The sequence below is a fragment of the Candidatus Binatia bacterium genome, from assembly GCA_036563615.1.
Classification (GTDB): Bacteria; Desulfobacterota; Binatia; order UBA12015; family UBA12015; genus DATCMB01.
Genome location: DATCMB010000018.1, coordinates 57,004 through 170,238, shown reverse-complemented (window position 1 = coordinate 170,238; position 113,235 = coordinate 57,004). Strand labels below are relative to the sequence as shown.

General features: G+C 71.4%; 109 protein-coding genes and 2 pseudogenes (2 of these 111 cut by a window edge). 54 read left to right on the top strand and 57 right to left on the bottom strand.

Annotation, left to right across the window (positions count from 1 at the left end):
• Positions 1-369: the 3' portion of a 5-(carboxyamino)imidazole ribonucleotide mutase gene (gene purE / locus VIS07_14885; protein ID HEY8516791.1), read on the top strand. Its footprint begins 168 nt before the window's first position; the window shows 369 of its 537 coding nt (coding positions 169-537); the start codon falls outside the window, past its left edge; the stop codon is at positions 367-369.
• 14 nt (positions 370-383) lie between these two features.
• Entirely contained in the window at positions 384-1,772 is a 1,389-nt protein-coding gene (murF, locus tag VIS07_14880) for a UDP-N-acetylmuramoyl-tripeptide--D-alanyl-D-alanine ligase (protein ID HEY8516790.1), read from the top strand.
• Positions 1,773-1,785: 13 nt separating this feature from the next.
• Here the strand turns inward: murF and VIS07_14875 are convergent, their stop codons facing one another.
• Entirely contained in the window at positions 1,786-2,145 is a 360-nt protein-coding gene (locus tag VIS07_14875) for a hypothetical protein (GenBank protein HEY8516789.1), read from the bottom strand.
• 228 nt (positions 2,146-2,373) lie between these two features.
• Positions 2,374-3,171, bottom strand: a complete 798-nt coding sequence (locus tag VIS07_14870; GenBank protein ID HEY8516788.1) for an undecaprenyl-diphosphate phosphatase — start codon at positions 3,169-3,171, stop codon at positions 2,374-2,376.
• A 210-nt stretch (positions 3,172-3,381) separates the two neighbouring features.
• On the opposite strand from VIS07_14870, the gene VIS07_14865 reads away from it, so the two are divergent.
• The 5 genes from VIS07_14865 to metG are packed head-to-tail and all read left to right on the top strand — an operon-like array spanning position 3,382 to position 7,472.
• Positions 3,382-3,933 carry a cytochrome c maturation protein CcmE gene (locus VIS07_14865; GenBank protein HEY8516787.1) on the top strand — a complete coding sequence of 184 codons (552 nt, stop codon included), beginning with the start codon at positions 3,382-3,384 and terminating at the stop codon, positions 3,931-3,933.
• Positions 3,930-5,930, top strand: a complete 2,001-nt coding sequence (locus tag VIS07_14860; GenBank protein HEY8516786.1) for a heme lyase CcmF/NrfE family subunit — start codon at positions 3,930-3,932, stop codon at positions 5,928-5,930. Before VIS07_14865 ends, VIS07_14860 begins: the two co-directional genes overlap by 4 nt.
• A 14-nt stretch (positions 5,931-5,944) precedes the next feature.
• Positions 5,945-6,475, top strand: coding sequence for a cytochrome c-type biogenesis protein CcmH (locus tag VIS07_14855; protein HEY8516785.1), 531 nt, complete (start codon positions 5,945-5,947; stop codon positions 6,473-6,475).
• A gap of 10 nt (positions 6,476-6,485) precedes the next feature.
• Positions 6,486-6,965 (top strand): hypothetical protein, encoded by a 480-nt coding sequence (locus VIS07_14850; GenBank protein HEY8516784.1) that lies wholly within the window; start codon positions 6,486-6,488, stop codon positions 6,963-6,965.
• Positions 6,966-7,001: 36 nt separating this feature from the next.
• The gene (metG, locus tag VIS07_14845) at positions 7,002-7,472 is read left to right on the top strand and encodes a methionine--tRNA ligase subunit beta (protein ID HEY8516783.1); all 471 of its coding nucleotides are present in this window, start codon (positions 7,002-7,004) and stop codon (positions 7,470-7,472) included.
• On the opposite strand, the gene VIS07_14840 is transcribed toward metG, so the two are convergent.
• The 5 genes from VIS07_14840 to VIS07_14820 form a co-directional block, all read right to left on the bottom strand.
• A complete protein-coding gene (locus tag VIS07_14840; GenBank protein HEY8516782.1) occupies positions 7,465-9,579 on the bottom strand; it encodes a M3 family metallopeptidase in 2,115 nt (704 codons plus the stop codon). The two genes, metG and VIS07_14840, sit on opposite strands and share 8 nt — an antisense overlap.
• A 42-nt stretch (positions 9,580-9,621) precedes the next feature.
• Entirely contained in the window at positions 9,622-9,780 is a 159-nt protein-coding gene (locus tag VIS07_14835) for a hypothetical protein (protein HEY8516781.1), read from the bottom strand.
• A complete protein-coding gene (locus VIS07_14830; protein HEY8516780.1) occupies positions 9,777-10,676 on the bottom strand; it encodes an NAD(P)-dependent oxidoreductase in 900 nt (299 codons plus the stop codon). Before VIS07_14830 ends, VIS07_14835 begins: the two co-directional genes overlap by 4 nt.
• 97 nt (positions 10,677-10,773) lie before the next feature.
• Positions 10,774-12,165, bottom strand: a complete 1,392-nt coding sequence (locus VIS07_14825) for a HAMP domain-containing sensor histidine kinase (protein HEY8516779.1) — start codon at positions 12,163-12,165, stop codon at positions 10,774-10,776.
• Positions 12,166-12,441: 276 nt separating this feature from the next.
• Positions 12,442-12,642, bottom strand: a complete 201-nt coding sequence (locus VIS07_14820; GenBank protein HEY8516778.1) for a cold-shock protein — start codon at positions 12,640-12,642, stop codon at positions 12,442-12,444.
• A gap of 217 nt (positions 12,643-12,859) precedes the next feature.
• Between VIS07_14820 and infC the strand changes: the two are divergent.
• Positions 12,860-13,411: pseudogene (gene infC, locus VIS07_14815) on the top strand (translation initiation factor IF-3).
• A gap of 416 nt (positions 13,412-13,827) precedes the next feature.
• Here infC and VIS07_14810 read toward each other — a convergent pair.
• Positions 13,828-14,973 (bottom strand): D-alanyl-D-alanine carboxypeptidase family protein, encoded by a 1,146-nt coding sequence (locus VIS07_14810; protein HEY8516777.1) that lies wholly within the window; start codon positions 14,971-14,973, stop codon positions 13,828-13,830.
• 181 nt (positions 14,974-15,154) lie between these two features.
• Between VIS07_14810 and ccmA the strand changes: the two genes are divergently transcribed.
• Genes ccmA through VIS07_14790 form a run of 4 tightly spaced genes read left to right on the top strand, consistent with a single transcriptional unit; the run spans position 15,155 to position 17,450 of the window.
• Positions 15,155-15,904 (top strand): heme ABC exporter ATP-binding protein CcmA, encoded by a 750-nt coding sequence (gene ccmA, locus VIS07_14805; GenBank protein HEY8516776.1) that lies wholly within the window; start codon positions 15,155-15,157, stop codon positions 15,902-15,904.
• Between the two features lie 25 nt (positions 15,905-15,929).
• Positions 15,930-16,589 (top strand): heme exporter protein CcmB, encoded by a 660-nt coding sequence (locus VIS07_14800; protein ID HEY8516775.1) that lies wholly within the window; start codon positions 15,930-15,932, stop codon positions 16,587-16,589.
• A gap of 37 nt (positions 16,590-16,626) precedes the next feature.
• Positions 16,627-17,322, top strand: coding sequence for a cytochrome c biogenesis protein CcsA (gene ccsA / locus VIS07_14795; protein ID HEY8516774.1), 696 nt, complete (start codon positions 16,627-16,629; stop codon positions 17,320-17,322).
• Positions 17,319-17,450 carry a CcmD family protein gene (locus VIS07_14790; GenBank protein ID HEY8516773.1) on the top strand — a complete coding sequence of 44 codons (132 nt, stop codon included), beginning with the start codon at positions 17,319-17,321 and terminating at the stop codon, positions 17,448-17,450. Before ccsA ends, VIS07_14790 begins: the two co-directional genes overlap by 4 nt.
• An 18-nt stretch (positions 17,451-17,468) precedes the next feature.
• On the opposite strand, the gene VIS07_14785 is transcribed toward VIS07_14790, so the two are convergent.
• Positions 17,469-17,702 carry a hypothetical protein gene (locus VIS07_14785; GenBank protein ID HEY8516772.1) on the bottom strand — a complete coding sequence of 78 codons (234 nt, stop codon included), beginning with the start codon at positions 17,700-17,702 and terminating at the stop codon, positions 17,469-17,471.
• Positions 17,703-17,720: 18 nt separating this feature from the next.
• A complete protein-coding gene (locus VIS07_14780; GenBank protein ID HEY8516771.1) occupies positions 17,721-19,280 on the bottom strand; it encodes an acyl-CoA synthetase in 1,560 nt (519 codons plus the stop codon).
• Positions 19,281-19,367: 87 nt separating this feature from the next.
• On the opposite strand from VIS07_14780, the gene VIS07_14775 reads away from it, so the two are divergent.
• Positions 19,368-20,828 (top strand): lipase maturation factor family protein, encoded by a 1,461-nt coding sequence (locus tag VIS07_14775; GenBank protein ID HEY8516770.1) that lies wholly within the window; start codon positions 19,368-19,370, stop codon positions 20,826-20,828.
• Here the strand turns inward: VIS07_14775 and VIS07_14770 are convergent.
• Entirely contained in the window at positions 20,807-21,547 is a 741-nt protein-coding gene (locus VIS07_14770; GenBank protein ID HEY8516769.1) for an HAD family phosphatase, read from the bottom strand. The two genes, VIS07_14775 and VIS07_14770, sit on opposite strands and share 22 nt — an antisense overlap.
• A 56-nt stretch (positions 21,548-21,603) precedes the next feature.
• On the opposite strand from VIS07_14770, the gene VIS07_14765 reads away from it, so the two are divergent.
• Positions 21,604-22,371, top strand: coding sequence for an ABC transporter ATP-binding protein (locus tag VIS07_14765; protein ID HEY8516768.1), 768 nt, complete (start codon positions 21,604-21,606; stop codon positions 22,369-22,371).
• Complete coding sequence (locus VIS07_14760) at positions 22,368-23,888, top strand: ABC transporter permease/substrate-binding protein (protein HEY8516767.1); 1,521 nt, start codon at positions 22,368-22,370, stop codon at positions 23,886-23,888. Before VIS07_14765 ends, VIS07_14760 begins: the two co-directional genes overlap by 4 nt.
• 136 nt (positions 23,889-24,024) lie before the next feature.
• Here the strand turns inward: VIS07_14760 and VIS07_14755 are convergent, their stop codons facing one another.
• The 4 genes from VIS07_14755 to VIS07_14740 all read right to left on the bottom strand — a co-directional run bounded on the left by VIS07_14755 (position 24,025) and on the right by VIS07_14740 (position 28,261).
• Positions 24,025-24,945, bottom strand: coding sequence for a transglutaminase family protein (locus VIS07_14755; GenBank protein ID HEY8516766.1), 921 nt, complete (start codon positions 24,943-24,945; stop codon positions 24,025-24,027).
• Between the two features lie 19 nt (positions 24,946-24,964).
• The gene (locus VIS07_14750; protein HEY8516765.1) at positions 24,965-25,912 is read right to left on the bottom strand and encodes an alpha-E domain-containing protein; all 948 of its coding nucleotides are present in this window, start codon (positions 25,910-25,912) and stop codon (positions 24,965-24,967) included.
• Positions 25,913-27,397 carry a circularly permuted type 2 ATP-grasp protein gene (locus tag VIS07_14745; GenBank protein HEY8516764.1) on the bottom strand — a complete coding sequence of 495 codons (1,485 nt, stop codon included), beginning with the start codon at positions 27,395-27,397 and terminating at the stop codon, positions 25,913-25,915. It abuts the gene before it with no gap.
• Between the two features lie 201 nt (positions 27,398-27,598).
• A complete protein-coding gene (locus VIS07_14740; GenBank protein HEY8516763.1) occupies positions 27,599-28,261 on the bottom strand; it encodes a GNAT family N-acetyltransferase in 663 nt (220 codons plus the stop codon).
• A 383-nt stretch (positions 28,262-28,644) separates the two neighbouring features.
• Between VIS07_14740 and VIS07_14735 the strand changes: the two genes are divergently transcribed.
• The 3 genes from VIS07_14735 to VIS07_14725 all read left to right on the top strand — a co-directional run bounded on the left by VIS07_14735 (position 28,645) and on the right by VIS07_14725 (position 31,398).
• Positions 28,645-28,863, top strand: a complete 219-nt coding sequence (locus VIS07_14735) for a hypothetical protein (GenBank protein ID HEY8516762.1) — start codon at positions 28,645-28,647, stop codon at positions 28,861-28,863.
• Positions 28,860-29,090, top strand: a complete 231-nt coding sequence (locus VIS07_14730) for a hypothetical protein (protein ID HEY8516761.1) — start codon at positions 28,860-28,862, stop codon at positions 29,088-29,090. Before VIS07_14735 ends, VIS07_14730 begins: the two co-directional genes overlap by 4 nt.
• Positions 29,091-29,205: 115 nt before the next feature.
• Complete coding sequence (locus VIS07_14725; GenBank protein ID HEY8516760.1) at positions 29,206-31,398, top strand: TonB-dependent receptor; 2,193 nt, start codon at positions 29,206-29,208, stop codon at positions 31,396-31,398.
• Between the two features lie 6 nt (positions 31,399-31,404).
• On the opposite strand, the gene VIS07_14720 is transcribed toward VIS07_14725, so the two are convergent.
• From VIS07_14720 to VIS07_14700, 5 genes are read right to left on the bottom strand one after another with little or no spacing between them, the layout of a single operon-like run.
• On the bottom strand, positions 31,405-32,445 hold the full coding sequence (locus tag VIS07_14720) for a methyltransferase (protein ID HEY8516759.1): 1,041 nt from the start codon (positions 32,443-32,445) through the stop codon (positions 31,405-31,407).
• A gap of 22 nt (positions 32,446-32,467) precedes the next feature.
• Entirely contained in the window at positions 32,468-33,109 is a 642-nt protein-coding gene (locus VIS07_14715; GenBank protein HEY8516758.1) for a hypothetical protein, read from the bottom strand.
• Between the two features lie 21 nt (positions 33,110-33,130).
• Positions 33,131-33,934 (bottom strand): ABC transporter ATP-binding protein, encoded by an 804-nt coding sequence (locus tag VIS07_14710; protein HEY8516757.1) that lies wholly within the window; start codon positions 33,932-33,934, stop codon positions 33,131-33,133.
• Positions 33,931-34,977, bottom strand: coding sequence for an iron ABC transporter permease (locus tag VIS07_14705; GenBank protein ID HEY8516756.1), 1,047 nt, complete (start codon positions 34,975-34,977; stop codon positions 33,931-33,933). Before VIS07_14705 ends, VIS07_14710 begins: the two co-directional genes overlap by 4 nt.
• Complete coding sequence (locus tag VIS07_14700; GenBank protein HEY8516755.1) at positions 34,974-35,837, bottom strand: ABC transporter substrate-binding protein; 864 nt, start codon at positions 35,835-35,837, stop codon at positions 34,974-34,976. Before VIS07_14700 ends, VIS07_14705 begins: the two co-directional genes overlap by 4 nt.
• A gap of 408 nt (positions 35,838-36,245) precedes the next feature.
• Here VIS07_14700 and VIS07_14695 point away from each other — a divergent pair, with 408 nt between their 5' ends.
• The 3 genes from VIS07_14695 (at position 36,246) to VIS07_14685 (ending at position 40,167) form a co-directional block, all read left to right on the top strand.
• Positions 36,246-37,886 (top strand): hypothetical protein, encoded by a 1,641-nt coding sequence (locus VIS07_14695; protein HEY8516754.1) that lies wholly within the window; start codon positions 36,246-36,248, stop codon positions 37,884-37,886.
• A 119-nt stretch (positions 37,887-38,005) separates the two neighbouring features.
• The gene (locus VIS07_14690; GenBank protein HEY8516753.1) at positions 38,006-38,266 is read left to right on the top strand and encodes a ferrous iron transport protein A; all 261 of its coding nucleotides are present in this window, start codon (positions 38,006-38,008) and stop codon (positions 38,264-38,266) included.
• Entirely contained in the window at positions 38,263-40,167 is a 1,905-nt protein-coding gene (locus VIS07_14685; protein HEY8516752.1) for a ferrous iron transporter B, read from the top strand. Before VIS07_14690 ends, VIS07_14685 begins: the two co-directional genes overlap by 4 nt.
• A 93-nt stretch (positions 40,168-40,260) precedes the next feature.
• Here the strand turns inward: VIS07_14685 and VIS07_14680 are convergent, their stop codons facing one another.
• A complete protein-coding gene (locus VIS07_14680) occupies positions 40,261-40,707 on the bottom strand; it encodes a hypothetical protein (GenBank protein ID HEY8516751.1) in 447 nt (148 codons plus the stop codon).
• 103 nt (positions 40,708-40,810) lie between these two features.
• On the opposite strand from VIS07_14680, the gene VIS07_14675 reads away from it, so the two are divergent.
• Genes VIS07_14675 through VIS07_14660 form a run of 4 tightly spaced genes read left to right on the top strand, consistent with a single transcriptional unit; the run spans position 40,811 to position 46,105 of the window.
• Positions 40,811-42,460 carry a DUF748 domain-containing protein gene (locus tag VIS07_14675; GenBank protein ID HEY8516750.1) on the top strand — a complete coding sequence of 550 codons (1,650 nt, stop codon included), beginning with the start codon at positions 40,811-40,813 and terminating at the stop codon, positions 42,458-42,460.
• A 48-nt stretch (positions 42,461-42,508) separates the two neighbouring features.
• On the top strand, positions 42,509-43,657 hold the full coding sequence (locus VIS07_14670) for an epoxide hydrolase (protein ID HEY8516749.1): 1,149 nt from the start codon (positions 42,509-42,511) through the stop codon (positions 43,655-43,657).
• 50 nt (positions 43,658-43,707) lie between these two features.
• Entirely contained in the window at positions 43,708-44,670 is a 963-nt protein-coding gene (locus VIS07_14665; GenBank protein HEY8516748.1) for a lysylphosphatidylglycerol synthase transmembrane domain-containing protein, read from the top strand.
• A 46-nt stretch (positions 44,671-44,716) separates the two neighbouring features.
• Positions 44,717-46,105, top strand: a complete 1,389-nt coding sequence (locus tag VIS07_14660; GenBank protein ID HEY8516747.1) for an FAD-binding oxidoreductase — start codon at positions 44,717-44,719, stop codon at positions 46,103-46,105.
• Between the two features lie 30 nt (positions 46,106-46,135).
• Here VIS07_14660 and VIS07_14655 read toward each other — a convergent pair whose 3' ends face one another.
• Together VIS07_14655 and VIS07_14650 are read right to left on the bottom strand one after the other, a co-directional pair.
• Positions 46,136-46,504, bottom strand: coding sequence for a hypothetical protein (locus VIS07_14655; GenBank protein ID HEY8516746.1), 369 nt, complete (start codon positions 46,502-46,504; stop codon positions 46,136-46,138).
• 60 nt (positions 46,505-46,564) lie between these two features.
• Positions 46,565-48,037 carry a transporter substrate-binding domain-containing protein gene (locus tag VIS07_14650; protein HEY8516745.1) on the bottom strand — a complete coding sequence of 491 codons (1,473 nt, stop codon included), beginning with the start codon at positions 48,035-48,037 and terminating at the stop codon, positions 46,565-46,567.
• Between the two features lie 51 nt (positions 48,038-48,088).
• On the opposite strand from VIS07_14650, the gene thrH reads away from it, so the two are divergent.
• From thrH to VIS07_14635, 3 genes are all read left to right on the top strand, one after another.
• A complete protein-coding gene (gene thrH / locus VIS07_14645) occupies positions 48,089-48,703 on the top strand; it encodes a bifunctional phosphoserine phosphatase/homoserine phosphotransferase ThrH (protein ID HEY8516744.1) in 615 nt (204 codons plus the stop codon).
• 17 nt (positions 48,704-48,720) lie between these two features.
• On the top strand, positions 48,721-49,674 hold the full coding sequence (locus tag VIS07_14640) for a ketopantoate reductase family protein (protein ID HEY8516743.1): 954 nt from the start codon (positions 48,721-48,723) through the stop codon (positions 49,672-49,674).
• Between the two features lie 85 nt (positions 49,675-49,759).
• A complete protein-coding gene (locus VIS07_14635; protein HEY8516742.1) occupies positions 49,760-50,224 on the top strand; it encodes a M67 family metallopeptidase in 465 nt (154 codons plus the stop codon).
• Here the strand turns inward: VIS07_14635 and VIS07_14630 are convergent.
• From VIS07_14630 to VIS07_14605, 6 genes are read right to left on the bottom strand one after another with little or no spacing between them, the layout of a single operon-like run.
• Positions 50,205-51,215: a lysylphosphatidylglycerol synthase transmembrane domain-containing protein gene (locus tag VIS07_14630; GenBank protein ID HEY8516741.1), complete on the bottom strand. Its 1,011-nt coding sequence runs from the start codon at positions 51,213-51,215 to the stop codon at positions 50,205-50,207. The two genes, VIS07_14635 and VIS07_14630, sit on opposite strands and share 20 nt — an antisense overlap.
• Entirely contained in the window at positions 51,212-53,782 is a 2,571-nt protein-coding gene (locus VIS07_14625; GenBank protein HEY8516740.1) for an MMPL family transporter, read from the bottom strand. The genes VIS07_14630 and VIS07_14625 overlap by 4 nt, the downstream gene beginning before the upstream one ends.
• On the bottom strand, positions 53,769-54,590 hold the full coding sequence (locus VIS07_14620; protein ID HEY8516739.1) for a hypothetical protein: 822 nt from the start codon (positions 54,588-54,590) through the stop codon (positions 53,769-53,771). The genes VIS07_14625 and VIS07_14620 overlap by 14 nt, the downstream gene beginning before the upstream one ends.
• Positions 54,587-55,279, bottom strand: a complete 693-nt coding sequence (locus tag VIS07_14615) for an outer membrane lipoprotein carrier protein LolA (protein ID HEY8516738.1) — start codon at positions 55,277-55,279, stop codon at positions 54,587-54,589. The genes VIS07_14620 and VIS07_14615 overlap by 4 nt, the downstream gene beginning before the upstream one ends.
• Before the next feature lie 47 nt (positions 55,280-55,326).
• Positions 55,327-55,599, bottom strand: a complete 273-nt coding sequence (locus VIS07_14610) for a phosphopantetheine-binding protein (protein HEY8516737.1) — start codon at positions 55,597-55,599, stop codon at positions 55,327-55,329.
• Between the two features lie 36 nt (positions 55,600-55,635).
• A complete protein-coding gene (locus VIS07_14605) occupies positions 55,636-57,081 on the bottom strand; it encodes a class I adenylate-forming enzyme family protein (GenBank protein ID HEY8516736.1) in 1,446 nt (481 codons plus the stop codon).
• An 8-nt stretch (positions 57,082-57,089) separates the two neighbouring features.
• Here VIS07_14605 and VIS07_14600 point away from each other — a divergent pair, with 8 nt between their 5' ends.
• The 5 genes from VIS07_14600 to VIS07_14580 all read left to right on the top strand — a co-directional run bounded on the left by VIS07_14600 (position 57,090) and on the right by VIS07_14580 (position 61,150).
• Positions 57,090-57,857 carry a 3-oxoacyl-ACP reductase family protein gene (locus VIS07_14600; protein HEY8516735.1) on the top strand — a complete coding sequence of 256 codons (768 nt, stop codon included), beginning with the start codon at positions 57,090-57,092 and terminating at the stop codon, positions 57,855-57,857.
• Between the two features lies 1 nt (position 57,858).
• Complete coding sequence (locus VIS07_14595) at positions 57,859-59,091, top strand: beta-ketoacyl-[acyl-carrier-protein] synthase family protein (protein ID HEY8516734.1); 1,233 nt, start codon at positions 57,859-57,861, stop codon at positions 59,089-59,091.
• Positions 59,088-60,323, top strand: coding sequence for a beta-ketoacyl synthase N-terminal-like domain-containing protein (locus VIS07_14590; protein HEY8516733.1), 1,236 nt, complete (start codon positions 59,088-59,090; stop codon positions 60,321-60,323). The genes VIS07_14595 and VIS07_14590 overlap by 4 nt, the downstream gene beginning before the upstream one ends.
• A 346-nt stretch (positions 60,324-60,669) precedes the next feature.
• Positions 60,670-60,858, top strand: a complete 189-nt coding sequence (locus VIS07_14585) for a hypothetical protein (GenBank protein HEY8516732.1) — start codon at positions 60,670-60,672, stop codon at positions 60,856-60,858.
• A 25-nt stretch (positions 60,859-60,883) separates the two neighbouring features.
• Positions 60,884-61,150, top strand: a complete 267-nt coding sequence (locus VIS07_14580) for a hypothetical protein (protein HEY8516731.1) — start codon at positions 60,884-60,886, stop codon at positions 61,148-61,150.
• Between the two features lie 68 nt (positions 61,151-61,218).
• Here the strand turns inward: VIS07_14580 and VIS07_14575 are convergent, their stop codons facing one another.
• A complete protein-coding gene (locus VIS07_14575) occupies positions 61,219-63,201 on the bottom strand; it encodes an amylo-alpha-1,6-glucosidase (protein ID HEY8516730.1) in 1,983 nt (660 codons plus the stop codon).
• 191 nt (positions 63,202-63,392) lie between these two features.
• On the opposite strand from VIS07_14575, the gene fabG reads away from it, so the two are divergent.
• The 3 genes from fabG (at position 63,393) to VIS07_14560 (ending at position 67,392) form a co-directional block, all read left to right on the top strand.
• Positions 63,393-64,217, top strand: coding sequence for a 3-oxoacyl-ACP reductase FabG (gene fabG, locus VIS07_14570; protein HEY8516729.1), 825 nt, complete (start codon positions 63,393-63,395; stop codon positions 64,215-64,217).
• A gap of 74 nt (positions 64,218-64,291) precedes the next feature.
• Positions 64,292-66,991: a glucosidase gene (locus VIS07_14565; GenBank protein ID HEY8516728.1), complete on the top strand. Its 2,700-nt coding sequence runs from the start codon at positions 64,292-64,294 to the stop codon at positions 66,989-66,991.
• A gap of 17 nt (positions 66,992-67,008) precedes the next feature.
• Positions 67,009-67,392 carry a hypothetical protein gene (locus VIS07_14560; protein HEY8516727.1) on the top strand — a complete coding sequence of 128 codons (384 nt, stop codon included), beginning with the start codon at positions 67,009-67,011 and terminating at the stop codon, positions 67,390-67,392.
• Positions 67,393-67,395: 3 nt separating this feature from the next.
• On the opposite strand, the gene VIS07_14555 is transcribed toward VIS07_14560, so the two are convergent.
• The 4 genes from VIS07_14555 to VIS07_14540 all read right to left on the bottom strand — a co-directional run bounded on the left by VIS07_14555 (position 67,396) and on the right by VIS07_14540 (position 70,166).
• On the bottom strand, positions 67,396-68,265 hold the full coding sequence (locus VIS07_14555) for a hypothetical protein (GenBank protein ID HEY8516726.1): 870 nt from the start codon (positions 68,263-68,265) through the stop codon (positions 67,396-67,398).
• Positions 68,266-68,298: 33 nt separating this feature from the next.
• The gene (locus VIS07_14550) at positions 68,299-69,072 is read right to left on the bottom strand and encodes an alpha/beta fold hydrolase (GenBank protein HEY8516725.1); all 774 of its coding nucleotides are present in this window, start codon (positions 69,070-69,072) and stop codon (positions 68,299-68,301) included.
• Between the two features lie 82 nt (positions 69,073-69,154).
• Positions 69,155-69,559 carry a response regulator gene (locus VIS07_14545; protein HEY8516724.1) on the bottom strand — a complete coding sequence of 135 codons (405 nt, stop codon included), beginning with the start codon at positions 69,557-69,559 and terminating at the stop codon, positions 69,155-69,157.
• A gap of 196 nt (positions 69,560-69,755) precedes the next feature.
• Positions 69,756-70,166, bottom strand: coding sequence for a response regulator (locus VIS07_14540; protein HEY8516723.1), 411 nt, complete (start codon positions 70,164-70,166; stop codon positions 69,756-69,758).
• 468 nt (positions 70,167-70,634) lie between these two features.
• On the opposite strand from VIS07_14540, the gene VIS07_14535 reads away from it, so the two are divergent.
• The 5 genes from VIS07_14535 to VIS07_14515 all read left to right on the top strand — a co-directional run bounded on the left by VIS07_14535 (position 70,635) and on the right by VIS07_14515 (position 74,293).
• Complete coding sequence (locus VIS07_14535) at positions 70,635-71,009, top strand: response regulator (protein ID HEY8516722.1); 375 nt, start codon at positions 70,635-70,637, stop codon at positions 71,007-71,009.
• Between the two features lie 144 nt (positions 71,010-71,153).
• On the top strand, positions 71,154-71,696 hold the full coding sequence (locus tag VIS07_14530; protein HEY8516721.1) for a hypothetical protein: 543 nt from the start codon (positions 71,154-71,156) through the stop codon (positions 71,694-71,696).
• Positions 71,693-72,781, top strand: coding sequence for a TIGR03557 family F420-dependent LLM class oxidoreductase (locus VIS07_14525; protein HEY8516720.1), 1,089 nt, complete (start codon positions 71,693-71,695; stop codon positions 72,779-72,781). Before VIS07_14530 ends, VIS07_14525 begins: the two co-directional genes overlap by 4 nt.
• Positions 72,782-73,159: 378 nt before the next feature.
• Positions 73,160-73,429 (top strand): hypothetical protein, encoded by a 270-nt coding sequence (locus VIS07_14520; protein HEY8516719.1) that lies wholly within the window; start codon positions 73,160-73,162, stop codon positions 73,427-73,429.
• A gap of 186 nt (positions 73,430-73,615) precedes the next feature.
• Entirely contained in the window at positions 73,616-74,293 is a 678-nt protein-coding gene (locus VIS07_14515; protein HEY8516718.1) for a PadR family transcriptional regulator, read from the top strand.
• Between the two features lie 48 nt (positions 74,294-74,341).
• Here VIS07_14515 and VIS07_14510 read toward each other — a convergent pair whose 3' ends face one another.
• Both VIS07_14510 and VIS07_14505 read right to left on the bottom strand, forming a co-directional pair.
• Positions 74,342-76,903: an ABC transporter permease gene (locus VIS07_14510; GenBank protein ID HEY8516717.1), complete on the bottom strand. Its 2,562-nt coding sequence runs from the start codon at positions 76,901-76,903 to the stop codon at positions 74,342-74,344.
• A 111-nt stretch (positions 76,904-77,014) separates the two neighbouring features.
• Positions 77,015-77,764: an ABC transporter ATP-binding protein gene (locus tag VIS07_14505; protein HEY8516716.1), complete on the bottom strand. Its 750-nt coding sequence runs from the start codon at positions 77,762-77,764 to the stop codon at positions 77,015-77,017.
• Positions 77,765-77,974: 210 nt separating this feature from the next.
• On the opposite strand from VIS07_14505, the gene VIS07_14500 reads away from it, so the two are divergent.
• Both VIS07_14500 and VIS07_14495 read left to right on the top strand, forming a co-directional pair.
• Entirely contained in the window at positions 77,975-78,763 is a 789-nt protein-coding gene (locus tag VIS07_14500) for an outer membrane lipoprotein-sorting protein (protein HEY8516715.1), read from the top strand.
• Positions 78,764-79,098: 335 nt separating this feature from the next.
• Positions 79,099-79,761 (top strand): alpha/beta family hydrolase, encoded by a 663-nt coding sequence (locus tag VIS07_14495; protein ID HEY8516714.1) that lies wholly within the window; start codon positions 79,099-79,101, stop codon positions 79,759-79,761.
• 32 nt (positions 79,762-79,793) lie between these two features.
• Here the strand turns inward: VIS07_14495 and VIS07_14490 are convergent, their stop codons facing one another.
• On the bottom strand, positions 79,794-80,504 hold the full coding sequence (locus VIS07_14490; protein HEY8516713.1) for an SDR family NAD(P)-dependent oxidoreductase: 711 nt from the start codon (positions 80,502-80,504) through the stop codon (positions 79,794-79,796).
• Between the two features lie 134 nt (positions 80,505-80,638).
• Positions 80,639-81,592, bottom strand: a complete 954-nt coding sequence (locus VIS07_14485) for a sugar phosphate nucleotidyltransferase (GenBank protein ID HEY8516712.1) — start codon at positions 81,590-81,592, stop codon at positions 80,639-80,641.
• A 313-nt stretch (positions 81,593-81,905) separates the two neighbouring features.
• Between VIS07_14485 and VIS07_14480 the strand changes: the two genes are divergently transcribed.
• Both VIS07_14480 and VIS07_14475 read left to right on the top strand, forming a co-directional pair.
• Positions 81,906-82,370, top strand: coding sequence for a DNA-binding protein (locus VIS07_14480; GenBank protein HEY8516711.1), 465 nt, complete (start codon positions 81,906-81,908; stop codon positions 82,368-82,370).
• 4 nt (positions 82,371-82,374) lie between these two features.
• Positions 82,375-82,758, top strand: coding sequence for a hypothetical protein (locus VIS07_14475; protein ID HEY8516710.1), 384 nt, complete (start codon positions 82,375-82,377; stop codon positions 82,756-82,758).
• Between the two features lie 6 nt (positions 82,759-82,764).
• Here VIS07_14475 and VIS07_14470 read toward each other — a convergent pair whose 3' ends face one another.
• From VIS07_14470 to VIS07_14435, 8 genes are all read right to left on the bottom strand, one after another.
• The gene (locus VIS07_14470) at positions 82,765-83,808 is read right to left on the bottom strand and encodes a glycosyltransferase family 4 protein (GenBank protein HEY8516709.1); all 1,044 of its coding nucleotides are present in this window, start codon (positions 83,806-83,808) and stop codon (positions 82,765-82,767) included.
• A gap of 157 nt (positions 83,809-83,965) precedes the next feature.
• Positions 83,966-85,135 carry an ABC transporter permease gene (locus tag VIS07_14465; GenBank protein HEY8516708.1) on the bottom strand — a complete coding sequence of 390 codons (1,170 nt, stop codon included), beginning with the start codon at positions 85,133-85,135 and terminating at the stop codon, positions 83,966-83,968.
• Entirely contained in the window at positions 85,132-86,274 is a 1,143-nt protein-coding gene (locus tag VIS07_14460) for an ABC transporter permease (protein ID HEY8516707.1), read from the bottom strand. Before VIS07_14460 ends, VIS07_14465 begins: the two co-directional genes overlap by 4 nt.
• On the bottom strand, positions 86,271-87,227 hold the full coding sequence (locus VIS07_14455; protein HEY8516706.1) for an ABC transporter ATP-binding protein: 957 nt from the start codon (positions 87,225-87,227) through the stop codon (positions 86,271-86,273). Before VIS07_14455 ends, VIS07_14460 begins: the two co-directional genes overlap by 4 nt.
• Complete coding sequence (locus VIS07_14450; protein ID HEY8516705.1) at positions 87,224-88,198, bottom strand: ABC transporter ATP-binding protein; 975 nt, start codon at positions 88,196-88,198, stop codon at positions 87,224-87,226. Before VIS07_14450 ends, VIS07_14455 begins: the two co-directional genes overlap by 4 nt.
• A gap of 10 nt (positions 88,199-88,208) precedes the next feature.
• Positions 88,209-89,246, bottom strand: coding sequence for an HlyD family efflux transporter periplasmic adaptor subunit (locus VIS07_14445; GenBank protein HEY8516704.1), 1,038 nt, complete (start codon positions 89,244-89,246; stop codon positions 88,209-88,211).
• Positions 89,247-90,863 carry a TolC family protein gene (locus VIS07_14440; GenBank protein HEY8516703.1) on the bottom strand — a complete coding sequence of 539 codons (1,617 nt, stop codon included), beginning with the start codon at positions 90,861-90,863 and terminating at the stop codon, positions 89,247-89,249.
• Complete coding sequence (locus VIS07_14435) at positions 90,853-91,491, bottom strand: CerR family C-terminal domain-containing protein (GenBank protein ID HEY8516702.1); 639 nt, start codon at positions 91,489-91,491, stop codon at positions 90,853-90,855. The genes VIS07_14440 and VIS07_14435 overlap by 11 nt, the downstream gene beginning before the upstream one ends.
• Before the next feature lie 123 nt (positions 91,492-91,614).
• Here VIS07_14435 and VIS07_14430 point away from each other — a divergent pair, with 123 nt between their 5' ends.
• Complete coding sequence (locus VIS07_14430) at positions 91,615-92,100, top strand: GNAT family N-acetyltransferase (protein HEY8516701.1); 486 nt, start codon at positions 91,615-91,617, stop codon at positions 92,098-92,100.
• Between the two features lie 117 nt (positions 92,101-92,217).
• On the opposite strand, the gene VIS07_14425 is transcribed toward VIS07_14430, so the two are convergent.
• A complete protein-coding gene (locus VIS07_14425) occupies positions 92,218-93,405 on the bottom strand; it encodes an acyl-CoA dehydrogenase family protein (GenBank protein ID HEY8516700.1) in 1,188 nt (395 codons plus the stop codon).
• 1 nt (position 93,406) lies between these two features.
• On the bottom strand, positions 93,407-93,883 hold the full coding sequence (gene bcp / locus VIS07_14420; protein ID HEY8516699.1) for a thioredoxin-dependent thiol peroxidase: 477 nt from the start codon (positions 93,881-93,883) through the stop codon (positions 93,407-93,409).
• Positions 93,884-93,987: 104 nt separating this feature from the next.
• On the opposite strand from bcp, the gene VIS07_14415 reads away from it, so the two are divergent.
• Positions 93,988-95,442: an FGGY family carbohydrate kinase gene (locus tag VIS07_14415; protein HEY8516698.1), complete on the top strand. Its 1,455-nt coding sequence runs from the start codon at positions 93,988-93,990 to the stop codon at positions 95,440-95,442.
• Positions 95,439-96,062 carry an HAD family hydrolase gene (locus VIS07_14410; GenBank protein HEY8516697.1) on the top strand — a complete coding sequence of 208 codons (624 nt, stop codon included), beginning with the start codon at positions 95,439-95,441 and terminating at the stop codon, positions 96,060-96,062. The genes VIS07_14415 and VIS07_14410 overlap by 4 nt, the downstream gene beginning before the upstream one ends.
• A 48-nt stretch (positions 96,063-96,110) precedes the next feature.
• Here the strand turns inward: VIS07_14410 and VIS07_14405 are convergent, their stop codons facing one another.
• The 5 genes from VIS07_14405 to VIS07_14385 all read right to left on the bottom strand — a co-directional run bounded on the left by VIS07_14405 (position 96,111) and on the right by VIS07_14385 (position 103,330).
• A complete protein-coding gene (locus tag VIS07_14405; GenBank protein HEY8516696.1) occupies positions 96,111-98,003 on the bottom strand; it encodes an ATP-binding protein in 1,893 nt (630 codons plus the stop codon).
• A gap of 1 nt (position 98,004) precedes the next feature.
• Positions 98,005-98,589: a YfiR family protein gene (locus VIS07_14400; GenBank protein ID HEY8516695.1), complete on the bottom strand. Its 585-nt coding sequence runs from the start codon at positions 98,587-98,589 to the stop codon at positions 98,005-98,007.
• The gene (locus tag VIS07_14395; protein HEY8516694.1) at positions 98,583-100,595 is read right to left on the bottom strand and encodes a TonB-dependent receptor; all 2,013 of its coding nucleotides are present in this window, start codon (positions 100,593-100,595) and stop codon (positions 98,583-98,585) included. Before VIS07_14395 ends, VIS07_14400 begins: the two co-directional genes overlap by 7 nt.
• A 111-nt stretch (positions 100,596-100,706) precedes the next feature.
• Positions 100,707-102,044 (bottom strand): D-alanyl-D-alanine carboxypeptidase family protein, encoded by a 1,338-nt coding sequence (locus VIS07_14390; GenBank protein HEY8516693.1) that lies wholly within the window; start codon positions 102,042-102,044, stop codon positions 100,707-100,709.
• Positions 102,045-102,154: 110 nt separating this feature from the next.
• Positions 102,155-103,330, bottom strand: a complete 1,176-nt coding sequence (locus VIS07_14385; GenBank protein ID HEY8516692.1) for a citrate/2-methylcitrate synthase — start codon at positions 103,328-103,330, stop codon at positions 102,155-102,157.
• A gap of 91 nt (positions 103,331-103,421) precedes the next feature.
• Here VIS07_14385 and VIS07_14380 point away from each other — a divergent pair, with 91 nt between their 5' ends.
• Together VIS07_14380 and VIS07_14375 are read left to right on the top strand one after the other, a co-directional pair.
• Positions 103,422-104,630 carry a citrate/2-methylcitrate synthase gene (locus tag VIS07_14380; protein HEY8516691.1) on the top strand — a complete coding sequence of 403 codons (1,209 nt, stop codon included), beginning with the start codon at positions 103,422-103,424 and terminating at the stop codon, positions 104,628-104,630.
• Positions 104,631-104,739: 109 nt separating this feature from the next.
• Positions 104,740-106,044 carry a L,D-transpeptidase family protein gene (locus VIS07_14375; GenBank protein ID HEY8516690.1) on the top strand — a complete coding sequence of 435 codons (1,305 nt, stop codon included), beginning with the start codon at positions 104,740-104,742 and terminating at the stop codon, positions 106,042-106,044.
• 51 nt (positions 106,045-106,095) lie between these two features.
• Here the strand turns inward: VIS07_14375 and VIS07_14370 are convergent, their stop codons facing one another.
• On the bottom strand, positions 106,096-106,497 hold the full coding sequence (locus VIS07_14370) for a hypothetical protein (protein ID HEY8516689.1): 402 nt from the start codon (positions 106,495-106,497) through the stop codon (positions 106,096-106,098).
• Positions 106,498-106,757: 260 nt separating this feature from the next.
• On the opposite strand from VIS07_14370, the gene VIS07_14365 reads away from it, so the two are divergent.
• Complete coding sequence (locus tag VIS07_14365; GenBank protein HEY8516688.1) at positions 106,758-107,192, top strand: hypothetical protein; 435 nt, start codon at positions 106,758-106,760, stop codon at positions 107,190-107,192.
• A gap of 52 nt (positions 107,193-107,244) precedes the next feature.
• On the opposite strand, the gene VIS07_14360 is transcribed toward VIS07_14365, so the two are convergent.
• Together VIS07_14360 and VIS07_14355 are read right to left on the bottom strand one after the other, a co-directional pair.
• The gene (locus VIS07_14360; GenBank protein ID HEY8516687.1) at positions 107,245-108,633 is read right to left on the bottom strand and encodes a glutamate--cysteine ligase; all 1,389 of its coding nucleotides are present in this window, start codon (positions 108,631-108,633) and stop codon (positions 107,245-107,247) included.
• Between the two features lie 182 nt (positions 108,634-108,815).
• A complete protein-coding gene (locus VIS07_14355; GenBank protein ID HEY8516686.1) occupies positions 108,816-109,403 on the bottom strand; it encodes a L,D-transpeptidase in 588 nt (195 codons plus the stop codon).
• Positions 109,404-109,509: 106 nt separating this feature from the next.
• Between VIS07_14355 and VIS07_14350 the strand changes: the two genes are divergently transcribed.
• From VIS07_14350 to glmU, 3 genes are read left to right on the top strand one after another with little or no spacing between them, the layout of a single operon-like run.
• Positions 109,510-109,989, top strand: coding sequence for a flavin reductase family protein (locus tag VIS07_14350; GenBank protein HEY8516685.1), 480 nt, complete (start codon positions 109,510-109,512; stop codon positions 109,987-109,989).
• Positions 109,986-110,972: a BMP family protein gene (locus tag VIS07_14345; protein ID HEY8516684.1), complete on the top strand. Its 987-nt coding sequence runs from the start codon at positions 109,986-109,988 to the stop codon at positions 110,970-110,972. The genes VIS07_14350 and VIS07_14345 overlap by 4 nt, the downstream gene beginning before the upstream one ends.
• The gene (gene glmU / locus VIS07_14340; GenBank protein ID HEY8516683.1) at positions 110,969-112,405 is read left to right on the top strand and encodes a bifunctional UDP-N-acetylglucosamine diphosphorylase/glucosamine-1-phosphate N-acetyltransferase GlmU; all 1,437 of its coding nucleotides are present in this window, start codon (positions 110,969-110,971) and stop codon (positions 112,403-112,405) included. The genes VIS07_14345 and glmU overlap by 4 nt, the downstream gene beginning before the upstream one ends.
• Before the next feature lie 104 nt (positions 112,406-112,509).
• Here the strand turns inward: glmU and VIS07_14335 are convergent.
• A pseudogene (locus VIS07_14335) lies at positions 112,510-113,235 on the bottom strand (MFS transporter) (it continues 531 nt past the right edge of the window).

Genomic DNA, 113,235 nt, shown 5'->3' with positions numbered 1-113,235 from the left:
ATGGCCGAGTACGGCCGCACGGCGCGCGAGCGCGGCCTGCGGGTCATCATCGCGGGCGCGGGCGGCGCGGCGCATCTTCCCGGCATGGTCGCGTCGCACACGACGCTGCCGGTGATCGGCGTGCCGGTTCCGACCGAGCACCTGCGCGGCCTCGACTCGCTGCTGTCGATCGTGCAGATGCCCTCGGGCATCCCGGTCGCGACGGTCGCGATCGCGGGCGCGAAGAACGCGGGGCTCCTCGCCGTGCAGATCCTCGCGACGACCGACAGTGAGCTCGCGATGCGGCTCGAGACCTATCGCGCCAACCTGGCCGAGGCGTCGCGCCAGAAGAACCGCAACATCGCACGCGACAAGCCGCGCGCGCGCTAGGCGAAGAAGTCGGCATGGATTTCACGGCCGCGGAGATCGCCGCCGAGATCGGCGGACGCGTGGTCGGGGGCGACCCCGCGCGACGCTTCACGTCGGTGACGATCGACTCGCGCAACGTACCGGCGGGCGCGCTGTTCGTGCCGCTGCCGGGAAGCCGCGTCGACGGACACGACTTCATCGCGAACGCCGTCGCGCGCGGCGCCGGGGGCTCGCTGACGGCGCGACCGGACGCGTCGGTCGCGTCGTCCGACGCGGTGCTGATCGCGGTCGACGACACGCTGCGCGCGCTGCAGGCGCTCGCGCACGCCTGGCGCAAGCGGCTGCGCGCGACGGTGATCGGCGTCGCCGGCAGCAACGGCAAGACCACCACCAAGGAGACGCTCGCGAGCGTGCTCGCGACGCGCGGCGCGACCTTCGCGACGCCGCGCAACGAGAACAGCCAGATCGGCGCGCCGCTGACGGTGCTCGCGACCCCCGCCGACACCGCGTTCCTCGTGCTCGAGCTCGGCACCAGCGCGCCGGGCGAGCTCGACCGCCTCGCGCGCATGGCGGCGCCCGACCTCGCGATCATCACCGCGGCCTTCGCCGAGCACCTCGAGTGGCTCGGCGACGTCGCCGGCGTGGTCGCGGCCGAGACCGAGATCCTCGATCACCTGCGCCCGGGCGCGTTCGCCGCGATCGGCTCGTCGGAGCCGCTGCTGCTCGAGGCGGCACGGCGTCGCGACACGCTGCGGATCCGCTCGGTCGGCGAAGCGCCGAGCGACGACTGGCGCATCGCCGGCGTGCGGCTCGAGCGCGACGGCACGCGCTTCACGCTCGAGCACGCGGGCTCGTCCCACGAGTGGCGGATGCCGCTTCTCGGCGCGCCGGCGGCGTGGGCCGGAGCGTTCGCGGTCGCGGTCGCGACCGAGCTCGGTCTCGACGCCGATTCGATCCAGCGCGGGCTCGACTCGGCGGTCGCGGTCGCCCACCGCCTGGTGCCGCTGCAGCACCCGCGCCTACCGATCTTTGTGCTCGACGACAGCTACAACTCGAACCCGGCGTCGTGCCGCGCGGCGATCGACACCGCGGTCGCGCTGGCGCGTCCGGGGGATCGGGTCCTGCTCGTGCTCGGCGACATGCTCGAGCTCGGGGACGCGACCGCTGCCGCGCACGAGGAGATCGGCGCCGAGATCGCGTGGCGCGCGCCGGGCGCGACGCTCGTCGCCGTCGGACCGCACGCGCGCGGCATCGCGCAGGTCGCGCGGCGCAACGGCGTGACCGTCCACGAGGTGGACGACGCGGCGAGCGCCGCCGACGTCGTCGCAGACCTCGTGGCCGGGAGCGGGCCGTTCACCGTGCTCGCGAAGGGCTCGCGCGGAATCGGTCTCGATCGCGTCGTCGACCGTCTGCTCGCGCTCTAGCGGAGCTCCTCTCTCAGGCGGCCTTCGCCATCGGCTCGCGCGCGAGATCGCGGCCGAGCAGGTTGGCGCGCAGGCGCTCGGGGGACAGCTTCAGGAACTCGCAGACGTTTTCGAACGCGAACGGATGCGAGCGATCCGTCGATGACACCCAGAGGTACGCGTCCATGTAGAGGCGCTGGTTCGCGTGCTGGCGCGCGTAGCGGAAGTTGCGCAGATCCGCCGCGGTACGCTCGAGGATCGCGAGCAGCAGCTGACGCTCCGGCGTGAGCTCGCCGAAGCCGTGCCACAGGACCTGGAACTGGACCGGGTCGATCGCGAGAGGAACGGTTCCGTCGTCTAGAGTGATGAAGCTCGAATCCGCTGGGACGTGCATTTGGCGTCTCTCCCTTCTCGGGGGGTCTTCACGCGCCCGTCGGAAACGAGCCGCGCTGCGTCGTGGCGCCAAAGCGGCGCATGGGACGACGGAGGGCAAGACGCAGGCCAACGGAGCAACGGCGCGAATTCGCCGTGTTTCCTCCGTCACGCGCGCAGGACTACGCGCCGGTGGCGTGTACGTGGTGCAGGGAGAAATGGAAGGTCTTGCACAGGCCGCGTGCTCTGGTCACGCGAGCAGCAGCCAGACGAAGACCCCGGCTCCGACGACGATTCGGTACCAGCCGAAGGGACGCAGCGAGCTCGTCTGCACGTAGCGCAGGAACGCGTTGATCACGACGAGCGCGCTCACGTACGCGGTCACGAGCCCGACCGCCATGCCGAAGCCGAGCTCGCCGGCGAGCGCGTCGCGCGTGTCCCACAGCGTGTAGAGCGTCGCCGCGTACATGGTCGGCAGCGCGAGCAGGAAGGAGAAGTCGGTCGCGGCGCGGCGATCGAGGCCGACCACGAGCCCGGTCACGATGGTCGCGCCCGAGCGCGACACGCCGGGCACCATCGCGAGCGTCTGCCCGATGCCGATCAGCAGCGCCTGACGGAACGTCATCCGCTCGAGGTCCGCGAGCCCCGCGAAGCGCCGCGGCCGGTCGATCGCCAGGATGAGGAAGCCGCCGACGATCAGCGTGGTCGCGACGATCCCCGGGCGGAACAGGGCATCGAGGTAGTCCTTCACCAGCAGCCCGACGACGACCGCGGGCAGGAACGCGAGCAGCACCTTGAGGATGAACAGGCGCGCGAGCGGACGCGTCGAGGCCTCGACCGCCATGCGCACCAGGCGCTCGCGGTACACCCAGGTCAGCGCCAGCATGGCGCCGAGCTGGATCACGATCTCGAACTCGGGGGAGCCGTAGTCGAGCAGGTGCGAGACGACGATCAGGTGGCCCGTGGAGGAGACCGGCAAGAACTCGGTCAGACCCTCGACGACGCCGAGGATCGCGGCTTTCCAGGCGATGGTGACTTCGGGGGACATGTGGCTCGAGCGTTCCTCGGATTCGGCGTGGGACCGAGCGGGCGGCGCCGCAACCGGTTTGCGTCCCCATACCGCATCGGGTAGCGTCCCGGCGAAAGGTCCGGCCGTAGGCGCTGCGTCAGATGGACGCAGCAGCAAACGAGAACCTTGCGCGGCGTCACGCCGCAACCTCGGTCGCAGCAGCGACGCCCAGAACAAACGGACGCAGATTTGAGCCGCAAGTCGAAGTTCCTGATCGGCGCGACCGCCATCGTGCTCGCGGTCGGGACGCTCATCTATTCCGCGGTCCGCGAGACCTCGACGTACTTCATCACCGTCGATGAGTACGCCGCGGCGGCAGACGCTCACGCGGGCAAGCCGCTGCGCCTCGCCGGGCGGGTGTCGAACGGCACCGTGAAGTGGGATCCGAAGACGCTCGACCTCGAGTTCGTCATCGTGCCGATCCCCGCCAAGGAGGCCGCGGAGCTCGCCGTCGAGCATGCCGCCACGAGCGGCGGGGCGGGGGTCGCCCCCGCGGTCGCGGCGCCGGCGCCGTCGGCCGCCACGGCGAGCCTGCCGGTGCGCTACAACGGCATCCTGCCCGACATGTTCGGCGACGGACGCGACGTCATCGTCGAGGGCAAGGTCGAAGGCGGCGTGTTCCACGCGAAGACGCTGCTCACCACCTGTCCGTCGAAGTACGAGGCGGACCAGTACGAACGCGACGACGCGCCGGCGAGCGACGACCTCCGCGCCGCGGCGGACCTGCCGCAGGCTCCATGAGCGAGATCGGACGCCTCGCGGTCGTTCTCGGCTTCGTCGTCGCCCTGTGGGGCATCGGCGCGAGCGTGCTCGGCGGGCTACGCCGTGACGCCCGCCTGATCGCCAGCGGCAAGCACGCGGCGTACGCGTTCTCCGGGCTCACCGGGATCGCGGTGATCGCCCTGCTCTACCTGCTGCTGACGCGCGACTTCAACGTCGAGTACGTCGCCTCGTACTCGTCGACGACGCTGCCGCTCTGGTACACGATCGCCGCGCTCTGGGGCGGGATGAAGGGCTCGCTGCTCTGGTGGACCTTCATCCTCGCCGTCTGCAACGCGGTCGTTCAGTTCCAGAACCGCGACAAGAACCGCGACCAGATGCCGTGGGTCACGGCGACCATGCTCATCGTGGGCGCGTTCTTCCTGTCGCTGCTGGTGTTCGTCACCGATCCCTTCGAGCGGCTGCCGTTCACGCCGCGCGAGGGCTCGGACCTGAACCCGCTGCTGCAGAACTACTGGATGACGATCCACCCGCCGTCGCTCTACATCGGCTTCGTCTCGACGACGGTGCCGTTCGCGTTCGCGATGGCGGCGCTCATCACCGGCAAGCTCGGCGACGCGTGGATCCGCACGACGCGGCGCTGGGCGCTGTTCTCCTGGTTCTTCCTCTCGCTCGGCAACCTGTTCGGCGCCGCCTGGGCCTACGTCGTCCTCGGCTGGGGCGGCTACTGGGCGTGGGATCCGGTGGAGAACGCGGCCTTCATGCCCTGGCTCACCGCGAGCGCGTACCTGCACTCGGTGATGATCCAGGAGAAGAAGGACATGCTGAAGGTGTGGAACATGGCGCTGGTGATCCTCACCTTCGCGCTGACCATCTTCGGCACCTTCCTCACGCGCTCGGGCGTCATCTCGTCGGTGCACTCGTTCACGCAGTCCGGGCTCGGGCCGTTCTTCATGGGCTTCCTGCTCGTGATCCTGGCGGTGTCGATCGGGCTGCTGGTCTGGCGCCTGCCGCTGCTCAAGAGCCGCAACGAGCTCGAGTCGGTGTTCTCGCGCGAGGCGGCGTTCCTGCTGAACAACCTGATCCTCGTCGGGATGGCGTTCACCGTCTTCTGGGGCACGGTCTTCCCGGTGCTCTCGGAGTGGGTGCGCGGCGTCAAGATCACGGTTGGTCCGCCGTTCTTCAACAAGGTCAACGCGCCGCTCGGCATCGCGCTCATCTTCCTGATGGGCGTCGGGCCGGTGATCGCCTGGCGCAAGGCGACGCCGAAGAGCCTGTGGCGGAGCTTCGCCACGCCGCTCGGCACCGGCTTCGTGGTCGGCGCCATCGCCTTCGCGCTCGGCGCGCGCAACTTCTACGCGGTGGTCGCGTTCTCGGTCGCGGCGTTCGCGCTCGCCACGGTGTGGATCGAGTTCTGGCGCGGCATGCGCGTCCGCCAGACGATGATGGGCGAGAAGCCGTGGACCGCGCTGTCGCGGCTGATCGGCAAGAACCGTCGCCGCTACGGCGGCTACATCGTGCACGTCGGCGTGGTGATGATCTTCATCGGCATCGTCGCGTCGTCGGTGTTCAAGCTCGAGCTGCAGCGTCCGATGCAGATCGGCGAGAGCGTGACGCTCGGCGGCTACACCGTGCGCTACGAGGGGATCGAGGTCGAGAACGACGATCACGTCGAGCGGACGTACGCGCGCGTCTCGGTGTGGGACGGCGCGGGCGAGAACGCGAAGCGCCTCGGCGAGGTCTACCCGGAGAAGCGCTTCTACAAGAAGCCCAAGCAGCCGACGACCGAGGTGTCGATCCGGTCGACGCTCGGCGAGGACCTCTACGTCGTGCTCGGCAGCTACGACCCGCCGACCAAGCTCGCGGTCTTCCAGGTGTTCGTCAATCCCATGATCTCCTGGATGTGGATCGGCGGCTTCGTGCTCGCGATCGGCACGGTCGTGTGCATGTGGCCGTCGTGGGCCGAGCGCACGGCCGAGGTGACGTCCCGCGTCCCGGCGGGATCGCGGACGGCGTAGCGAGAGGACGGACGTTGCTCGCACGCAAAGCTGCACGCGGCGCACGTCGTTCGCGGATCGCGCTCGTTCTGGGCGCGCTGCTCGCGCTGTCGCTCGCGGTCGGCGCGCCGACGGCGCACGCCGAGCTCGCGACGCAGGCCCAGATCGAGACCGACCTCACCTGCCAGTGCGGCTGCGGGCTCACCGTCCACTCGTGCAACCACCTGAACTGCGGCTCCGGCATCCCGCTCAAGAAGGAGATCGCCGAGCAGATCGCGACCGGAAAGTCGCGCGAGGAGATCCTCTCCTACTTCGAGAACAAGTACGGCGAGAAGATCCTCTCGGCGCCGACGACGCGCGGCTTCAACATCGCCGCGTGGACCGTCCCCTTCATCGCCATCGCGCTCGGCGGTCTGATCATCGGCCTCGTGCTCGTCCGCTGGCGACGCGGCACCAGCGCCGCGACCGACACCTCCTCGACCGCGGAAGCGCGCACCAGCCAGACCGACCCCGAGCTGCGCGCCCGCCTCGAGCGCGAGCTCGCCGAGCTCGACCGCCGCTTGTGAGGACGCGTCCGTGCTGGTGACGATCGTCGGCCTCGTGCTGGTCCTCGCGGCGGCGTTCTACGTCGCGTGGCCGCTGCTCTCCGGCAGCGAGCCCACGGACGCGGCGCCGAGCGGCACGACGGAGGCCAGCGAGCTGACGCCCGAGAAGGAGAAGGAGCTCGCGCTGCTCGCGATCCGCGAGGCCGACTTCGACCACCAGACCGGCAAGCTCTCGGACGAGGATTACGCCGCGCTGCGCGCCGAGCTCGAGGAACGGGCTCTGCGCGCGATGGCCGCGCTCGACGAGGCCCGGACGCCGCACGCCGTGCCGAGCGCGACGATGCCGGCGTCCTCGGGCGCCGCGCAGCCTGCGTCCGCCGCGGGACGCACGAGCGAAGCGGCCGGCTTCTGCCCGGGCTGCGGACAGCGCTTTGCGCGCGGCGCGCGCTTTTGCCACGCCTGCGGAAGGAAGCTGCCGACGACCAAGCAGCGCGACCGGCGCCGCGCGTGAAGCGCGCGACGCGCACCTGAGGCGCTCGAAGAAACGATGGCCGAGAACGACGAGAGCAAGACCACGGGCGAGACCGCCCAGAGCCCTGGAAACACGCCGCAGAGCGCCGGCGAGGCAAGCCAGACACCTGGCGAGTCCACGCAGAAGACCGGCGAGGCAACCCAGAAGACGGACGAGCCCCCCCAGATCTCGATCGACGACTTCCTGCGCGTCGACCTGCGCGTCGGAACGATCCGCAAGGCCGAGCCGCATCCCAACGCCGACCGCCTGGTGGTGCTCTCGGTCGACCTCGGCGAGGAGCAGGAGCGGCAGCTGGTCGCGGGCATCCGCGCCGCCTACCCGCCCGAGACGCTGGTCGGCCGTCAGGTCGTCGTGGTCGCGAACCTCAAGCCCGCGCGCCTGCGCGGCGTCGAGAGCCGTGGCATGATCCTCGCCGCGACCGACGACAGCGGGCTCGCGATCCTGACGCCGGACAAGCCGATCGAGCCCGGCAGCCGCGTCAAGTAGCGGCGCTCGCCGTCTCGCCCGCCGCGGTCGTGCTCCCGAGCAGACCGTGGTGGCGCAGCAGCGCCTCGGTGGTCGGCGCGCGCCCGCGGAACTCCTTGAAGACCTCCATCGGGTGACGGCTGCCGCCGAGCGCGAGCACGGTGTCGCGGAAGCGACGTCCGGTCGCGATCAGCGCCTGCTCGTTCTCGAGACCGGCCTCCTCGAACGCCGCGAACGCGTCGGCGGAGAGCACCTCGGCCCACTTGTAGCTGTAGTAGCCCGCCGCGTAGCCGCCGCCGAAGATGTGCGTGAAGCTGCACAGGAAGCGGTCCTCGGGCAGCGGCGGCAGCACGGTGGTCTTCTGCGCGATGCGCCGCTGCACGTCGAACGGGGTCTCGGGGCCGTCCGGGTCGAACTCGTGGTGCAGCGCGAGGTCGGTCAGCGCGAAGTAGAGCTGGCGCAGCATGTCGGAGCCCGCACGGAACGTGCGCGACGCGGCGATCTTGCGGAACAGCTCCTCGGGCAGCTTGGCGCCGGTCTCGACGTGGCCCGTGAGCCCGAGCAGCGTCTCGCGGTGGTAGCACCAGTTCTCCATGAACTGGCTCGGCAGCTCGACCGCGTCCCACTCGATGTTGCGGATACCCGCCGCGAGCGGCCGCTCGACGCGCGTCAGCATGTGCTGCAGGCCGTGCCCGAACTCGTGGAAGAGCGTGTTGACCTCGTCGAAGGTCATCAGCGACGGCTTGCCGTCGACCGGCGGCACCTGGTTGCAGACCAGGTACGCGACCGGGATCCGACCCGGCGCGCGACCGACGCACTCGTCCATCCACGCGCCGCCGCGCTTCTCCTTGGGCCGCGAGTACGGATCGAGGAAGAAGGCCGCGATCTCCTCGCCGCGCTCGTCGTAGATGCGGAAGAAGCGGACGTCGGGGTGCCACACCGGCGTCTCGCCGTCCGCCGGACGGATCGTCAAGCCAAAGAGACGGCCGACCAGCGCGAACAGCCCGTCGAGCACGCGCGGCAGCGGGAAGTACGGGCGAAGCTCCTCGTCGGTGTACGCGAAGCGCCGCTCGCGGAGCCGCTCCGCCCAGAAGGCGACGTCCCACGGCTTGAGGTCGTCCGCCTCCGGCGCGTTCTCGCTGCGCGCGAGCTCGCGCAGCTCGGCGAGGTCGCGCTCGGCCGCGGGATACGACGCCGAGCGCAGCTCCTCGAGCATCTGCTCGACCGCTTGGACGCTCGGCGCCATCTTGCTCGCGAGGCTGAGCTCCGCGTAGCTCTTGAAGCCGAGCAGCGCCGCCTCCTCGCGGCGCAGACGCAGGATGCGCCGGATGAGCGGCGTGTTGTCGAGCTCGCCCGAGCTCGCGCGCGTGACGTAGGCCCGGTAGAGCTTCTCGCGCAGGTCACGCCGTCGGCTGTGCTGCTGGAACGGCACGTAGCTCGGCGCGTCCAGCGTGATCCGCCACGGACCGTCGGCGGCGGTCGCGTCCGCCTCGCCCGCTTCGCGCGCCGCCTGCGCCGCGAGCTGGAGCAGGCTCTGCGGCAATCCCTCGATCTCGGAGCGGTCGCGCAGCGTCAGCGCGAACGCCTTGGTCGCGTCGAGGACGTGGTTGCTGAAGCGCGTCGAGCACTCCGCGAGCTCCGCCTGGATCGCGTTGAAGCGCTCCTGCTGCGCGCCCTCGAGGCCGACGCCGGCGAGCTCGGCGTCGCGCACGAGCGAGGTGACGATGCGCTGCTGGGCCGCGTCGAGCGACTGCCAGCCAGGTCCATCGCGCAGCTCCTTCAAGGCGCGGTAGATCGGCCGGCTCTGCCCGACGCGCAGCGAGAACGCGACCACCTCGGGCTGCACCGTCTCGTACGCGGTGCGCAGCTCGTCGCTGTTGCGCACGCCCATCAGGTGGCCGACGGTGCCCCAGGCGAACGACAGCCGGTCGTTCAGGCGCTCGAGCGGCGCGACCGCGCGCTCCCAGGTCGGCGCGACGTTGGACTCGATCGCGGCGAGCTCGCGCTGCAGATCCTCGAGCAACGTTCGGATGCCGGGGACGACGTGCTCGGGGCGGATCTCGTCGAAGCGCGGTAGCCCGCCGTCCGCGAGCAGCGGGTTCAGGCGATCGTCAACCTTCGTGGTCATGCGTAACAGCTATCATGCGCACGAAGTGCCGGCCGTCGCGAGTCAGCGCCAGCTGTTGAAACGGAAGAACACGTAGAGCGCGCCGAGGACGCCGACCACGATGTAGCGCACCGTGTAGGACGGCTCGAGCCAGAAGATCAGCAACGCGGCCACCATGCCGACGGCGAGCAACACGGCGACCTTGGGATCGATCTGAATCATCGTCGCAGCAGCTCCGGCGCACGCGCCTCGACCATGCGGCGCATGCCCTCGCGCCAGGGCACGCGCGCGGGACCGATGAGCTCGTGCATCTGCGTGAGATCGAGCGGCAGGCTGCCGATCGCGTCGGTGGTGTAGCGGAAGCGCGGTTCGAGCCCGGTGAGCTCCGCGAGCCACGAGCACCACTCCTCGATGCTCGCCTGCTCGCCGCCCCAGTTCAGCGTCCGCGCGGGCACGCTCGCCACCTGCAAGAGCTTCGGCACCTGCTCGACGTAGTCGTCCTCGTGCAGCGGGTTGTACAGATTCGGCTCGTCGACGTGCACGGGGATCTCGGCGCCCGAGCGCATCATCAGCAGGTGGTAGAACGGCCAGCCGCCGTTGTCGCCATAGGGCACGCTCAGGCGCGCGATGACGCTCGGCACGCCGAACTCCGCGGCCGCGAAGCGAACCACGGTCTCGGCCGCGATCTTCGAGATGCTGTAGGTCGGAAACAGCGTGCGGTGGTTGTCGCCGAGCGGCGCGTCCTCGCGCAGCGGCGCGTGGCCGGCGTACTGGTAGACGCCGCCCGACGAGCAGTGCAGGAACGCCTTCACGCGCCGGCAGCGCGCGATCAGACGACCGGCCGCCTCGGCGTTCGCCGCGAGGTCGTAGGTGAAGTCGCCCGTCTTCACGACGGCGAAGTTCAGCACGTAAGTGAAGTCGTCGGGGACGCGGTCGAGCGGATCCTTCGCGAGGTCGAGCGCGAGCGGCTTGACGCCGATCGCCACGAGCCGCTCGCGATCTTCCGCGCGTGACAGCCGCGCGAGACCGTACACCTCGTTGTTCGCCGCAAGAGCGCGCGCGATCGGAAAACCCACCTGGCTCGTCGGACCCGTGAGGAGGATCTTCTCGTTGCGCAGCATGCGACGGTCATAGCGCGGAAGCGCCGGAGCGGCGACCGACCGTGCACGACGTTGCGTCGGGGCGCGCGACGCTGCGCCGGCGCGCGGCGTCGCGTCAGTGGGGAGCGCCGAGCGGCGGCGGCGGCGCCGCCGCCTCGCCGCGCGCCCCGTGGTCGCCATCGCGCTCGTCGCGCGTCGCATCGTCCACCGGACGCACCGGACGGCGCAGCGGCAGGCGCACGCTGAACGTCGAGCCTTCGCCGGGCGCGCTGGTCACGCCCACCGTGCCACCGAGCAGATCGGTGAGCTGGCGGACGATCGCGAGGCCGAGCCCGATGCCGCTCGCGCCGCCGGGCGCGTTGCCGAGCTGCACGAACGCGTCGAAGATCGACGCTTGCTTGTCGGGCGGGATGCCGCAGCCCGTGTCGCTGACCGTCAAGACGAGCCAGTCGTCCTGCTCGCGCGCCGCGATCTCGATGCGTCCGCTGCGCGTCGCACGCGCCGCGTTGGTCACCAGGTTGTTCAGGATCTGCCGCAGGCGGATCGCGTCGCCCATCACCTCCGGCACCTGGCAGTCGGCGACCACCGCGATCGGTAGCCCGCGCGTCAGGAGCCGCGCATCGTGCGCGACGTCGTCGAGCATCTGGCGGAGATCGATCCGCTCGTCCGACAGCTCGACCTTGCCGCTCGACAGACGCGACAGGTCGAGCAGCTGCGAGATCAGGGTATCGAGCGACACCGCGTACTCGCGGATCCGTCGCGTCAAGTTGCGGACGAGCTTCTCGTCGGACGCCGCGTCAAGCACCATGTCGGCATAGCCGACGATGACGTTCACCGGCGTCCGCAGCTCGTGCGACACGTTCGCGACCATGCGCGAGCGCGTCTCGACCGCACTCTCGGCGCGCGCCAGAGCGACGCGCAAGTTCTCGTGCGCCTGACGCAGCACCGCCTCGCGGTGCATGGCCTCGAGACGGTGCCCGGCGAGCGACGACGCGCCGATCGTCGTCAGCGCGCCCACCGCGAGCAGCGCGACCAGCAGATACGGCCAGGGCAGCGTCGATTCCACGCCGCCGACGATCGACGCGGCGAACGCCAACACGCACACCGCGCACAGCACCAGTTGCTGGACCGGCCCGAAGGGCAGCACCGCCGGCATCGCCGACAGCATGCAGATCAGCGCGACCACGGAGAGCGTCACGTCGCCGTCGCTCAGCGGGTAGTACGCGGCGACGCAGATCGCCATCACGCTCGCCCAAGCGATCGCGATGGCGCGCGCGCGCGTCGGCTGAAGACGCAGCCAGACGTAGCTTGCGGCCGAGAAGAGCGCCTCGAAGGCGAGCACCGCGAGATAGGTGTCGCGGTGCTCGGGGTAGTAGTAGAGCTCGATCGGCAGGACGCCCGCGATGAAGACGAGCACCAGGCACATCGCGCGCGGGAGCCTCGCGAAGGCGAGGTGCTCGAGCCCGAGGGCGTGCTGCTCGAGCGCGTGTTGCTCACGCGGATCCACGCGGAAGCGCGCAAGCAACCGCGGTACCACGGAGAAGAGCGTCAAACCGCGGCTCTGACGACGCGGTCGGCCACGTGAACGACGCACCGTTGCCGCGACGGGGACGCACCGTCACGGCTTTGGCGTTGCCGCCCTCGTGCCCGGTACGGAGGCGCGGGAACGGGCACCCTGACGGCCTTGCGCGACGCGATGGCGTCGCGCCGCTCCGCTGCGACGCGAAGCGCGCGCGGAGCAAAAGGGCGTGAGGGCCGCAGCCCTCACGCCCCGGTCGTAAAGCTATAGCTTCTGAACGTTCGCGGCCTGGGATCCCTTACGGCCCGGTACGACCTCGAACTCGACGATCTGGCCCTCCTCCAGCGTCTTGTACCCCTGGCCGGCGATCGCCGAGTAGTGCACGAAGATGTCCTCGCCCCCCTCCTGCTCGATGAATCCGAAGCCCTTCTGCGGGTTGAACCACTTCACCTTCCCCTGAGGCATACCGGTGCTCCTCCAGCCCTTCTCCGGGTGCGCCCTCCTGTGGTGCGCGTTCGTGACCCGACAGCTGTCGACGATCGCAACGTCGCCCGGATACAGATTCAAAACCGCGCCGCTCTTACCACCGCCGTCCCGCCAAGGGCAATAACGCTTGCGGAGTTTGTTCCCGCAGGCCGCTGTGCTACCTCTCATGCTTCGCGTCGCAGAAAAAAGGAGTCCTATGCAGCGACCGCGCGGTCCGCGATTCTTGCCCGTTCGCCCCGACGAGGAGCATCGAACCAACCGTCAAATAAGAGTACCCCAGGTACGCTTGATCGGCCTGTCCGGTGAGCAGCTCGGCGTCGTTCCGACCGAGGAAGCTCTCCGGATGGCGCAGGAAGCGGAAGTCGACCTGGTGGAGGTTGCGCCCATGGCGCAGCCGCCGGTGTGCCGCCTGCTCGATTACGGCAAGTTCCGCTACTCGAAGCAGAAGAAAGACGCCGAGGCGAAGAAGAAGCAGCACGTCACGCAGCTCAAGGAGCTGCGGATCCGCCCGGGCACCGACGCGCACGACCTCGAGCGGCAGCTGAAGAAGGCGCAGGAGTTCCTGAGCGAGGGCCAGCGCGTCAAGTTCACGCTGCGCTTCCGTGGACGCGAGATGGCGCACCAGGACCTCGGCCGCAGCAAGCTGACCAGCATCGCGGCCCAGCTCGCGGACTACGGCTGGGTCGAGATCGAGCCGCGCACCGAGGGCCGCGTCATGCACCTGGTGATGGCGCCCGGCCAGCGCAAGAAGCCGGCGTCCGGCGGTCAGCGTCCCGCGGCGTCGGGCTCGGCGCAGGCGGGCGGCGGTCAGCCGTCCGCGTCCGGCCAGGCGGGTTCGAGCGGACAAGCACAAGCAAAGGACGTCCGCCCGCAGCAGCCGCCGCGTCCGGCGTGAGCGCGCTGCCGGCGCGCCCGGCCCGAGAGCCATGCGAGCGCAGCCGGCCTGAGCGCGGTGGCGGCGCAGCCTGCCTCGGCGATGGAGCGCGGTGGCGGCGCAGCCTGCCTCGCGATGGACGCGCGGCAGCGCTCGAGCGCACAGCAGCCGCCGTCGGCACGAGCGCGGAGCGGCCGCTGCCCCATCGTCGACGCGCGCGGGCGCTGCCGCTCCTGGCGGACGCCTGCGTCAGCGCGCCGCGCTGCGCGCGCTGACGGCGCCGCGCGCGCTCAGAACCAGCCCGACCACCACGACGTCCGCTCGATGTCCTTCGGCGCGAGGACCTCGATGCGGGTGAGCTCCTTGTCGCCCTGCACGGCGATGATCTCGCCGACCACCTGGCCCTTGGCGACCGGCGCGTCGACCTGCGCGGGCACCTTCACCTCGACCTTGACCTGCTGCGCCTCCTGACGCGGCAGCACCAGGCGGAGGTCCCGCGCCGCCTCGCCGGTGAAGAAGCGCTCCTTGCCGCGCGCCACCGCGATCTGCGCGCCCACCGACTGCCCCGCCTTGACCGGCTGCACGGCGCGGTAGCTCGCGAAGCCCTTCGACAGGAGCTTCGCCGCCTCGTCGAAGCAGCCCTTCTTGGTCGGCGCGCCGAGGACGACGGCGATCAGGTTCAGCCCGTCGCGCGACGCCGTCGCCGTCACCTCGAAGCCGGCGGCGGCGTAGTAGCCGGTCTTGAGCCCGGTCGCGCCGCGGTAGTTGCGCACCAGGTGGTTCGTGTTGCGCATGATGAACTTGCCGTCGCGGAACGGCGCCTCGGTCGTCGCCGCCCACTCGCGCACCTCGGGGAATTCCATCAGCTTGCGCGCGAGCTTCGCGAGGTCCGCGGCGCTCATCAGGTCGGGCTTCTGACCGGGCCCGGGCGGCAAGCCGTGCACCGAGTGGAACTCGGAGCTGGTCATGCCGAGCTCACGCGCGCGGGCGTTCATCATCTCGACGAACGCGTCGGTCGAGCCGGCGATGCGCTCGGCGACCGCGACGGAAGCGTCGTTCGCCGACGAGATCATGATCGCCTTCAGCATGTCGCGCAGCGGGAACTGCTCGCCCTCCGCGAGGTAGACCTGCGAGCCGCCCATCTGGCTCGCCCAGGCCGACGCGGTGACCATGTCGTCGAGCGAGATCGCGCCCGCCTTCACCTGCTCCATGGCGATCAAGACGGTCATCATCTTGACCATGGACGCGGGCGGCCACGGCATGTTCTCGTTGTGCGCGAAGAACACCTCGCCGCTGTCCGCGTCCATCAGCAGAGCCGCGCGGTACGGCGCTTCGGGACTGTACGGCAGGCTCGGGCGTCCGGCCGGCGCACCGGCGGCGCTCGTGGCAAGCAACGACACGAGCAGCGCTGCGGCGACTCTCCGAAGGTTCCCCACGACGTCCACGACTACGACCCCCCTTGGGCGCGAGCGCGCGCCTACCTTGTTACTTGACGAGCGACCACGCGAAGGTCTTTCCCTCGGCGCGACGAAAGTACCTACTTTCGGCGTCGCGGTCACGGCCGCGCGCGAGGCGGCGGCTGGAAGTTTGGCCGTCCGTACGCAAGACTCGCGCACCATGCCGAGCGCGACGGGGCGTACGTTGGTCGAGGCTCGCGCCCTGCGCAAGGCGTACGGCATGAGTCTGGTGCTGCGCGACGTCGACCTGCAGGTCGCGGCCGGCGAGGTGGTCGCGGTGCTCGGGCCGAACGGCGCCGGCAAGAGCACGCTGCTCCGCCTGCTCGCCTGCATCTCGCGAGCGAGCGCCGGCACGCTCGCGCTGTTCGACGTCGACTGCCACCCGGGACGGCCGACGCCCGACGTCCTCGGACGCATCGGCTTCGTCGGCCACGAGCCGCTGGTCTACGAGGACCTGACCCCGCGCCAGAACCTCGAGCTCTTCGCCCGCCTGTACGGGGAACGCGGCGCGGAGGACGGCGCCGGCGCCGAGCAGCGCGCGCGGGCGAGCCTCGAGCGCGTCGGCCTCGCGCACGCGATGGAGCGTCCGACGCGCGCGCTCTCGCGCGGAATGCTGCAGCGCCTGGCGATCGCGCGCGCCACGCTGCACCACCCCGAGCTGCTGCTGCTCGACGAGCCGTTCACCGCGCTCGACGAGGCGGGAAGCGACCTCCTCGAGCGCGAGATCCGCTCGCGCGCCGCCGACGGCGCGGCCGTCGTCCTGGTGACGCACGACCTCGCGCGCGCCTCTGCGCTCGCCGACCGCGCGGTAGTGCTTGCGTGCGGCCGCGTGGTCGGCGAGGCGAGCCCAGTGCCCACGAGCAGCGAGCTCGCGCGCGACTACCGCCGTCTCGCCGGGCTCGAGGGCTGAGCGACGCGGTCGCACGCAAGGCGCCATGTGGAGCATCGTTCGGAAGGACCTCGCCATCGAGCTGCGCACCGGCGAGATGACCTCGTCGGTCTTCCTGCTCGCGCTGCTCGTCGTGCTGGTGTTCGCCTTCACGCTCGAGCCCGAACGCCTGGTCGGGGCAGATTTCCTCGCCGGCCTGTCGTGGACGACGCTGCTGCTCGCGGGCACGCTGTCGCTGAACCGCTCCTTCGTGCTCGAGCGCGAGGCGGGCGGGCTCACCGGGCTCGCGCTCGCACCGATCGACCGCGGCTCGATCTACCTCGGCAAGATGATCGGCAACCTGCTGATGCTGCTCGTCGCGGCGATCGTCCTGCTGCCGCTGATCGGCGTGCTGCTCGGCACGCGCGGGCTCTCGCCGAGCTGGCTCCTGCCGCTCGTCCTGCTGCTCGGGGTGACGGGGATCGCGGCGGTCGGCACGCTGTGCGCGGCGATCGCGAGCCGGACGCGCGCGCGCGAGGTGCTGCTGCCGGTGCTGATGTTCCCGCTGCTCGCGCCGCTGCTGATCGCGGCAACGCGGACCACGGCCGGCGCCCTGCTCGGGCAGAGCGTCGACGAGCTGCAGTCCTGGCTGCTCACGCTCGTCGCGTTCGATATCGTCTTCGCGGTCGCCGGCTGGCTGAGCTTCGACTACGTCCTCGAAGAGTGACAGGCTGCTGCGCGAGCCGCGAGGAACGAGAGACGAGATGAACGACAGACGCATCTGGCGGGACACGCTGCTGCCCGCGCTGACCTGCGTGGCGATGCTCGCCGCGCTCTACATGGTCTTCGTCCTCGTGCCGAGCGAGCGCGAGCAGGGCGTGGTGCAACGGATCTTCTACTTCCACGTCAACCTCGCGTGGATGGCATTCGCCGGCTTCGTGTTCGTCGCGATCGCGAGCGTGCAGTACCTGCGCACCGGCAGCCGACGCGCCGACCAGCTCGCGCACGCCAACGCCGAGGTCGGCCTGCTCTACACGACGCTCGTGCTGGTCACCGGACCGATCTGGGCGCGTCCGATCTGGGGCGTCTGGTGGACCTGGGACCCGCGCCTGACGATGACCGTCGTGCTGTGGGCGATCTACGCCGCCTACCTCATGCTGCGCCGGCTCGGCGGCAACGACGACACCATCCTGCGCTACGCGGCGGTGCTCGGCATCGTCGGTACGCTCGACATCCCGCTCCTGATCCTCGCCGTGCGTCTGTGGCGCGGCGTGCACCCGGCGGTGATGCTGTCCGACGAGCCCGACTCCGGGCTCAAGGACCCGCTCATGGGCTGGACGCTGCTCGTCTCGGGCGTCGCGCTGGCCCTGCTGTTCACCTGGCTCGTGTCGCTGCGCGCCCGCGTTCTCGCGGTCGACGAGTCGGTTGCTGCGCTGCAGCTGGAGGGCGCCCGCTCGTGAAGGGACTCAACTACCTGTTCGCCGCCTACACGGCCGTCTGGCTGGCGATCTTCGTCTACCTGCTGTCGATCGGCCGCAAGGCGCGGCGCCTCGAGCGCGAGCTCGAAGAGATCCGGCGCTCGCGCTGAGCGTCCGGACGCGAGCCGTCAGGACGCGACCGCGCCGAGCTCGTGTAGCCGACGCTCGAGCTCGACGAGGAAGTCGTCGAGCGGCTGCTCCGCGTCGACGACGATCTCGTACTTGCCGTTGGGCATCTTGCGGACGCTGCCCGGCGTCGCGGGCTTGAGCGGGATCACCACCGCCTCGCGCGACACGCCGAGGCGGTCGATGACGGTGAAGATGCGCTCGATCTCCTTGAGCGTGACGACCTTCAGCGGCATCGCGTCCCCCGTCGAGCGTCAGACGATCCGCGAGGAGTGCCCGGACCAGTAGCGGTCGCGGAGCAGGCGCTTGTAGATCTTCCCGTTGTCGAGGCGCGGCAGCGCGTCGACGAAGTCGACCGAGCGCGGCGCCTTGTAGTGCGCGATCCGCTCGCGCACGTAGTCGATCAGCTCCTGCGCCACCTCGGGCGACGGCTGCACCCCCGGCGCGAGCTGCACGACCGCCTTCACCTCCTCGCCCATCTCCTCGTTCGGCACGCCGATCACCGCGACGTCGTCGACCTTCGGGTGCGTCGCGAGGCAGCTCTCGACCTCCTGCGGGTAGATGTTGACGCCGCCCGAGATGATCATGTGCGACCGGCGGTCCGTCAAGTAGAGATATCCTTCCTCGTCGAGGTGGCCGATGTCGCCGAGGGTGAACAGCCGGCCGCGGTAGGTCTCGGCCGTCTTGGCGTCGTCCTTGTGGTAACGGAAGCGCGCGTTCGGGTCCTCGGGCGCCTCGAAGTAGACCACGCCGTCGACGCCCGGCTCGGTGATCTCCTCGCCCTTCTCGTCGAGGATCCACACCTTGCCGCCGGCCCAGTGCCGTCCGACCGAGCCCTTGTGCGTCAGCCACTCCTCGGAGCGGATCAGCGTGCCGCCGCCCTCGGTGCCGGCGTAGTACTCGACCACCTTCGGGCCGAGCCACTCGATCATTTTCTCCTTGACAGGGATCGGGCACGGCGCCGCGGCGTGGATCGCGATCTTGAGGCTCGAGAGGTCGTAGCGCCGGCGCACCTCCTCCGGGAGCTTCAGCATGCGGACGAAGTGCGTCGGCACCCACTGGCTGGTCGTGACCCGGTAGCGCTCGATGTACTTCAGAGCCCGCTCGGCGTCGAAGCGGTCCATCACCAGCGCGGTCGCGCCGATGCGATGCTGCAGCGCGGTGAAGACGAGCGGCGCTGCGTGGTAGAGCGGCCCGGGGCACAGGTAGGTGTCGCTCTCCTCGAGGCCGAAGAAGCCGGTGAACGCCGCGAGGGTGAGCACCACCGCGCCGGTGCCCGGAGGATCGAGCGTCAGCGGCGGCCGGACGCCCTTCGGCTTCCCCGTCGTCCCCGACGAGTACAGCATCGCCGCGCCCTCGCGCTCGTCGGGGATGCGCTCCGCCGGAAACGGCGCGACCGCGTCCTCGTAGCGCTCGAAGCCCGGGATCGTCCCGCCGACGGAGACGAAGCGCTCGATCTTGCCCGTGCCCTGCGCGAGCGGCGCGAGCTGCTCCGCGAAGCGCGCGTTCGCGACCAGCACGCGGGCGTCGCAGTCCTCGACGACGTAGCGCAGCTCCTCAGTCGACAGGTGCCAGTTGACCGGCGTGAAGTAGAGGCCGGAGCGCATCGCCGCCCAGTAGAAGTCGAAGAAGTGCTCCTCGTTGGCGAGCACGACCGCGATGCCGTCGCCCGGACGCAGACCCCACGCGCGCAGCGCCTGCGCGACGCGGTTCGAGCGCTCCTCGAGCTGTCCGTAGGTGACGGTGCGTTCTTGATCGGCAAAGATCAGTGCAGGCTTGTCGGGGTGTTGCTCCGCTCGCGTGCCGAGGTACATGCCGACCTTCTATCGCGCGTCGCGAGCGACGCGCAAAGCTCGGCTCACGGTTGACACCTCGTCGATGCCGCGGTTCACATCGGCCGCTTGAGCGCCCTTCTCACGCGTCGCCTCTTCCTGCGGCTGCTCGGCGTCGTCTACCTCTCGGCGTTCGCCTCGCTCGAGTGGCAGGTCGAAGGTCTGCTCGGTCCGGACGGGATCCTGCCGGCGAGCGCGTACCTGACGCGCGCCGTCGAGGTGTTCGGCGACGACGCCAAGATGCGCATCCCGACGCTCTTCTGGCTCGACCCGAGCGCGGAGATGCTGCGTCTCGTCTGCCGCGCGGGCATCGTGCTGTCGCTGCTGCTGATCGCCGGGATCTGGCCGGTCGTCGTCCTGCCCGCGCTGTGGTGGCTCTACCTGTCGCTGGTCTCGGTCGGGCAGATCTTCCTCGCCTACCAGTGGGACGCCCTGCTCCTCGAGACCGGCTTCCTCGCGATCTTCTGGGCGCCGTCCGCCTGGCGGCTCGACGCGCCGTCCGTGCGCGAGCCCTCGCCGATCGTGCTCTGGCTGCTGCGCTGGCTCGTCTTCCGGCTGATGTTCTTCTCGGGCTGGGTGAAGCTCGCGAGCGGCGACCCGACGTGGTGGAGCCTCGACGCGCTCAAGTTCCACTACGAGACGCAGCCGCTGCCGGCGTGGACGAGCTGGTACGCGCACCAGCTCCCCGCGTGGATCCAGCAGGCGTCGTGCGCGGTGATGTTCGTGATCGAGCTCGCCCTGCCCTGGCTGATCTTCCTGGGCCGCGTGCCGCGGCTCGTCGCGTTCGTCGGCTTCGTCCTCCTGCAGCTCCTGATCGCCGCGACCGGCAACTACGGCTTCTTCAACCTGCTGTCGGCCGTGCTGTGCGTGCCGCTGCTCGACGACGGCTGGCTCGAGCGCGTGTGGCCGCGTCGGCTCGGCTCGCGCGGTCCGCGTCCCGCGGAGCGCGGCGTGAAGCGCGCGCTCGACGTCGCGGTCGCGGCGCTGGTGCTCGCGCTCAGCGTGCCGCTCTCGCTCGGGCAGGCGTTCGGCATCCGCGCGACGTCGCTGCCCGGCGTCGAGCGGCTGTTCCACGCGCTCGCGCCGTGGCACCTGGTCAGCGGCTACGGGCTCTTCGCGGTGATGACCACCAACCGACCGGAGGTCGTGCTCGAGGGCACGGTCGACGGCGTCGAGTGGCGGCCGTACGTCTTCCGCTGGAAGCCGGGCCCCCTCGACCGCGCGCCGACGTTCACCGCCCCCAACATGCCGCGCCTCGACTGGCAGCTCTGGTTCGACGCGCTCTACCTCGAGCGCATGCTCGCGACCGGGATGCGCAGCGGACGCGTCGTCACGCCGGCGCTGCTCGCGAAGCTGCGCGAGGGCTCGCCCGCGGTGCTCGCTCTGCTCGCCGACGACCCGTTCGACGGCGAGAAGCCGCGCGCCGTGCGCTGGCGGCTCTGGGACTACGAGTTCACCGACGCCGCCGAGCGGCAGGCGAGCGGCGACTGGTGGCGGCGCTCGCTGCTCTACGAGGAGCCGCCACGCTGAGCGCCGCGGCCTCCGGACGCGTCGCCGGGTGCGTCGCCGCTCGCGGTGCCCGTTGCCGAGCGCGCATCGATCGCGCGCGCGATCGCCTCGGGCGAGAGCTCGCGCAGGGAGCGCACGACGATCTGCGCGCCGGCCGCGCGCAGCCGCTCCTCGCTCGCCGTGCCGGCCAGCGCGATCGCCGTCATGCCCGCCGCGCGCGCCGCCTCGACGCCGAGCACCGCGTCCTCGATCACCGCGCAGCGCTGCGGCGCGATCCCGAGACGCTCGGCCGCGATCTGGAAGACCTGCGGATCGGGCTTGCCGCGGCGCACGTCGCGACCGGTCACGACCGCGGCGAACGCATCGCGGCGCCCGAGCCGGTCGAGCGTCAGCTCGACGTTCGGCGGCGGCGCCGACGAGCCGAGCGCGAGACGAAAGCCCGCCGCGTGCAGCGCGTCGATCAGCTCGGTCGCGCCGTCCATCGTCGGAAACTCGCGCCCGATGATCTCGCGGTAGAGCTCCTCCTTGCGCAGGTCGATCTCGCGGACCTGCGCGTCGTCGACGCGCTCACCGAACAGCTCGCGGATCACCTCGCGGCTCGTGCGGCCGAAGGTACGCGCGAAGTCGTCCTCCGAGAGGTCGAGGCCGCGCTCGCGCAGCGCGCCGCGCCAGCTCGCGAAGTGCGCGGCGTACGAGTCGACCAGCACGCCGTCGACGTCGAAGATCACGGCTCGCGTCATTCTTCACCCCTAGCAGACGTCGCAGCGCCTGCGCGGCTGGGCTACTTTTTCGCGCCATGATCGAGCTCGAGCGGCTGACCAAGCGCTGGGGCGACACGGTCGCCGTCGACGAGCTGAGCCTCACGGTCGCCGACGGCGAGCTGCTGGTGCTGCTCGGCGCTTCGGGCAGCGGCAAGACGACGACGCTCAAGATGGTCAACCGGCTCATCGAGCCGACCTCGGGACGCGTGCTGCTCGACGGCGAGGATCTCGCGCGGCTCCGCGGACCCGAGCTGCGCCGCCGCATCGGCTACGCCTTCCAGCAGGTCGGGCTGTTTCCGCACATGACGGTCGCGGAGAACGTCGCGGTGACGCCGCGTCTGCTCGGCTGGCCCGCCGAGCGGATCGAGAAGCGCGTCGACGAGCTGCTCGAGCTCGTCGAGCTCGACGTCGGTCTGCGCGACCGCATGCCGGACGAGCTCTCGGGCGGCCAGCAGCAGCGCGTCGGCGTCGCGCGCGCGCTCGCCGCCGAGCCGCGGCTCATGCTGCTCGACGAGCCGTTCGGCGCGCTCGACCCGCTGACCCGCGACCGCGTGCAGGAGTCCTTCCAGCGCATCCGCCGACGTCTTGGCTTGACGGCGATCTTCGTGACCCACGACATGTCCGAGGCGCTGCTGCTCGCCGACCGCATCGCGGTGATGGACGCGGGCCGTCTCGTGCAGATCGGCACGCCGCGCGAGCTGCTGCAGAACCCCGCGACCGAGCACGTCCGTCAGATGATGGAGACGCCGCGGCGCCAGGCGGCGGCGGTCGACGCGCTGCTCGACGAGGGCCGACCCGGGTGAGCGAGCAGCTCGCGCTGCTGCCGAGCTACTTGACGAGCCACCTCCAGCTCACGCTGGCGGCGCTCGCCCTCGCGATCGCGGCGAGCTTGCCGCTCGGCGTGCTCGCGACGCGCGTGCCGCGACTCGAGAAGCCGTTGCTCGGCATGGCCGCCGTCGTGCAGACGATCCCGGCGCTCGCGCTGCTCGCGGTCATGGTGCCGCTGCTCGCCGCGCTGAACCTGCGCAGCATCGGCTTCCTGCCGGCGCTGATCGGGCTGACCCTCTACGGCGTGCTGCCGATCCTGCGCAACACGGTGACCGGCATCCTCGGCGTCGATCCCGCGCTCAAGGAAGCGGCGCGCGGCGTCGGGATGACCGCGATGCAGCAGCTGCGGCTCGTCGAGCTGCCGCTCGCGCTGCCCGTGATCGTCGCCGGCGTGCGCACCGCGACCGTGTGGACGGTCGGCATGGCGACGCTCTCGACCCCGGTCGGCGCGCCGAGCCTCGGCAACTACATCTTCGGCGGCTTGCAGACGCGCAACTTCGCCGCGGTGCTGGTCGGCTCGGTCGCGGCGGCGGCGCTGGCGCTTGTGCTTGACGCGCTGGTGTACGGCGTCGAGCTCGGCATCCGACGCCGGCGGCGCGCGCTGGTCGCGGGCTGCGCGGGCGTGCTCGCGCTGCTCGCCGCCTGGGCGACGGCACCGCTCGTGAGCCAGGCGGCGCGTCCCGCGCGGCCGATCGTGATCGGCGCCAAGACCTTCACCGAGCAGTACGTGCTCGCGGAGCTCCTCGCCGAGTGGATCCGGCGCGAGACCGGGCGCGACGTCGTGATCCGCGCCTCGCTCGGCTCGACCGTCGCCTACGACGCGCTCGCGAGCGACGACGTCGACCTCTACGTCGACTACTCCGGCACGCTGTGGGCGACGATCCTGCGGCGCGAGGGCGTGCCGGAGAGCCGCGAGGCGGCGATCCGTGAGATCGCCCGCTTCCTGCGCGAGCGCGACGGCGTCGAGCTGGTCTGCGAGCTCGGCTTCGAGAACGCCTACGCGCTCGCGGTGCGCGAGGCCGACGGCGAGCGGCTCGGCATTCGCACGATCGGCGACCTCGCCCGCCACGCGCCGGAGATGACGATCGGCAGCGACTACGAGTTCTTCTCGCGCCCCGAGTGGCGCGCGCTGCAGGAGACCTACGGGTTGCGCTTCGCCGAGCGACGCAGCATGGACCCGTCGCTGATGTACCAGGCAGCGGCGGTCGGCGAGGTCGACGTGATCAGCGCGTTCTCGACCGACGGCCGCATCGCGGCGCTCGACCTGCGCGTGCTGGTCGACGACCGCGGCGCGATCCCGCCGTACGACGCCGTGGTGCTGGCGAGCGCGCGGCTCGCGCGCGAGCACCCCGAGGTGATCGCCGCGCTGCGCGCGCTCGCCGGCACGATCGACGCGGCGCGGATGCGGCGGGCGAACCTCGAGGTCGACGAGCGCGGCCGCGGTCCGCGCGAGGTCGGGCGCGAGCTCGCGGCGGCGCTGCGCGACGGCTGACGCACGCCGCGCCGTGCGCGCGCTGCCGCTGACCGCCTTCGCGCCGCCGTCGTGCCTGGGCGCGCTCGTTCGTGCGAGCTCGTAGGCGGCGCGTGCTCGCGCCGCGCGCGCGAGCCGTCCGCGTCGAACGCGCCGCCTACTGCTGCGCCTGCGACTGGCTCTGCGTGTGCCCCTCCTCCGTCGCGAGCAGCACGCTCGCACCGTCGTCGCGCTCGATGCTGAGCTCGACGCGCATCTCGCCCTTGCTGCCGGCGCTGCGGTACACGCCGCGCAGCGGCGTCACGTCGGCGTAGTCGCGGCCGATAGCCACGCGGACGTGGTGGTCGCCGGTGCGACAGCGCAGCGTCGGGTCGAAGCCCGTCCAGCCTGCGCCGGGCAGCAGCGCCTCGACCCAGGCGTGGCTCGCCTGCTCGCCCACGTTCGATCCGCCGGCCTCGTACGGCGCGAGGTAGCCCGAGACGTAGCGCGCCGGGACGCCGGCGAGGCGCAGCAGCCCGATCGTCAGGTGGGCGAAGTCCTGGCAGACGCCGCCGCCCGCGGTCAGGATGTCGTCGACGCTCGAGTGCACGTGCGTCTTGTTCTTCTCGTACTCGAACTGGTCGCGGACGTAGCGCACGACGCGCAGCGTGTACTCGAGCACGGTCTCGGTCGGCGCCGGACGCGCGGACCAGAAGAACTTCCGCAGCCGGTCGCTGAACGGCACGTAGCGACTCGGCGTCAAGAACTCGTAGTGCTGCGCCATCCGCGCCGCGTCCTCGGCGAGAAACTCGGAGAACGGAACGCGCAGCGGTGACGGCACGCGCGGCGCGAGACGCTCGACCACCGACACCGCGACGATGCTCAGCTCGTCGTGCGGCGGGTGCACCGAGATCGCGTGAACCTTGTTCTTGAAGGAGTCCTCGTAGGCGAGGACGGCCGCCTTCGGCGTCACCTCCAGCTCGAAGGACAGGCAGCGCTGGCCCGCGCTGTCGCGCGGCACGACGCGCACCTCGTTGTGCGACTCGTAGGCCGGCTTGTCGTAGCGGAAGTGGGTCGCGTGGCGAATGCGGAAGATCATGCGGCTCTCGTCCGTTCCCTCACTCGTAGCGCAGGTAGGTATCGAACACGGCGCTGCTGATGCGCTGACACTCGTCCTGCACCCCGAGCAAGAAGTCATGCAGGCCGCTCGCGATGACCTCGCCGGCGGAGCGCGACGCGAGCAGCCCCGCGAGCGCGTCCGACGCGAGCGGCATGGGCGTCGGCGACGGCTCGGGCGCCGACTGCGCGATGCGGCGCAGCGCGGTCTCGAGCCGGTCGACGCAGAAGCGCGCCGAGCGCGGAAACGTTCCGTCGAAGAGCAGCAGCTCGACGACGTGGTCGGTGCGGATCATGTTGCCGTAGGCGAGCCGGTAGGCCTCGAGCGCGGAAGCGCTGCGCAGCACCGCGGCCCACTGCAGCAGGTCGACCGGCCCGCCGACGTCCTCCACGCGCGGCAACAGGTAGTGGTACTTGATGTCGAGCAGGCGCGTGACGTTCTCCGCGCGCTCGAGCATCTGTCCGAGAACGATGAAATCGAAGCCGATGCCGCGCGGCAGCGTGCCGTTGATCACGCCCGCGATGCGGTAGAAGCGCTCCTGCAGCGACGAGAAGAACTCGAACACGTCGCTGGTCACGATGCGGTCGGGCGTCCACGACCGGGCGTCGAGGTAGAGCGTGTTGAGCTCGAGCCAGAGCTCCGACGAGATCCGGTGACGCAAGGTGCGCGCGTTGGCGCGGGCCGCGTTGATGCAGCTCCGGATCGAGCTGGGATTGTGCTCGTCGAGCACGAAGAAGCGTAGCACCGACGACTCGTCGGGCGCGGCGTAGTGCTGCGCGAAGAGCTCCTGGTCGCCCGTGATCGCGAGCAGCGACGACCACGCGTTACTCGCCGGCGCCGGACCCTCGATCAGCAGATGGTGATTGACGTTGACCAGGCGCGCGCGCCACTCCGCGCGTTCGATGTAGCGCGCGGCCCAGAACAGGCTGTCGGCGATGCGGCGCAGCATCTAGCGCTCCAAGACCCAGGTGTCCTTGCTGCCGCCGCCCTGCGACGAGTTCACCACCAGCGATCCCTCGCGCAGCGCGACGCGCGTGAGCCCGCCCGGCAGCACGCGCGGACGTTTGCCGAGCAGCACGAACGGACGCAGGTCGACGTGGCGCGGCGCGAGCGGGCCCGAGCCGTTCCCCGCCTCGCCGAGCAGCGTCGGGTGCACCGAGAGCTGCACCACGGGCTGCGCGATGAAGCCGCTCGGGTTGCGCTCGATGCGCTCGCGCGCCTCGATCAGCTCGCGGTAGGTCGCCTTGGGGCCGATGATCACGCCGTAGCCGCCCGAGGCGCCGGTCGGCTTGATGACGTAGCGGTCGAGGTCGCGCAGCACCATGCGACGCACGTCGGGATCGGTCAGCACGTGCGTCTCGACGATCGGCAGCAGCGGCTCCTCGCCGAGGTAGTAGCGCACGATCGCCGGCGTGTAGGCGAAGATCGCCTTGTCGTCGGCGATGCCGGTGCCCACACCGTTCGCGATCGCGACGTTGCCCGCGCGCACCGCCGCCATCAGCCCCGCGACACCGAGCAGCGAGTCCGGGCGGAACACGACGGGGTCGAGGAAGTCGTCGTCGATGCGCCGGTAGAGCACGTCGATCTGCTGCAGACCGTGCACCGTCTTCATGAACAGCTTGTGGTCGACGCACACGAGGTCGTGTCCCTCGACCAGCTCGATGCCCATCTGGTGCGACAGGAAGACGTGCTCGAAGAACGCCGAGTTGTGCAGCCCCGGCGTGAGCAACGCGACCCGCGGTCGCGACTGGCCGCGCGGCGCGAGCTCGCACAGACTCTCGAGCAGGTCGGCCGGGTATCCTTCGACGCTGCGCACGCCGCTCGCGCGCACCAGGTCCGGCATGAGCCGCGTCGTCACGACGCGGTTCTGGATGACGTAGGACACGCCCGACGGCGTCCGGACGTTGTCCTCGAGCACGTAGAAGCGTCCGTCGGCGCCGCGCACGAGATCGATCCCGGCGACGGTGACGAAGACGCCGTGCGGCGGCTTCACCCCGACCACCGCGTGCCGGTACTGCGAGCAGCCGAGCACCAGATCGCGCGGCACGACGCCGTCCTTCAGGATCTCGCCCTCGCCGTAGACGTCGGCGATGAAGGCGTTGAGCGCGCGCACGCGCTGGATGAGACCCGCCTCGAGCTGCGCCCACGTCGTGGCGTCGATGACGCGCGGGATCGGATCGAACGGGAAGATCTTCTCCGCGCCTTCGTCGAGGCCGTAGACGTTGAACGTCACGCCCATGCGCAAGAACATGCTGTCGGCACGCTCGCGCAGCTCGGCGAGACGCCGTGGGTCACGACCGAGGAGATCCTCGACGACGCGGACGCAGCCGGGTCGTGGCCGGTGCTCCTCGTCGAACATCTCGTCGAACAGCCCGGACGCGACGCGGTATGCATGCGAAACGGGCAGAGGATTGCTCACCGCCTGGGCATTCATCGTGGGCCTGCTTCGTCGAGCGGCGGGATTTGCCGCACCGTTGTGCCGCGCACCGAGTGCGCGCGGCTCTGGTCAGCAAGCCACATGCCCCCGCGGCGAGCGGGCGGCGCTGCGTCAGTCAGCGGGTGCGCACGCGCGTTCGACGCGTGCGCAGGAGCGCTCAGCGGGTAGGGGGCCGCGCTCGCCGGTGCGGATCAGCGCTCAGCGAGTGCGCGTGATCGCTTCGGCGACGCGACCGGGGAGGAGCTGGCAGACGCCGTCGGCGAGCCATCCCGCCGGCTCGAGCGCGACGCTCCAGTCGAGCTTGCGCGTCCGATCGCGCTCGCGATGCGCGTCGCGGCGCAGCTTCATCTCGTAGACCAGCAGCCCGTCCTCGCTGTGGCAGGTCGCGTCGGGATCGAGGTTGTAGATGAGCGTCTTCATCGGCTCGTTGTCGGGCTGCACCCACGCCTCGAAGCGGTCGATGCCGCGGTCGAGCGCGGCGTCCGCGAGCTCGCGCAGCAGCAACGAGCCGAGCCCGCGCCCCTGCATGTCGTCGATGATCGAGATTGCGATCTCGGCGCGCCTCGGGTCGTGATCGTCGCGCGTGAAGCGGGCGATGCCGACGCCCGGGCCGGGCAGGAAGCCGAGCCACGGCTGCTCGGCGCCGAGCGCGAAGCGGTGATGGCCGTCGAGGTCGAGGAGGCGCTCGATCATCCCCTCGGTGAGCCGCGGCGTCGGCGTGAAGAAGCGACGGTAGCGCGACTCCGGAGAGAAGCGCTCGAAGCCGGCGAGCAGCCGCTCGCGGTCGGCCGGGCGCAGCGGGCGGATGCGCACCAGCGTGCCGTCGGCCAGGCGGTGGAGGGTGAATTCCGTGAGGTCCATGGAGCTAACCTTCACCGAGCAGCATAACGCGGCGCGTTATCCTGGCAACCTGCGCCCGTCGATTTCTGCTGGTGGGCCGCTGGTGGCCGCGGAGTGACGAAGCGGCCTTTGTGAAACTGATTCTCATTTTCGCTCTGTAGCCCGTGTCCGCTCTTCCCAATACGCCCTGAAATGACGAGGCTTTCGGCCTGTCGCGCTCCTCTCGCACGGGGCCGTTGACAGGCCGCGCGCGCTCTTGCTAGACGCGGCTACCGCATTGAAATTGATTTTCAAAATCAATTGATTCGGTCCCAGGCCAGCGGTCGCAACCCCGAGCCACGACGGTTCCGCGCGAGGCGCGCGGCGACGCGTGCGCTCGCGCGGGAAGCGGAGACGACTTGGCCATGCCCATCACCCGACACCACCAAGCACCGCACCGAGCCCGCAGTCCGCGGCAGCGCACCGCGCTGCTCGCGGTGCCCGCGGACTACGGCAAGGGCTCGTTCGTCGTGACGGTGGCGACCGGGCCGCACGGCTCGGTCACCCACGACTCGCTGCGCGACGGCGGGCCGGTCGCGTTCTTCGACGCGCTCGCGCGTCAGCTCGAGGGGCTCGCGCGATGAGCGAGCGTGCGGCACCGAGCAGCGCTCCGAGCGGTGGGGCAACCAGCGCGCGGCGGCGCGCCGTGCGCGACGCGCGCTGCGCCTGCGGCAACCTGCTCGCCAAGCTCACCGCCGGCGGCGTCGAGCTCAAGTGCCGCCGCTGCAAGCGCATCGTGCTCGTGCCGTGGACCGGTGCTCGGCGCGTCGCCCTGCACTCGGCCACCGCGCACGAGCGCGAGTCGCCCTGAGCGGCGCCGCGCGATGCCCGTTTCCGAACGTCTTGCGCTGCTCGACGTTCGTCCCCGGGGCCGGGGCGGCATGCGGTCGCCCGGCCCGCCCTCTCTCGCTGAAGAAAGATCCGCGATGGTTGCAACCCTCTTCCGGCTGAGCACGCGCTGCGCGCCGACTCTTTGCCTCATCCTGGTTTCGCTGGCGTGCTTTGTGATTGACACGGCGCTCGCGACGACGGCACCCGAGGCGGCTTCCGACGAGGCGTCCGCGCAGACGAGCGCGCCCGAGGCCGCTCCCGAGGATGCGACGGCGTCCGGCTCCGACCTCGACGCCTCGTTCCTCATGGCCGAGACCGTCGTCACCGGCACCAAGACCGAGCACCCCGTCGACGAGACGCCGGTCCCGACGCAGGTCATCCCGCGCAAGCAGATCGAGGAGACGGCGACCATCAACATCGAGGAGGTGCTGAGCCAGATCCCCGACCTCTACGTGCAGCAGAACCAGGAGTTCGGGCTCGGCGCGAGCGTCGTGCGCATGCAGGGCGCGGATCCGAACAAGGTCGCGATCCTGCTCGACGGACAGCGCTTCCGCGGCGGCATCGACGGCGTCGTCGACCTGCGCGACATCACCACCGTGCCGATCGAGCAGGTCGAGATCATCCGCGGTCCGGCCTCGAGCCTCTACGGCAGCGATGCGATGGCGGGCGTGATCAACATCCGCACGCGCGCCGGCTCGCCGGATCTTTCGCTTGCCGCGACCGCCGCGGGCGGCTCGTTCTCGCAGCAGCTCTACAACGTGAGCCACGGCTACCACGTGGGTCCCGTGCGCTACTTCATCGCGGCGCAGCACGACGAGGTCGCGATCGCCAAGCTCTTCGGCGACATCAGCGACCAGTACTCGGGCGAGCGCGTCGACGACACGCAGAAGCGCGACAGCGTCTTCGTCCGCCTCGACTACCCGACCGAGACGCAGTCGCTGCGCATCACCACCGACTACCTGAAGAAGCGCAACCCGCTCAGCAACTCGGACGACCTGACCAACGGGATCTTCTGGAACTGGCAGCCGTTCGAGGGCTGGTACGTCGACCTCGAGGGCAGCCGCTACGGCTTCCAGCGCAAGAACGACCTCGAGGGCTTCGTCGAGGACAACGACTACGCCGACTGGGAGGCCGAGGCGCGCGTGACGGCGCCGGAGCTCACCCTCGCCGCGACGCGCCACCTGCCGATCGCCGGCATGCGCTTCCGCTACGAGACCTTCAGCGCGCCGTCACAGACGATCGGCGGCGACGACGGCATCACCGCGCCGCCGATCGACGCGAGCGCGACGCAGCTGAGCCCCTTCCTGCAGGACGAGATCTTCCTGCACGACCAGTGGAGCCTGGTCCTCGGCCTCAGCCTCGACGACCACAACCGCTACGGCCTCGAGGTCAATCCGCGCGGCACGCTGATGTGGCGTCCGACGAGCGACCTGAGCTTCGGCTTCACCGCCGGACGCGGCTACCGCGCGCCCGACCTGCTGCAGCTCTACGACATCGACATCAACAACGTCGCGATCGTCGGCAATCGCGTGACCGGCTACGCCATCGTCGGCAACCCGAACCTGAAGGCCGAGACCGACGTCGCGTTCAACTTCGAGGCGTCGTGGCGGCCGTGGCGCGGCATCCGCAGCAGCCTGGTGCTGTTCCGCCACGACTTCGACAACCTGATCGCCAACGTCGTCGCCTGCCCGACGCCGACGATGTGCAACCCCGGCTTCAAGAACCCGTTCCCCGATCTGCAGGGACCGATCTTCTCGTTCGACAACGTCTCGAGCGCGCGAACGCAGGGCTTCGACCTCGGCCTCGACTTCTTCCCGCTCGACTGGATCTGGGAACAGGGCAGCGACCCGCACGTGGTCAAGCTCAGCATTGCATACGGGTTCCTCGACAGCGAGAACCAGAGCGGCATCCCCGGCGAGGACGGCAAGCAGCTGCCCTTCCGGCCGAAGAACCGCGCCATCCCGTCGGTCACCTACACGCACACGTACTTCGGGACGACGCTGCGCATCTGGGGTCAGTGGGAGGACGTGAGCTACGCCGACCTCGGCAACACCGAGGAGGGACGCATCCCCTCGCACTGGTTCTGGAACTTCAAGCTGTCGCAGAAGCTGCCCGGGCTGGTGCGTCTGCTCGGCGCCGAGTCCCCGAGCTGGCTCGAGGGCGTGGCGGTGTTCGCGCAGGGCCTGAACGTCTTCGACGAGGTGCTCGAAGGCGTCGCGGTCGCCGGGGATGCGCGTCAGCTCTCGACGCGCGCGACCTTCCTCGGCGGCGTGACCTACAAGTTCTGAGATCGATCAGCGCGGCCGCCCCTCGATCACGCAGACGTTGGCGGGGGTCGGCAGGACGCGCTCGAGCTTGAAGCCGGCGGCCTCGTACAGCGCGCGGAACTCCTCTTCCGAGCGCTGACGGCCGCCGGTGTTCACCAGCATGTTGACGTCGTTGGCCGCGGCCCCCCGGCTCGCCCACGAGCGGTCGATCCGCGGCGGATAGACGCCCTCGATCACGAGCAGCTTCGCGTCGCCGCGCATCGCGCGGCGGCAGCAGCGCAGGATCGCGGCGGCGCGCTCGTCGTCCCAGTCGTGGAGGACGTGCTTCAGCAGGTAGGCGTCGCCGCCGCCGGGGACGCGGGCGAAGAAGTCGCCGGCGACGGCGGTGCAGCGCTCGTCGAGGCCCGCGGCGGCGATCTGCCGGCGCGCGCGCTCGACCGCGTGCGCCTGGTCCATCACCACGCCGCGCAGGTGCGGGTGCGCGGACAGAATGCCGATCAGCAGCGCGCCGTTGCCGCCGCCGACGTCGATCAGCGTGCCGAGCTTCGAGAAGTCGTAGCTCGCCGCGACCGCCATCTCGGTCATGCGCGTCGCGTCCGCCATCGCGGCGTCGAAGACTGCGGTCGCCTCGGGGTCCTTCGCCATGTCGGCGAACGGATCGACGACGCCACGCTTGCGGTACGCAGGCGCGCCGGTGCGGACGCAGTACTCGAGCTCCGCCCACGCCTCCTGCGTGCGCGGACCCGCGAACAGCAGCACCATGCTGCGTGCGCTGCCCGGGACGTCGTCGCGCAGGCACTGCGAGAGCTCCGTCAAGGCAAAGGAGCCATCGTCGCCCTCGTCGAACACGCCGACACTCGCGAGCAGACGCAGGACGCGGCGCAGCGCGCCCGCGTTCGTGCCGGTCGCGGCCGCGAGATCCGCGGCCTGACGCGGGCCGTCGCGCAGCAGATCGGCGATGCCGAGCTTGGCCGCGACGTACAGCGCGCGCGGCACGTAGTGCCCGACCGAAATCTGGTAGAGGACCGCCTGCGGCGGGAACGCCGGTTGCGCGCTCTGCTGCCCCACGACGGACCTCCTTTCTGCGCCTTCAGCGCAGCGCTTCGAGACCTCCGAACAGCGTGTCGTAGCTGCTCTGGTGGCGGAACCGAACGACCACGTGGTCTTCCACTTTGCCGTGGAAGAGCGCGTTGTGCCACCACACGTTTTCGTAGACCGGCCCCGACTCGTGGATCTCGGCGCGGCAGTTGAACTGCTGGCAGCGCAGCCGCGACAGCTCCGACTTGTCGTCCATGTCGAAGACGTGAAACACGAGCGCGCAGCGGAAGTCGGCGCGGAGCGCGACGACAGCGGCCGAATCACGCGGCAGCAGCGTCGTGATGCTGGTCGGGTCGAAGCCTTCCGTGCTCGTGTAGTAGTCGCGCATGTACGCGATCCCGCGGTCGTAGATCGCGCGCGCCCCTTCCGCCGCGGCGCCCTCGTAGATCGCGCGGAACTCGGCGGTCTTCTTCTCGAGCTGATCCTCCGCGGGTAGCAGCCCGCAGACGATCGCGTGCGCGCTCGCACCCGGTCCGACGCCCGGACGGCGCACCAGCAGCAGCGGCGCGACGCCGACGTGCGGCGAGCCGTTGCGCTCCTCCATCGTCCAGCGTCGCAGGCGCACCTGCCAGTCGAGGAACTCCTCGGGCAGCATCGTCGTGCGGCTCCAGGGACGCAGCGCTTGACGGATCATGGGTCTGGTTTCTCCTTTCTCTCACAAACGGCGCATCGGGTCGGCGGGCCCGTCGACACGCAGCCGCAGCCGTCCGTTTTCGTGCTCGACGCGCGCCGCGACGCCGAACACGTCCTGCAGCATCTCCGGCACGATCACCTGCTCCGGCGGTCCGCTCGCGTAGATCCGGCCGCGGTGCAGCACGGCGACCCGGTGCGCGACGTGCGCGGCGTGCTCGAGGTCGTGCAGGACGAGCACGACGCTCGTGCCGAGCTCGCGGTTCACGCGCACGAGCAGGTCGAGCACCTCGTGCTGGTGACGCAGGTCGAGGGCCGCCGTCGGCTCGTCGAGCAGCAGCAGCTCGGCGCGCTGCGCGAGCACCATCGCGAGCCAGGCGCGGCGCCGCTCGCCGCCGGACAGCGTCTCGACGCGGCGGTGGCGAAGCTCCGCGAGCCCCATCGTGCGGATCGCCGCCGACACCGCGCTGCGGTCCGCGGTGCGCGGCATCTCGAGCCAGCCGCGGTGCGCGTGCCGACCGCACAGCACCAGGTCGTCGACGGTGAGACCTTCCGCGCACTGCGGCTCCTGCGGCAGGCGCGCGAGACGACGGGCGAGCGCGCGGCGTCCGTAGCGGCGCAGCTCCTTGCCGTCGAGCAGCACGGTTCCCAGACGCGGCGTGAGCGCTCCGCCGAGCGCCGCGAGCGTCGTCGACTTGCCCGAGCCGTTCGGACCGACGAGCGCGACGATCTCGCTCTTGCCGATCGCGATGCTCAGGTCGCGCACGACGTCGCGCGTGCCGCGCGGGTGGCGCAGGTGCAGACCGCGCGCTTCGAGCAGAGCCGTCATGTCACCCGCCGCCAGAGGATGGCGAGGAAGTACGGCCCGCCGATCAGCGCGAGCAGCGCGCCGACGGGAAGCTCGAGCGGTGCGGCGAGCGTGCGCGCGGCGGCGTCGGCCGCGACGACGAGCGTCGCCCCGCCGAGCATCGACAGCACCAGCGAGCGCGCGTGCTCCGGTCCGACGAGCAGCCGGATCCAGTTCGGCACCACGAGCCCGACGAAGCCGACCAGCCCCGCGACGCTGACCGCGCCCGCCGCGAGCAGCGCCGCGAGACACGACACCAGCACCCGCGTCCGGCGCACGCCGAGCCCGACGCCGCTCGCCGAGTCGTCGTCGAGCAGCAGCAGATCCAGCGCGCGCACCGAGAGCAGCGCGCACGCGCTGCCGAGCACCGCCGGCAGCGCGACGATGCGGACCTCACGCCAGCCGCAGCCCGCGAGCGAGCCGACGGTGAACGCGACGAACGCCGGCGCGCGATCCGCGAACAGGAACGTCAGCAGCGCGATGCACGCGAACAGCACCGACTGCACCGCGACACCCGAGAGGATGATGCGCAGCGGACCCTTCGTGCGCGGCCCCGTCTCCGCAACGGCGAGCACGACGGCCGCCGACGCGAGCGCGCCGAAGAAGGCGAGGAAGGGCAGCGCCAGCGAGACCTCGGGCAGGAGCACGATGCCGAGCAGCGCGGCGACGCCCGCGCCGGCGCTGACGCCGATCAGCGACGGATCGGCGAGCGGGTTGCGCACCACCGTCTGCAGCAGCGCGCCGGCGACGGCGAGCGACGCGCCGACCAGCGCGGCGGTCGCGATGCGCGGCATGCGCACCTGCCAGAGCGCGGTGTGCAGCGGGTGCGCCGCGTCGAGCAGCGCACGCGGCACGTCGGCGATCGGCAGGCGCGCCGCGCCGACGCCGAGCGCCGCGATGAGCGCGACGCCGAGCGCGAGCGCGAGGATCGCCACCCAGACGCCCGGCCGCTCCGCAGCCCGCGCGCGCAGCATCTCGAGCCGCGCGACGGCGCGCGCGGCCCACACCCGCGCGAGGCTGCTCATCGAGAGGACGTGTCGATGGACGGCGAAGCGGACGCGGTCGCGGGCGCGACCAGGCGGACCAGCCGCTGCGCCGCCTCGGGCATGGCGAGGCCCGGATTTGCCGCGAAGGTCTGCGCGTCGAGCACGTGCACGCCGTGCTCCGCCTGCTGAAAGCTCTTCCAGGGACCGCGCGCGTCCGCGCGCCGCAGGAACGCGGTGCGGATCGCCTCCGGGTCGCCGTGCGCCACCAGCAGAACCAGCGACGGCTGCATCGTCGCGAGCAGCTCGTCGCTCACCTGCACGTAGCCCGGAAAGGACTCCTTCCCGGTGCTGGTCGCAGCGAGGTTCTGAAAATTGAGCTTGCCGAGGAGGTCGCCGAACCAGGTGCGCTCGGTGATGACGAGGAAGCTGCCGGGGGCGCCGAAGAAGGGCAGGGTAGGGATCGGCGTCGGCAGCGCGGCGCGCGCGAGCGACGCCTCGCTGTCGCGCACCGCCTGCTCCATCGCGTCCGCCGCGCCCACGCGGCGTCCGAGCTCGCGCAGGCCGTCGAACGTGCTCGCGACCGAGTTGGTGTCGAGCAGCAGGACCTCGGCCCCGCCGCGTCCGAGCTGCTCGGTGAGCGCCGCGTGCATCGCTCCGTCGGCGACCACGAGCTGCGCCCCGCTCTCGGCGAGGCGCTCGAAGCTCGGCGCGTGCGGGCTGCCGAGGTCGATCACGCCTTCGGGCACCGGCTCGGTCATGCTGCGACGCACGGTCGCGACGACCACGGCGTGCTCCGGCACGCGCGCGAGCGCGTCGGCGGCGAACGGAACGAGCGACGCGACCCGCACCGGCGCCGCCGCGGCGGCGGCCGGAACGGCGACACCGGCGCCCAGCAGCAACGCGACCAGCGCGAGAAGCGCGACAGGCCGCCTCCGGTCGACGCGAGCGACGCACCGCGCGCTCGGGCGCAAGGCGCTGGCGGAGGACCCGAGGTCGAGGTCGATGGCGAGGGTCAGATGTCGTGCGGCTGGGCGCATCGCGGTGGCGCTCTCCCGTTGCGACCCGGCGATCCGGGCCGTGTTCGTCATGCGCCTCGCGGGCGTCGGTGGTGGTTCGTGGCTTGACTCGTCGGTGGCTGGCGACTACTTCCTAATTGAAAATGATTCTCAAAATCAACCCCGACTCGGCCTGAGCCGGGGTCCGATCGGCCAGCGGTCCGTGGAGAGCCCAGAGCCTGCAGCGACGCTTCGGCGCGCGACGCGAATCCCTACCCGGCTCGGCCGGGCTCGAAGAGGAGAAACGAACCGATGGTGCGATCCAACCCGACGAAGTGCTGGCGACGTGTGGCGGGCATGCTCGCTGGCGTGCTGATGCTGGCCTGTCCGCTCGCCGCGCGAGCAGCGGTGATCACGATCGACAAGAACACCCCCGGCACGTCGTACGACGGCGTGGTCGACGGCTTCCCCGGCATCGCGCCGCTCGACGGCAATCCGGACACCGCCGGCAACGCGCTCGCCGTCGGCCTGAAGGAAGGCGCGACCGAGGAGCGCGCGATCATCGAGTTCCCGCTGGCGCCGCTCGCCGGCGTCTCGGCGGGCGACGTGCAGAGCGCCATCCTGACCTTCAACATCGACGACGTGCTGTCGACCTTCGGGCCGGGCACGACGTTCGACGGCACCGCGTCGGAGCGGATCTACGTCAAGACCTACGCCGGCGACGGCACGGCCGGGCTGGAGGATTTCGGCAAGGGCACGCAGGTCGCGACGGTGAACGTCGGCGGCGGGATCACCGACGACAGCCTCTCCGCGAGCGGCCCGGTGAAGTTCACCGTCGACCTGACCTCGGCCGTCAAGAGCCTGCTCGGCTCGGGCGCGACGCACCTCGGCATCGTGCTGTCGACCGACGACAGCCCGACCGGCACCTCGCTCGACGACCTCGGGGTCAACGGCGCGGGCCCGCCGGGCGTGAATGGCGCGACGATGCCCTACCTCACCGTGACCACGGCCGGCGCCCCGCAGCCGACGCCGACGCCGGGCGGTGGCGGCCCCGGCACGCCGACGCCGCGGCCGACGCCGACGCGCGCGCCGCAGCCGCATCCCACCGGCGACATCGCGTCCGCGCTGTTCACGCCGCTGCCCGAGGGGCGCGGTGACCAGCTCGTGTTCTACTACGACGCGCGCGACGGCTACACGACGTTCCTCAACCTGCACAACACGAGCGACGACGAGGTCGTGGTCGACGTGGTCGCCTACGGCCCGGACTTCGGCACGCCGTTCAGCGACACGGTGACGCTCGCCGCCGGCGCGACGCGCACGCTCGACGTCGGCGAGATGCGCGACCGCGGTCTGCCCGCGCAGTACGGCGTCGCGTTCGCGACCGTCGTCGATCCGTCGGGCACGCCGCTCGTGAGCCGCGCGCTCGCCGGCAACTTCACGGTCGCGAACCTCTCGACGGGCGCGGCGTGGGGCGCGCCCGCGGCCGGCCGCACCGCGATCGAGCTCGGCGCGAGCGGCGTCGTCACGCCGGCCGTCGGCACGCCGATCGACGGCGACACCGTGGTTCTGCGCGCGATCCGTCCCGAGCAGGTCAGCCTGGCGACGTACTACGACCCGGCGACGCTGCAGGATCCGGAGCTCGGCGGCAACCAGCTCATCTTCCTGTCGTTCAACGACGTGCCGGGCGAGACCTTCTCCGCCGAGGCCGCGACCACGCACTGGCGCTTGACGGCGCGGCGCAACGACGGCCAGCAGCTCGCGGTCGACGCGTACACCGCGGACGGCGTCGTGGTGACGCACCTCGAGGCGGTGCTCGGCGAGGCCGCGGCAGGGCAGGCGGGGAGCGTGCTGTTCGCCGCCGACCCGTCGGGCGCGTACAACCGGCTCGTCTTCTTCACGGAGGCGCTGGGCACGTTCGCGACCGGCTACCTGCTGCCGCACGTGACCCCGTAATCGGAGGCGGGGCCGCGCCGGCGCCCATCCGGCGCGGCCCCGGTTTGACACCCGCAAGCGCGGGCCTTACCTGGGCTGATGAAATTGCGAATCATCTTCGACACGGGGGCGGGGCCTCGGTGCAGAGCCTGCCGCTGAACGAGCTCGCGCCCGGGCAGCCCGCGCGCCTCGTCGCGCCGCTTCCCGGCGACGAGATCCCGCAACGCCTGCAAGACCTCGGCTTCGTCCCCGGCACGCCGCTCGTCGTGCGGCGGCGCGCGCCGCTCGGCGATCCGGTCGAGATCGAGATCCGCGGCTACCGGCTGTGCCTGCGCACGCAGCAGCTCGCCGGGTTGCGCGTCGAGCCGACGACCAACGCGGCGGGCACGAGCGCGCCGTGAGCGTCGCGCCCGCGGTCGCGACCGCACCGGTCCGGATCGCGCTGGTCGGCTCGCCCAACACCGGCAAGACGACCCTGTTCAACGCGCTGACCGGCTCGAACGCCAAGGTCGGCAACTACCCCGGCGTCACCGTCGAGCGTCGGGTCGGGAAGCTCGTCGGCGCGCAGCGCGACGTCCACATCCTCGACCTGCCGGGCACCTACTCGCTCGACGGCGAGACGCCCGACGAGAAGATCGTCTCCGAAGTCCTCGCCGGACGCCTCGAAGGCGAGCCGATGCCCGATGCGCTGCTGGTCGTCGCGGACGCGACCACGCTGCAGCGCGGCCTCGGGCTCGTGCGCGAGGTGCTGAAGCGCGGCCTGCCCACGCTGCTCGTCGTCACCATGATCGACGAGGCCAAGGCGCGCGGCGGCAAGCTCGACCTGATGCGGCTGTCGCGCATCCTCGGCATCCACGTCGTCGGCGTCGTCGGCCATCGCGGCGTCGGCCTCGAGCAGCTGAAGAAGTTTCTCGAGTCGCCCGAGACCTGGCCGCGTCGCGCGACGCTGCCGCCGGCAGACGACGCCGGGCAGCGCTTCGCCTGGGTCGATCAGGTCTGTCGCGAGATCGGCGCTGGCGCGCTCGCTCCCGACTCGCGCACCGATCGCATCGACCGCGTGCTGCTGCACCCGATCGCCGGCATCGCCGTGTTCGCGATCGTCACGCTGCTGCTCTTCCAGAGCATCTTCTCGTGGGCCGTGCCGGCGATGGACGCGATCGACGCCGCGTTCGGGACGCTCGGCGAGCTGTCGCACGAGTACCTGCCGGAGAGCTGGCTCACCGACCTCTGGGCGGACGGCATCGTCGCCGGCGTCGGCTCGGTGCTGATCTTCCTGCCGCAGATCGTGATCCTGTTCACGTTCCTGCACTTCCTGAACGACGTCGGCTACATGGCGCGCGCCGCCTTCGTCGTCGATCGCGTCATGGGCTGGGTCGGCTTGCAGGGACGGAGCTTCGTGCCGCTCTTGTCGTGCTACGCCTGCGCGGTGCCCGGCATCATGGCGGCGCGCACGATCGCCTCGCCGCGCGAGCGTCTCGCGACGATCCTGGTCGCGCCGTTCATGACCTGCTCGGCGCGCCTTCCGGTGTACACGCTGCTGATCGCGGCGTTCGTGCCGGCGAAGTCGGTGCTCGGTCCGATCGGCGCGCAGGGTCTGACGATGTTCGGGCTCTACCTGCTCGGCGCGGTGACCGCGCTCGCCTCGGCGGCGCTGCTGAACAAGACGCTGCTGCGCGGCACGATCTCCGTCTTCTACATGGAGCTGCCGCCGTACCGCCTACCGACGCTGCGTCTGCTTGCGACCCAGGTATGGGGCAGCGCGAGCGCGTTCCTCAAGCGCGCGGGCACGATCATCTTGACGGCGTCGATCGTGCTGTGGGTGCTGCTCAACTTCCCGACGGCGCCCGCGGATCCGGCACTCTCCCCCGAAGCGCAGGCGCAGGCCAACCTGCAGGCGAGCATCGCGGCGCGCGTCGGGCACGCGATCGAGCCCGCGATCGCGCCGCTCGGCTTCGACTGGAAGATCGGCGTCGGACTGGTCGCGAGCCTCGCCGCGCGCGAGGTGATCGTCGCGACGCTCGCGCAGATCTACGCGGTCAGCGACGAGGACTTCACCGGGCTGCGCGACGCGATCGTCTCCGACGTCGACCCGCGCACGGGCGAGCCGCTGTTCACGCTGCCGACCGCGCTCTCGCTGCTCGTGTTCTTCGTCTTCGCGCTGCAGTGCACGTCGACGATCGTCGTCATGGCGCGCGAGACGGGAAGCTGGAAGTGGCCGGCGCTCGCGTTCTCCTACATGCTGACGCTCGCCTGGATCGGAAGCTTCGTCACCTACCACGCGAGCCGCGCGCTGCTCGGCTGACGCGGCAAGTTCTACAAACGTCGGCGCCGGAGCGCTCTCGAGCGCCGACGACGTGCGCGCGTCGGCGCTCGAGCAGCGCGGCCGCGCACGACGTCAATCACGCGGCAGGACGCTCGCCGCGAGGATCATCCCCGTCGACTCGTAGTACCTGCCCTGCACCGTGACGTCGCGTCCGAGGTTGTCGCGCAGCTGACGCTCGACCTGCTCCGAGCCCGCGAGCAGCGGCTGCGTCAGATCGACGTCCTCGAGGTCGAGCGCGTAGATCCGGTTCTTGTCGCCACACTCCTCGCTCGGTGCGGTCGCGAACTTCCGATCCGAGCGCAGGCAGACGATCTTGCCGTCGAACGAGCCCGTGTCGCCCGGCGTGTTGCCGCTGTAGAACTGGTACATCTGGTGGTTCTCGCCGCCGGGTGGGGGCGTGGTGACGTCGGTCGGCGGGGACGCCGCGGTCGGATCGTCATCGGCCCACGCGAGGCCGCCGACGGCGATGGTCGCGGCGAGCGCGACCGGCAGGATCGCCTTGCTTGCAAAGCTTCTCATCTGACTCTCCTCGTTGCGGGGCCCTTGCCGTGGATCGAGCTGCTCGGCGCAAGTTCCATTCCACGGCTCGTCGCGTGGCATGCGTCTTGGACCGCGAGGACGCATGGAACGCGTCGAGCCTCTTCCGGGCGCGGCGCGCGAGCCGCAGGTCGAGTCGGCCTCCGGCGCGCGCGGACGCAGCCGCTCGTTTCTCCGCCGCCGTCCGTGGACCAGCCTCGGGCTCGGTCTCGCGCTGCTGCTCGTGGTCGCGGCGCTGGTCGTCGCGTTCGTGATCGAGGAGCCGCTGCGGCGCAGCATGGAGCGTCGCGTGAACGCGGCGCTCGACGGCTACGAGGTGAAGATCGGCGCGCTCGACCTGCACCCGATCGGCCTCTCGCTCGACCTCGAGGACGTCGTGCTGATCCAGGACGCGCACCCCGATCCACCGATGGTGCGGCTGCCCGCGCTCACCGCGAGCGTGCAGTGGAGCGCGCTGCTCTCGGGTGATCTCGTCGCGGACTTCGAGTTCGACTCGCCCGAGCTGCACATCAATCTGTCGCAGGCGCGCAGCGAGGTGCGCGACGAGCGCGACCTCGAGGAGCGCGGCTGGCAGCAGGCGGCGCGCGAGATCTATCCGCTCGAGGTCAACCTGCTGCGCATCCGCGACGGCAAGATCACGTACGACGACGGCAGCGACCTCGGGCCGATCCAGATCGAGCGGCTCGACTTCGTCGCGCGCAACATCCGCAACGTCGACGAGCAGGAGTCCTACCCGTCGTCGCTCGAGCTCGACGCGGTCGTGTTCGGCGACGGGGCGGTCGACTTCTCCGGCGACGCCGACTTCCTCGCCGAGCCGTTCGCGGCGGTGCGCGGCGAGGTGTCGATCGACGACCTGCCGCTCGCGAAGCTCACGCCGCTCGCCAAGCTCTACGCGCTGCAGCTCGAAGCAGGAACGCTCTCGGCCGCTGGACGCATCGAGTACGGACCCGAGAAACGCGTCGTCGAGCTCGACGACGTGCGCCTCGACGGGTTGCGCGCGGACTACGTGCGCGAGGGCGCGGCCGCCGAGCGCGGCGACCGCGTCGCGGCCAAGGTCGCGCGCGGCACGACCGATCCGAAGAAGGCGCCCGAGACCGTCGTGCGCGTGGACGAATTGCGCGTCGCCGACGCCGAGGTCGGCTACGTCGATCGCGAGGCGGATCCCAACTACCGGATCTTCGTCACCGACCTCGACGTCACCGTGCGCGACTTCAGCAACCAGAAGCGCGAGCGCACGGGACGCGCCGAGCTGCAGGGCGCGCTCATGGGCACCGGCAGCGCGCGCATCGACGCGACCTTCCAGCCGACCGCCGAGCGCACGGAGTTCGAGAGCCTGATCGAGATCCGCGACGTCGAGCTCGCGACGATGAACGATCTCTTGCGCTCGACCGGCGGCTTCGACGTCAAGGCGGGACGCCTGTCGTTCTACGGCGAAATCAAGGTGCAGGAGGGTCGCGTCGAGGGCTACGCCAAGCCGCTGTTCGCCGACCTCGACGTGTATGCGCGCGAGCAGGACGCCGACGACAACGTCTTCCAGCAAGCGTACGAGGGCATCGTCGGCGGCATCGGCGAGCTGCTCGAGAACACGCCGCGCGACGAGGTCGCGACGCGCACGGATCTCTCGGGTCCGATCGAGAACCCCGAGACCAGCACTTGGGAGATCGTCATCAACCTCATCCAGAACGCCTTCTTCCAGGCGATCCTGCCGGGTCTCGAGCAACGAGGCCGCGGCTGACGCGCGAGCAGCTTGAGTTCACCGTCCGCGCGTGACAGCCCTTGGCGGATGGAGATCGAGCCCTATCGCATCGCGGTTGCGGATTCCGTCTTGACGGACCTGCGCGAGCGCCTCGCGCGCACGCGCTTTCCCGACGAGATCCCCGGCTCGGGCTGGGGCTACGGCACGAACCTCGACGCCGTGCGCGAGCTGGTCGCGTACTGGCGCGACCAGTTCGACTGGCGTGCGGCCGAGGCGCGGCTCAACCAGTTCCAGCAGTTCCGCGCCAAGGTCGGCGGGCTCAAGATCCACTTCATCCACGAGCGCGGCGTCGGACCGAAGCCGCTGCCGCTCGTCATCACGCACGGCTGGCCGGGCTCGATCAGCGAGTTCCAGAAGATCATCGGTCCGCTCAGCGATCCGGCGAAGTACGGTGGTGACCCCGCAGACGCCTTCCACGTCGTCTGCCCGTCGATGCCCGGCTACGGCTTCTCCGACCGTCCGACGGAGCCCGGCATGGATCCCGAGCGCATCGCCGCGCTGTGGGCGGAGCTGATGCGCGGCCTCGGCTACGAGCGCTTCGGCGCGCAGGGCGGCGACTGGGGCGCGATGGTGACGACCTACCTCGGCTTGCGTCACGCGCCGCAGGTGATCGGCATCCACCTCAACATGGTGATCGCGTTCCCGCCGAACCCGGACAATCCGCTCGAGGGCGCGACCGAGGACGAGCTGCCCGCGCTGATGGAGATGGGGCAGTTCCTGCAGAACGAGACCGCCTACCAGCAGATCCAGGGCACGAAGCCGCAGACGCTGTCCTACGCGCTCAACGACTCGCCCGCAGGCCTCGCGGCGTGGATCCTCGAGAAGTTCCACTCCTGGAGCGACTGCGGCGGCGATCCGTTCAAGCGCTTCAGCAAGGACGAGCTGCTGACGAACATCATGTTCTACTGGGCGACCGAGACCGCGAACTCCTCGATCCGCCTGTACTGCGAGACCATGCGCGCCGGGAAGTTCCCGCCGCGCGACTTCCGCGTCGAGGTGCCGACCGGCTGCGCGATCTTCCCGAAGGAGATCGTCCGTCCGCCGCGCGCCTGGGCGGAGAAGATGTACAACGTGCAGCGCTGGACGCGCTTCCCGTCGGGCGGCCACTTCGCGGCGATGGAGGAGCCGGAGGCGCTGGTCGAGGACATCCGCGCCTTCTTCCGTCCGCTGCGCTGATCCGTCCGCAGCCCGCCGCGCGCGCCGAAGAGAACGCCCGAAGCAGCGACGTGAGCGAGACCGCGTCGAAGAGCGACAGCCGCGTGGCGCGCGCGCGGCTCAAGACCTTGCTGCGCGTCGCGGTGAGCGCGGGGCTCCTCGCGCTCCTGTTCACGCGCTTCGACTTCCGCGAGATCCTGCGCGTCTGTCTGCGCGCGACGCCGGGCTTCTTTCTCGCCGCCTTCGCGGTCTACCTGGTGAGCCAGGCGGTGAGCGCGCTGCGCTGGCGCAACCTCGCGCGCGGCGTCGGCTTCGCCTTCGATCTCGGCGAGAGCCTGCGCTTCTACGCGATCGGCATGTTCTTCGGGCTCGTCGTGCCGAGCACGCTCGGCTCGGACGCGTCGCGCGCGCTCTACCTCGGGAACCGCCCGCCGGGACGCGCGGCCGCGTTCTCGACCGTGCTCTTCGACCGCCTGATCGGCGTCGTCATGCTGGCCGCGGTCGCGGCGGTCGCGCTCGTCGGACCGAACGCGGACCTGCCGATCGTCCTCGAGCTCTTCGTGCTGGTCGTGTGTTTGGGATTGACGGCAGGCTGGTTCTCGATCCCGCTCGTCGTTCGACTGCTGCCGCCGGGGCAGCGCTGGCGTCGGCTCGTCGAGGAAGATCTGCTGCCGTACTTCCGCGACCCGCGGCTGCTGCTCAACGCCGCCGTGCTGTCGATCGTCGTGCACGTCGTGCAGATCGTGAGCCAGAAGCTGCTCACCGACGCGCTCGGCCTCGACGTGCCGTTCGGCTTCGTCGCGATGTACCACCCGCTGGTCGCGCTCGCGGCGGCGATGCCGTTCACGATCGGCGGCTTCGGTCTGCGCGAGGCGGCGTACGCCGCGCTGCTGCCGTACGGCGGCATCAGCGCGGACGACGCGATCGCGCTCGGGCTCCTGTGGTGGGCGGTGGCGGCGCTGGGCGGGCTCGCCGGCGGCGTGGTCTACGCGCTGAGCGACACGATGCCGCCGCTGCGGCGTCCCGCGTCCTAGCGGTCGCGTTGCGGACGCGCGCGTCGCGGAGCAACATCCCGAACGAATGCCCGCGACGCACACCGCCGAGGTGCCCCGCGACCTGCACGCGCGGCTCGTGCGCGCCCTCGGCGAGCACGACGTCCTCACCGACCCCGAGCTGACGGCGTCGTACGAGACCGACTGGACGCGCCGCTTCCGCGGCCGCGCCTGCGCGGTGGTCCGGCCGCGCAGCACGGAGCAGGTCGCAGAGGTGCTGCGCGCTTGCGCCGCGTCCCGCGTGCCGGTCGTTCCGCAGGGCGGCAACACCGGGCTCGTCGGCGGCAGCGTGCCGCGCGACGGCGAGCTCGTGCTGAGCACGACGGGGCTCGCCGCGGAGTGCGTCGTCGACCCGGCCACCGGCGAGGCGATCGTCGGCGCCGGCGTGACGCTCGCGCGCCTGCAGCAGGCGGCGCGCGCGGCCGGCTTCGACTTCGGCGTCGACATCGCGCCACGCGAGAGCTGCACGATCGGCGGCATGGTCGCAACCAACGCCGGCGGCGTCCACGTGCTGCGCCACGGCATGATGGCCGAGCAGGTGATCGGCCTCGAAGCGGTGCTCGCCGACGGCACGACCGTCGGTCGCCTGCCCGCGCTGCGCAAGGACAACGCGGGCTACCACCTCGCCGCGCTGCTCGCCGGCAGCGAAGGGACGCTCGGCGTGATCACGCGCGCGCACTTGCGCTTGACGCCGGCCTTGCCGGCGCGCGCGGTGGCGCTGCTCGCGGTCGACGGCGCGGAAGCCGCGGTCGAGCTCGTGCGCCGCACGCGCGGCACGCTCGCCTCGCTGAGCGCGCTCGAGATCGCGTTCGGCGAGTGCGTCGAGCTGGTCGTCGAGCGGCTCGGCCTGCCCGCGCCGTTCGCGTCGACGCCGCCCGCCGCGGTGCTGATCGAATGCGCCGGACGCACGAGCCCGCTCGACGAGCTGGTCGCCGCCGTGACCGCGTGCGACGACCTGCTGCGAGGCAGCGCCGTCGCCGACGACGAGGCCGGCGTGCGCCGCCTGTGGCGCTACCGCGAAGCGATCAGCGAGGCGATCAACGCGGCGGGCGTACCGCACAAGCTCGACGTCGCCGTGCCGCTCGCCGCCGTGCCGCGCTTCGTGGCCGACGTCCGCGCTCAGGTCGCGGCGCTCGCGCCGCACGCGCAGGCGCTGATCTTCGGCCACCTCGGCGACGGCAACCTGCACGTCAACGTGCTCGGCCTCGGACCGGAGGACGACGCCGTCGACCGCGCGGTCCTGCGCCTCGCCGCCGACGCGGGCGGCACGATCGCGGCCGAGCACGGCATCGGCGTCGCGAAGGTCGGCGAGCTCGAGCTGGTGCGCAGCGCCGGCGAGCTCGCGGCCATGCGCGCGGCGAAGCGCGCGCTCGATCCGCACGGCATCCTGAACCCGGGCGTGCTGTTCGCGAGCTGAGCGTCGGCCCGCTTCAGCGGCGAGGATCGTTCAGCGGCGACGGTCGTAGCGTCGGCCGCGTCGCAGGATCTCGACGCCCGCCGAGACGTCGCGCTGGTCCGCCCAGCGCTCGTGCGCGGGCTTGTCGGCGACGCTGGCGCTGCTCTGCGACGGCTGTCGTCCCGCCGACGAAACGACGCGCATGCGCGTCGCGCTTCCGACCGTCGGAGCGCGCTTGCCGCCGAGCAGGACGAGCTGCACGACGAAGTAGCTCACGGGTGCGAGCAGCACCCAGACCACGACGCCCCACCACGCGCCGTCCGTCGCCCGCAGGATCACGTAGCCGAGCACCACCAGCGCTGCGGGGAGCAGCACGGTCTCGACCAGCGTCCGGTTGGCGATCTTCTTCGAGGACGGCACGGGCCCCCCCCTGTCGCCCGTCCGGCGACGGGCGAGCTTAGGCCGGGTCGCCGCCGGCGCTCAAGAGAAGATTCGCGGCGCCGTCGCCGTGGCGGCAACTCCTGACGACGGCAGCAGCTCCGTCGTCGCCGCTGCCGCGGCGCTCGGCGCGGGCGGCGGCGCGGCCGCCGGGATCGCCTTCAGGGCGCGCGCGAGGCGGCGCGCCTCCTCGTCGCCGAAGCCCGGAACGGGCGCGTCGGCGCGCAGCGCCGCGACCAGCGCTGCCTCGTCCGCACGGATCGGCGCCGCCGCGAGGAGCGCCGCACGCAGCGCGCGGTCGAGGCGATCGATCGCCGGGCGGAGCTCCTGCTCGAGGCGCCGCTTCGCGCGCGCCACGGCGTCGTCGGCGCCGGCGTCCCCGGCCGCGGCGGCGGGCGTCGCGTCGCCGGCCACCGTGCCGCTGGACGTTGCCGCAGACGCGGGCGCGGCGGTCGCGAGCGTCGCGCGCTGCACGACCTTCGCGACCTCGACCTCCTCGCGCACCAGCGCCACGTACGGCTCCGCCGCGAGCCCGACGCGCGCGGCCTCGTCGCGGGCGCGCGCATAGACCTGCTGCTCGCGCGACGGCACGTCGATCGGCAGCGACGCGACGCGCTTCGCCGCCGCGACCTCCGGCATCAGCAGCAGCCGACGCGCGACCAGGTCGACGACCCGCGCCGTCGCCGGATCGAGCGCGGAGGCCGGCGCGTCCGCGCTCTCGACGCCGTACCTCGCGCGCAGCGACGCGAGCGTGCCGTCCGCCTCGCGCGCGGCCAGCCACTGATCGAGGTCGTCGGCCAGCTCTGTGGCGTGCGGCGCAACCCAGTACGCCTTGCGGTCGTAGGTCAGGACGCGCGCCACGCGCGGCTGCGGCGCGCCGGGCGCCGCGAAGCTCTGCAGCTCGAGCGTGTCCGTGACGACCGCGTCGACCTCGCCGGAGGCCAGCACGGGCGCGAGGCTGCGGTTGTCGTCGAGCAGGACGAGCGTCGCCCCGGGCAGCGTCGCACGCGCGACCCGCTCGAGGTGCGCGCCGCGGTTCACCGCGACCCTGAGCCCGGCGCCGTCGCCGCGCGCGACGCGTGCATCGGCCTCAGGTGCGTCGGCCGGGACGACCAGGACGGCGGACGCCCGCGCGACCGCGGCCGTCATCGGCGCGCGCGCCAGACGGTCGCCCCGCACGGTGATGCCGCCCATCGCGACGTCGAAGTCGCCGGCGAGGAGGCGCCGCTCGAGCTCCGGCCAGGCGAACGGCACGAGCTCGAGCGGTCGGCCGCGATCGGCGGCGTAGGCGCGCGCGACCGCGACGTCGAAGCCGTCGAGCGAGCCGTCGCTCGCGCGCACCGAGAAGGGCGGATAGTCGCCGCTGGTCCCGACCCGCAGCGGCGAAGCGACGGCGCTCTGCGTCGGCCGTGGAGCGTGCTCGGCCGTCGTCCGCGCGCACGCCGCCAGCGCGAGCACGCCGAGCAGGGCGCAGAGCGCATACGCGCGACGCCCCGTGGCGCGCGCTGGAAGCATCGCCTCCGGTCTCACCTTGTCGGGACGATGGGCCTCCGCTAGCGTCGCCGGATGATCGCCTGCCTCGACCTCGAAGGAGTTCTCGTCCCGGAGATCTGGATCAACGTCGCCGACCAGACCGGGATTGCAGCGCTCCGGCGCACGACGCGCGACGAGCCCGACTACGACAAGCTCATGCGAGCGCGGCTCGAGATCCTCGCGCAGCACAAGCTCACGTTGCGCGACATCCAAGCGGTGATCGCGGCGATGGGACCGCTGCCCGGCGCGCGCGAGTTCCTCGCGTGGCTCAAGAGCCGCGCGCAGGTCATCATCCTGTCGGACACGTTCTACCAGTTTGCCTCTCCCCTCATGCGCCAGCTCGACTGGCCGTGCCTGTTCTGCAACTCGCTCGAGGTCGACTCGGAAAGCCGCATCACCGGCTACCGTCTGCGGATCGAGGATGGCAAACGACGCGCGGTGCTCGCGCTGCGCGACCTGAACTTCCGCGTCGTCGCCGCCGGCGACTCGTACAACGACACCTCGATGCTCGCGGCGGCGCACGGCGGCATCCTGTTCCGTCCGCCGCAGAACGTGATCGACGAGTTCCCGCAGTTTCCGGTCACGACGACCTACGACGAGCTCAAGGCCGCGTTCGTCGCGCTGAGCGACGGCGAGATCGAGGCCTGAGCCGCCGACCGAGCGCGATGCCCGAACGAGCGCGCGTCGTCGTCGCGGGCGCCGGCGCCGTCGGCTCGGTGGTGGGAGGCATGCTCGCGGCGCGCGGCCACGACGTGCTGCTGATCGGCCGCGCGCCGCACATGACGGAGATCGAGCGCTCGGGTCTCGCCGTGACGGGCATCTTCGGCGAGCACGCGAGCCGTCCCCGCACCGCGACCGATCTCGCGCGCGCCGACGAGCCCGCGGACGTGGTCTTCGTCGCCGTCAAGTCGCACGCGACGCGCGAGGTCGCAGACGTCCTCGCGCGCTGGCGACACGCGCCCGCGCTCGTCGTCGCGCTGCAGAACGGGCTCGGCAACGTCGAGACGCTCGCCGACGCGCTCGGTCGCGAGAAGGTGCTCGGCGGGCGCGTGATCTTCGGCGCGGTGGTGACGCGACCGGGCGCCGCGCACGTCACCGTCAACGCGCAGCCGGTCGCGATCGGTCCGCTGCGCGAGGACGCGGCGCTGCGCGAGCGCGCCGGATGGATCGCGGCGCTGTTCGAGGACGCCGGCATCCCCGCGACCGCGGTCGACGCCGTCGAGCCGCTGCTCTGGGAGAAGGCGCTCTACAACTGCGGCCTCAACCCGCTCGGCGCGCTGCACGGCCTGACCTACGGCGAGGTCGTCGCGTCGCCCGAGCTGCGGCCGCTGCTCGACGCCGCGATCGACGAGGGGTTCGCGGTCGCGAAAGCCGCCGGCATCGCGCTCCCGTGGCGCGACGCGAGCGGCTTCCGGGAATATTTCTATTCGACGCTCGTGCCGCCGACGGCGGCGCACCGCTCCTCGATGCGACAGGACCTCGAGGCAGGTCGACGCACCGAGGTCGACGCGATCGGCGGCGCGATCGTGCGCATCGGCGCGCAGCTCGGGGTGCCGACGCCGGTCAACGCAAGGCTCGTCGACGCCATCCACGAGGCGGAGCGAGCGGCGTCGCGCTGAGCGCTGCGGAGCGCGTCGGCGGACGTCCTGCGACGCCACGCGTCGCTTCCGCTTTTACGCTGGTTTGTTGTAGACTTCCCGCGCCATGCATCGTCTCGCGAAGAGCTTGTTTGACGAGATCAAGCGCCACGCCCTCGAAACCTACCCGGAGGAATGCTGCGGCTTCATCCTGTACGACACGGAGAACGAGGTGGAGGTCGTCCGGCGGATCCGGAACGTCGCCACCGAGCGTCACAAGGCGGATCCGAAGACCTTCCCGCGTGACGGCCGCGACGGCTACGTGATGGACGAGAAGGAGCTGCTGCAGGTCCATCGCGACATCGACGAGCAGCGCTACGAGCTGCGCTGCATCTACCACTCCCACCCGAACGGCAAGGCGTACTTCTCGAAGGAGGACGAGGCGCGGGCCAAGTTCGATGGCGAGCCGATCTACCCGGAGGCGATCTACATCGTGGTCGGCGTCGACGAGACCGGTGTCACCGGCATCTCCGGGCACCAGTGGAACGAGGAGCGCTTGGAGTACGAGGACGTCAAGATCGTCCGCGTCTGAACGTCCGGGCGCGTAGCGCCAGGTAGAGCGCCCCGGGCACCGTCCACACCAGGTCACGGAGCCTCGCGACCGTCGCCGCGACGATCGCGAGGCTCGTGCCACCTCCGGTCACGTCGAAGACCAGCGCCTGCGCGCCCTCGAGCGTCCCGAGCGCGGCCGGCACCGGCAGCGCGTGGGCGAGCCCGACGCCGAGCATCGCGCCGGCGAGCTCGGGCAGCGTCGGCCGCGCGCCGAACGCCGCGAACAGCGTCGCGTACTCGGCGAGGATCACCGCGTTCAGCACGAGCGCGACCCCGAGACAGCCGAGCACCAGGCGTCCGCGCGCGAACAGCAGGTGGCGCAGCGCCTCGTCCGTCGCGCGCACCGTCTCGGGCCCGGCGCCGAGGCGTGCGAACACCGCGTGGAAGCGCTCGGGCACCATCGAGTCGCCGCGCCGCAGCCGCCGCCGGATGGTCGTCACGCCGAACGCGAGCGCGACGACGCTCGCCGCAACCGGCACGAGGATGCGCGACGCGGTCGTCACGTCGCGCAGCGCGAACAGCGCGCAGTACGCGACTCCGAACACGGCGTTGGCGATCAGCTCGACGCCGCGGTCGACGATGACGCTCGCCATCGCGACGCCCGGCGCGACGCCGTCGCGCGCGAGCATGTACGCGCGCAGCGGCTCGCCGCCGAGCTTCGCGGCCGGCGTCAAGGAGCCGACCGACAGCCCGGCGAGACGGATTCCGTAGAGCCGCGCGAGCGGCAGGTCGCTGCCGAAGGCGCGCAGCAGCGCGCGCCAGCGCAGCGCGAAGCCGAGGTAGAGCGTCGTGACGAGCAGCGCGTAGAACGCGAGCCACCGCGGCTCGACGCTCGCGAGCGTGTCGAGCACCGCGACGACGCCGACGCGGTGCACGAGCATCGCCAGCACCGCGAGCCCGAGCGCCGCGAGCAACCACTGCACGTAGCCGCGACGCTCGACGGGCGGCGCCGGCACCGAGGTCGCGCTCACGCGTTGGCCTCCGCGATCCCGTCGTCACGCGCGGCGTCGGGAACGGCGCCGAGCCGACGCAGCGGCAGGACGACGGGCAGCAGCAGCATGGTCGCGACGTAGCAGGTCAGCATGCTCGCGGCGGCGACCCAGCCGAGGTTCGCGAGCGCCGGGTAGCGCGACAGCGCGAGCACGCCGAAGCCGACCGCGGTGGTCGCGGCGGTGATCGCGAACGGACGTCCGGTGCTGGCGACGGCCTCGCGCAGCGAGCGCGTCTCGCGGCAGCGCTCGGCGAGGTAGACGCAGTTGTCGACCCCGAGCCCGACGGTGATCGGGAAGACGATCAGGCTCACGGCGTCGATCGCGACACCGGTTGCGCCGAGCAGCGCGAGCAGCAGCAGCACCACCACCGCGGGCACGACGAGCACGGCGAGCGTCACCGGCAGATCGCGGAAGCGGAGCCAGATCACCACCAGGCTGCCGAACGAGACCGCGGCGATGAACCAGACGATCTCGCTGCGCATCGCGGCGTGCAGCTCGCGCTCCATGAGCGGCCGCCCGGTCACGGTGACGCTCGCGCCGTCGACGTCGATCTCGCGCGGCAAGCCCTCGGCGACGATCTCCAGCGCGTCCACGTCGCGCGGGCGGAACGGCAGCAGGATCGCCGTACCGTGCTCGTCGCGACGCACGTGACGCTCGAAGAGCAGCTCGAGGCCGGGGAGCGGAGCCGTGGTCGGATCGATCGCGGCCGGCACCTCGCGCAGCGCGCGCAGCGCGTCCGAAAACCGCGTGACGTCGAAGCCCGCTGCGGCAAGCCGCGTCGCGAGCTCGTCGGCCGCGCGCTCGCGCGGCAGCGCCGCCCACGCGCGCAGCCGCTCGTCCTGCGTCGCGCGCGACGGCAGCAGCGCCGCGGCGCTCAGCACCGTGTCGACGAGCCCTTCCTCGCGAAGACGCTCGAGCGCTTCGGTCGCACGCTCGTTCGCGCGCAGCACGGCCTCGACCGCCTGCGGATCGACTTCCGGCGACTCGATCAGCACCGCGCCGTCCGGATCGACGAGCCCGAACTCGCGCTCGATCTCCTGCTGCACCGCGGCCGCGCGCGACTCGCTCGGACGCAGGTGGAAGAGGTTCGTGTCGAGCCGCGCGTCGCGCGCCCGCACGAGCGCGGCGAGCAGCAGCACGACCGCGAGCGCGCCGAAGACGACCCGGTGGCGCGCGAGGAACGCGACCAGCGACGCGAGGCGCACGGTCGGCGCCGGCGGGCGCACGACGCCGCTCAGCAAGCCCCGCCGGTGCGCGACGACGATCTGCGCGGGCAGCAGCACGAAGCTCGCCGGAAGGTTGAGCAGCATGCCGAGCGCCGTGAGGAAGCCGAGCTGCGCGATCCCCGCGAAGCTCGAGAGCCCGATGACGACGAACGCGGCCGCGGTGGTCGTCGCCGCGACCGTGGTCGGCGCGAACAGCCCGCGGATCGTGCGCGCGAGCGGCGTCTCGACCGGTCCTGCTCCGCCCCACTCCTCGAGGAAGCGCGTGTAGAAGTGGATCGCGGCGTCGATGCCGAGGCCGTAGAAGATCACCGCGAAGGCGAGCGACACCGCGTTGAGCTTGCCCTCGACGATCAGGCCGATCGCGAAGGTCACCAGCGTGCCGAGCACGATCTGCCAGGTGACGAGCGGCAGGAACGCGAGGCTCCGGTAGCCCGCGTAGAACACCGCCAGCACGCCGAGGAGCGCGAGCGCCGAGTAGATCATCATGTCGGCGCGCAGCAGCGCCGAGTCCTCGAGCGCGAACGCGAACGCACCGGTGTATGCGACCGTCACCTGGTCGCCGACGCCGCTGCGCGCGCGCGCCCGCTGCTCTGCTGCGGAGAGCGCCGCCGCCAGGCGCTCGGCCGCTTCGAGATCGTAGGCGGGCGCGGCCGGTCGGATGAGCAGCAGCAGGCGACGTCCGTCCGGGGACAGCACGTACTCGCTGCTCGGGCTGAGCGCGCGATCGGGGCGCGCGCTCGCGAGCCGGTCGCCGAGCAGCGCACCGAGCCCGAGCGGGTCACCCGCCAGGTAGGCGCTCGTGCCGACGCTGCCCGGGGTCGCGAGGATGCGTTTTAGGTTCTTGACGGCGGCGTCGATGCCCTCCGGCATGAGCCGCTGCGCGACCTCGCCATGCGCGTCGACCGGCAGCAGCCGCGGCAGCGCGCCCGCGCGCAGCGCTGCGAAGAACGCTTCGAGGTCGACCCGGCTCCGCACGCCCTGCACCTCGGGCGCGCGCGAGAGCTCGTCCTCGAACGCCGCGGCGAAGCGGATCGCGACGGACGAGCTCGGCGCTCGCACCATGGCGACGGCGATGTCCGCGACGCCGAAGCGCGACACGTAGCGCTGGTAGTCCGCGAAGCGCTCGCGCCCTTGCGGGAGCATCGAGAGCAGATCGACGTCGAGGCGAAGCCGAAGCAGCGACAGGGCGGAGAGCAGCGCGAGCACGATCGACAGCAGCAGCACCGTTCCGCTGCGCCGCGAGAGGGCGCGCACGTAGCGCGTCGTGCGGTCGTCCGAAGGTGCCGCGCCGCCCGGCGCGGCGCGCTCAGCTTCCGCCATGCTCGGGAGCTCGCTCACCGACCTCGAACAGCGCGTCGTCGAGCGGGACGTCGCGCGCCTGCTCGAGGATCGTCACCTCGGCGCGCCAGCCGCGCGCCGGCGCCTCGAGCGAGATGCGCCGCGGCAGCGGCGGCTGGGCGCTGCAGTCGTAGTCCGCGTAGCGCGCGACGACGTGGTCGCCCGCCGGGTCCGCGCCCGCGCCGCTGCGCACGAGGATCTCCTCGCGCACCGCGCCGGAGACGACCACCACGCGACGGTCCTGCGCGCGCGCCGCAGCCGCGTCGACCCTCGCCTCGGTCCCGGAGGCGGCGGGCGGCGTCGGGCAGCGCGGCCGCCACAGCGCCCAGAGCACGAGCGCGAGGTCGCCCTCCGGCGAGTCCAGCACGTCGCCCGCCTTCAGGTCGAAGGTCCGGCTACCGCCGGACAGCGGCTGGTGCACCACACCGCGCACGCGCTGCTCGTCGCCGACCCAGGTCGCGTCGTACACCGTCAGCCCGGCCAGGGTGAACAGCTTGACGCGCAGCGATCCCGGCGCGCGGAACACGAGTACCCCTTCCGCGGTGCGGGTCGCGTCGGACGTCTGCACGTCGGCGCGGAAGCGCGCGCGCAGCGAGCGGACGCGGTCGCGCTCGCAGATCGCCTCCTCGACGCTGCGCGACGAGAGATCGGGGCACGCCGCGCCCTGCGTCGCGTCCCCCGCCGCTGCTCCATCGCCCGACGTCGCCGGACGCCGTGCCGCACAGCCGGCGAGCGCGGCGACCGCGAGCGCCGCCGCGAGCCACGCCAGCGCGCTGCGGCGCAGCCTCACGACGCCGGCCCGCCGCGCGCGCGCTCGACCTCGACGTCGGACAGCGTGATCTCGGTGCGATCCCCGTTCGCCTCGCGGATCACCACCTGGCGCGGGCCGCCGGTCTGCGGGTCGAGCGCGATCTCGATGGCGGCGATCACGCGGCCGATCGACGGATCGCGCGGCGTCAAGACGAAGGAATCCGCACCGAGCGTGCCGGGGCCGAGCGTGAAGCGGTCTCCCGTGTAGTCGCCCGCGCCGGTGAACAGCATCGCGAGGTCGCGGAACAGCGTCGTGGCCTGTCCGGCGTCGACGTTCGACACGCTGCCCGGGGCGCCGGCGCGCAGCTCGTCGCCCTCGATCTCGACCACCATCGCCTCGGGCGTCTCCATCTCCCAGCGCACGCTGGCGGGACGCCGGTAGACGAAGCGTCCCCCGGAGACCAGCGGCTCGGTCAGCATGGCGACGTGCTTGATCTGCTGGAAGCGGGCGCGGATCGAGGACACGTCCTTCTGCGCCTCGGTCATGCGCGCGAAGCAGCGCTCGGGGGTGCCGCAGCCGGGGCCGCTCGCGGTCGCGTGCGGCTCGGTCGGCGGCGACGGCGTCGAGGCCGAAACGGCGTCGGTCGGCGCCGTGGCCAGCGCCGCAGCGGATGCGAGCGCCAGCAGCACCGTCAAGCACATGGTGCGCGCCCGCGGCAGCCAGCTCATCCCGTCATCGTGCCGCACGCCGACCGCGCGCGCCACCCACCGCACCCTCAAGCGAGCGCGGCTCGCTGACGCTGCTCCTCGATGAACTGCGCCAGCGCGTCGATCGAGGCGAACGCCTGGCGTGCGACGTTCTCGTCGGGAATCGACACACCGAAGTTCTCCTCGATCAGGACGACGAACTCGAGTGCGTCGATCGAGTCGAGGCCGAGGCCGGCGCCGAAGATCGGCTCGGAGTCGACGATGTCGTCGGGCGAGACGTCGAGGCGCAGCCCGCTCACGAGCAGCTCCTTGGCGCGGCGTGCGATTTCCGGCTTGGTCATGGAATCTACGTGAGCCCAGGCTCGAGCCGAGCCGGTTTAGCCGATGGGATGACGCCCGTCCAACGCGCGGCGATCGAGCTTGCCGCGCGCCGTGCGCGGGATCTCGTCCACCAGGTCGATGGTACGCGGCACCTTGTAACGCGCAAGATGGCGCTCGCACGCGGCGACGATGGCGTCGCGCGTCACGTGCCGCTCGGCGGCGACGACGGCGTGCAGCGCGTCCGCGACCGGCGAGCGCGCGACCCCCGTGACCACCGCGTCGCGCACGCCGGGCACGGAGCGGATCACGCGCTCGACCTCGACCGGGTAGACCTTGCGGCCGCCGACGTTGACCACGTCGCGCACCCGGCCGACGAGCCGCAGCCGCCCGCGCCCGTCGAGCGCGCCCAGGTCCGCGGTGAGGAAGCTGCCGCCGCCGAGCTCGACGCCGCCGCCGCCCGAGCCCGCGGGGTGGTACCCCGTCGCCGTCGAGCGGCTGAGGACGCGCACCCGGCCGACGCCGTCCTCGTCGGGCTGCTCGAGCACGACGCGCACGCCCTCGAGCGGGGTCCCGACGCAGCCCTCGGGGACTTCGGACGTACCCTCGCGGTCGAAGGCGATGCCGCCGCACTCCGTCGAGCCGTAGAACGTCCGCGGACGGACCCCGAACGCCGCAGCGAAGCGCTCGCGGGCCGCGACCGGCAGCGGCGCTCCGGCGGAGATCACGAGGCGCAGGTCGGGCAGCCCGACGTGCGCCGAGCGCGCGAGCACGTCGAGAAGAAACGGCACCGTCGGCAGCACGGTGACGCGCGCGTCGCGCGCGACCGCGAGCAGGCGGCGCGGCGTCAGGTCGCGCGACAGCACGGCCGGCATGCCGTCGCGCAGCAGCGTCAGCACGACGTTGTCGAACGCGTACGAGTGCGCGAGCGGGATCGTCACGAGATTGCGGTCTGCGGGCTCGAGCCCCATGGTCGCGACGATCTGCGCGACGCCGACCTCGAGCGCTGCACTCGTCAGCGCCACCGCGCGCGGCTCGCCGGTGCTGCCCGACGTCACCTTGAGCAGCGCGGTGTCCGGCGCGAGCGCATGCGCGTCGTGCTCGAGCGGCTCGATCGCGAGCGGCCGATCGGGCACCTCGCCGGAACGCACGACGAGCGACGCGCCGACGGTGCGGCAGAGCTGTGCGAGCGCCGCTGGCGCGACGTCGTGATCGACCGGCATCGGCACCAGGTCCGCTTGCCAGCAGGCGAGCACCGCCGCGATCAGCGGCGCGCCGTTCGGCAGCTGGATCGCGACGATCGCCGGCTTCTGCGCGTGCGTCGTCGAGCGCGCGAGGCGCTCGGCGAGCGCGTCCGCCTCGCGCGCCAGCACGTCGCGCGTCACGACGCGATCGGCGTCCGCGTCAAGTATCGAAGCTGCGTCCGGCTGCGCTCGGCGCAGCGCGGCGAAGCGCTCGACGAAGAAGCCTGCGCGACCCGAATTCGATGATCTCTGTTGCTGCACGGTGCTGCTTGGTCCAGTATTCTCTCGGCATCGAGATGGAAAGGGAGCTGTCCGGGAAGCGGGCGCTCGTGACCGGCGCGAGCCGTGGCATCGGGCTCGCCGTCGCTCGCCGCTTGGCCCGCGCCGGAGCGCGGGTGGCGATGAACGCCGGGCACTCGCGAGAGCGGCTGCTGGCGGCCGCGGCGGAGGTCGAAGGCAGCCTCGCCTGCTTCGCCGACGTCGGCGACCCAGCGGCCGTCGAAGCGATGCTCGACACCATCAAGAGCGAGTTCGGCGGTCTCGACATCCTGGTCAACAACGCCGCCGTCACGCGCGACGCGCTGGTGATGCTGATGCGCCCCGAGGCGTGGAGCGAGGTGCTGCGCGTCGACCTCGAGGGCGCCTTTCATTGCGCGCGCGGCGCGCTGCGCATGATGATCGCGGGCCGCTACGGACGCATCGTCAACGTCGTGTCGCCGGCCGGCTTCTTCGGCAAGGCCGGCGCGTCGAACTACGCGGCAGCAAAAGGCGCGCTGCTCGCGTTCAGCAAGTCACTCGCCGCCGAGGCGGGACGCTACGGGATCACCGTCAACGCGCTCTGCCCCGGCTACGTCGACACCGAGCTCATCGCCGGCATGCCGGCCGACGAGCGCACGGACATCGAGCGGCGCATCCCGCTCGGCCGCTTCGCGACGCCGGACGACATCGCGGACGCCGTCGCGTTCCTGGTCTCCGACCAGGCGCGCTACGTCACCGGCGCGACGCTCGTGGTCGACGGCGGGCTGACGATGCTCTGAGATGGCCGCGGAGCTCGGAACCCGGCCTCGCGTCGTCGTGACCGGCATGGGCGCCGTCACGGCGGCAGGTACCGGCGTACCGGCGCTGCGCGCGGCGCTGCACGGCGACACGACCTGCATCGGGCCCGTGACGCTCTTCGACACGAGCGGGCTGCGCGTGCACGTCGCGGGCGAGGTGCGCGACCTGCCCGCGCCGTCGCTGCTGTCGCGCGCGGCCGCGCGACGCGCCTCGCGCTCCGATCGCTTCGCGCTGCTGGCGCTCGAGGAGGCTTTGCGCCAGAGCGGCCTCGAGCTGCCGTTCGCACGTCCCGAGCGCGTCGCGGTCGCGGTCGGCAGCTCGACGGGCGGGATGCTGGAGACCGAATCGTACCGGCGCGCCAGCTCGACCCAAGGTGAAGTGCGTCGCTGGCGTCCGCACCTCGCCGCGGCCACCGTGGCGTCGCCGAGCGTGCTGATCGCCGCGACGACCGGCGCGCTCGGACCGCGCTCCGCGCCCTCGACCGCGTGCTCGAGCGGCGCGATCGCGCTCGCGATGGGTGCTGCGTGGATCCGCGCCGGCGCAGCGGACGTGGTGCTCGCCGGTGGCACGGACGCGCTGGCGCGCATGACGTTCTCGGGCTTCCACGCGCTGCAGGCGCTGAGCCCGGAGCCTTGTCGGCCGTTCGACGGGCGCCGCCAGGGTCTGTCGCTCGGCGAGGGCGCCGGCATGCTGGTGCTCGAGTCGGAGGAGCACGCGCGGGCGCGCGGCGCGCGCGTGCTGGCGGAGCTCGCCGGCGCCGGCATGTCGTGCGACGCGTCGCACCCGACGGCGCCACACGCCGAAGCGCGCGGCGCGGCGCTCGCGCTCGAAGCCGCGCTGCGCGACGCCGGCACGAAGCCGGACGAGGTCGACTACGTCAACGCGCACGGCACCGGCACGCCGCAGAACGACGCGAGCGAGACGCTCGCGCTGAAGCGCGTGCTCGGCGAGGCGGCGGGACGCATCGCGGTCTCGTCGACCAAGTCGCTGATCGGACACCTGCTCGGCGCCGCGGGCGCGGTCGAGGCGATCGTCAGCGTGCTCGCGATCGAGGATCGCTTCGCGCCGCCGACGCTGCACCTCGTCGAGCGCGATCCGGCGTGCGACCTCGACTACGTGCCGGGACGCGGACGACCGCTCGACATTCGCACGGCGGTCTCGAACTCGTACGGCTTCGGCGGCAACAACTGCTCGCTCGTGCTGCGTCGCGCATGAAGGACCCGGTCGTCGTCAGCGGAATCGGCGTCGTGAGCCCGCTCGGCACCGGGCGTGACGCTGCGTGGCGCGCGTTTGCCGCCGGCGAGAGCGGCATTCGCGTGCTCGCCGAGGGCGACGATCGGCTCGCGACCGGCGTCGATCCGAATCCGCTTCCGGCGCTCGGCCGCGCCGGCTGGGTGCGCGGCTTTCGTCCGCGCGAGCACGTGCGCTCGCCGCACCTGCGCCGGATGGACTGGTGCTCGCGCATGCTGGTCGCGGCCGTGCGTCAAGCATTTGCGGACGCGGCGCTCGAGCCGCTCGCGGAGGACGCGCGGCCGCGCACCGCGCTCGTCGTCGGCTCGGCGTACGGCAACCAGCGCGAGACGGAGATCTACCTCGACCGCGTGCTCACGAACGGCCTCGGCGCGGCGCAGCCGATGCTGTTTCCGAACCTCGTGCTCAACGCGGCCGCGGGCTACGCGGCGATCGAGCTCGGCATCGAGGGTCCGAACCTCTGCGTCGCCGAGCACGAGGCGTCGGGCGAGTCCGCGATCGCGGCGGCGTGGGACCTGCTCGCGTCGGACGCCTGCGACGTCGTGTGCGCGGCGGGCGTCGACGAGATGAGCAACTTCCTCGTCGACCAGCTCACGCGGCGACGGCTGCTGCATCCGGAGAGCATGACCGAGGAGCGACGCCAGCGCGCCGAGCGGACGGGCCGGGGCGCGAGGGGACGCGTGGTTCCGGGGGAGGGCGCCGCGGCGCTCGTGCTCGAGCGCGCCTCGCACGCGCGCGCCCGCGGTCGAGCGGCGAGCGTCGAGCTCGTCGCGGCGTGCGTCGCGAGCGCGCCCGCGTCGGCGTACGAGTTTCCGCGCGACGCCGACGCGGCGGCGGCACGCCTGCTCGCGGTCGCGGGTCTCGAGCCGGGCTCGGTCGACGGCGTCGTCGGCGGGCCGACCGGCATCGCGTCGCGCGACGCCATCGAAGCGGCCGTGCGGCAACGGCTTGCCGGCAGCGACGCATCTCACGTCGCCTGCTGCGACTTCCGGCGCCTCGTCGGCGACTGGAACGCGGCCGGGGCGCTCGGCGCGGCGCTCGCGGCGCTCGCGCTCGAGCGCGGCCTCCTGCCGCTCGGCGACGCGGGCGAGCAGGTCACGTCACCGGCGCCGCGCAGGCTGCTGGTCGCGGGCGTGGCGCGCGGCGGCGCGCTCGTGCCGCTCGTCTTCGGCCGCGCCGAAGACCGTCGCGGCTGACGATTCGCGGCAGCGCGCCGCCGGCCGGCGACTTCAGCGCGAGCGACAGCGCGGCGCGCGCGTTTGCGCGGTGACACCGAACGGCAACGGCACGAGGTGTCGTGGAGCGCGTCCTGCGTCCGTGCGGCAACGTATCACAGTGACATGTCTCGCTCGCTCTCGGCGGCGCGACAGAACGCGGCACTCCATCCGGCGTCGCGCAACGTTCGCGCTCCGCATTGAAGAAAAACGTCATATTCGCGCGCCGTCCGCTCGTCTCATGAGCAGTGTGGCCCCGAGACACCGCACGCGGTGACGCCTGGCACCCGAATTGCGGGAGAGATGGCAAACGTCAGGAGGACGACTCATGGCACCAACGGTCACGCTGCTCGAACTGGTTTCCGCGATCGGCGAGTACGCGCGCTCGGAGAACGAGCTCATCGCGGCCACCGTCTACATGGTGAACTCGGGCGCGGTCCGGCTCGGCGGCAACTTCCGTGGTGCTCGATTCGACCTGCGCAGCCTCGGCATGACGCCGCGGCTCTCGGACGTCTGACCGGGGATTACGAGTGGAGCAAACGGTGCAAATTGCCAGCACACGCCAGCGCTTCTACGTGGCGGGACAGCAGATCGAGCTCTGGGAGCACCCGGATCTGCCGTTCGGCTGCGCGTTGAACGACCTCGAGGCCTACTGCCTCAACGCCCGCTGGGAGCTGCTGTTCAATGCGATGGTCCTCGCAGCGCTCGCGCTGCAGGAGGACGAGGACACCGGGAGCGCGCCGACGCGCTTTGCCTGGGCGCTCGACGGTGTCGCCGCCCCGAGCGAAGAGGACGTCCCGGGGCACTGAGCTCGGCTGGCCAATCCGCCCCCAGCATTTCAATTTCTGCGCACGCGCCGGGTGACTCTGCGCGCGCATCAGCCGAGCACGCTGCGCACGAGCCGCAACGCCTCGGCGACCGACCAGGCCTGAAACGGACAGCCGCGCGGCTCGAACGGCGGCTCGGCGTCGGTGATCTCCGACACGTGCCCGAGACCTGCGTCGCGCAGGTGGCTCAAGAGCGGCGTCAAGAACTTCCTTCGCGCAGCGTGCCGCGCCTCGGGCGTCGCGCCGCGCACCCGCACCCAGGCCTCGACGAACGGGCCGAGCAGCCACGGCCAGACGGTGCCCTGATGGTAGGCGCCGTCGCGCGCCGCGACGCCGCCCTCGTAGCGCGGCGCGTACCCCGGCTCGCCGGGCGCGAGCGATCTCAGACCGAGCGGCGTCCAGAGTCTGGATTCCACACCGTCGACCACCCGTCGGGCGCGCTCCTCGTCGAGCAGAACGAGCGGTAGCCCACCGACGGCGAGGATCTGGTTGGGACGGAAGCTCGCGTCGACGGCACCCGCGTGACCGTCCGCGTCGACGACGTCGTAGAGGCAGCCGGCTTCTTCGTTCCAGAAGCGTTCGACGAAGCTCGCGCGCCCGCGCCGAAGAAGCTGCCACCAGCGCTCCGAGCGCTGTCCCGCGACGTGCAGCGCCGCAAGCCACAGCGCCTGGACCTCGACCGGCTTGCCGATCCGCGGCGTCACGACCCAGTCGCCAACCTTGGCGTCCATCCAGGTGAGCTGGACACCGGGCTCGCCCGCGAACAGCAGCCCGTCCGCGTCGTCGAGGCCGATGTGGTAGCGCGTGCCCGCGGCGTAGCCGGAGACGATCGCCTCGATCGCGCGCCACATCGCGTCCGTGTCGGACGCCGAAACGCGGAAACCTGCGGCGTCCGCGGCGCCGAGGAAGTCGTGCACCGCGATCACGAACCAGAGCGCGGCGTCGACCGAGTTGTACTCGAGCGCCTCGCCGTGGTCGGCGAAGCGGTTCGGCAGCATGCCGTCCGAGACGACCTCGGTCCACGCGCGCAGGACGTCACGTGCGACGTCGAACCTTCCGGTCGCGAGGCACAGGCCGCGGACGCTGATGAAGGTGTCGCGTCCCCAGTCGCCGAACCAGGGGTAGCCCGCGATGATGCTCGCGCCGGGCGGGCGCGCGACGACGTACTGGTCGGCCGCGAGCGTGAGCGTCCGCTCGAGCTCGTGCTCGGTCGGCACCGCGGCGACGAGCGCGCGGCGGCGCTCGATCTCGCGCGCGAGCAACGCCGGCGCCTCGGGCGCCGCGTGTTGCTCGAGGCCCGCGACCAGCGACGCGCGCTCGCGCGTCGTCAGGTCGTAGTGCAGCGTGAACGGCTGGTAGAGGTCCTCGCGGAAGTCGAGGCCGCGCTCGCGCTCCACGGCGTACTCGAAGTTGCGGTACCAGAAGCCGCTCCGATCGATCGTCTGCGCGTCGTGCGCGAAGCGCAGCTCGGGGAGACCCGGATACGGCGTCACGCTCGCGACCCCGTCGCCCTGCGCGACGCGGCGATCGAGCGCGGGGTTCTCGTGGGTCAGCGCGTGGAAGTCGCGGAACGAGATCAGCGGCCGCACCTCGAGCGTCACCGGGCCCGCGGGCGTCGCGCGGCCGGTCGTGGGTCGCACGACGTAGCTCACCACGACGGTGTTCTCGCCGTGCACCATCGCCACCGACTTCTGCAGCTCGAGACCGCCCGCGACGTAGACGAACACCGGGAACGGATCGAGCCGGAACTCCGTCAAGTATGCGTAGCCCTGCGGGTGGACGACGCCGGGATACTGGTTCGCGGACAGCTCGAAGCGCTGCCCCGCGACGACCAGCGTCTCCTCGAGCCTCGCGAGCAGCGCGTAGCGATCCGCGGGCGGGTGCAGCGCGGCCGTCAAGAGCCCGTGGTAGCGCCGCGTGTTGAGCCCGACGATCGTCGACGAGGCGAAGCCGCCGAGGCCGTTGGTCTCGAGCCACTCGCGGCGCAGCGCCTGGCGCAGATCCCGGCAGACGTGGTGATCGAAGCGGATCATCGGGTGCCGGCCCAACAAAGGCGACGTCGCGGGTCAGGGCAAGCGCTCCGCGGCTCGGCGATGCCCGAACGAGGCCGGAGCGAGGATCGAGCGTCGCCCGAGGGCTCGCGGCTCGCGCGTTCGCCGGCCGGCGCGGCGCGTTTCGCCGGGGACGTCTTGCGCCCCCGCCCGCAGCCCGACAGGCTCGAAGCGTGGCTCGGCACGCCAAACCCGATCCGTCCCGTCTCGACGGCCAGTGCGCGCTGGTGACCGGCGGCGACGGCGGCATCGGCAGCGAGGTGTCGCGCGCGCTCGCGCAGGCGGGCGCCGCGGTCGCCGTCAACTATCGAACGAACGCCGACGCCGCGCAGGCGCTGGTCGACGAGATCCGCGCGACCGGCGCCCGCGCGCTCGCGGTCCGCGCCGACGTCACGCGCGAGGACGACGTGCTGGCGATGGTCCGGCGCGTCGAGGACGAGCTCGGTCCGCTCGACGTCTTGATCAACAACGCCGGCGTGCAGCGCGACGCCGCCTTCCACGAGATGTCGCTCGAGGACTGGAACACGGTCATCGCCGTGAACTTGACCGGGCAGTTCCTGTGCGCGCGGGAGGCGACGCGCGCGTTTCTGCGCCACGGCGTGCGTTCCCTGGTTTCGCGCTCCGCGGGCAAGATCGTCTTCGTCTCGTCGGTGCACGACGTCATCCCGTGGGCCGGCCACGCCAACTACGCGGCAGCAAAGGGCGGGCTCGCGATGCTGATGAAGACGCTCGCGCAGGAGCTCGCCGCGCATCGGATCCGCGTCAACGCCGTGAGCCCGGGCGCGATCCGCACGCCGATCAACCGCGACGCCTGGGAGACGCCCGAGGCGGAAGGACGCCTGCTCGAGCTCATCCCCTACGGGCGCATCGGCGAGCCGACCGACGTCGGGCGCGCGGTCACGTGGCTCGTATCCGACGCGGCGGACTACGTGGTGGGTGCCACGCTCTACGTCGACGGCGGCATGACGCTCTACCCGTCGTTCATCGGCAACGGCTGAAAAACGCCGCGCCCCGACCCACTTCGGGTCCCGCGTTCGCCATTTGCCGCGAACTGCCGATATTCCTCTTCGTCATGACGACCGAGCACGACCGGCTGCGCGAGGGTGGCCGCTGGAAGCTTTGGGGCCCGTACCTTTCCGAGCGCGCCTGGGGAACGGTGCGTGAGGACTACAGCCGAGACGGCTGCGCCTGGGAGTACTTCTCCCACGACGTCGCGCGCTCGCGGACGTACCGCTGGAGCGAGGACGGGCTCGCCGGGATCTGCGACGAGCTGCAGCGTCTGTGCTTCGCGCTCGCGCTGTGGAACCGCAAGGATCCGATCCTCAAGGAGCGTCTCTTTGGCTTGACGGGAAACGAGGGCAACCACGGCGAGGACGTCAAGGAGCTCTACTTCTACCTCGACTCGACGCCGACCCACTCGTACATGAAGATGCTCTACAAGTACCCGCAGGCGGCGTTCCCCTATACGGATCTGGTCGAGACCAACCGCAAGCGCAGCAAGCTCGATCCCGAGTACGAGATCCTCGACACCGGCGTCTTCGACGGCGGGCGCTACTTCGACGTCTTCGTCGAGTACGCGAAGGCCTCACCCGAGGACGTGCTGATCCGCATCGAGGCGGTGAACCGTGGACCCGACGCGGCCGAGCTGCACCTGCTGCCGACGCTCTGGTTCCGCAACACCTGGCGCTGGGACGGCGTCGCGCGGCAGCGCCCGCTGCTGCGCCGCGCCCCGGAAACCGCGCCGGCGCTGGTCGCCGAGCATCCGGAGCTCGGCACCTACCGTCTGAGCTGCGGTCCGACGTCGCTGAACGGCGCACCCGCCGTGGACGAGCATCCGGAGCTGCTGTTCACCGAGAACGAGACCAACTTCGAGCGCGTCTTCCGCTGTCCGAACCCGCAGCCATACGTCAAGGACGCTTTTCACGCGTACGTCGTCGACGGACGGCGCGACGCCGTCAATCCGCTGCTCGAGGGCACCAAGGCGGCCGCGCACTACCGCTTCGAGATCGCGCCCGGGGCGTCCGCGACGCTGCGCCTACGGCTGACGCGGGACGAGGACGGCGCGACCGCCATCGCGCCCGACACGATCGACGCCTTCGACGGCGTCGTGCAGGAGCGTCGCGCGGACGCCGACGCGTACTTCGCGACGCTTCACCCGGAAGGGCTCGACGAGGACGAGCGGCGCATCCAGCGTCAAGCACTTGCGGGGCTTCTCTGGTCGAAGCAGTTCTTCCACTACAACGTCGATCGCTGGCTGAAGGGCGATCCGGGCGAGCCGCCGCCGCCGCCGGAGCGGCTACGCGGCCGCAACTGCAACTGGCGGCATCTCGACGCGATGGACGTGCTGTCGATGCCGGACAAGTGGGAGTACCCCTGGTTCGCCGCCTGGGACCTCGCCTTCCACTGCATCGCGCTCGCGCTCGTCGATCCGGAGTTCGCGAAGCAGCAGCTCATCCTCCTGGGACGCGAGTGGTACCAGCACCCGAACGGCCAGACGCCGGCCTACGAGTGGGCGTTCGGCGACGTGAACCCGCCGGTGCTCGCCTGGGCCGCGTGGCGCGTCTACCAGATCGACCGCCGACACACCGGACGCCCCGACCGCATGTTCCTCGAGCGCGTCTTCCACAAGATGCTGCTCAACTTCACGTGGTGGGTGAACCGCAAGGACCGTGAGGGCAGCAACGTCTTCGAGGGCGGCTTCCTCGGCATGGACAACATCGGGGTGTTCGACCGCTCGGCGCCGCTGCCGACCGGCGGTTACCTCGAGCAGAGCGACGCGACGAGCTGGATGGGCATGTACTGCCTCAACCTGCTGCGCATCGCGCTCGAGCTCGCGCAGCAGGACCGCGCGTACGAGGACATCGCGACCAAGTTCTTCGAGCACTTCCTGCAGATCGCCGCGGCGATGAACAACATGGGCGGCCAGGGCATCGAGCTCTGGGACGAGGAGGACAGCTTCTTCTACGACGTCCTGCGCACGCCGGACGGCAAGAGCGTCCCGCTCAAGGTCCGCTCGATGGTCGGCCTGATCCCACTCTTCGCGGTGACGACGATCGAGCCCGAGGAGCTCGAGAAGCTGCCCGACTTCAAGGAGCGCCTCGAGTGGTTCCTCGAGCACCGTCCCGAGATGTCGAACCTCGTCTCGCGCTGGACCGAGCCCGGCGCCGGCGAGCGTCGCCTGCTCGCGATCCTGCGCGGCCACCGCATGAAGTGCGTCCTGCGCCGCATGCTCGACGAGAACGAGTACCTGTCGCCGTACGGCGTGCGCTCGGTGTCGCGCTACCACCTCGACCATCCGTACGTCTACGAGTTCGACGGCGCACGCTACGAGGTGCGCTACCAGCCGGCCGAGTCGACGAGCGGGCTCTTCGGCGGCAACTCGAACTGGCGCGGCCCGATCTGGTTCCCCGTCAATTACCTGCTGATCGAGGCCCTGCAGCAGTTCCACTGGTACTACTCGGACGACTTCAAGGTGGAGTGTCCGACCGGCTCGGGGATATTCTTGACGCTCGCCGAGGTCGCCGACGAGCTGTCGCAGCGGCTGATCCGCATCTTCAAGCGCGACGCCGAGGGACGGCGCGCCGTCTTCGGCCGCAACGACCTGCTGCAGCGCGATCCGCACTTCCGCGACTACCTGCTGTTCTACGAGTACTTCCACGGCGACGACGGCAGCGGGCTCGGCGCGAGCCACCAGACCGGCTGGACCGCGCTGGTCGCGAAGCTGATCCGCCAGCAGGGCATGCGGGCGGCGGAGCGTCGCCGCGTGCGCTAAGCGTCATCCGAACGGCCATGCGCGACGCTCCCTGGACGCGGCTCGTTCGCGAGCTGAAGGACGCCGGCTACGAAAGCCCGTACCTCGACCGCCTGCGCGCGCGCCTCGATCCGGCCGAAGCCTTCGTGCAGCTCGAGAAGGAGATCGTGCGCGAGATGGCGTCGGCGCTCGGGCGCACGGAGGACAAGCTCAACTACGCGCTGCTGCGGCTCGAGCTCGCGAGACGCGCGGTCGACGAGGCGACCGACGAGCGCGAGCGCGCGGCGCGCATCCGCGAGTTCAACGCCTTGCGCGAGGAGGCGCTCCAGGCGCGCCACTGGCTGCAGATCCACCGCGAGGCGATCGGCATCCGACGCAACAAGGTGCTGCTCGAGATGTACCCGATCCCGCCGAAGCGGTGAGCGTCAGCCCTGCTGCTCGTCGTGCGAGCCGAGCGTGAGCTCGACGGCGACCGCGGGACGCGCGTCGGGCGCGTCGTCGCCCTTGGAGAACGCGCCCGCGAGGACGAGCGGCGCCTCGCCGCGAAACCAGGCACGACGTCGGTAGGTCTCGCCGCGGAAGCAGGGCTTGCGGTAGACGAGCCGCGCGCGCGCCGGGAAGAGCTTGCGCAGATCGTGGCCGCGCGCCGCGAGCGCGCACGACACGAAGTCCTCCATGCTGCGCAGGTACTCCATGCCGTTGACGTGCCGGTTGGGGTCGGTCTGCGTGTAGTGCCAGACGCGCGGCTCCTCCTCGGCGAAGTCGGCGGGACGGCTCGCGGGCACGAGCTTGTCGACCGTCAGCAGGTCGATCACGCGTGACGGCGTGCGACCGAGCCCGAGCTCGCTCGGCAGCTCGGTGACGCGGCGCTTCGCCGGGTCCTCGTCGTAGCGCGTGAAGACGTTGACGAAGCGGGCGCGGCCGACCAGCGCGCCGTCCTCGCGCGACACCGTGTAGACGCCCTCGCGCGCCACGTGGCGCGTCTCGCCGTTCGCGTCGAGAGAGCGCGCGAGGTGGCTGTGGCCGCGCACGACGAGCATTGCGCGCGGCTCGAGCGCGATGTCGGTCACCTCGAGGTCGACCTGGTAGAGCGGCGTGAAGAGGCCGGTGAAGTTGGCGAAGTCCGGCGCGCCGATCCGGCGGTGCCACGAGTCGAAGTGCGCACGCGACAGGTAGCCCGAGAGCGCCGAGAGCTTGAGCGCCATGCGCTCGCTCAGGTCGGTGAAGCGCACGGGCTCGCGCAGGCGAGCGGTGAGGACGAGGTCGGCGGGATTTCCGCCGGAGCGCGTCGGCATGCGGTGCGAGCTTAGCGGACGTCCGGCGGGACGCTATCGTCCGCCCGCGAGCTGCGCGTCGAGCAATTTCGCCAGCGCCTCGGCGTCGACGCCGCCCGCGGCGGGCGATCGTTGCTGCAGCAGCTCGAGCCGCGCCCCCTCGATCCGACCGGCGACGTCGCGCGCACGCGCCACGCCGCTCTCGTCGCCGTAGGCAGCGACGATCAGCGTCGGACAGCGGATCTCGCCGAGACGCGGCGCGAGCGGCTCCGTGTGCAGCCGGTGCACGACGCGCGCGATCTCGGTGAGCGCGATGCCGTCGCCGTCCGCGTTGCGGCGCGACATCGGACCCCACACCGAGCGGGCGAGTCCCTGCAGCTTGTTGACCTCACCGGCGCGCACGACCTGCGCCCAGTCGCGCGCCGCCTTGTCGTCGAGCGCGACCAGCGGGGCGATCAAGCACAGCCCGGCGACGCGGCCCGGCGCCTCCAGCGCCGCCGCGAGGGCGACCGTCGCACCGAATCCCTGCCCGACCAGCGTCGCGCGCTCGACGGCGAGCGCGTCGAGCACCTTCAGCACGTCGGCCGCGAGGTCACCCAGCGTGTAGCTGCCCGGCGGTGCGGTCGAGAAGCCGTGGCCGCGCTGCTGCAGCGCCACCACCCGCGTCCCGCCTGCAAGCCGCTCGGCAAGCGGGCTCCAGCCGTCGGGTTCCTCGAGAAAGTCGTGCAGGCAGAACAACGTGCGCGGGCCCGAGCCCGATTCGTGCACGCGCACCGCGTGCGTCCCGAGGTCGATCTTTCGCGTCTCGCGCGTCGTCTCGCTGCTCACCGGCACCCCGCTGCCGCCGCATCCATGGCGGCGGCCCCGGGAACTTCGCCGAGCGACCGCAGCGACGCAAGCGCGCGGCCCGTCAGGCGGGCGGGGTCGCGTCGGGGCGCAGGCAGCTCTTCTCGACCATCTGCAGGACGTGGTCGACGTCGATCGGCTTGTGGACCAGCGGCACGTCGAGCGTCGGGTAGAGCCACGTGATCTCGTGCACGGCCGAGTAGAGGATCACCGGGATGTCGCGGAAGCGCTCGTCGCTCGCCTGCACGCGGCGGAACTCGATCCCGTTCATGCGCGGCATGGCGACGTCGAGCACGATGAGGCAGGGCCGCAGACCGGCTTCGAGCTGCTCGAGCGCGTCCTGCCCATCCACCGCGTACGCCACCCGATAGCCCTCGCTCTCGAGCAGCATGCCGAGGACCTCCCGGCTGTCGGGCGTATCCTCCACGACGAGGACCGGCTCTTTCGGCTTCGCTCCGTGCATCGACATCGCATCCTCCACGCCGCCCTCGGGCGGCCCGCGGCGCGCCGTGCGACGGCGTTGGCGCACGCTTTCCATCCTGCGCCGCGGCACGGCCTCGTGGAGCAAGCCTCGCGCCAGTGTGGTCCGGCATCGAGCGCTGCGCGGTTGCGAGGTCGTGAGTGCGGCAACGCGGTTGGACCCGCAACGGCGCTTTCTAGAATTTTCAGCGTCGCGGGCAGAATTGCGCAACGAAGTGCAGCATCTCCGTGAAGTCGCCCTTCTCGAAGCCGCCGGCGACGTTGAGGTGCTCGATCGCCTCGTCGATGTTCCCGACCGCCGAGTAGACCACGGTCGGGATCTTGAGCAGCTCGGGGTCGCGGAGCTGCTCGGCGCGGAACTGCCAGCCGTCCATGACCGGCATCATGAGGTCGAGGATGATCATGCACGGACGCAACCCGCCGCGCAGCATCTCGAGGGCCTCACGGCCGTGCCGGGCGGTGCGCACGCGGTAGCCCTCGGTGTCGAGAACCGCCGCGATCGCCTCGCGCACGCTGTCCTCGTCCTCGATGAGGAGGACGAGCGGCGTCGGAAGCGTGTGCCCCCGCGCGCGCGAGCTTTCGTCCTTCGACTCCATGCAGTTGCTCGCGGTCCGAGACTATCCGAGCCACGGGACGGCGAGAAGTACGTGTGAACACGGAGCCGCGAGCGAGCGCCGCGCCAAGCGAGTGAAGGCCGCAGATCCGACGCTCGTCCGCGTCGCGCGCGGGCCTGGCGCCCGCACGGCGCGTGGTGTTTCTCCACTTCGTCGCCGAGGTCACCCGGTCCTGAGCGTTCTCTGCGATACTTGACGCCGGGGACGCGGCGCCGGCGCATCCTCCAAGACCCGGACGCGCGTTTCTACACAAGCCCGCGCTTTTCCACGCCTTCGCGACCCGCCGCACCACGTCGTCGCTGACGCACCGCGCGCTGGCAGGAATCTTGTAGGCACCCGCGCAAGCGCCCCAGCGGGAGCCGGATTGCTCCAAAGGAGCAGAAAGCACAAGGCAGTGTCGCACGAGCGTCGGGAGATCGCGCCGTTCGGCAGTCGAGGAATCGCTACGCCATGGCCCGATCCATCCCCAAGAAGATCCTGATCGTCGACGACAGCCCCGACCTCTGCGAGGTGATGGCGGCGCTGTTCGAGCTGCACGGCTACTCGAGCGTGTGCGCGAACGACGGCGGCGCGGCGCTGAAGCTGCTCCACGACGGCCTGCGCCCGGCGCTCATCCTGCTCGACTGGATGATGCCCGAGGTCGACGGCGCGGCGTTTCGTCGCGCCCAGCTCGCCGACCCGGAGCTCGCGGACATCCCGGTGATCGTCGTATCGGCCGCGCCGGTCGAAGCGCTCCGCGAGGGCGCGCCGCTCGTGCCGTCGATCGTGCGCAAGCCGGTGGACGTCGATCTGCTGTTCTCGCTGGTCGCGGCGCACGTTCGCTGAGCGTTCGGGGCATCGCACGCCGCCAGCGTTGGTCCGCCGCGTCACGGCGCCGGTGTCGTGATCGGCGATCCCGCCGCGGCCGTCTATGCTTGATGATCGTCGCCGCGCGGGCCGTGGCCGCGCGGCGACGATCGCCGTCCGTCCATGCTGCTGCGCCTCGCCCGCGTCCTCCGCGCGTCGCGCTTGGAAGTTCTTACGGATGCGCACGCAGCGTCGCTTGACCGTCGGCGTGCGCGGCAGAAGCGAGAGCATTGTCGATTCGCGTGCTTGCTGGGCGATCGTCGGTCGCGTGAGCACGCGGCACCACCCTTGCTGCTCTCCACGCTCGTGGCGTCGATCACGAGACAGCGCGGCGTCCTCGTCGTCGCCCAGGACGTGAACCTGGCGCAGGTGCTGGACGAGGCCGTGAGCCAGGCCGGCTACCGACCGACGCTCGTCGATTGCGCCGCCGACGCGCGCCGCTTGCTCGAAGCGGGGCTCAAGCCGTGCGTCGTGCTGGTCGCGATGAGCGCGGAGGACGAAGGACGCGAGTTCCTCCGCCGGCACAACGAGGATCCCAGGACGGCGACCATTCCCGTGATCTTCTTCTCGTCCGCCGGGACCGGGAACCACGCGCCGTCGCCGATCGTGTCGGCGCTGGTCGCGTTCGTCGAACGCTACTGTCACGCGGAGGGAACGCCTCGGTGAGCACTCTGGAGCTGGGCTACAAGCTTTCGTCCGAGGAGTTCGATGCGCGCGAGCTCGTCGAGCTCGCGGTACGCGCCGAGGAGACCGGCTTCGGCTTCGCGTTGATCTCCGACCACTTCCACCCGTGGATCGATCGTCAAGGGCACAGCCCGTTCGTCTGGGCCGTGCTCGGCGCGATCGCGCGCGCGACCAGCGCGCTGCGCGTCGGCACCGCGGTGACGTGTCCGACGATGCGCGTGCATCCGGCGATCGTCGCGCAGGCCGCCGCGACCACCGCGGCGCTGATGCCGGGGCGCTTCTTCCTCGGCGTCGGCACCGGCGAGAACCTGAACGAGCACGTCGTCGGTCGCGGCTGGCCGGCTGCCGATCAGCGCGTCGAGATGCTCGAGGAGACGATCGAGGTCCTGCGTCTCTTGTGGGGCGGCAAGCTCGAGACCCACCGCGGCAAGCACTTCACGGTCGAGAACGCGCGCCTCTACTCGCTGCCCGAAACGCCGCCCGAGATCATGGTCGCGGCGAGCAAGCCCGGCGCGGCGCGGCTCGCGGGACGCCTCGGCGACGCGCTGATCAGCGTCGCGCCCGATCGCGAGCTCAAGCGCACGTTCGAGAAGGCCGGCGGGCGCGGCAAGCCCGCGTACATCGAGATCACCGTCTGCGTCGACGACGACGAGGCGCGGGCGCGCAAGACCGCGCACGAGATCTGGTCGCTCGCCGCATTGCCCGGAACGCTCATGACCGAGCTCGCGCTGCCGTCGGACTACGAGGCCGCGTTCGAGCCGATCAGCGAGGACGCCGTCGCCGAGCAGGTCGTCTGCGGCGCAGATCCGGAGAAGCACGTCGCGAAGATCGAGGAGGCGCGCGACGCGGGCTTCGAGCACGTGTGCGTGCACCAGGTCGGGCCCGACCAGGAGCGCTTCTTCGCGTTCTACGCGTCCGAGGTGATGCCGCGGCTGGGTCGCGCGAGCGGACGCGGCGGCGCCGAGGCACGGCCGCGCAAGCCGATGCGCGCGGAGCGCGGCGAGCAGCCGGTGCGGCGGCAAGCCGCTGGCGCCGCGCAGCGGGCCGTTCCGCGTCGCGGACGCTGATCGTCGGCGCCTTCCCCCGGATCGTCGACTTCGCCCTGATCGATCGGCGCCGGTGCTGATCCGTCGCTCCTGTCGCTGATCGACCGGCCGACGCACCGCTGATCGGCGGCGCCGGCCCCGGCGCGCCGCTTCCACGCGCGCGCTTGCGGAGCACGCATGGCATCCGCGCATCATGACACTCCACGCGCTTCAGGATGCGCGGTTTTCTGCCGATCTGCGCCTCGAGAGCGCGTCAAGCGTCTGATGGCTGCTTGACGAGCGGGGTCTCAATCGGCAGAACGTCCAGCGCGATCGTGCTGCAACGGCACGGGAGCAGCCGGTCTCTGCGGGGAGGCCGGGGAGGGCCAGCGCGCACCTGATGGCGCGAGGGGTAGTGACATGCGGAAGTTTCTCACGGGTGGTCTCGTCGCTCTAGCCTTGTCCGCGGCGAGCGACGCTTCGGCGATCGTCGTCAAGCGAAATCTCGACGTCAAGCAAACGGCGCCGCGCATCAAGGTGGATACCCTCGGTCAGGTGGCGAAGCAGCCACAGCCCGAGTTCTCCGCCCAGGTCGTCGACCCGGCGCACTGCAACTACGAGTACGTCGACGTCGAGGCGCGCATGATCGTGCGCAGCCAGCTCAAGATGACCTGCCCGATCCGGCAGTAACCGGACGCCGAAGATCCGCGCGCGGACGCCTGGCCGGCGTCCGCCGACCCTCCACCGTCGAGCAACGGAACGCGTCCCGCGGATCCGACCGTTCTCGTTTGCTCGATTCACTGCATCCATTCGCGTAAGCGCGCAAATTCATCGTTGACCGTCGGCGCGCAATCTTGATAGGGCCGCCGCACGGCCATGTTCCGGTTCATCGTACTCGGGCTCCTGCGGCACGGCGGCGCGTATCATGGCTACGCGCTCATGAAGGCCTACCGCAGCCGCACCGGGGTCCAGATGAGCACCGGGACGTTCTACCGCGAGCTGCAGCACCTCGTCGCCGACGGCCTCGTTCGCCTGGTCGCGCGCGCGCCGGACGTCGACGCCCGCCGGACGCCGTACGAGATCACGCCCGCGGGCTGCGAGGAGTTCGACCGCTGGCTCGTCCGCCCGCCGCTCGTCGCGCTCGGCGGCGACGACGAGATCACGGCCCGCACGATGTTCCTGCCGCAGGCCGCTCCCGACGTCGCGCGGCGGATGATCGACGCCTGGAAGGAAGAGCTCTGGCTGCTCAGCAAGAAGATCGAGCGCGGGCGCCAGCTCGAGATCCAGCGCTGCGCGGCCGAGGGCACTCCTTTTTCGATCTTGACGCTGCTGCTCGCGCGGCGGCTCAAGCACCTCGCCGGCGACATGGAGTACCTCGACGAGCTGCAGGCGGCGCTGACCGAGCTCGAGCGCACGGGTCAGGCCGCGCAGCCGGCGCCGGCGCCCGTCGCGGAGCCCGAGAGGACGGACGAGAAGCGTGCCCGCGTGACGGACGACAAGCGCGCTCGCGTGCGGCTCAGCGCCGCCACGCGCCGCCGCTCCGCGCACCCGTAGCGGGTCCGCGCACCCCGTAGCCGATCCGGCGACGCGCAGGAGGCGGGCTCACTCGTAGCGCAGCAGCGTCGCGGCCGACATCCGCCCGGCGCGCACCGCGGGCACCGCCGCGCCCAGCAGGCACGCGGCGATGCCGAGCAGCGCCGCGACCAGCGCCGTCGTGTACGTCGGGTCGAAGACGACGTTCCAGCCGAGCGCGAGCCGCACCACGCCTTCCACGAAGCCGAAGCTCATCGCCCAGCCGGCGGCGACGCCGAGCGCGGCGCCGACGAGCCCGATCGCGAGCGCCTGCCCGAGCACCATCCCGGTGATCGATCCGCTCGAGAGCCCGAGCGCGCGCAGCGTGCCGATCTCCTTCGCGCGCTCGGCGACGTTGGCGGCGAGCGCGTCGCCGCTGCCGAAGAGGACCACGACGAGCGTGATCAGGATCATCACGTCGTTGACCGCGAACCCCTGCCGGACGCTGTCGGCGAACCAGTTCGCGACCTGCTCGGTGCTGCGCACGCGGAGCTGGTAGGCGTCGCCGAGGCGTGCGCGGATCTCGCGCGCGACGCTCTCCGACGCCGCGTCGTCCGCGAGGACGACCTGCACCTCGTTGACGCCCGTGCGCCGCCACCAGCGCTCGTAGAGCGCGCGGCTCATCACCACGTCGCCGTTCTGCGCGAGGAAGGACGCGTTGACCACGCCTGCGAGCGGGCGCTCGAGCGTGCCGGTCGGCGTCACGATCGACACCGGGTCGCCGACCCGGAGCTTCTGGCTCGTGAGGAGCTGCGCCGTGCCGAACACCGCCTCGCCGTCTGCGACGCGCCGGAGCGCGTCGTCGGCGATCGGCTGCTCGATGCGCCAGGTGCCGAAGCGCGCGTCCTGCATGCGCGCCGCATCGACCGCGAGGATGCCGACGCCCGAGCGCTCGACGAGGTCGTAGGTGATCGCGCCCACCGCGGCGACGCCCGGCACCTCGGCGATCCTCGCCATCACGTCGGCCGCGAGCTTGGTCTCGCCGGCGCCGACCGCGCTCTCGTTGTACGCCGAGTCCACCACCAGGTCGCCGCTGCGCGTCGCCATGAGCTCGTCGACCACGAAGGTCTCGAAGCTGCGGCTCGTGTTGCCCATCCAGACGACCGCCGCGATGCCGCCGAGCAGCACGCCGCCCGCGGCGACCGCGCGGCTCGGAACGATGCTCTGGTCGTGCACGCCGATCGCGACCGCGCCGCCGAGGAGCGCGTGCAGCGGACGGTCGATCGCGCGCAGCCCGGGCTGGATCAGCAGCGCGCCGGCGACCGCGAACGACACGATCACGAGCGCGCCGAGACGCCCGTCGCCGGTCGCGAGCTGCAGCGCGAGGCACGCGAGCGCGGCCGCGGGTGCGAGCCAGCGGGCGATCACCTTGGCGCGGCGCTCGGCGCGCGGCGCCCGCAGACGGCCCTTGCGCAGCACCTCGACGATGCTCGTGCGCGTCACGCGCCACGCCGGCAGCATGCCCGCGACGACACCCGCGCCGAGCCCGGCGATCGCCGCCGTCGCCGCCGGACCGAGCCGCAGCGGCACCCACGGCGCGTCGATCACCTGCTTGAAGTTGAGCGCCATCGCGTCGGCGACCGGCGCGACGATCACCTGGGCGAGGAGCCAGCCGAGCGGGATGCCGATCACGACGCCGAGCGACGACAGCAGCAGCGCCTCGACCAGCAGGTCGCGCAACAGCACCCGCGGTGACGTCCCGAGCGCGCGCATCACCCCCATCTCCCAGGTGCGCGCCTCGTAGACCGTCGCGAGCCGGTTCGAGGTGATGACCAGCGCGAGCAGCAGCGCGCAAGCAGCGACCGCGTTCATCACGAGCTGGAAGCCCGCGACCGCGCGGCGCACGTCCGCCTTGCGCTCGTCGAGACGGTGCACGTCGAGGAACGAAGGCACGCGCGCCTTCAGCGCCGCCTCGACCGCGTCGAGATCGGCGTCCGCGTCGAGCGCGACGTCGATCTGCGTGATCTTGCCTTCCTCGTCGAGCAGGCGCTGTGCGAACTCGAGGTCCATGACCACCATCTGGCCCGCGAACGCGCGCCCGACGCCCGTGTCGGCGAGCAGACCGCGCACCACCACGTCGCGCGCGCCGCCGCTCGTCTGCAGCTGCAGCCGATCGCCCAGGCGCAGCTCCTGGCGCTCGAAGAACGCGCGCGGCACGATCGCCGAGTCCGGCTGGCTCAGGAAGACGAGCGGATCCTCGATGCCGACGCTGCTGCGGCCGCGGAAGTCGTAGAGCCGCACCGACGGATCATCCAGCATGTCGACGCCGATGACCCGCACGCCGGCGCGGCCTTCGCCGCGCACGAACGCGCTGCCGACGAGCAGCGGCGCGGCGGTGCCGATCGACGGCACGTCGCGCACGAGGTCGATCATCGACTCGTCGAACGAGCCGCCGCTCGCCGCCGTGATCTGCAGGTCGGCCTTGCCGGCGAGCGCGTCGAGCGAGCGCTCGAAGCTCTCGGAGAGAGCGTGGTTCGCGAGCAGCATCGAGCTCGCGAGCGCGACGCTGAGCGCGATCACCACGACCGCGACCGCGAGCTGTCGCAGCTGCGGGCGGATCTGGTGCCAGGCGAGACGCAGGCTCTGCAGCATGGCGTCAGCTCCGAAGCGTGCCCACCGCCGCGCACGAGCGCTGCGGCGCGAGGCGGCGAGCCGCGCGCGTGCGCACGCCGGCGTATCCGCCGTGCTCGCGACGCGACGCGATCACGACCGCACCGTCGGCAGGACCGCGAAGCCGTCGTCGAGCGGCTCCGCGTCGTCGGTGAGCGGCCCGATGTCGCGCAGCACGCGACCGTCCTGCATCTCGATCGTGCGCTGCCCGTAGGTCGCGGCGAAGGCGTCGTGCGTGACCAGCACGACCGACATCCGACGTTGCACGTTCAGGCGACGCAGCAGGTCGAGGATCATGCGCCCGTTCGCGGAGTCGAGGTTTCCCGTCGGCTCGTCGGCGAGCAGGATGCGCGGCTCGGTCGCGAGCGCGCGCGCGGTCGCGACGCGCTGCTGCTCGCCGCCCGACAGCTCCGCGGGGTAGCGCTGCCACGCCGAGGACGGCACGCCGACCTGCTCGAGGCTCGCCGCCGTGCGCTCGCGCACCGCGCGCCCGCGCAGCCCGAGGCGCTCGAGCCGCCAGGCGACGTTGCGCTCCACCGTCAAGCGCGGCAGCAGGTTGAAGCTCTGGAAGACGAAGCCGATCGTGCGCAGGCGCAGATCGCTGCGCTGGCGCTCGGAGAGCTCCGCAAGGTCCTGGCCGGCGACCAGCACGCGGCCGCTCGTCGGGTCGTCGAGGCCCGCGATCAGGTTGAGCACGGTGCTCTTGCCGCAACCGCTCGGCCCCATGATCGAGACGAACTCGCCTTCCGGGACGTTGATGCTCACCTCCGAAAGCGCGTGCACCGCGGCCGATCCGCTGCCGTAGGTCTTGGTGACGCGGTCGAGAACCACGAGCGGGCTCACTGCGACCTCCTTGGGGTTCGCGCACGGCTAGCAGCATCGTCGCGGCGTCATCAAGAACAAATCTCGCTCGCTTCGTGGCATCGATTCGAGCCATCGCTGCGCGCGGCGCACGCGCGCGATGCTTGACAAGATCGCGTACGATGCCGGACGTACGCCGACGTGCCTGGTGCGTCCTGCGGTCTCGTCCGACGGTCGCGCGCAACCTGCGTCGTGCTGCTCGCCGCGGTGCTGCTCGCGAGCCAGCCGCCGCAGCAGCTCGCCGCCGAGCCCGGCCCCGCCACGGACGAGCGCAGCACGGTCACCGAGGTGCTCGACGCCGCGCGCGCCGTGCACGCGCGGGTGTCCGACAAGACCTCGCGCGTCACAATGCGGATCCACGACCCGTCGGGCGAGGTGCGCATCCGCACGCTGCGCGGCTACGAGAAGACGACGCCGAACGGACGGAAGCTGCTCTGGATCTTCGAGTCGCCGGCCGAGGTCGCGGGCACCGGATTTCTTGCTTGGCAGAAGCGACCCGAGCCCGACGAGATGTGGGTCTACTTCCCCGGGCAGCGGCGCGTTCGACGCGTGTCACCCGAGCTCCGCCGCGAGCAGTTTCAGGGCAGCACGTTCACCTACGAGGACCTGACCACGGTGTTCTACCTCGACTACGACGGCACCCACACGCTGCGCGGCGTCGAGCCGTGCGGCGAGCGACGCTGCTTCGTGGTCGAGACCGAGCTCGCCGGCGACGCCTTCGCGTACCGCACGCTGCGCACCTGGATCCGCGCCGACGACCACCTGCCGCAGCGCATCGAGCTCACCGGCGAGGGCGTGCGCAAGGTGATGACGCTCGTGCGCGCCGGCGAGGTCGAGGGGGTCGCGACGGCGCTCGAGATCGAGATGGCGACCCCGGACGACGGCTGGCGGACGGTGGTCGAGTACTCCGAGGTCGACTACGACAGCGGGCTTCCGGACGAGCTGTTCACGGTCGGCGCGCTGAGCCAGAAGGGGAAGTAGGCTTCGGTGACCGGCGGGCCGAAAGCCCTCGAGCGGCGCCCCTGCGGCACCGACCCGAGCGCCGCCAGCGGGCAACCGGACGGACCCGCCGCCGAGAAAAGCGACGCCCGTGGAAGCGAAAGCCATGCGAGCCGCGACAGGAATTTCCGCCTGCTCCGTCTATCTGGCAGGTCGGACGCAAGAGCCGACCGGCAATGAACGGCGTTCACTGCGATTGAACGCCGTCCTTGCGATGGAAAGGCCCGCCGCCCCTCCGGCGGGCCCACCCCATTCCCACCGCGGCTGGCCCCTCCCCACGTTCGGGCCAGCCGCGGACCTCCCTTCCGCATAAGCGCATGAGCTCGCCCCTCGAGCCGGTCCTGGTCGACGAGCCGCTCCGCGAGCGCGGCGCGCTGTCGCGGGTGCTGCTCGTGCTCTGGCACGGCGCGGGCGGCGACGTCACCGAGCGCTCGCTGGTCGCGCTCACGGAGGCCGCGCGCGCGGCGGGCGCGCTGGTCGTGCGGGCGCGCTTCCCCTACCGCGTCGCCGGAAAGCGGGCGCCGGATCGCATGCCGACGCTGCTCACCTCCGCACGCGAAGCGGTCGAGACGGCGCGAGCGCATCCGCTCGCCGGCGGTCGCCGGCTCGTGCTCGGCGGCCGCTCGATGGGCGGTCGCGTCGCCTCGCTGCTGGTCGCCGACGGCCTGCCGGCCGACGCGCTGGTCTTCCTGTCCTACCCGCTGCACCCGGCCGGCAAGCCCGAGAAGCGGCGCGACGAGCACCTGCCGCGCGTCGCCTGCCCGATGCTCTTCGTGCAGGGCGATCGCGACACGCTCTGCGACCTCGATCTGCTGCGCGGCGTGCTCGCGCGGCTCGGCGAGCGCGCCGAGCTCGCCGTGTTCCCCGGCGCCGACCACGGCATGCGCCGGGCGAAGCCGGAGGAGATCGCAGCGAGGGTGCTCGAGTTCCTGACCCGGGTCCTGCCCGCCGGTGGCGGCCGGTCACGGTCGCGGGGCTGAGCCCGCCCCGGCCGACGCGCCGCGCGCCGCGCCTACCACTTCTCGCAGAACGGCCGCAGGTCGAGCTCGAAGGTCCACGCCGAGCGGTCCTGCTGGACGAGCTGCCAGTAGACCTCGGCGATCGCGTCCGGCGACAGGAAGGTCTCCTGCGGACGGTCGGGCAGCAGCGCGCGCGTCGTCGGCATGTCGATCACGCCGTCGACGATGACGTAGGCGACGTGCACGCCCTGCGGACCGAGGAGCCGCGCCATCGACTGCGCGAGCGCGCGCTGCGCCGCCTTGGCCGGCGCGAACGCCGCGAACGCGACCCCACCGCGCAGCGACGCCGTCGCCCCGGTGACGACGATCGCGCCGCCGCCCGCGGCGATCATGTCGGGCGCGAGCTCCTGGCCGCAGACGAGGAGCGCGCTCGTGTTGATCCGGAACGCTTCCTCGAGCTGCTCGACGGTGACGTGCAGCAGGTCGCCGAAGCTCGCGTTGCCGGCGTTGTGCAGCAGCACGCGCACGGGACCGAGCTCGGCGCGTACCCGCGCCAGCGTGGCGCGCAGCGCGGCGACGTCGGTGACGTCGGTCGGAAACGCCTTCGTCCCCGGGATCTGGCGCTCGAGCTCGGCGAGCCGCTGCGCCGAGCGCGCGAGCATCGCGACGCGGTAGCTCTCGCGCGCGAAGCGGCGGCACAGGGCGGCGCCGGTTCCCGGTCCGACGCCGGTCACGAGGCAGACGGGGGCTTCATCGACGGCCATGGGGTGCTCCTTCGCTCGCCGTGACGTCGCGGCGCGTGATGCCGTGACGCGACGGCTGCGTGATCCCGCCACGGCGGCGGCGCCGATTCAACGCGCTCGAACGCGCGCGCTGGTCGTGAGCGCGCGCTCGCGCGTCAGGCGACCGCAGAGCGTGGCGTGCGCTCGGCGCGCGCCGGCGGCGCCGCGAGCCACGGCGGCACGACGTTCATCGCGGCGAACGTGCGCTCGATCGAGCGCGGCGTGCCCCAGTCGCTCCAGCCGAGACCGTCCGCCTGCAGGACGAGCAGCTCGGGCACGACGCGCGAGAGGAAGTCCGTCGAGAAGTTCCACGGCTCGAGCGACGCGTAGTGACGCTCGAGCGCCGCCGCGTCGCTTGCGAGCGCGCGCATGGCGTCGTGGTCGCGCGGACGCACGCGCGAGAGCAGCTCGAGCATGCGCGCTGTGCGGAACACCATCACGAACGAGTTCCACAGCCCGCCCTGGCGCACGATCGCTCGCGCGCGTGCGCGCGGCGGCTTCTCGGCGAACGCCGCGACCTCGAACACCGGCGGCGTGCGCTCCGCCGCGAGCCGCGTCGCCGGCAATACGTAGCCGTACTCCGGCGACGGCTCCTCGGGACGGATGCCGATCAAGCCGAGTTTGCCCGGACGCTCGTCGATCACGTCGGCCGTGCGGCGCACGCACTCACGGAAGGCCGAGTCGTCGGCGATGTAGTGGTCGCTCGGCAGCGTCGCGAGCAGCGCGCCCGGCGCGCGCCGCTCGAGAGCGAGCAGGCTCCACAGCAGCCCCGGCCCTGTGTCGCGGTTCGACGGCTGTACCAGCATGTTCTCCGGCGGAAGACCGGCGAGCTGCGAGCGCGCGAGGTCGAGGTGGTCCCGGTTGACGATCACCAGCGTGCGCTCGCGCGGCACCAGCGGCGCGATGCGATCGAGCGTCGCTTCGAGCATCGAGCGGTCGCCGGCGATCCGGCAGTACTGCTTCGGGATCGGCCGGCCGGCGAGGCGCCGTGTGAGCTCCTGCAGCCTTCGGCCGTCGCCGCCCGCGAGGACGAGCGCCCAGAGCTCAGGTGGATTGCTGGTATCCGTCATCACCGTCTCCGCCCGCTTGGGGCGCTCGCAGCGATCTCGCCGGGCGCCGCCCGCTGCCGGTGTGAGCAAGCCGCGGACCACGTCCTGGTCGAGGACGGGCGGAGCCGCGACGTCCGCGCGCCGCGTAAGGTCTACAGAGGTCCGAGAAAAATCGCCGCGCGTCTCCATGCGCAGCACGTGCGCAGCATGCGCAGCCGTGAGCCTCCGTTTTGCTTGTCACGCGTAGAGCAAGACGCGATCGCACCGCTGCGAAGGCGGCTCGGCCCGACGTCGCAGCTTCGGGAAGCGCGGTGCACGCGCAGGAGGGATCCCGATGCCGGAGAAAGCGACCAAGAAGCGAGCGCAGAAGGCCAAGCGTCAAGGCAAATCCGGGTCGACGCAGGCCGGCGAGTACGTGCGCGAGGAGATCCACCACGTACGCAAGGGCAAGCACGGTGCCCGCTCGACCAAGCAGGCGATCGCGATCGGGCTGTCGAAGGCCCGCCGTGCCGGCGTCAAGACCTCGAAGCCGAGCAAGCGGACGACGTCGGCGTCGACGCGCAAGAAGGCCGCGCGCGACAGCGCGAAGGGCCGCAGCGGCAGCAAGCGCAGCCCGTCGAAGGCCCGCTCCCGCGCGACCTCGCGCGCGCTGAAGCGCGAGGGCCGCAGCGCCGCGTCGCACAAGAGCCTGTCGCGGCAGGCGAAATCTGCCGCGAAGCGACGCACCAAGGCCGACCGCTCGCGGGCGGCGAAGAAGGCCGCGCGCACGCGCGCCAAGAAGAAGGCGAAGAAGGGGTGACGCGATGAGACCGTCCATGACCGCCGCCGAACGAACGATCGTCGTGCTCAGCGCGACCGCCGCGCTCGTCGCCGTGCTCGTCGCAGCCGGTCGAGCGGCAGCCTGCCCGGGAGCCGGCGCAAGCGCCGACCAGGTCACGCTCGCCCAGGCCGGCGGCAGTGGCGTGAACGTGCCCGACGGCGCGGTTGCGCCCAAGACCGACGTCGCCCCCGGCGGCACGACCGGCTCGGAGGACGACGTCGACGCGCCGCGCACCAGCCGGAGCTTCGGCAGCGGCAATCCGCTCGCCGGCGACGAGATCGACGACCTCCGTCCCGACTCCGACCCGCGCTCGGGCGAGAACGCGATCGACGCCGACGAGCCCCGCGGACCGCGCGGCGTGGATTGACGTCCGCTACGCCGCGCCGCGTCCCCAGTCGCCGAGCACGTCGTGGTAGGCACGCACGTACGCGTCCGCCATGTGCCGCGACGTGAAGCGGCCCTCGAACTCGCGCCGGCACCGCTGGCGCGAGATCTCGTCCACGTGCGCGACCGCGCGCACCATCTCCGCCTCGCCGCCGCACAGAAAGCCCGTCACGCCGTCCTCGACGACCTCCGGCACCGAGCCACAGGCGCGCGCGACGACCGGCGTCCCGCACGCCAGCGCCTCGATCATCACGATGCCGAACGGCTCCGGCCACTCGATCGGCATCAGCAGCGCGTACGCCTCGCCGAGGAATTGCTGCTTGTCCGCGTCGCCGATCTCGCCGACGTACTCGACCGACGAGGTGTCGAGCAGCGGCCGGATCACGGCGTCGAAGTACTCCTTGTCGGCGTCGTCGATCTTGGCCGCCATGCGCAGCGGCATGCCGACCTTCCGGGCGATGCGAATCGCGGCGTCGGGTCGCTTCTCCGGCGACATGCGGCCGAGGAACGCGAGGTAGCCGCCGCGTCCGTCGCCGGCGCGGAGCAAGTTCCTGGGCAAGCCGTGCGGCACCGTCGCGCGGAAGCTCGACGCCGCTAGCGGCGCGCGCTGCGCGTCGCTGATCGAGATCAGCTCGACCTCGGGGAAAGCCTGAAAGACCGCCTTCAGGTCGGGGATGTCGAGCCGTCCGTGCAGCGTCGTCACCACCGGACGCGGCGACGTCACCGCGAGCAGGAAGCCCAGGTAGTCCATGTGGTTGTGGATGACGTCGAACTCGAGCGCGTGCTCCATCACGCCGCGCAGGTGCGCGACGTGGTGGGCGAGCGGATCGCGGACGTCGCCGCGCAGGCGCAGCGCACGATCGCAGTCCGAGACCAAACGGGCGCGCGTGCGCGAATCACCGGACGCGAACAGCGTCACGCGGTGACCCATCGCGACCAGCTCCTCGGTGAGAAAGGAGACGATGCGCTCCGTGCCGCCGTAGAGCCGCGGTGGAACCGATTCGTACAGCGGTGCAATCTGTGCGATGCGCATCCTCGACCCGAACAGGTCGAGGTCGGAGCAACGCGTGTGCCGCCGACCGAACGAAGGAGCGCAAGAGCCGTCGGGCGCGCGATGCGCCGACTTCTACAATGCGGCGTGCAAGCACGAAGGCGCGCGCGCCGCGCGCGTCTTCACCCGGAGGGCGACGTCACCCGAGCCGCGGCTTCATCCGCCAGCGGATCCCGATCAGGATCGCGAAGAACAGCCCGAGCAGGACGATCGTCGGGATCAGCACCTCGCTGAAGCCCGCGCCGCGCTCGATGATCCGCCGCGACAGGATCTGGTACCAGCGCAGCGGAAACAGCGCGCCGATCTCGCGCACGCCGTGCGGCATGAGGGCGTAGGGCAGCATCGAGCCCGACAGCACGAACGACGGCATGATGAAGAACACCGAGATGAACACCGCCTGCGCCGACGTGCGCGCGAGCGCCGAGACGAAGACACCGATGCCGAGCGACGCGAGGATGAAGGGCAGGGTGGTGACGTAGAACACCAGCACGTTGCCCTTCGGCCAGTAGCCGTGCAGCAACCCGGCGCCGACCATCCCGATCGTCAGCGCGACGTAGCTGATCACGACGTTCGGCAGCAGCTTGCCGAGGACGATCTGCAGCGCCGTCGCCGGCTGCGCGAGCATCTGCTCGTAGGTGCCGTTCTCTTTCTCGGCGACGAGCCCGAGGCTCGCCGCGCTGAGGCAGATGTTGGTCAGCAGGAAGCCCGCGAGCGCCGACAAGTAGAAATTGATGTCGCGCAGCGTCGGGTTGTAGCGGAACTCCTGGCGCAGCTCGATGGGCGGCGCGCGTCCGGGGCCGCTCGTCGGCGCCTTGCCGAGGCGCTCGCGATCGGCCGGCGACGCGGTCGCCTCGTAGCGCGACGCGATCTGCGCGACGTAGCCGCTCACCCGCGCCGCCGTGAGCGGATCCGTGCCGTCGAGCAGAAGCTGCACCTGCGGCCGACCACGCTCGATCTCGCGCCGGAAGTCTTTCGGGATCACGAGGAAGGCCGTCGCGGCGCCGCGCTTCAGCAGCGCGCGTCCCTCGTCGTAGCTCGTCACGGCGACCGGCGGCGTGAAGTAGCCGCTCGCCTGGATGTCGGCGACGAGCCCGCGCGAGGCGGCCGTCTGGCTGCGATCGAGCACCGCCCAGGGCACGTCCTGCGGAGTGAAGCGCATCGCGAAGCCCATCACGACGAGCAGCACGAACGGCTGCATCAGGACGTTCTGGATCACGACCGCGTCGTGCCGCATCAGCGACGCCTCCTTGTAGGCGATCGCCAGCACGTTCGAGACGAAGCGCCGCGCGCGGCGCGCGAGCCCGCTCATTGACGCCTCCCGATCGCGCGCAGCGCGACGAAGGTCAGCACCGCGCCCATCACGCCGATGATCGCAATCTCGTCGATGAGCGCGAGGGGGCCTTCGCCGCGCAGGTAGATCGCGCGGCTCACGCGGATGTAGTGCGTCGCGGGGATCAGCTCCGAGATCATGCGGAACGGCAGCGGCATGTTGCGCGTCGGCACGGCGAAGCCGGACAGCAGAATCAGCGGCTGGCTCGCGAGCACGGTCTTCGACACCGCCTCGGCGGCGGTCTTCGAGGTCGCAGAGAAGATCACGCCGAGCGACAGCGACACCAGCATGTAGAAGGTCGAGATGAGGATGAAGAAGAGCGCGCTGCCCGCCGGCCAGACGCCGAGCAGAAAGCCCGCGAGCAGCATCATCAGCACGACGTCCGCCGAGAACACGGCGCCGAGCGGCAGGATCTTGCCGAGCAGGATCTCGACCGAGGTCGCGGGCGTCACCTGGAGCTGCTCGAAGGTGCCGGCCGAGCGCTCGTTGACGATCGACACCGCGATGATGAGCGTCGTCGCGAAGCTCAGCACGAAGCCGAAGGTGCCGCTCACCATGTAGGGCGTGCCGTCGAGCGTCGGGTTGAAGAGCGCGATCGGCACGACCTCGACGCCAGCTCCTTCTCCCGCCGCGGCACCGCGCGGCGCAGCGCTCGCGTCGGCGCGCAGACGCAGACCGGTCGCGGTCGCGATCCCCGTCAGGAAGGCTTCCGCGTTGCCGGCGAGCACGACCTCGCCGCCGTCGTAGACGACGCGGACCTCGGGCGGCGGCCCGCCGGCCTCGTAGTGCCGCAGCCGGCGCTCGAAGTCCGGCGGGATGACGATGCCGACCCCGATCTCGCCCGAGGTCATCGCGGTGTCCATCGCGGCGCGGGTCGCGAACGGGATCGGCACGAAGGTCCCCTGCGCAGCGAGGTCGGCGATCAGCCGACGGCTCGCGGCGCTCTGGCTCGCGTCGATCACGCCGAGGTCGAGCTCCTTCACGTCCGTCGACAGGATCTTGCCGAACAGCACCAGCGCCATGAGCGGCACCAGGATCAGGATCGTCACCGTGAACGGGTCGCGCAGCGTCGCGAGCGCTTCGCGTCGCACGAGGACCCAGAGGCGCCGCGCGCTCACGCCGCCTCCCGCGCCGCCGCCGCTTCACGCATCATCGCGCGGAAGACGTCGGCCATCTCCGGCTGCTCGACGCGCACGCGCGCGCCCGGCACGAGCGCGAGGACGGCGCCGAGCGCGTCGAGCGTCGCGGTGTCGAGATCGCCGGTGCGAACCGTCACGCCGTCTTGCGACGCCGCCGCCGCGAGCTTGCGCTCGGCGAACGCGCGCAGCAGCGGCTCGCGCTCGCGCTCCGGTTGCGCGAGCGTGACGTGCACCGCGTAGCCGTTCGAGAAGCGACGGCGCAGCTCCGCCGGTGAAGCGTCGGCGACGAGGCGACCCGCGTCGATGAACGAGATCCAGTCGCAGTAGTCCGCTTCCTCGAGGAAGTGCGTGGTGACGAACACGGTCACGCCGGCGTCCGCTTCCTCGCGGATCAGGTCCCAGAAGAGCGCGCGGTTGTGCACGTCGACGCCCGCCGTCGGCTCGTCGAGGAACAAGACGCGCGGGTGGTGCAGCGTGCTCAGCGCGAGGCCCGCGCGCTGGCGCACGCCGGCCGGCAGGTCGTCGGGCTTCTCGTTCTCCGCCTCGGCGAGCGAGAAGCGCTCGCGCAAGGCCCCCCAGCGCTCGGTGAGCTGCGCGCGCGAGAGGCCGTAGAGCCCGGCGTAGAACTCGACGTTCTCGCGCAGCGTGAGCCCCTGGTAGAGGCTCACCTTCTGTCCCATGTACCCGATGTGGTCGCGCACGCGACGCGGGTGGCGGATGACGTCGATGCCGTCGACCTCGATCTGGCCTTCGGTCGGCTCGAGGATGCCGATCAGCATGCGGATGGTCGTGCTCTTGCCCGAGCCGTTCGCGCCCAGGAACGCGAAGATCGAGCCGCGCGCGACCTGCAGCGACACGTGGTCGACCGCGACGAAGTCGCCGAAGCGCTTGGTGAGCCCGCGCGCGCGGATGATGACGTCGCCGTCGCTCACGCGGGTGCCGGCTCCTCGGCGCGGCGGGACGCGTCTTCCAGTCCGTCGCGCGACAGCTCGAGCAGCATGGACTCGATGTCGACCGGCACCCGCTCGGCGAGCACGAGCCCGCGATCGCGCAGCGCCCAGAGGTCGCGCAGCACGCGCTCCTCGCCGGGGGACTCGTCGCTGCGCACCTCGATGCGCGCGTGACGTCCGTGCGCGCGCGCCTGCTCGACGTACGGCAGCTCGCGCGCCGCTTCGACGATCGCGCGCGGGTCGTGCCCCCACGCGCGGTAGAGCTCGAGCGGCACGGCGGCGCACAGCTCCTCGGGCGTGCCGACCGCGACCACGCGCCCCTCGTCGAGGTAGACCAGGCGGTCGCAGCTCGCGACCTCCTCGAGGTAGCTCGTGCTGATCAGGATCAGCACCTCGTGCTTGCGCTCCTTCAGCACCGACCAGATCTCGTCGCGCGCCACGACGTCGACGCCCGCGGTCGGCTCGTCGAGGATGAGCAGCTTCGGCTGCGGCAGCAGCGCGCAGGCGATCGCGAGCTTCTGCTTCATGCCGCCGGAGAGCGCTCCTGCTTGACGGCCGCGGAACGCCGCGAGCCCGGCGCGCTCGAGCAGCGGCATCGCGCGGCTCTCCACCTCGTGGGGCGGGATCGCGTGCAGCCGCGCGACCACGTGGACGTTCTCCATCACGGTGAGCTCGCGATAGAGGCTGAACTGCTGCGGCACGTAGCCGATGGTCTCCTTGAGCGGCGTGACGTCGCCGCGCAGGTCGACGCCGAGCACCGACGCCTCGTCGGCCTCGACCTCGAGCAGGCCCGCGAGCGTGCGCAGCAGCGTCGTCTTGCCCGCGCCGTCCGGGCCGACGACGCCGAGGATCTGCGGACCCGCGACGTCGAGGTCGACGCCGCGCAGCGCCGGGCGCGCGCCGTAGTGCTTGACGAGGCGGCGCAGCCGGATCGTCGGCAGAGCGGCGCTCACCTCGCTCACCTCAGCGTCGGGCGGCGTGGCTCTCCGCCTCCGCGGGGAGCAGGTAGACGTTCCCCTCGCTGCCCGGCTTGAGCAGCGCCGCGTCCTCGAGGACGCGGACCTTGGCGCGGTACACCTGCCCCAGGCGGTCGCCCCGCGTCTCGATCTTCTCCGGCGTGAAGTTCGCCTGGTCGGCGATGAAGCTGATCTCGCCCGGGATGCGGCGGCCGGGCGCGCTGTCGAGCTCGATCTCGACGCGCTGGCCGACGTGCACGTCCGCCAGCGCCGCGACCGGCAGGTAGATCTGCACGTACTTGTCCTTCGGGTCGAGCACGCCGACGATCGGCGTGCCCGGCTGCGCGAGCTCGCCCGGCCAGACGAACTGCGTCTGCACGACGGTCTCCACCGCGGGCGCGCGAATGAGGTACTTGTCGCGCGTCACCTCGAGCTCGGCGATCTGCGCCTGGATCAGCTTCGCGCGCTCGCGCAGCATCGCGAGCTGGGCGCGGTTGACGGCGATGCTGCGCTCCTCGGCTTCCGCCTGCGCGAGCAGGTCCTTGGCGCGTGCGAGCGCGGCGCGCGCCTGGTCGCGCTGCGAGCGGGCCTCGTCGAGCAGCTGCGCCGTGCTCGCGCCCGTCTTCACCAGCTCGACCTCGCGCGCGTAGGTGCGCTCGGCGAGCGTCAGCGCCGACTCCGCCTGCCCCACCTCCGCGCGCCGCGCGTCGACGCCGGTCTTCCACGTGCGCTCGACGAGCGCGACGCGCTCTTCCTGCGAGCGAATGTCGGCCTCGGTCATCTCGAGCTCGTGCCGCTTCGCCACGAGGCGCGCGTCGATGTCGCGCTGGTCGAGGCGCGCGACCACCGCTTCGGGCGGCACGACGTCGCCCTCGCCGAACGGCACCTCGAGGACGCGCCCGCTCACCTCGCTGCGGATGATGCGCTCCTCGCCCTCGACGAATCCGGTGTAGTAGACCTCGCCGCCGTCGCGACGCGCCCACCACACCGCGGCCGCGACCGCGATCAGCGGCACGACGACCGCAAGCACGACGCTTCGTCTCATTCAGCTGCTCCTCGTCGCCGCCGCGAGCTCGTCGAGCGGCAGGCCCATCAAGCGCTGCAGGGCTGCGCGCCGCGTGTGCGCCTGGTAGAGCGCCGTTGCCAGCGTCGCGCGCTGCTCGGCGAGCAGGCGCTCGGCGATCAGCACGTCGTCGCTCTGCGCGCGGCCGACGTCGAACTGCTGCTCGCGGATGCGCAGGTTCTCCTCCGCCTGTCCGAGCGCCGCCTGCGCCGTGGCGTACGCGGCGAGCCGCTCGATCGTCGCGAGGTGCGCGGCGCGCACCGCAGCCTCGAGCTCGCGCATCTGACGCTGCATGACGACGCGGTTGCGCTCGGCCTCGATGCGGGCCTCGGCGATCCGCGCTTCGCGTCGCATGTCGGTGCCGAGGTCCCAGCTGAAGCCGACGTAGCCCGAGCCGATCTGCGGCGGCGTCAGGATGTCGCTCGTCGAGTAGTCCATGGCGCCGCCGCCGCCGAAGCGCGGAAAGCGCGAGCGCTCGAGCGCCGTCACGGTGTCTTCGAGACGCTGCTGCTCCTCGAGCAGCGCGATCAGGATCGGGTTGTTCTCCCAGGTCAGCTCGAGGGCGCGCTCGAGCGGCGGGACGTCGGGCGGCGTGCGGACGTCGGCGAGCACGGCGGGCGCGTTCACGTCGGCGCCGATCACGCGGTTGAACGCCCAGCGCGCCTGCTCGATCGCGAGCTCGCGTCCCAGCAGCGCCTGCTCCGCCGTCTGCAGCGCGACCTCGACGGTGAGCAGGTCGTTCTTCGTCAGCCTGCCCTGGTCGAAGCGGCTGCGCGCGATGTCGAGCTGCGAGCGGTAGACCGCGATCGTCTGCTCGGTGACGGTGCGCAGCCGACGCGCCTCGAGCAGGTCGAAGTAGGCCTGCACGACCGCGAGCTGCTCCTCGAGCGTCGTCGCCCACACGCGCGCGCGCTCGCCGCGGTAGCCCGCCTGTGCGGCGGCGAGCGTGTGACGGAGCTCGCCGGTGAGGTCGAGCGGGAAGTCGATCGTGGTATTGACGGTGCCGGCCTCGGCGTCGCGCACCTTGACCTCGGGGACGGGAACGCCCGGCGGCAGGAAGCCCGGCGGGAGCTCGACGTTCGTCGTCTGCGGGTCGCTGTACCAGGTGTAGCGCGCCTGCGCGTTGGTCGCGGGCAGGAAGAGTCCGCGCACCTCGGCGACGCGCTCGGCGGTCGCCACCAGGCCGAGCCGCGCTTCGGCGATGCGTCGGTTGCCGCGCTCGGCGAGCTCGAGGGCGCGCGCGAGGTCGATCGTCTGCGCGGCGTCGGGCGCGCTCGTCGCTCGTCCGGCCGTGGCGTCGTCCGTGGTCGGCTCGTCCGCGTCGTACGACGTCGTTTCCGAGGTCGTGGGGCGCGCAGCCGTGTCGGACGTCGGCTGCGGCGCGGCGTCTCGGGCCGCGCCGACGCTCGACGGCGTGCCCGCGTCCGCCGCCGACGACACGCCCGCCGCCGCCTGCAGGCGCGCCATCTCCTCGCGCCGACGCTCGGCGTCCCAGCCGCCGTCGCCCTCGGGACGGAGGAACGCCGCGCAGCCCGCCGCCACGGCGACGAGCACGAGCCACGCGGCCGCTCGTGCGGTGCGTCGCAGGTCAGCCCGCACGGCGCACCCTTCGCCGTCGCGACGCGAGCCGCTCCATGCCGCCCAGCGAGAATTCGAAGACGTGCTCCGCGAGCTGGCGCGTGAAGCCGCGCGGGAACTCCTCGCGGCCGAGGAAGCGCAGCACCGCGGGCCGCATCACGTGGTAGAACATCACCTGACCGACCATGCTGAACGAGCAGCGGTCGATCTCCGCCGGCGACAGCGACGGGTAGAGTCCCTGAAACACGAGTCGCATCTCGTCCATGTTCGGCCTGATGAACTCGTCGACGATGTTCGGCAGCGCGGCGCTGGGATCGCACATCTCGCGCAGCATCAGCCGCCCGTAGATCGCCGGCGGCGGCCCGACCAGGATGTCGATCATCGTCTCGAGACGCTTGCGCGCGAGCGCCTCGAGCTGCTTGCGCGACATGCGGGCGATCGTCGCCTTGTCCGGCATCGGCGCTTGCGCGGCGAGACGCGCGCGGACCTGCGTGAAGTGCGTGCGCAGGACCTCGAGGTAGAGCTCCTCCTTCGAGCCGAAGTGGTAGTTCGCCGCGGCGAGGTTCGCGTTCGCCGCGCGCGCGATGTCACGCACCTTCGCGCCGTGGAAGCCGGTTGCCGCGAACAGCTCGGTCGCGGCGCTCAGCAAGCGCTGTCTCGTGCGAAGGTCGGCGCGCGCAGTCACGAAAACAGGTGTTTGAAACACCTGTTTGGGCAAGTCAACGGGCCGAGGGTCTCAAGAACGCGCCGCCGTCATGTTACGAGGCGCCGCGTGACCTACACCTACGTCGAAGCCGACCTCGATGATCCGCGGCACCGGATCGCGGTCCGCGACCTGATCGACGCCTACGCGCGCGACCCGATGGGCATGGGCGCGCCCTTACCGGAAGACGTCCTCGATCGTCTGATCCCCGGGTTGCGCGCGCACCCGAGCTGCATCGTGTTCCTCGCCCTCGCCGGCGAGGAGCCGGTCGGCGTCGCGGTGTGCTTCGTCGGCTTCTCGACCTTCGCCGCACGTCCGCTGCTCAACGTGCACGACCTCGCGGTCGTGCCGCAGCACCGCAGGCGCGGCGTCGCGCGCGGGCTGCTCGAGCACGTCGAGCGACGGGCGCGCGAGCTCGGCTGCGTCAAGCTGACGCTCGAGGTGCTCGAGGACAATCTCGCGGCGCAGGCGCTCTACCGCAGCCTCGGCTTCACCGACGCCGACCTCGGCGCGGGCGTGCGGCGCACGTGGTTCCTCGAGCGCCGGCTCTGCTGAGCGCGCGGTGGCGCAGACCGAGCGCGGCCTCGAGCGTCGTGGCGCGCGCTCACGAGCACCGCGGCGCGCGCTGCGGCGCTTCCGTCCTTCCGCCGCAGCGCGCGCTCGTGAAACGCTTCAGTCCGGCAGACCCAGCACGCGCTTGGCGATGATGTTGAGCTGGATCTCGGAGGTGCCGCCCTCGATCGAGTTGCCGCGCGAGCGCAGCCAGTCGCGCGTCACGCGGATCTCGTCGTCGCTGAAGCCGTCGCCTTCCCAGCCGAGGCCCTGCGGCCCCGCGATCTGCACCATCAGCTCGCGGCGGCGCTGGTTGAGCTCCGTGCCGTAGAGCTTGAAGATCGACGTCTCGGGGCCGGGCTTGTGGCCCGCCTTGGCGCCGTCGCGCGCGCGCGCCAGCGTCAGCTCGAAGCACATGCGGTCGACCTCGATCTGCGCCACGCGGTCGCGCAGCACCGGATCGGCGATCTTGCCGTCGCGCTCGCCGAGGTAGCGGCGCGCGTGGTCGGGCAGCGAGTCGTTGGTCGTGCGATCCGCCGTGCCCATGCCGGCGATCATCGTGCGCTCGTGGCCGAGCAGCGCCTTCGCCATCGCCCAGCCGCCGTTGACCCGTCCGACGACGTTGCGCCGTGGCACGCGCACGTCGGTGAGGAACGTCTCGCAGAACGGCGACGCGCCGCTGATCAGCCGGATCGGCCGCACGGTCACGCCCGGCGTCGACATGTCCATCAGCAGGAAGGTGATGCCCTCGTGCTTCGGCGCGTCGGGATCCGTGCGCACCAGGATGAACATCCAGTCCGCCTTGTCGGCGTACGACGTCCAGACCTTCTGGCCGTTGAGCACGAAGTCGTCGCCGTCGACGACCGCGCGCGTTTGCAGGCTCGCGAGGTCGGAGCCGGCGCCCGGCTCGGAGTAGCCCTGACACCAGCGAACCTCGCCGCGGACGATCGGCGGCAGGTGCTCGCGCTTGAGCTCCTCGGAGCCCTCCTGCAGCAGCAGCGGTCCGATCATCGACAGCCCGAAGCCGATCAGCGGCGGACGCAGACCGAGGCTCGCCATCTCCTGCGAGAGCACGCGCGCCTCGTCCTTGTTGAGGCCGCCGCCGCCGTACTCCTTCGGCCAGGTCGGCGCGGTCCAGCCGCGGCTCGCCATGACGTCGAGCCATTGCTTGACCTCGGGATGGTAGGTCGTCTTCTTGCCGCCCCAGCACAGGTCTTCGACCGAGGCGACCGGCTCGTACGCGATCTTCGGCGCGTTGGCCTTCAGCCAGTCGCGCACCTCACGGCGGAAATCCTCGAGATGAGCCATCTCAGTCCTCCAGCGCCTTGACCGCGGCGAGGACCTGCTCCGGGTGCTTCTCCGCGTTCGCGACCTTCGCCCAGTGCTTCTTCACCTTGCCGTCCTTGCCGATCAGGACCGTCGAGCGAATGACGCCGACGGTCTTCTTGCCGTACATCATCTTCTCGCCGTAGGCGCCGTACTGCGTCATCACCTTGCGCTCCGGGTCGGACAGCAAGGGGAAGTTGAGCTTGTACTTGGCGATGAACTTCTTGTGCGACTCCGGGCTGTCCGCGCTGACGCCGAGCACCGCCGTGCCGAGCTTGGTCAGCTCCTTGTTGAAGTCGCGGAAGCCGCAGGCCTCCTTGGTGCAGCCGGGCGTGTCGTCCTTCGGATAGAAGTAGAGCACCACGTTCTGCTTGCCCTTGAACTGGGCGAGCGAAACCGAGTTCCCGTCCTGGTCCTTGAGCGTGAACGCGGGTGCGGCCTTCCCTTCCTCGATCGGCATGCGTCCTCCCTCGGCTGCGGTTCGGGGCGGGATCATACGCGCCAACCGGCTTCGTGCAACAAAGGAAGTTGCGAACCGCGGGTGCGCATTGCACGGTGTGCGGGATGTCCTCCGCTGGTCACTTCACGCTCGGCATCGACGAGGGAACGACCGGGGTGCGGGCCGCGGTCGTCGATCCCGGCGGTCGCATCGCCGGGCTCGCCTACCGCGAGATCCGACAGCGCTACCCGCAGCCGGGCTGGGTCGAGCAGGACCCGCGCGAGATCCAGGCGTCGACGCGCGAGGTCGTCGCGCGCGCGCTCGGCGAGGCCGGCATCCAGCCGAGCGACGTCGCGGCGGTCGGCATCACCAACCAGCGCGGCTCGGCGGTGCTGTTCGAGCCCGGCGGCGAGCCGCTGGGTCCGGTCGTCGCCTGGCAGGACCAGCGGACGAGCGAGCGCTGCGACCAGCTGATGCGCCAGGGCGTCTTCGCCTCGCCCTACACCGCCGCGAGCAAGTACGAGTGGCTCGTCCAGAACCACGCCGCGGGGCGCAAGGCGGGCAGCTATCTGCTCGGCACCATCGACTGCTGGCTCGCGCACTGGCTCACCGGCAGCGCGCACGTCAGCGACCACTCGAACCAGTCGGTGAGCGGGCTCTACGAGTTCCTCGAAGGACGCTACGACGACAACGCGATCGCCGCGTTCGGGCTCGAGCGCGACGCGCTGCCGAAGTTCTGCGACACGAGCGCCGTCGTCGGCGAGACCCGGCGCGACGTGTTCGGCGCCGTCGTGCCGGTCGCGGCGCTGGCGGGCGATCAGCAAGCCGCGATGTACGGCCTCGCCTGCCAGACCCCGGGTAGCGTCAAGCTCAGTCTCGGCACCTCCGGCATGATGGATCTGAACGCCGGGACGTCGCTCGCCGCGCCCGGACCGGGGGCGTATCCGCTCGTGCTGTGGTCGCTCGACGGCGTGCGCAGCTTCTGCTTCGAGGGCAACACGATCACCGCCGGCGCGGCGGCGCAGTGGCTGCGCGACGGCCTCGGGCTGGTGAGCTCGCTCGACGAGCTCGAGCCGCTCGCGCGCTCGGTCGCGTCGAGCGAGGGCGTGTGGGCGATCCCGGCGCTGCAGGGACTCGGCACGCCGCACCTCGACGCCAACGCGCGCGGCATGATCGGCGGCCTGTCGCGGGCGTCGACGCGCGCGCACCTCGCGCGCGCCATCCTCGAAGGCGTCGCCTGGCGCTGCGGCGAGACATTCGCCGCGCTGACCGAGAGCACGCCCGAGCCGCCGAAGTCGCTGCGGGTCGACGGCGGTGCTGCGGCGAACGGGCTGCTGCTCGAGCTGATCGCCGACGCGACCGGCGTGCCGGTCGAGCGTCCGGCCGTGCTCGAGTCGGCGGTGCTCGGCGCGGCGCTGCTCGCGGGTCGCGCCGTCGGTCTGTGGCGCGACGAGGACGTCGCGGCACGGTTCGCGGTGGCGCGCGTCTACGAGCCGCGGCTCTCGGCGGACGAGCGCGCGACGCGCCTCGAGCGCTGGCGCAAGCTCGTCAACCTCGCGCGGGAGGCGGGAGCCGGATGAGCAGACCGCGCTCGCCGTCGGTCGTCATCCTCGACTGCGACGGCGTCCTGTTCGACTCGTCGGCGTCGAACATCGCCTTCTACAACGCGATCCTCGAGCGCATGGGGATGCCGCCGCTCGACGAGGAGGGCGAGCGTCTCGCGCACTGGATGGGCAGCCCGATGCTCATCGCGCGGCTGTTCGCGCACGACCCGGAGCGCCACGCGCAGGCGCGCGAGATCGCGCGTCAGCTCGACTACACGCCCTTCCTGCACCTGATGCGTCCGGTCGACGGGCTCTACGAGACCCTCGCCTGGCTGCGCGAGCGCGCGCGCACTGCGATGGCGACCAACCGCGGCAGCACGATCCCGCACCTGCTCGAGCACTTCGCGCTCACGCCGCACTTCGATCTCGTGGTCGGCATGCACGACGTGCCGCGACCCAAGCCCGCACCCGACATGCTGCTGCGCTGCCTCGAGCACTTCGGCGTCGAGCGCGACGAGGCGCTCTACGTCGGCGACTCGCCGAGCGACCGTCAAGCAGCGGACGCGGCGGGCATCGACTTCGTCGCGGTGGGCGACGTCGCCGAGGGCCGGCGCAAGATCGCGCGTCTGGTGGAGCTGCGCGAGCTGCTGAGCTGAGCGGGCTCGGAGCGCCGACGCACGCGTCCGCGACGCTCGCCTCGCCCGTCAGGCCTGGCGCGAGCGCTCGGCCGCCGCGCCCGCGAGACGGTTGATCACCGCCACCAGCTCGTCCTGCTCGACCGGCTTCGCGAGGTGCGTCTGGAAGCCCGCGGCGAGCAGCTTGGCGCGGTCCTCGCTGCGCGCGTACGCGGTGAGCGCGACCGCCGGCACGCCGCCGCCGCGCTCGTGCGGCAGCGAGCGCAAGCGCCGGATCAGGCTGTAGCCGTCCTCGCCCGGCATGCCGATGTCGGAGACCAGCACGTCGGGGATCCAGCGCTCGAACACGCTCGTCGCCTCCTCCGCCGAGGCCGCGGTGCGCACCTCGGCGCCCGCGGTCGAGAGCACGGTGCCGACGGTCTCGAGCGTGTCGGGGTCGTCGTCGACCAGCAGGACGCGCAGCCCCGGCGACACGATCGGCGTGCGCTCGCGTCGCACCGGTCCTTCCGCGCGCAGCGCGCGCGTCGGCCGCGGCTGCGCGACCGGGAAGGAGACGCGGAAGGTCGAGCCGCGCCCCGGCCCCTCGCTCTCGACCGCGACGCTGCCGCCGTGCAGCTCCGTCAAGTGTCGCACGATCGACAGGCCCAGACCGAGGCCACCGTGCGCGCGCGTCGAGGTCGCGTCCTGCTGACGGAAGCGCTCGAAGACGTGCGGCAGGAAGGCGCGATCGATCCCCTCGCCGGTGTCGGTGACGGCCACCTCGACCCGGTCGCCGACCTGCTCGAGCGCGATCGACACCACGCCGCCCTCGGGCGTGAACTTGACGGCGTTCGACAGCAGGTTCGAGAGGATCTGCTGCAGGCGCGCGGCGTCGCCGGCGACCGGAGCCGCCGTCGGATCGAGCGACGTCACGACCTCGACGCTCTTCGCCGCCGCCGTCGGACGGATCGCCTCGACCGCCGCCTCCGCCACGGCGCCGAGGTCGACCGGGCGCACGTCGAGCTTCATCTTGCCCGACACGATCCGCGACACGTCGAGCAGGTCGTTGATGAGCTGCGCCTGCACGCGCGCGTTGCGATCGATGATGTCGACCGCACGCCGCACCGCGGCCGGATCGAGCCGTCCCTGACGCAGCAGGCTGCTCCAGGCGAGGATCGGGGTGAGCGGCGTCCGCAGCTCGTGCGACAGCACGGCGAGGAACTCGTCCTTCGCGCGGTTGGCGCTCTCCGCCTGGTCGCGCGCTGCGGCGAGCTCGTCGTCGCGCTGCTGGATCTGCGCGAGCATGTCGTTGAACGTGCGGATAAGGAGCCCGATCTCGTCCTCGCTCTCGGCGCGCGCGCGCACCGAGTAGTCGCGCTGCGCCGAGACGACGCGCGCCGTCTGCACGAGGTGCAGGATCGGCTGCGAGATCGCGCGCTGCGCGCGCCACGAGATCGCGAGCGCCGCGAGGATCGCGCCGACGAACACCGCGGCCGCGATCGCGACGAAGTACAGCAGGCGCTGGTTGATCTCGCTGAGGTCGCCGAGCACGACCAGCGTCCCGATCCGGTGGCCCTCGTCCTGGATCGCTCGGTAGACGACGAGCCGCCCGTCCGTGAACGCGTGGCCGGCCGTCTTGAGACGCATCTTTTCTTCCAGCGCCGGTGGCGCGACGCCAGGCACCGAGAAGCGCACGATCGACGCGCCGCTCTCGTCGTAGACCGCGGCGCCGAGCACGAGCGGGTCGGCACGGAAGGCGCCGAGCGTGGCGCTCGCCGCCTCCTCGTCGTCGAACAGCACCGCGGACGCAATGTTGTAGCTGACGAGATCCGCTTCGGTTCCGAGCCGCTGCAGGACCTCGCGGCGGTAGCCGTCGACCTCGTAGACCACGAAGGCCGTGCAGACGAGGGCGAGTGCGACGGCGCTGGTCGCGAGGTTGAAGAGCAGCAGCTTGCGGCGGATCGGCAGGTCGCGGAAGCGCACGTCAGCGACCTCCGTCCTTGCGCGTCACGTGACGGGCGACCTTGAGAAGCTGCGAGCTGAGCTTGAGCCCGGCGCGCGCGGCCGCGTCGTCGTCGACGTCGAAGCGCAGGCGGTTGTTTTCGACGCGAAACGCGATCGCGCCGCCGTAGTCGAGGAAGTGCTCGCCCTCGCCGACCAGCAGCACGTGGTGGCGCTCGACGAGGTCGACGATCACCGGCATGTCGTGGAGGTGGTCGCTCGAGACGAAGAGCAGGTGGCAGTTCCCACTTTGCTCCGCGGAGTCGAGACGCCTTGGACCGATCGGCTTCTCGCGCACGACCTTGCCGCGCAGGGTGCGCTCGAGCGCCTCGTGCAGCCGGTCGTCGCCGAGCACGCAGACGTCGATCGAGCCGCGCTGCGCGACCATGTCGTGCGGCCACTCGACGAACTTCGCGAAGTTGTAGAGGAACGCCGCCTTGACGTCCTCTTCGCGCGCCGGCTGCGCACTCTGCCCGAGCCCGGGGAAGAGCATGGCGCAGAGCAGCAGCAGCGCCGCGAGCGAGCGCGCGCAGCGCGAGACGCGACTGCCGTCGGACCGCGTCACCACCACGCGCGCACCTGCAGGTAGCCGCTGCGCTCCACCTCGGTGCCGCCGGCGAACTCTCGGTGGTGCGCGTCGACCAGGTTGCGTCCGACGAGCGACAGCTCGAGGCCGTCCGCGACCCGACGCGAGAAGCGCAGGTCGAGCCCGACGTAGCTGTCGACGTTCTGCGCCGGAAGGCGGTCGACGTAGCGCAGCACGCCGTCGAACTCGCCGATCTCCGGCACGATCCAGGTCGAGCGGACGTTGAACTGGTGCTCCGGGCTCGAGCCGTCGGTGAACACGACGAGGAATTGGTCGGCGAGGCGGTCGGGATCGCCGTGCAGGTCGAGGATCAAGTAGGAGTACGCGGCGCTGATGCGCAGGCGCTCGATCGGCTCGGCGTCCGCGGTCACCTCGACGCCGTAGGCCTCGCCGTGCAGGCCGTTGCGGAAGATCAACGGCACGATCAGCGGCATGTCGTCGATGACGTAAGGTGCCGCGAGGTCGAAGGTGAGCAGGTCGTCGTAGTCGTTGATGAAGGCGGAAACGCCGACGAACACCGACGGCGCCGCCTGCACCCGGTAGCCGACCTCGTAGGCGATCACCTTCTCCGAATCGAAGCTGCGGTCGCCGACGAGCGCGCCGATCACGTCACCGCTCGGGGAGAGAAGGACGAGGTCGTGCTCGACGCGCGACGGCGTGCGAACCGCGCGCGAGATCGCTGCCCAGATGTTCTGTCGAGCGTCGGGAATCCACAGCAGCCGGACGTTGGGCTGGACCTCGAAGCCGCTGTAGTCGTTGTGCTCGAACTTCGAGCCCACCGTCAAGCGCAAACCCTCGAACAGCTCGATCTCGTCCTGCAGGAACGCGCTGAACAGGTTGTCGCTGCGCGACCTCGGGACGAACTCGACGCCGGGCACCGCGCCGGTGTCGTCCACCGTCAAGCGGTACTCGACTCCCCACTGCAGATCCTGGCGCCACGGCAGCGCGAGACGGTGCTGGAAGTCGACGTCGAAGGTGTTGCGGGTCTCGGCGAAGTTCGGCTCTCGGCGGTACGTGTTGTCGTAGTACACCTGCAGCGCGAGCTCGGAGGTCGCGCTCAGCGTCCGCCCCCAGCGCGCGAGCAGGTTGGCGCCCGAGACCTTGGCGTCCTCCTCCGCGATGCGCGCGAACGGCGGCTCGCGCTCGAAGATGCCGATGCGCTGGCCGAGCTCGCCGAGGTAGGCGTCGCCCTGGATCTGCAGCGTGTCGCTCGGCGACACGAGCCAGTCGATGCGGAACCCCTGCTGCGCGAACCACCAGCCGTCGAAGTCGTTGCCGGTCGGATTGAAGCCGGGCGCGCGGTCGAGAAACTCCGCATAGCCGCGGTAGTAGAAATTCTCGCCCAGGCGGTCGCCGTAGCGGACGCCGGCGAAGCCGCGCTCGTAGTTGCCGCCGCCCGCCGTGACGAAGGCGCCCTGCGTGTCGCGCGCGTTCTTGGTGATGATGTTGATCACGCCGTTGACCGCGTTCGCGCCCCACACGGCGCCGCCCGGACCGCGGATCACCTCGATGCGCTCGACGTCGTCGAGCAGCGTGTCCTGCACCTCCCAGTACGTGCCAGCGAACAGCGGGTCGTAGACGCTCCGCCCGTCGATCAGCACCAGCACCGAGCGTGCGAGCCGGCTCGCGAATCCGCGGATCCCGACGGCCCACTGGTTCGAGGTGATCTGCGCGACCTGGACGCCCGGCACGAGCCGCAGCGCGTCCGGGATGTTGGTCACGCCGGCGCGGCGGATGTCCTCGGCGGTCAGGACGTAGACGGCCGCAGCCGCCTCGCTGCGCTTCTCCGCCTTGCGGGACACCGAGGTCACCTCGATGTCCATGAGCTCCTCGAGCGTGAGCTCCGTCAGGTCGGTCGGGCTCGCGTCCTCGTCGAGGGCGACCTCCTGGCCGTGCGCCGCGACGGCGACCGTGAGAACGCTCGCCAGGGCGAAGAGCAACGGCGCGAGCAGCGACGGCTTCGGCGTCGACGTGGACCAGCGACCCACCCGGCCGAAAGACCTATGGCAAGCGCGAAGCCGAGGTCAAGATGGTTGGCCGACGCCCAGCACCGGGCAGCCCGCTCGCGAATTTTAGGATTGTGAGCGAGAGCCGCGGCTTCAGCGACGGGCGCGCGCGGCGTCGAGCTTCGCCTGCTGGATGCTTCGGCTGCTCGAGCTCGAGCGCGACGAGGACGCCTTGACGGCCTTGGTCGAGCTCGAGCGCGACGACGACGCCTTGACGACCTTGGTCGAGCTCGCGCGCTTCGACGACGCCGTCGCGGACTTGCTCGAGCCGGTGCGCGCCGACGACACCGACGCCGGCTTGGTCGAGCGCGGCTTCGAGGACGACGCCGTGGCGGGCTTCACCGAGCTCGGTCGCGAGGCGGACGCCGTCGCGGACTTGGTCGTCTGCTTGCGCGGCGTCTGGACGCTCGCCTTCTTGCTGCTCGAGGGCGAGCTCTTGCGCGCCACCGCCTGCTTCACGGGTGGACGCTTCTTGCTCTTGCTCGCGACCGTCGTCGTGCGGCTCTTGGTGTTGCTCTTGGTCGGCTTGCTCGACTTGCGCGCGACGGCCGTCGCCTGCGCACGCCGCTGCTGCTCGAGCGCGGCCTGCACGGTCGGCGCGGTGTCCTCGAACGAGGAGAAGCCGTACTCCATCAGGCGACGCGTGTCGCCCCACATGTCGCTCGCGCCGAACACGACGGTGATGATCCTGCGGCCGTTCAGCTCCGCGGCGCCGGCGAAGCAGCGGCCCGCGGCGCGCGTGTAGCCGGTCTTGCCGAGCACCGGCACGAAGTAGCCCGACAGCAGACGGTTCTTGCTGTACAGCGAGATCGGCCGGACCTTGGTGTCGGTCACCTGGATGACCTTCGTACGCGTGCCAGCGATCTCGCGGAACCCGGGCACGGTGAGCGCGTGCCGCAGGATGAGCGCCATGTCGTAGGCGCTCGTCAGGTGCTGGTCGTCCGGCAGACCGTGCGGATTGCGAAATGTTGTATTGAGGGCGCCGATCTCGCGTGCGCGCTCGTTCATCAGCGCCGCGAACTCCTCGACGCTGCCCGCGAGCCCTTCGGCGACGACCACGGACGCGTCGTTCGCCGACTTCAGCATGAGCGCGTAGACCAGGTCCTCGAGCTGCACGCGCTGGCCGGGTCGCAGGCCGAGCTTGGTCGGCACCTGCGCCGCGGCGAGCGGGCTCACCACGAAGCTGCGGTCGAGCCGGCCCGACTCGAGCGCGAGCACCGTGGTCATGATCTTGGTCGTGCTGGCGGGCGGCAGCGGACGACTCGCGTCCCGCTCCCAGAGGATCCGGCCGGTGTTCGCGTCGATCACGACGGCCGCCCGCGCGGTGATGCGCGGAGGTTCCGGCTCCGCGCTCGCAGGACGCACGAGGAGGAGAAGGAGCGCCGCGGCCAGCGCTAAGCCGAAGTCAACGGTGCGCCCCCATACCCTCATGCTCTCTCTCCTCCACCACGACCGCGAAAGCGCGGTTTATAGCCCAGCGCCGAGCGAGTGAAAAGGTAAATCGCCGGACGGAGAGAGCAAAAGGGCGAGCGCAGGAGGTGCTACACGGCGCGCTCCGAGACCGGCAGCCAGCGGGCTTGCTCGCGTCCGACGTAGGCGGCGCTCGGCCGGATCAGCGTGTCGTCGGCGATCTGCTCGAGGACGTGCGCCGCCCAGCCGCCGACGCGCGACACGGCGAAAGTCGGCGTGAACAGCTCCGCGTCGAGCCCGACGCCGTGTAGCAGCAGCGCGGTGTAGAACTCGACGTTGGTCTCGATGCGGCGCCCCGGCTTGAGCTCGCGCAGGACCTCGAGGATCGCTTCCTCGACGACGCGAGCGTCCTCGTAGAGCCTGGCGTCGCCGCCGCGCGCGAAGAGCCTGCGCGCGGCATCGGCGAGCACGACCGCACGCGGGTCGCGCACCGCGTACACGCGGTGTCCGAAGCCCATCAGGCGCTCGCCGGCCGCGACCGCCTCGCGCGCCCACGCGCGCGCTTCCTCGGCGAGCGAGCGTCCAGAATTCGCGGCGCGCTCGCGGATGCGGAACAGCATGTCGAGTGCAGGCCCAGGTGCGCCGCCATGCAGCGGCCCCTTGAAGGCGCCGAGCGCACCGACGACCGCGGAGATCACGTCCGAGCGCGTGCTCACCACGACGCGCGCGGCGAAGGTCGACGCGCTGAGGCCGTGGTCGATCACGGTGACGAGGTAGGTCTCGAGCGCGCGCACGACCTCGGGGTGCGGAATTTCGCCACGCAGCATGTGCAGGTAGGACGCCGCGTGCCGCAGGTGCGGATCCGGCGTGATCGGCGCGAGGCCGGCGCGCAGCCGCGTGTACGCGGCGACGATCGTCGGCACGCGCGCCACCACGCCGAGCGCGTGCCGCAGGTTGCCCTCGCGATCTCCGGGTCCCGGCGTCCCCTCGAGCTGCAGCGTGTCGACGCCGAGCCGCAGCGCGTCCATCGTCGGCACGCCGCGGCTCGCCGCCGCCGCCAGCAGCGAGACCGTGGCCGCCGGCAGCCAGCGGCGCGACGCCAGCTCGTGGTGCATCTCCTCGGTCTCCGCCGCGGTCGGCAGACGTCCGTGCCAGAGGAGGAACAGCGCCTCCTCGTAGGTCGCGTGCGGCGCGAGCTCCTCGACCGGGTAGCCCCCGATCGTCAGCTCGCCGCGCTCCCCGTCGACGCGGCTGATGCCGGTCGCGAGCGCGACCACCCCCGCGAGGCCTCGTGCGATCGTCTCCATGCGGACGGAGATGATGGATTGATCATGTTGCGTCAAGATTGAATCGTGAATCAATATTGACGCGACGATCAAGAAATGGGAGGAGAGGCTCGTGCAGGGCCATCTGACGGCGGCGCAGGCGGCCGAGGAGCTCGGCGTCAGCCTGCCGACGCTCTATGCCTACGTGAGCCGCGGCCTCGTGCGCTCGCGTCCCGAGCCCGGTACGCGACGCCGCTGGTACGCCGCCGAGGACGTGTGGCTGCTCAAGCAGCGCAAGGAGCAGCGGCGCGATCCGGCGCGCGCCGCGGAGGAGGCGCTGCACCAGGGGCTGCCCGCGATCGAGTCGCGTCTCTCCGTGATCCGCGACGGGCGGCTCTACTACCGCGGTCGCGACGTCTGCACGCTCGCGGTCGGCTGCACGCTCGAGCAGGTGGCGGCGCTGCTGTGGATGGGCGACGTCGACGCGTCGCTACCGGGAGACACGATCGAGGTGCCCGCGCAGGAGTGGAAGTCCTGGTGCAAGCTCGTCGCGGGGCTGCCGTCGCTCGAGGCGTTCGAGGTGCTGCTGCCGCTGCTCGCCGCACGCGATCCCGCCGCGTACGACACGCGCCCCGCCTCGGTGCAGCGCACCGGCGCGAAGATCGTGCGCGCGCTCGCCGCGGCCGCGGTCGGCGCGCGTCCTTCGCGCGACGAGATCGCGCTCGTGCTGCAGCGTGGCTGGTCGGCGCCGAGCGCCGACGACCGCTTCCTGCTGCGCGCGGCGCTCGTTCTGTACGCGGACAACGGCATCAACCCGTCCAGCTTCACCGCTCGCTGCGTCGCGTCCGCGGGCTCGACGCCGTACGCGCTGGTGCTCGCCGGCCTCGCCGCCCTGCAGGGGACCAAGCACGGCGGCGCCTGCGAGCGCGCAGAGGCGCTGCTCGAGGAAGCGGGCGATCCCTCGGGCGCGCGCCGCGCGGTCGAGGCGCGGCTACGACGCGGCGAGGCGGTGCCGGGCTTCGGCCACCCGCTCTACCCGCTGGGCGATCCGCGCGGTGCGCTGCTGATGCAGCTTCTGATCGAGCGTCGCGGACGGTCGCGCGAGGTCGCGCTCGCGACCGCGCTCGCCGACGCGGTCCGCGACCTCACGGGCCAAGCGCCGAACGTCGACTTCGGGGTGGTGACGCTCTGCCGCGCGCTCAAGCTGCCGCCGGGCAGCGCGCTCGCGCTCCTCGGCATCGGCCGCACCGTCGGCTGGATCGCGCACGGCCTCGAGCAGTACCAGGAGGGACGGCTGATCCGGCCGCGCGCCCGCTACGCCGGCGAGCCGCCGCAGGGCTAGCCCTTGCGCGGGAGGATTCTCTAACGCTGCGCGGCACGATTCATTGTCACACCCCCAAGCGGCCGATAGATTGCTTGCGTCGGAGTGGAGTGGAGGAGGTAGGCACCGCGTGCAATTGCTTCGCCGAAACGTCGCCGTTCTGAGGTCGCTGCTCGCGGCCGCGATCTACCTGAGCCTCTCGTCCGAAGTCCTCGCCCGGCAGTGGGTCGAGGAGGACTTCTGGCCGCGCGAGGTGAAGACGTACACCTTCACGCCGCCCTCGCCGTCGTCGCCGGAAAGCGAGGACACGCTGATCGGCGAGGTGCTCGTCTATCAGCCCGAGAAGGGCGACACCTTCTTCGACCTCGCCCGCTTCTTCGACCTCGGCTACAACGAGCTGGTCGACGCCAACCCCGGCGTCGACGAGTGGATCCCGGGTCACTTCGACAAGCCGGTGATCGTGCCGCAGCAGTTCATCCTGCCGTACGGCACCTACAACGGGATCGTGATCAACGTTCCCGAGATGCGCCTCTACTACTACCGGGGCGACGGCAAGAACACGCCGCGCTCGGTGATCACCTTCCCGGTCGGCCTCGGGCGCGAGGAGTGGAAGACGCCGATCGGCAAGTTCAAGGTCACCGAGAAGACCGTCAACCCGACCTGGGTGATCCCCGAGTCGATCCGCAAGGAGCGCATCGCCGAGAAGGGCTACAGCGAGAAGGTCATCCCGGGCGGCTCGCCGAACAACCCGCTCGGCAAGTACCGCATGCGGCTGTCGCTCGACCTGTACGGCATCCACGGCACCAACATCCCGTGGGGCGTCGGCATGCTGGTGAGCCACGGCTGCGTGCGCCTCTACCCCGAGGACATCGAGAAGCTCTTCCCGATGGTGCCGGTCGGGACGCCCGGCGTCTTCGTCTACCAGCCGGTGAAGATCGGCATGTCGGGCGGCCGCGTCTTCGTCGAGGTCCACAAGGACCTCTACGGGATGAAGCCCGGCATGTACCGCGAGACCGTCCGGATGCTCGAGCAGCGCGGGCTGCTCGACCGGGTGGACGAGGAGAAGCTGCGCGAGGCGGTGCTCGCGCAGAGCGGCATGCCGGTCGACGTCACGCTGGGCGACGAGCCGAGCAGCGAGCGTCCGCGCGAGGTCGAGCTGCCGTCGCTTCCCGAGCGACCGCAGTCCGCGGAGCGCGCGCCGCTGCCGCCGCGCGACGCCATCGATCGTCGGCCGCCGCCCGACACGCGCGAGGTCGCGCCCGCGGTCGACGACCTCGCGGACGAGCGCTTGCAGCCCGCGTCGGGTCGCGTGCCGCCGCCGCCCGCGCGGCCCGTGCCGTCCGCACGGCGACCGACTCAGGCGGCCGAGCCGGTGCTGCTACCGACCGAGATCATCGTGCCGCGCTCGCGGACGCCCGAGGTCGCCGAGGACTGAGGAACGAGTGGGCGTGGCGAGGGGGCGTCCCTCGCCACGCCGCAACGACCGTCAGCAGGCGGCCGAAGAAGAAGCCTCGTTGTCGCGGCCCGTCTCTCCGCTCGTCGCCGGCGACGTCCCCGCCGCCGCGTTCTTGGCGTGCTGCGCGCGCCAGCGGTTCAAGCCCTGCCGGATGTAATCCGGGTTCATGTCGACGATCTGGCAGATGTTCTCGAAGGAGAACAGCCAGCGCTTGTCGTCCGACATGATCCACTCGTAGGACTCCATGAACAGCTGACGGCCGCGCAGGTCGTTGGTGTGCGCGTACTTCTGGAAGCAGTCGATCGCGTCCTCCAGCACCGCCAGCATCAGACGGCGCTCGCGATCGAATCCGGCCTCCTTGCGAAAGAAAGAAAAGAACTGCCCCGGAAGCAGAACGTCCGGCTCGAACAGCCCGCCCGAACGATCCTGCATCCCGGAGGCACGTGCCCGCATCTTCCCATTCATGAACCGCATCCTCCCCAGCGGATTCATCCCCCGCCCATTGCAGGCGGGAGCCCCGGCGCGGCGGACGTTAATGCGGGTGCCGCGAGCGCACCAAATGAATTTCCCTGCATCGTACAAATGAGACTGACTAATGCTTCGTCCGTGCGACGCGGTGCGAGTTTCGCGGCTGGAAGTCGTGCGCTATACGCACCGGACGCCCTAGCACGAACGAGGAGAGACGACCGATCATGGCCGATTCGACCACGTCAAGCGCAGAGAAGAAGAGCGGTAGCTACGTCGGCGCCATCATTGGCTGGGGTGCCCTGGCCGTCGGGACCATCGCCTTCATCGTCTTCATCTTCAATCAGCTCGGCGTGCAGTGGGAGGGACGCGAGCAGGAGGCCCTCGAGCTCGTGCGCAAGTACAAGGGCCCCGGCATGGAGTACAACCTCGCCGACCAGACGATCGCGCTCGGCAACGCGGTGCGCGAGAAGGGTGGCTACCTCGGCGAGTTCTCGTGGAACGCCAAGCACGACGAGGGTCCGGTCTACCGCGTCGAGCTCACCTGGAAGGAAGGCAGCTCGAACCGTCGCGCGTCGTGGAAGGTGAACCTCGAGGATCAGTCGGTGACGCCGGGCGACGTCGAGGCGCAGAAGTTCATGAAGCCGGTGTCGCAGCAGTAGCGCGCACCGAGCTCCGAAGTCTTTCCGATCGGGCAGCCGCCGGCAGCTCTGCTCAGGCGGCCGCCGGCATCCGGTACGCGGTGAACGCGACCAGATCGTCCGCGTCGCGCCGCCAGCCGCGGCTCCAGCGCTCCAGCACGCGCTCCGCCGGAGACTTGCCGCTGCGCGCGTACTCGCGCGCGAGCTCGAGGTAGATCGTCTCGTTCTCCCCGCGCGCGTTGCGACAGTCCTGGCGGCGCAGCCCCTCCTCCGCGATGTCGATCAGCTCGCGCGCGAGGTCCTGCACGCGGTAGCGCCGCACCGGGGTCGCCATCGCGGTGCGGTGCACCTCGTGGTTGAGGCGCACGCGCTCCTCGAAGCTCCAGCCCTTCACCAGGTCCCACGCCGCCTGCATGCAGTCCGGCTCGTAGAGCACACCCTTCGCGATCGCGGACAGGCCGAGCATCGACTCGGGCGGCTGGCTGTCGACCATGCGCAGCTCGATGTAGGTCTTGAGCCGCACCTCGGGGAAGAGCGTCGAGAGGTGGAGCGCGAAGTCGCCCACCGTCGCGCGTAGCCCGTTCGCGCCTTCCTTCCAGAAGCGGCGGAACGGGATGCCGGTCAGGTCGACGTAGTCCTTGCCGCGCTTGACGAAGTACATCGGCACGTCGAGCGCCCACTCGACGTAGTCGACGAAGCCCGCGCGCGGCTCGAAGACGAACGGCAGGATGCCCGAGCGCGCGTTGTCGGTGTCGGTCCAGATGTGACCGCGATACGAGAGGTAGCCGTTCGGCTTGCCGTCGGTGATCGGCGAGTTCGCGAACAGCGCGTTCAGGATGGGACCGAGCCCCGTCGCGACGCGCATCTTCTGCATCGCGTCGGCCTCGCTCTCGTAGTCGAGGTTGGTCTGCACCGTCGCCGTCTGCTTCATCATGCGCAGACCGAGCGTGCCGACCTTCGGCATGTACGGCGCCATGATCGCGTAGCGCTTCTTCGGCACCTGCTCGATCTCGTCGACCGTCGAGAACGGCTGGATGCCGAGGCCGAGAAACGCGACGTCGAGCTCCTCCGCGATGCTCACCACCTCGCGGACGTGCTCGCGGAGCTCCTCGTCGGCCTCGTGCAGCGTCGCGCAGGGTCGCCCGGAGAGCTCGACCTGCCCACCCGGCTCGAGCGTCATCTCGCCCGGCGGTCGCGACAGCGCGATGATGCGGCCGTCCTCCTCTTGCGGCTCCCAGCCGTAGCGGTCGGCGAGACGACGCAGGATCGCCTCGACGCCGCGCTCGCCGGAGAACGGGATCGCGGCGCCGGTCGCGCGATCGACCGCGACCTTCTCGTACTCCGTCCCGATGCGGAACTCGGAGCGCGGCTTGGCGCCGCGCTCGAAGTGCTCCACCAGCTGATCGATCTTCTCGATCGGCGCGGCGTCGGGACCGGTCTCGTCAGCGATGTAGTCGGACATTCCGCCTCTCGGGCCGGGGCGTCGCCGCGTCTTGCGCACGGCGCTGAGTAAGAGCGGAGACTAGAAGCCGCGGTGCCCTGAAACAAGGAGCGGCACCGCGCCCGCGCTGCACCGCGTCGTCGCTCGCGGGCCAGCGTCAATCGCAGCAGAGGACGGCCGGCGACCGAAGAAGCGCCGCCCGATCAATCCTCGATCAAGACCAGCGTTCCGTCGGGAACGAGCTCGTAGAGATCCTCGACGTCCTCGTTCATCAGCGCGACGCAGCCGAACGTCCAGTCGATGCCGAGCTTGTTGAAGTCCGGCTTGTCGGTGCCGTGGATCCCGATCTCGCCGCCCGGACCGCCGAGCGCGAGCCCCTCGTCGAGCGCGCGCCGATGGTCGTCGATGTCGGAGAGGTTCGGGTAGTCGAGCAGCAGGAAGCGCGACCAGCGCGGGTGCTCACGCCGTCCGACGATGCGGTAGAGCCCGTTCGGCGTGCGCTTGTCGCCCTCGTACAGCTTGACGCCCGGGACGCGGCCGAACGAGACGTTGTGGTACGTCCGCAGCCACTGCCCGTACTGGTAGACGCTCAGCGTCCGGCACGAGCGGCTCACGACGACGGCGTACGGCTCGTCCTTCGCCCACTCGAGCGGCGCGCGGTCCTCGCCCGCGGAGGCGCCGTAGGGCGTGACGGTCGGGGCCGTCGCGGTCTGCGTGCAGCCGAGCGAAGCGAGCGAAAGCAGCAGGAAGAGGGCGAGGGCGGCCCGAGACCACGAGCTGATGCGCGACACGGCGTGCGAGTATACCACGGCCTCGGCGCGCGTCCGGCCGCTCGCGGCGCGCGTTGTCGGTCGCGAGGGACGCAGGTAGAACAGGCGGCGCAGAAGGAGACCGCGAATGTCCGTCGATCAGCTCGAGTTCCGCCGCGTCATGGGCCACTTCGCGACCGGCGTCACCATCGTCACGACCCACGACGGCGCGGGGCGCCTCACCGGGCTGACCGCGAACGCGGTGTCGTCGGTGTCGCTCGATCCGCCCATGGTTCTGGTCTGCGTCGACAAGAGCTCCGAGAGCTATCCGTCGTTCGGCGCCTCGGGGGTGTTCGCGATCAACATCCTGAGCAAGGACCAGGAGACGCTGTCGCGCCGCTTCGCAAAGTCGGGCGGCGACAAGTTCACCGGCGTCGGCTATCGCCTCGGCGAGACCGGGGCGCCGATCCTGAACGACACCATCGGCTTTCTCGAGTGCCGCGTCCGCCACGCGTTCGACGCCGGCGACCACACGATCTACGTCGGCGAGGCGGTCGACATCGGTGCGGCTCCGGACGGCGATCCGCTGCTCTACTTCCGCGGCGGCTACCGCAACCTGAGCGCATGAGCACCGCGACGCGCGCCGTCGCGCTGCTGCTCGCGCTGCTGGCGCCGCTCTTCGTTCCGGGCTGCCAGTCGAGCGAGCAGACGAGCGGCGAGAAGCCCTTCCGCGTCGCGCTCGTGACGCCCGGCCCGATCAGCGACGGCGGCTGGAACGCGAGCGCTTACGACGGGCTGCAGCTCATCAAGAAGGAGCTCGGCGCCGAGGTGAGCAACGTGCAGGCCGAGACGCCGACCGAGTTCGTGCAGAGCTTCCGCGACTACGCGGCGCAGGGCTACGACCTGGTGTTCGGGCACGGCTTCGAGTTCCAGGACCCGGCGCTCGAGGTCGGCAAGGAGTTTCCGCAGACGGCGTTCGTCGTGAGCTCGGGCAGCGTGTCGGCGCCCAACGTCGCCTCGCTCACGTTTCACCTCGATCAGGCGACGTACCTCGCCGGGGTCGTCGCGGCGTCGATGTCGAAGACCGGACGCGCCGGCTGCGTCGGCGGCATCAAGCTGCCGGTGATCCGCACGACGTTCGAGGGCTTCACCGCCGGCGCGCGCAGCGTCAAGCCTGATTTCGTCGTCGCGGAGGCGTACACCGGCAGCTTCGAGGACGTCGCCGCCGCCAAGGCGGCGACCGACGCGCTGATCGCGCAGGGCGCGGACTTCGTGCTGCAAAACGCCGACGCCGCCGGGCTCGGCGTCTTCCAGTCGGCGAAGAGCCACGGCGTGTTCGCGTTCGGCACCAACCGCGACCAGAGCGACGTCGCGCCCGACACCGTGCTCGCGAGCGCCGTGATCGACATCCCGCGGGCGTTCCTCCAGATCGCGAAGGAAGTGCAGGAGAAGCGCTTCACCGGTCGCGTCGTCGAGGAGGGGCTCGCGAACGGCGTGATCGACTTCGTGGTCAACCCCAAGCTCGCGGACCGGATCCCGCCCGAGGTCGCGCAGCGGGTCGCCGACGCCAAGGCCAAGATCGCGAGCGGAGCGTTGAAGGTGGGCTCATGAGCGCAGCAGCGAGCGGATCGGAACGGAGCGATGCGCGGCTCGCCGTCGTCGTCCTGGCGGCCGGGCAGGGCACGCGGATGAAGTCCGCGCACGCGAAGGTCCTGCACGCGCTCGGCGGACGACCGCTCGTCTGCCACGTGCTCAGCGCGAGCGGCGGGCTCGGCGCGGCGCGCACCGTCGTCGTGGTCGGGCATCAGGCGGAAAGAGTGCAGGCCGCGTGCGCCGGCTTCGACGTCCGCTTCGCGCTGCAGCGCGAGCAGCGCGGCACGGGTCACGCCGTGCGCGTCGCGTGCGAGGCGGAGCTCGAGGATTTCGAGGGCGACGTCGTCATCCTCTACGGCGACGTGCCGCTGCTGCGCACCGCGACCCTCGAGCGTCTGGTGCGCCGCCACCGCGAGCAGGGCGCGACGCTCTCGCTCCTCACCACCGTGCTCGAGAATCCGTTCGGCTACGGCCGCATCATCCGCGACGAGCAAGGCCGGCTCGCGGCGATCGTCGAGGAGCGCGACGCGACCGACGAGCAGCGCCAGATCCGCGAGGCCAATCCGGGCATCTACTGCGTCGAGGCGGACTTCCTGAAGAGCGCGCTGCGCGAGCTGCGCGCCGAGAACGCGCAGGGCGAGTACTACTTGACGGACGTCGCCGCGGCGGCCGTCGCGCGCGGTCTTCCGGTGGTGACCGAGCCGGTCGATCCGAACGAGGTCGCGGGCATCAACTCGCGCGCCGATCTCGCCGCGCTCGAGGCGACGCTGCGCCGCGAGACCATCGCGCGCCACATGGCGGCGGGCGTGACCTTCCTCGATCCGGCCACGGCCTACGTCGAGCCGTCGGTCACCATCGGTCCGGACACCGTCATCGGACCGGTCGTGCAGCTCTGCGGTCGCACCGTGATCGGCCGCGACTGCGTGATCGAGGGCAGCGCGTACTTGACGGATGCCGTGCTCGGCGATCGCGTGCACCTGAAGCCGATGGTCGTGATCACCGAGTCGCGCATCGACGCCGAGGCGGTGATCGGACCGTTCGCGCAGCTCCGTCCGGGCACGCACCTCCACGAGCGCGTGCACATCGGCAACTTCGTCGAGGTGAAGAAGTCGGAGATCGGCGCCGGCACCAAGGCGAACCACCTCGCCTACCTGGGCGACGCGACGATCGGCCGCGACGCCAACATCGGCGCCGGCACCATCACCTGCAACTACGACGGCTTCGACAAGCACCGCACCGAGATCGGCGACCGCGTGCAGATCGGCAGCGACAGCCAGCTCGTGGCGCCGGTGCGCATCGGCGACGACGCCTACGTCGCGACCGGCACCACGGTGCGCCACGACGTCGAGCCGGGCGCGCTCGCCTTCAACCCGAAGCCGGACCAACGCCGCGCCGGCTGGGTCGAGGGCTTCCGCAAGCGCAAGCAGCGCGAGCGCGGCTCGAAGTCCTGAACGACACACGGCCGCACGACGCCGGCGGGCGGTCGTCCGCCACGCTGCGGGTGAGACGCGCGTGGCGCTGATGCGCAGGCGGTGCGGCCAGGCGTTCCTGACGATCACCCGCCCGCCGCCGCGAGCGGCGGCTGCGCCGTCTCGTCGCGCCGCGCGATCCTGCCCAGCAGCAGGTAGAGCGGCGTCAGCGCGACGTACAGCGTCGCGCACAAGAGCCACGCGGGCGGGATGCCGAAGCGGTTCGACACCAGGCCCACGGCGAGCACCCCGAGGCCGCCGCCGAGCATGAACGACATCCCCTGCACCGACATCACCGTCGCGCGGAGCTCCTTGCCGATGTGCTCGTTGAGCCATGCCGAGACCACCGGCTGCCGCGCGCCCCAGGCGGCCTCGTAGAGCAGCAGCGACCACAGGAGCGGTCCGGCCGAGGTCGCGAGCGCCGCCGCCGTCAGGAACACGGCCGGCCAGAGCGTGAGCGCGGCCAGCAACCACTCCCGGCGCATCCGGCGCAGCAGCGGCGGCACGAGGAGCGCGCCGCACACGGCAGCCAGGTTGAGCAGCGCCCAGGACCAGCCGAGCACCCAGAGTCCCCCGCCGCCGAGCGCCTCGAGGTGCGGCGGCCAGGTGAACAGCACGGGCATCATGGCGGTGGCGCCGAGCAGCGACAGCAGGCACAGCATGCGCAGCACGGGGTGCTGGCGCACCGCGACGAGCCCCGCTCCGACCTGTCCGGCGAGCGAGCGCTGCGAGGCGCGGACGATCGCGCGGCGCTCGCCCCGATCGTCGTACATCGCCCGCAGCCCGTAGACGAACGTGACGACGAAGAAGGA

Coding starts and splice junctions, on each gene's coding strand:
- VIS07_14745 (HEY8516764.1), bottom strand. CDS start 27,397: ATGAATGCCCAGGCGGTGAGCAATCCTCTGCCCGTTTCGCATGCATAC.
- VIS07_14755 (HEY8516766.1), bottom strand. CDS start 24,945: ATGATCTTCCGCATTCGCCACGCGACCCACTTCCGCTACGACAAGCCG.
- VIS07_14360 (HEY8516687.1), bottom strand. CDS start 108,633: ATGTCCGACTACATCGCTGACGAGACCGGTCCCGACGCCGCGCCGATC.
- VIS07_14730 (HEY8516761.1), top strand. CDS start 28,860: ATGAGCGAGCGTGCGGCACCGAGCAGCGCTCCGAGCGGTGGGGCAACC.
- glmU (HEY8516683.1), top strand. CDS start 110,969: ATGAGCGCAGCAGCGAGCGGATCGGAACGGAGCGATGCGCGGCTCGCC.
- VIS07_14595 (HEY8516734.1), top strand. CDS start 57,859: ATGGCCGCGGAGCTCGGAACCCGGCCTCGCGTCGTCGTGACCGGCATG.
- VIS07_14615 (HEY8516738.1), bottom strand. CDS start 55,279: ATGAGCTGGCTGCCGCGGGCGCGCACCATGTGCTTGACGGTGCTGCTG.
- VIS07_14390 (HEY8516693.1), bottom strand. CDS start 102,044: ATGAGGGTATGGGGGCGCACCGTTGACTTCGGCTTAGCGCTGGCCGCG.
- VIS07_14490 (HEY8516713.1), bottom strand. CDS start 80,504: ATGGCCGTCGATGAAGCCCCCGTCTGCCTCGTGACCGGCGTCGGACCG.
- VIS07_14705 (HEY8516756.1), bottom strand. CDS start 34,977: ATGAGCAGCCTCGCGCGGGTGTGGGCCGCGCGCGCCGTCGCGCGGCTC.
- VIS07_14785 (HEY8516772.1), bottom strand. CDS start 17,702: ATGCCGCTGAAGGTCGTCACGCTCAAGGAGATCGAGCGCATCTTCACC.
- VIS07_14410 (HEY8516697.1), top strand. CDS start 95,439: ATGAGCAGACCGCGCTCGCCGTCGGTCGTCATCCTCGACTGCGACGGC.
- VIS07_14365 (HEY8516688.1), top strand. CDS start 106,758: ATGGCCGATTCGACCACGTCAAGCGCAGAGAAGAAGAGCGGTAGCTAC.
- VIS07_14650 (HEY8516745.1), bottom strand. CDS start 48,037: ATGCTTCCAGCGCGCGCCACGGGGCGTCGCGCGTATGCGCTCTGCGCC.
- VIS07_14515 (HEY8516718.1), top strand. CDS start 73,616: ATGTTCCGGTTCATCGTACTCGGGCTCCTGCGGCACGGCGGCGCGTAT.
- VIS07_14820 (HEY8516778.1), bottom strand. CDS start 12,642: ATGCCTCAGGGGAAGGTGAAGTGGTTCAACCCGCAGAAGGGCTTCGGA.
- VIS07_14415 (HEY8516698.1), top strand. CDS start 93,988: ATGTCCTCCGCTGGTCACTTCACGCTCGGCATCGACGAGGGAACGACC.
- metG (HEY8516783.1), top strand. CDS start 7,002: ATGGCCGAGAACGACGAGAGCAAGACCACGGGCGAGACCGCCCAGAGC.
- VIS07_14875 (HEY8516789.1), bottom strand. CDS start 2,145: ATGCACGTCCCAGCGGATTCGAGCTTCATCACTCTAGACGACGGAACC.
- VIS07_14560 (HEY8516727.1), top strand. CDS start 67,009: ATGCGCGACGCTCCCTGGACGCGGCTCGTTCGCGAGCTGAAGGACGCC.
- VIS07_14770 (HEY8516769.1), bottom strand. CDS start 21,547: ATGACGCGAGCCGTGATCTTCGACGTCGACGGCGTGCTGGTCGACTCG.
- VIS07_14510 (HEY8516717.1), bottom strand. CDS start 76,903: ATGCTGCAGAGCCTGCGTCTCGCCTGGCACCAGATCCGCCCGCAGCTG.
- VIS07_14840 (HEY8516782.1), bottom strand. CDS start 9,579: ATGACCACGAAGGTTGACGATCGCCTGAACCCGCTGCTCGCGGACGGC.
- VIS07_14370 (HEY8516689.1), bottom strand. CDS start 106,497: ATGCAGGATCGTTCGGGCGGGCTGTTCGAGCCGGACGTTCTGCTTCCG.
- VIS07_14445 (HEY8516704.1), bottom strand. CDS start 89,246: ATGAGACGAAGCGTCGTGCTTGCGGTCGTCGTGCCGCTGATCGCGGTC.
- VIS07_14715 (HEY8516758.1), bottom strand. CDS start 33,109: ATGATCCGTCAAGCGCTGCGTCCCTGGAGCCGCACGACGATGCTGCCC.
- VIS07_14575 (HEY8516730.1), bottom strand. CDS start 63,201: ATGATCCGCTTCGATCACCACGTCTGCCGGGATCTGCGCCAGGCGCTG.
- VIS07_14660 (HEY8516747.1), top strand. CDS start 44,717: ATGCCCGCGACGCACACCGCCGAGGTGCCCCGCGACCTGCACGCGCGG.
- VIS07_14610 (HEY8516737.1), bottom strand. CDS start 55,599: ATGACCAAGCCGGAAATCGCACGCCGCGCCAAGGAGCTGCTCGTGAGC.
- VIS07_14545 (HEY8516724.1), bottom strand. CDS start 69,559: ATGTCGATGCACGGAGCGAAGCCGAAAGAGCCGGTCCTCGTCGTGGAG.
- VIS07_14635 (HEY8516742.1), top strand. CDS start 49,760: ATGCATCGTCTCGCGAAGAGCTTGTTTGACGAGATCAAGCGCCACGCC.
- VIS07_14710 (HEY8516757.1), bottom strand. CDS start 33,934: ATGACGGCTCTGCTCGAAGCGCGCGGTCTGCACCTGCGCCACCCGCGC.
- VIS07_14725 (HEY8516760.1), top strand. CDS start 29,206: ATGGTTGCAACCCTCTTCCGGCTGAGCACGCGCTGCGCGCCGACTCTT.
- VIS07_14835 (HEY8516781.1), bottom strand. CDS start 9,780: ATGATTCAGATCGATCCCAAGGTCGCCGTGTTGCTCGCCGTCGGCATG.
- VIS07_14345 (HEY8516684.1), top strand. CDS start 109,986: ATGAGCACCGCGACGCGCGCCGTCGCGCTGCTGCTCGCGCTGCTGGCG.
- VIS07_14625 (HEY8516740.1), bottom strand. CDS start 53,782: ATGGCGGAAGCTGAGCGCGCCGCGCCGGGCGGCGCGGCACCTTCGGAC.
- VIS07_14740 (HEY8516763.1), bottom strand. CDS start 28,261: ATGGACCTCACGGAATTCACCCTCCACCGCCTGGCCGACGGCACGCTG.
- VIS07_14475 (HEY8516710.1), top strand. CDS start 82,375: ATGAGACCGTCCATGACCGCCGCCGAACGAACGATCGTCGTGCTCAGC.
- ccmA (HEY8516776.1), top strand. CDS start 15,155: ATGCCGAGCGCGACGGGGCGTACGTTGGTCGAGGCTCGCGCCCTGCGC.
- VIS07_14385 (HEY8516692.1), bottom strand. CDS start 103,330: ATGGAGACGATCGCACGAGGCCTCGCGGGGGTGGTCGCGCTCGCGACC.
- VIS07_14640 (HEY8516743.1), top strand. CDS start 48,721: ATGCCCGAACGAGCGCGCGTCGTCGTCGCGGGCGCCGGCGCCGTCGGC.
- VIS07_14585 (HEY8516732.1), top strand. CDS start 60,670: ATGGCACCAACGGTCACGCTGCTCGAACTGGTTTCCGCGATCGGCGAG.
- VIS07_14495 (HEY8516714.1), top strand. CDS start 79,099: ATGAGCTCGCCCCTCGAGCCGGTCCTGGTCGACGAGCCGCTCCGCGAG.
- thrH (HEY8516744.1), top strand. CDS start 48,089: ATGATCGCCTGCCTCGACCTCGAAGGAGTTCTCGTCCCGGAGATCTGG.
- VIS07_14555 (HEY8516726.1), bottom strand. CDS start 68,265: ATGCCGACGCGCTCCGGCGGAAATCCCGCCGACCTCGTCCTCACCGCT.
- VIS07_14860 (HEY8516786.1), top strand. CDS start 3,930: ATGAGCGAGATCGGACGCCTCGCGGTCGTTCTCGGCTTCGTCGTCGCC.
- VIS07_14735 (HEY8516762.1), top strand. CDS start 28,645: ATGCCCATCACCCGACACCACCAAGCACCGCACCGAGCCCGCAGTCCG.
- VIS07_14565 (HEY8516728.1), top strand. CDS start 64,292: ATGACGACCGAGCACGACCGGCTGCGCGAGGGTGGCCGCTGGAAGCTT.
- VIS07_14590 (HEY8516733.1), top strand. CDS start 59,088: ATGAAGGACCCGGTCGTCGTCAGCGGAATCGGCGTCGTGAGCCCGCTC.
- VIS07_14520 (HEY8516719.1), top strand. CDS start 73,160: ATGCGGAAGTTTCTCACGGGTGGTCTCGTCGCTCTAGCCTTGTCCGCG.
- VIS07_14765 (HEY8516768.1), top strand. CDS start 21,604: ATGATCGAGCTCGAGCGGCTGACCAAGCGCTGGGGCGACACGGTCGCC.
- VIS07_14530 (HEY8516721.1), top strand. CDS start 71,154: ATGCTGCTGCGCCTCGCCCGCGTCCTCCGCGCGTCGCGCTTGGAAGTT.
- VIS07_14465 (HEY8516708.1), bottom strand. CDS start 85,135: ATGAGCGGGCTCGCGCGCCGCGCGCGGCGCTTCGTCTCGAACGTGCTG.
- VIS07_14675 (HEY8516750.1), top strand. CDS start 40,811: ATGGAACGCGTCGAGCCTCTTCCGGGCGCGGCGCGCGAGCCGCAGGTC.
- VIS07_14480 (HEY8516711.1), top strand. CDS start 81,906: ATGCCGGAGAAAGCGACCAAGAAGCGAGCGCAGAAGGCCAAGCGTCAA.
- VIS07_14780 (HEY8516771.1), bottom strand. CDS start 19,280: ATGTACCTCGGCACGCGAGCGGAGCAACACCCCGACAAGCCTGCACTG.
- ccsA (HEY8516774.1), top strand. CDS start 16,627: ATGAACGACAGACGCATCTGGCGGGACACGCTGCTGCCCGCGCTGACC.
- VIS07_14870 (HEY8516788.1), bottom strand. CDS start 3,171: ATGTCCCCCGAAGTCACCATCGCCTGGAAAGCCGCGATCCTCGGCGTC.
- VIS07_14425 (HEY8516700.1), bottom strand. CDS start 93,405: ATGGCTCATCTCGAGGATTTCCGCCGTGAGGTGCGCGACTGGCTGAAG.
- VIS07_14680 (HEY8516751.1), bottom strand. CDS start 40,707: ATGAGAAGCTTTGCAAGCAAGGCGATCCTGCCGGTCGCGCTCGCCGCG.
- bcp (HEY8516699.1), bottom strand. CDS start 93,883: ATGCCGATCGAGGAAGGGAAGGCCGCACCCGCGTTCACGCTCAAGGAC.
- murF (HEY8516790.1), top strand. CDS start 384: ATGGATTTCACGGCCGCGGAGATCGCCGCCGAGATCGGCGGACGCGTG.
- VIS07_14540 (HEY8516723.1), bottom strand. CDS start 70,166: ATGGAGTCGAAGGACGAAAGCTCGCGCGCGCGGGGGCACACGCTTCCG.
- VIS07_14470 (HEY8516709.1), bottom strand. CDS start 83,808: ATGCGCATCGCACAGATTGCACCGCTGTACGAATCGGTTCCACCGCGG.
- VIS07_14800 (HEY8516775.1), top strand. CDS start 15,930: ATGTGGAGCATCGTTCGGAAGGACCTCGCCATCGAGCTGCGCACCGGC.
- VIS07_14535 (HEY8516722.1), top strand. CDS start 70,635: ATGGCCCGATCCATCCCCAAGAAGATCCTGATCGTCGACGACAGCCCC.
- VIS07_14350 (HEY8516685.1), top strand. CDS start 109,510: ATGTCCGTCGATCAGCTCGAGTTCCGCCGCGTCATGGGCCACTTCGCG.
- VIS07_14695 (HEY8516754.1), top strand. CDS start 36,246: ATGGTGCGATCCAACCCGACGAAGTGCTGGCGACGTGTGGCGGGCATG.
- VIS07_14670 (HEY8516749.1), top strand. CDS start 42,509: ATGGAGATCGAGCCCTATCGCATCGCGGTTGCGGATTCCGTCTTGACG.
- VIS07_14750 (HEY8516765.1), bottom strand. CDS start 25,912: ATGCTGCGCCGCATCGCCGACAGCCTGTTCTGGGCCGCGCGCTACATC.
- VIS07_14485 (HEY8516712.1), bottom strand. CDS start 81,592: ATGACGGATACCAGCAATCCACCTGAGCTCTGGGCGCTCGTCCTCGCG.